Source organism: Pyxidicoccus sp. MSG2, from assembly GCF_026626705.1.
In the GTDB taxonomy this organism is placed as follows: domain Bacteria; phylum Myxococcota; class Myxococcia; order Myxococcales; family Myxococcaceae; genus Myxococcus.
The window spans coordinates 171,473-281,062 of sequence record NZ_JAPNKC010000001.1; the positions used below are offsets into that span (position 1 = coordinate 171,473).

The window sequence follows — 109,590 nt, forward strand, 5'->3', positions numbered from 1 at the left end:
CGGGCGTGCTCTACTTCTGCCTCACGGGCAGCTCGCCGTACGGTGCCAACACCGTGCGCAAGGCGCTCACCGCGTCACTCACGCAGCCGGTGCCCGCCGTGAACAGCAAGCGCCAGGGCGCGCCGGTGCCGGCCGCGCTGGATGCGTTCTTCAAGAAGGCGCTCTCGCCCGAGAAGGAAGACCGCTACCAGAACGCGCAGGAGTTCATCGACGCGATGCAGGACTCCATCGCGGACCTGTCACCCGAGGAGCTGGAGGCGATGCCCAGCGGCGGCGTCAGCTCGGGCGCCCACGAGCGCGGCAGTGGAAGCCGGGCCTCCGCGAGCCGCGCGGGGGGCCGTCCGGGCAGTGGAAGTGGCAGCGGTGTGCGCGCCGCTCGTGCAGCTCCCGCGGCGGGCCGGGGCTCCACGCCGTCGAACGTCGTCGTCGCGCGCAGCCAGGCGGCCGCTCCGGGCAGTGGCTCGTCCCCGAGCCGCGCGCGCCCGGCCGCGCCCGCGCCTCGCGCCGCGCCGGCTCCTCCGCCCCCGCCTCCCGCGCCCGAGGGTATGTCCACCGGCAAGAAGGTGGCGCTGGTGGCGGTCCCGCTGGTGCTGCTCGGCATCGGTGCGGCGGTGGTGCTCGGAACCTCTGGCGGTGGCACACCGCAGACGCCAGTGGCACCCATCGATGCACCGGCCACGAAGCCTGGCCCGGTGGCGGCCGGTAACACGGGCACGGCAGCCACGGCGTCGAAGAACATCATCGTGACGCTCAACTCGACGCCGTCCGGTGCGACCATCTACGAGGGCGAGGAGATGCTGGGCACCACGCCCATCAAGCTCGAGCTGCCCCGCGACAAGGTGTACGCGCTCCGCTTCCGGCTCGACGGCCACAAGGACGTGGAGCGGACGCTCAACTTCAGCCGCATCGCCGGGGACAGCCAGTCCGTCGACGTGACGCTGGAGCCGGTGCGCACCGCCACCCCGTCGCGTCCGGCGAAGCCCGCGAAGCAGGGCGGCGGGCAGGACATCTCCGTCTTCGAGTAGCGCGACGCATCGCAGGAGGACCGACGCGGGCACGGCCGCCGCGTCACGTCCTGACGCAGCCGCGTCCCATGGTGACGCGAGCCCAGGCGGACCCTCGGGGTCGTGCGCACCCGCACGCGCCAGACGGCTCGCGGTCCACCCGGGCGACCTGTCAGGTCCGGCCCTTGCACTCGGAGTCCGGGCTGTCGCCCTGGGCCACACCCCTTCCTCCGAGGTCACCCCGATGAACGTCCTTTCGCCACGAGTGCGCCGCCTGCTGCTGGCCGGTGCGCTGGCCAGCGCCGCCATCCTCGCCTGTACCACCGCCTCGTCCACCGGGCCGAAGCCCACCGGGGAGACCCAGACGGGCTCGCAGGGCCTCCCCAAGGCCTGCAACCCGGACCCGACGTGCCCGGGCTCCACGTGCGCCACGTCCATCACCTCCGCGCTCTCCAGCCCGCCCGTGGACGCGTGCCCGCGGTTCGGTGAGAGCCAGAGTGACGTGGACGTCTACTCGTGGAACACCTTCGTCGCGATGAACTGGCCGGCGGACACGAAGACCTGTCTGCCCAACACGCAGAGCAGCATCCTCGGCGGCCAGGGGCCGGTGGTCTGGGAGACGTACCCCCAGGACACGGACATCTTCGTGGCGCCGGACGCGGGAGCACCTGGCAAGTGGTGCACGTTCAACACGCCGGCCGCCGTCGAGAAGCAGTTGCTGCGGCTCCGGCGCGCGACGCCCGCCGAGCGACTCCAGGTGGCCGCTGGCCACGTGGACAAGGTGCTGGTGGCCGACTCCAAGGCCTCGGAGCTCCTCGCGGAGCGGTTCAGCGGCATCGGCCAGGCCGTCGGTGGCCCGCTCACGGACCAGAACGGCCGCTTCGTCCGCTACGAGAAGCGCCTCAACCTGGATGAGTACAACTACCTCATCGCCAACAACCTCTGGAACGCGGCCGGGCAGGACGACGTGACGGTGAACTTCCCCACCGGCCCGGACCAGAACCCCGGCCCGTGTGACGGTGGGCCCTGCGGCCCCGTGGGCGCGATGGAAATCAAGGCGTCGTGGAAGGTGCTGAGCGCGCAGGAGATCGCCGGCAAGCGCTTCTACATGCGCCAGGCGTGGGTCTTCAACGACGAGGCCGGAGACCCGAGCCCCGGCAAGAATCCCGTCACGGTGGGCCTCGTCGGCCTGCACATCATCCACAAGACGAGCACGCAGACCTCGTGGTTCTGGTCCACCTTCGAGCAGGTGGACAACACCACGTCCTCCTTCTTCAACCCGCACTGCAACAACTGCCAGGACAACACGCAGACGGCGAAGAAGCCGTACACGGAACTGGCGCCGGACGGCGGTCCGCTCAACGCGCCCGTGCAGGTGGTGCGCACCACGCCCATCCAGGCGGAGGGAACCTCTCCCGGACTCAACGCGTACTACCGCGGCCTGCTCAAGGGCTCCGTCTGGGCGAACTACCAGCTCATCAGCACCCAGTGGGCCACGGGCGGCGCGCCGCAGGGCACGCCGACGCCGCTGGCCAACGTGACGATGGAGACCTTCATCCAGCCGAACTCGAGCTGCATCGGCTGTCACAAGAGCGCGACGACGGCGGACGGGGGCGCGTCCGCCGACTTCAGCTTCCTGCTGGGCGAGGCGCAGTAGCCCCGCCCACACCCGCGTCGCCTGCTTCGGGCGCACCTCGCCATGTGTCGGCGCGGTGAGCCCGAAGCCGGACGGGCCCGCGCTCACACCAGCTTCGCCAGCTTCGGGAGCACCTCGCCGCTCTTGCCGGTGACGATGTTGTCGAAGCGGCTGGTGTTCTGCGCCGGGTCCAGGTTGACGAGCCACGTCTCCCCGCCGGCCTCGGCCACGTGGTCCACGATGCCGGCCGCCGGGTAGACGAGGCCGGACGTGCCCGCCGCGAGGAAGACGAACCGCCCGCCCGACGTGGAGCCGCGCAGCGAGAAGTCCTCGATGCGCTGCATGTCCGCCGGGTCCAGGTACTCGCCGAACCAGACGATGTGCGGACGCAGCCTGCCGCCGCACGCGTCGCACGTGGGCACCTTGCCCACCGGGTACACGGTGGTGTCGTCGAACGGCGCGCGCTTGCACATGCTGCATCGCGTCTTGAAGAGGTTGCCGTGCATCTCCACCACGCGGTTGCTGCCCGCCCGGCGGTGCAGCCCGTCCACGTTCTGCGTGGCCAGGAGGAAGCGGTCGCCCAGGTGGCGCTCCCAGGCCACCAGCGCGTCATGGCCGGGGTTGGGGTGCACGGTGGCGGCGCCCGCCCGGCGCTGCGAGTAGAAGCGCCACACCAGCGTCGGGTCCTTCACGAAGCCCCGGGGCGAGGCCACGTCTTCGATGGGATGGTTCTCCCAGAGTCCGTCCATTCCACGGAAGGTCGGGACTCCGCTCTCGGCGGAGACGCCCGCTCCGGTGAGGACGAGCAGCCAGGTCTTCGAATCCAGGATGAGCTGTTCCATGACGCCTCTCGTGCGGAGGGAAATGATTCAGGGTATTGAGGGACGACGACTTCGCCGGGGCCTGACGCTCCGGTGACGTTCCCCTTCCGAGGTCCCCATCATGGCGGAAGTCACCCTGGATCTGCGCGGCGTGCCCAAGGCGGAGGCCTACGCGGAACTGAAGCAACACGTCCTCGCGGTGCTCGAGGGCATTGACGACGACATCACGGGCATGGCGTCCATGAGCTGCCTGCTGCACCACGCCTTCGGGCACCTGTGGACGGGCTTCTACCGGGTGGTGACGCCGGGCAGGCTGCTGCGCGTGGGGCCCTACCAGGGCACGCTCGGGTGCCTGGAAATCCAGTTCGGAAAGGGCGTCTGCGGCACGTCCGCGGCGAAGGCAGAGTCGCTGGTGGTGGCCGACGTGCATGCCTTCCCCGGCCACATCACCTGCGACGGGCGCTCGGCGTCGGAAATCGTCGTCCCGGTGTTCGGCAGGAATCGCGAGCTCATCGCCGTGCTCGACATCGACTCCGAGCACAAGGGCACGTTCGACGACGTGGACCGCCGCGAGCTGGAAGACCTGATGCGCTGGTTCCAGAAGTAACACGGTGACACGAGGGCGGAGCGTGCCGCCCTCGCGTCCCGCTCAGCCCTTGCGGGCGTAGGCCACGGCGAGCTGGCCTGCGAAGCGGGCGTTGTTGATGAGCAGCGCCAGGTTGGCCTTGAGCGTCTTGCCGCCGGTGCGCTTCGCCATCTCCGACAGGAGGAACGGCGTCACGGCCTTGCCGCGCACGCCCTGCCGGTCCGCGTCCGCGAGAGTGGAGGCGATGTGCAGCTCCACCTCGTTGCGGGGCAGCGAGGTCTCCTCGGGCGGGGGCACGGTGTAGAGCACACCGCCCTGCCCCAGCGTCTCGAAGCGGGCGCGGGCGATGCGCGCGGCCGTGTCCACGTCGTCCACGCGGTGCTCCAGCTTCAGGCCGGAGCCACGGCTGTAGAAGGACGGCAGCTCGTCGGTGCCCACGCCGATGACGGGCACACCGGCGGTCTCCAGCAGCTCCATCGTCTTGGGCAGGTCCAGCACGGACTTGGCGCCCGCGCACACCACGGCGACGGGGAAGCGGGCCAGCGCGGCGATGTCCTGGGAGATGTCCCAGTGCTCGGTGGCGCCGCGGTGCACCCCGCCGATGCCTCCAGTGGCGAAGACGTGGATGCCGGCGGCGGCGGCGAGCTCGCAGGTGGCGCTGACGGTGGTGCCACCGGAGGCGCGCGTGGCCACGGCGATGGCCAGGTCGCGAGAGCCCAGCTTGAGCAGACGCTCCTTGCCCTCGGCGAGCCGGCGCATGGCCGTCTCCTCCAGGCCGATGCACACCTCTCCGTCCACCACGGCGATGGCGGCGGGGATGGCGCCGGCGCGGCGGACGGCCTCCTCACAGGCGCGAGCGGCGGCCAGGTTGTCCGGGTACGGCAGCCCCTGGGCCACGACGCTCGTCTCCAGTGCCACCAGGGGTTGGCCGGCGTCGCGAGCGCGCCGCACCTCGTCCGAAAAGCGTAGGTCCATGGGCGCGCGTTTATCCCCCGGCGGGCGTGCGGACAAGCGGTGCCGTGGGGAAACGTCGGCTTGCGCGCGAGAGCGGCTCGCCCTATTCCCTCGGCCGCCGTGTCCACCTCCGCCGCCGCCACCGCGACTCCCGCTCCCGCACGTACCTTCTCCGCGAACGACCTGGCCATCATCGGCGTGGTCATCGTCTGGGGCACCAACTACACGGTGGTGAAGGAGGCGCTGGCCACGATTCCGGCGCTGGCCTTCATGTCGCTGCGCTTCACCATCGCCGCGCTGGCCATGGGCGCGCTGCTGCTGGCGGTGGAGGGCTGGAAGCCGCTGCCCCGGAAGACGTTCCTCAAGCTCACCGCGCTCGGGCTGGTGGGCAACACGGTGTACCAGGTCTGCTTCATCGTCGGGCTGGCGCACACCACTGCGGCGAACAGCGGGATGCTCACGGCGGTGACGCCGGTGCTGGTGGCCGCGCTCGGGACGATGCTGGGGGTGGAGCGGCTCACCCGGCCGCTGGTGACGGGCCTGTCACTCGCGGTGGCGGGCATGCTGCTGGTGGTGAGCGCGCGCGGCCCGGCCCTCGGCGGAGCGACGTGGTTGGGGGATGGGCTCATCCTCGCGGGCTGCCTGTGCTGGGCGGTATACACGGTGGGCATCCGCTCGGTGGGCACGGAGGTGTCCGCGCTGCGCATCACCGCCATCACCATGCTGACCGGTGCGCCCGGCGTGGTGCTCGCCGGCGTGCCGGCGGTGATGGTGCTGGACACCGCGGGCGTCGGCTTCAATGCATGGGCCGGCGTGGTGTACTCGGCGCTGGTGCCACTGGTGCTCTCGTACTTCATCTGGGGCCGCACCGTGCAGCGCGTGGGCAGCAGCCGCGCGGCGCTCTACAACACGGGCATCCCCGTGGTGGCCGCCCTCACCGCCTGGGCCGTGCGGGGCGAGCGCCCCACCCTCCTCCAGGTCTTCGGAGCGGGCCTCATCCTCGCGGGCGTGTTGCTCAGCCGGAGGAAGTCGTAGCCCCCCACGCCCGTGCGGACCGGCGCCCCGGTCCGAGCCTCACCCGCGCCGGCCCCGCTCGACGGAGAGGCCGTACTCTTCAATCTTCTTGTCCAGCGTGGGCCGGCTGATGCCGAGCAGCGCCGCGGCGCGGACCTTCTTCCCGCTCGCTTCTCGCAGGGCCTCGGCGATGGCGTCGCGCTCCAGGCGGGCCACGCGCTCCTGCAACGTCTGGGGCCCGGTGGAGGCACCACCCTCCTGGATTTCCGGTGGCAGGTGGAGCGCGCCCACGCGGCTTCCGGCGTAGAGCAGGCCCAGCCGCTCGCCCACCAGTTCCAGCTCACGCACGTTCTGCGGCCACGCATAGTCCACCAGCAGCCGCCGCGCCTCGGGCCCCAGGGTGGGAGGCTCCTTGCGCGAGCGCCGTGCCGCGCGCGTGGTGAACCCCTCCAGCAGCACGAGCACATCCGCCCTGCGCTCGCGCAGCGGAGGCACCTCCAGCTCGAACCCGAGCAACCCCCGCGCGAGCGACGCCTCCACCTCGCCCCGTGTGGCCAACAGCGGCAGCGGCTCGAGCGCGGTGGCCAGCACCCGCACGTCCACCGGTTCCTCGCCGCCCTGCCGGGCCGGAGCGGACCGGCGGGCCAGCAGCCGCGCCAGCCGCTCCGCCGACGGACGCGGCAGCGCCTCCACGTGCTGCAGGAGCAGCGAGCCCCCATCCGCGCGCAGCAGCGCGGACGTCACCGGCGGCTGCCCCGGAGCGTTGGCACGGCCGAAGAGCGCCTCGTCCACCGCCGGCTGGGGCTGACGGCAGTCCACCATCACCAGCGGCCCCAGCGCCCGCGGGGAGCGCGAGTGGACCATGCGCGCCAGCAGCGTCTTCCCCGTCCCCGGCTCACCATGAATCACCACGGGCGCGGCACTCGCCGCCGCGCGCTTGCCCGCGTCCAGCAGGGCGCGCAGCGGCCGCGAGGAGCCCGCCAGCGCCAGGGCGGGAGCCTCCGCCTCCACTCGCGAGCGCACGGCCGTGTACGCCTCACCGCCCAGCCGCCCCAGCGCGGCGAGCAACTGCCCCTCGCCCTCGGTGAAGGCGGGCTCGGCCCGAGTCACGTACAACACGCCGAAGGGCATGCCGCCCGAGGCCACCAGCGGCGCGCACATCACGTCGTCCGACTGGCTCAACTCCTTGCGCTCCAGGGCCGCCTGGGCCATGGCGCGCGGCACCGTCAGGGCCTCCGCGCCCACCACCGAGGCGGTGAGCAGCCCCCCGCTGCTGCCCAGCAGCGCCGCCGCCCGGTCCGCGTTGAGCGCGTGCGCCGCCTCGTCCGCCAGCCGCCGCAGCACCATGGCCTCGCTGGTGGCACCGAGCAGCGCCGTCCCCGCCGAGTACATCGCCGCCGCCGTGCCCACGTGCGGCAGCACCTCCTCGATGGGCACGTGCCCGTGCGGCGCGGGCCCGCCCTCCACGAGCGTCACCGCCGGAGGCTCGAAGAGGGCCGTCGTCGTCCCCACGCGGACGCGGTCCCCCGGCTGCAGCGCCACCTCGCCGGAGAGGCGCTCTCCGTTGACCAGCGTCCCGTTGCGCGAGCGCAAGTCGCGGATGCGCACCTGCCCCTCATGGAGGGTGAGCAGCGCGTGCTTGCGCGAGACCTGGTCGTCCTCCAGGGGGATTTCACACGACGGGCTGCGGCCGATCGTCGCTTCCGTGAGCACCTCGTAGCGGCGCCCCGCGGATGGACCGGTGAGCAGCAGTAATGCGGGCATGGGGCGCGGAGCGTAGCGTTCCGCCGGAGCCGGGCAAGCGCTCCCTGTGCCCCGCCGCACGGACTACATGGGCCGCTCGGCGTTCAGGAGGGCGCGAATCTCCCGCTCGTCCAGCGTCCGCCCCTCGCGGGTGATGGCCAGCGCGTTCACCTGGGTCTCATCCACCTCCACGTGGGCGCCCTTGCGCCACTCCGTGGTGTGCACCGCGCCATCAATCAGCTTCCCCACCACGCTCCCCTCGTCCCGGGCCATGACCTCCAGCCAGAGGTTCTCCACCACGGTGCCACCATCCGGGTGGGTGTCGAAGGGCGCGCGCACCAGGAAGGTGAGCGGCTCCATCAGCCCCTTGCGCTGGAAGCGCGCCAGGAACGAGGGCAGCAGCGCCTGGGCCTCGCGGCGCATGGCCTGCGTCTGCTCGTCGGGCTCCTTCTCGAAGCGCTCGCGGTACGGCGCCAGCAACTGCGACGTGTTGTGCCGGCCCAGGGGCGACACCACGGAGAGGAACAGCCCCTCGTGGCCCTCGAACGTGTCCAGCGGCACGCCCAGCAGGTTGGTGCGCGCCTCCTCCGAGGGCACGAGCATGAAGGTCTGCCCCTCGCTGGTGCCCACCTGCGAGCGCAGCGCCGGCCCCTGCCCGAAGGCCAGGTCCGTGCACAGCTCGTGGAGGAAGCTCTCCGCCGCCAGCAGGTCGCCCTCCGCGAGGTGGAAGATCTCCAAATCCCGGGCGCCGAACTTCTCCATGCCGTGCGAGTGGACCCACAAGGGCGTGTCGCCCTCGGTGGCCTCCACGGCGTGCAGGTGCACGTGGTCCCGGATGTCGAAGTCCAGCTCGGTGATTTCCACCACGTCGTCGGGCTCGTGGAGCTTGAAGGCGGTGACGTCCACCAGCACGCCCTGCACGTGCTCCAGCAGCGTGCGCACGGCCCACAGCGCCTCGAAGACGGGCAGCGTGGGCTGCGGCCCGCCCGGCTCCACCGACAGCCGGTAGAAGGCCTTGGAGCGCCCCAGCCGCTCGAAGGCCTCCGGGCTGCCGCTGAAGACGCTCTTGTTGAAGCGCGGCAGGTGCTCCGCCCCCACCGTCAGCCGGACCTTCACCTCCGAGCTGTCCGCCTTCAGCGTGAAGCCCTCGCCATCCTCGTCCGGGGTGAACTCCACGTCGTCCGTCGCGAACGACGCACGCAGCGCGTCAAGCGGCGCCGGCCCATCCTGCTCGATGGCGAGGAGGTAGACCTCCATCACAGGTGCTTCTCTATCTGTCGGAAGAGGTCCACGCGGTCCACCAGGTTGGTCAGGTAGTCGAGCTTGTCCGTGGCCAGCACGAGCACGGGCGACAGCCGGTAGTTCTCGAACCACTCCTCGTACAGGGCATTGAGGCGCTGCAGGTAGCGGGTGGGGATGTCCTTCTCCATGGTGCGCCCGCGCAGGCGGATGCGCTCGCGCAGCGTCTGCACGGGGCAGCGCAGGTAGATCATGAGGTCCGGGGGCCTCAGGGACTCGGAAATCGTCTCGTAAAGCTCGCAGTACGTCTTCCAGTCACGCTTGTCGATGAGCCGCTGGCGGTGGAGATTCTTGGCGAATATCTCCGCGTCCTCGTAGAGGGTCCGGTCCTGGAGCACGGTGCCGGGCGTGCGCTCGAGCTCCCGGTGCAGGCGGAACTTGTGCGTGAGGAAGAAGAGCTGCGAGCGGAACGCCCACGTCTTCATGTCCTTGTAGAAGTCGGCCAGATACGGGTTCTGGTCGTTGGGCTCGAAGGACGGAGTGAGGCCGTACTTCCGACAGAGGAATGACGTGAGCTCCGTCTTCCCGGCCCCGATGTTGCCCGCGATGGCGATGAACTTTTTCCTGGCCACGCCACCCTTGCTTGTAACCCCGGCGAGCGGCGCGCACCAGAAACAACGTGTAGGTAGGACGTGGTAGAAGAAGTGCATGCTCCGCCAGCCTCCAGCCCACCGCGTCACCGGTGCCGCCACCCTCCAGGGTGGGCTCGGCCGCCCGGTCGCCGGGCAAGAGGCATGGGTGGAGCGTGTCCGCGGCCCCGGCGACCCGCCGACCCGCCGCATCGGCCCCGCGGAGGGGGGCTGAGGGATGCGCAAGCTCTTCTGCATTTTCGTTGCCGTGGTGTGGTCGGCGGTCTGCTTTACCCTGGCCATCCTGGCCATGGTGTTGACGTTGAATCCCGCCAACTCGGTCTGGGTCGCTCGCGAGCTCTGGTCGCCGGTGCTGCTGTGGGCGGGCGGCGCCAAGCTGGAGGTGCTCGGCCAGGAGAACGTGGACCCGAAGCGCCCCACCATCTACGTGGCGAATCATCAGTCCACCATCGACATCCCCGCGCACTTCATGGCCGTGCCGGTGCCCTTCCGCTACGTGGCCAAGAGCCAGCTCAAGTGGGTGCCGTTCATCGGCTGGTACCTGGCGCTCGCCGGCCACGTCTTCGTGAACCGCTCCAACCGGGCCAAGGCCATCGCCTCGCTGGACTCGGCCGCGGCGAAGATTCGCGGCGGGGTGAGCATCTTCCTCTACCCGGAGGGCACCCGCTCGCCGGACAACCGCATCCTCCCCTTCAAGAAGGGCCCCTTCGCGCTGGCCCTGAAGTCCCGCGTCCCCATCTGCCCCGTCACCATCGAGGGCTCCGGGAAGCTGATGCCCAAGTCCACCTGGAACATCACCCCCGGGCCGGTCCGCGTGAAGATTGGCAAGCCCATCGACACCACCGGCTTCGCGGAGGATGACCGCGAGGGGCTTGCCCGCGCCGTGCGCGAGGTCATCATCGCCGACAGCCTGTCTCTCGGCGGACTGGGCGGTGACGTGGATGACGCCGTCGCCGCCGCGGGCGTCGAGGGCGTCAGCACCGCGCGCCCGCGCGCCACCTCCTCGACCTGAGACGTCCCCACCGTGAAGACGACCCGTCCGTTCCTGTCGCGTCCCTGGCTCCGCGTCGCCGTGCTCGGCCTGGGCCTGGCCACCGGCTGCACGCACACCGCGGCCTCCACCTCTGGCGGCCGTCCCTTGGACTCACGGGCGAGAGCCCGTGCGTACCTGGAGGAGAACCAGCCGGAGAAGGCGCTCGGGCTGCTGCGGGAGCTGCACCTCCAGGCGCCGAACGACCTGGACGTGGCGCGCACCCTCACGGAGGCCCAGGTGAAGGCGGGCCACACGGACGCGTGGATAACCGAGCTCCAGGGGCGCATCGCCGCCAGCGAGAGCGCGGTGGACCAGTACATGCTGGGCCTCGCCCTCTTCTCGCGGGCCCGGGACGCGGGGGCGCCAGCGGTGGCCGCCTTCGAGCGCGCCATCGCCCTGTCCCCGGACACCGCCGAGTACCACTACCGCCTCGGTCTCGCGCGGCTGGAGTCCGAGCAGTACGCCGCCGCGGTGGAGCCCCTGCGCCGGGCCACCACGCTGGCACCGGAGCGTGCCGGGTGGCGCCTGCCCCTGGCCAAGGCGCTGCACCGCACCGGTGACGCCAGCGGCGCCGTGGTGGCCCTGGGCGCCGTGGTGCGCGGGCGGCCCACGCCCGCCGAAGTCACGACGGCGCGGGCGTTGATGGAGCAGATCGCCGACCCCTTCAGCGGCTTCCCCAAGGCGGCCGAGCCGAAGCTGGAGGAGGGCCTGCGCTACCTGAGGGATCTGGACGCGCCCCAGCACTCCATCCTCGCCTTCGAGGAGATTCTGCAGGACTACCCGGACCTGGCGGTGGTGCACGCGCTGCTGGGCCTGGCCTACCAGCGCCTGGACGACGCCGGGCGCGCGGTGGACGAGTTCAAGCAGGCGATTGAACGCGCGCCCCGCGACGGGAAGAACCAGCTCTACCTGGGCGAGCTCTACCTGGCCCGCCAGCGCCCGGACGCGGCACGGGAGGCCTTCGAGAAGGCCGTGGCGCTGCACCCGCTGCTGGACGAGGCCTGGTTCCAGCTGGGCGACCTGCACCTCGAGCGGCGTGACTTGAACGCCGCGCGTGACGCCTTCACCGTGGCCGTGTCACTCCAGCCGGACGCAGTGCCACCACGAGGCAAGCTGGCGCTCGTGTACCAGCTCGAAGGGGACTTCGCCTCCGCCGAGCGGGAGCTGCGGCGCGTGGTCGAAAAAGACCCGGAGAACATGGAGTTCAGCCTGCGGCTGGGGCTGCTCTTCACCGATCAGGCGCTGAAGGCCTCGCGGCCGGAGGCGCGGAAGACGGCGGCCGGAGAGGCCGAGCGCTGGCTGAGCAAGGTGCTGGAGGCGCAGCCGGAGAACGCCGTGGCCTCCAGGGCGCTTCAACAGCTCAAGGCGCAGTAGCCACCAGCGGGCCCGGCCCTCTACACTCGGTGTCCGATGAGCGACGTTCGCAAGCCTTCATCCCCTGGCACGCAGCCACCGCGGACGACGTCAAGTCCCGGCACGCAGCCGCGCACGCCAACGAACCCGGGCATGCGGGTCATGACGGCCCAGCGCGCGGCGCCGCTGCAGAAGGAGAAGGTGGAAGGCCCCTTGGGCAAGCGCCTCGCGGGCGAGGCGTCCAACCACCTCCTCAACGGCCTCTCCATCCTCAAGGAGATGCTGGCCGACTTCCGTCAGCAGGACCGCTTCTTCAAGTACAAGGCCTCCATCATCGTCGGCTGGCTGGTGATGTCGGTGGCCAGCTTCGCCATCGCCTGTCCCGGCAACTCCGTGCAGGCGGGTGACATGGACGCGCGCCTGGTGCTCAGCGACAAGCTGGACCGGCCCTCCATCACCATCTGGAACGAGAGCAAGAAGTCCTGGAAGGACATCGTCGTCACCGTGAACAACCAGTATCAGGCGGCGGTGCCGTCCGTGGCGCCGGGTGAGTTCCTGACGATTACGCCCAAGCAGTTGATGGGCAGCACCGGCTCCGCGCCCGCGGACCTGCGCTTCCAGACGCTGCAGATGCGCAGCCGCGACGACAGCGCCGACCTGACGGAGGACCTCACCAGGGAGTGGGAGCGCCTCACCGCGCCGAAACCCTGAAACACGAAGGGCGCCCTTCCCGGGTGGGAAGAGCGCCCTCGTGTTGCCCCCGGCCCCTCCTCACGGAAGGGCGCGGGAAGCGTCAGCGACTACTCGGCCTTGGAACCCTCGGCGGCCTCGCCACCCTCGGTGTCGACGGGAGCGGCCTGCGTCGCGGGCCGGTCCACCAGCTCCAGCAGGGCCATCTCCGCGGCGTCACCGCGGCGGAAGCCGAGCCGGATGAGGCGGGTGTAGCCACCGGGACGGCTGGCGTACCGGTCCTTGTACTCGCTGAAGACCTTCTGCAGCACGTCGCGGTCCTTCACCGTACGGGCCGCGAGACGCACGTTGGACAGGCCACCCTTCTTGCCCAGGGTGATGATGCGCTCCGCGATCTTCCGGGCTTCCTTCGCCTTGGGGACCGTGGTGCGGATCGCCTGGTGCTCGAGGAGCGAGGTGACCATGTTGTTGAGCATCGCGAGCCGGTGGCTCGTGGTGCGGTGCAGCTTCCTTTGTCCGACCTTGTGACGCATCGTCGTGCTCCAGGCCCTTCAGGGCCCAACCACTCCGGCCGTATCAGGTACCGGGTGGGAAGGGCGGACCCGGCACGGGGCCCGCCACTGCGGTTCGGAGCCGGAACAAAAAGTCCCGGCTCCCCTCCCCCCGCGCCGCTGACTGCCGTGCCCGGCGGCGCGCGAGGAGGTGCTGCGAGAAGACACTACGCCTTCGGCTGCGCGGGCGCCGGCGCCTGCTTCGGCGGCCAGTTCTCCAGCTTCATGCCCAGCGACAGACCCATCTCCGCGAGGATCTCCTTGATCTCCTTCAAGGACTTGCGGCCGAAGTTCTTCGTCTTGAGCATCTCGGCCTCGGTGCGCTGCACCAGGTCGCCAATGGTCTTGATGTTCGCCTGCTGCAGGCAGTTGGCCGAGCGAACCGACAGCTCCAGCTCGTCCACCGAGCGGAAGAGGTTCTCGTTGAGCTTGGCCTCTTCCTTCGGCGCCTCGGCGATGACGGGCTCCTCCGTCTCGTCGAAGTTCACGAAGACGGTGAGCTGCTCCTTCATGATCTTCGCCGCGTACGCCACCGCGTCCTGGGGGGACACGGAGCCGTCGGTCCACACCTCGAGCGACAGCTTGTCGAAGTCGGTGACCTGACCGACGCGCGCGTTGGTGACCTGGTAGTTCACCTTGCGGATGGGCGAGAAGAGCGAGTCGATGGGGATGGTGCCGATGGGCGCCCCCGCCACCTTGTTGACGTTGGCCGGCGTGTAGCCACGGCCGCGGCGGCACGACAGCTCCATGCGCAGCTTGCCACCCTCGGAGATGGTGCAGATGTGGTGGCCCGGGTTGAGGATCTCCGTGTCCGGGTCGGTGATGATGTCACCGGCCTTGACCTCCTTGGGACCCTCCGCCTCGATGCGCAGCGTCTTCGTCTCGTTCGTGTGCATCCGAAGGAGGACTTCCTTCAGGTTCAGCACGACGTCCGTGACGTCCTCGGCCACCTCGGGGATGGTGGTGAACTCGTGGTCCACGCCCTCGATCTTCACCGAGGTGATGGCCGCGCCCTGCAGGGACGACAGGAGCACCCGCCGCAGCGAGTTGCCCAGCGTCGTGCCGAAGCCGCGCTCCAGCGGCTCCGCGACGAACTTCCCGTAGGTGGGCGTCAGGCTGTCCTGGTCCACCTCCATGCGGCGCGGCTTGATGAGGTCACGCCAGTTCTTCGCAACGAACGTATCTGCCATGGTGTACGGCCTCTCATGTCGTGCGCCACCACCGACTTACCCACCGGGCTGGCGGGAGGATGGGCACGCGGGGACTGCGTTGAAGCACCTGCGATAAAGCACGACGCCCCGGCCTCATGTATCGGCCAGGGCGCCCAGACTGCAACGTCCAGCAGCGGCTTACTTCGAGTAGAGCTCGACGATCAGCTGCTCCTGGATGGGCATGGTCAGGTCCTCGCGGTTCGGCGCGGTCGACACGGTGCCCTTGAACGCCTTCTTGTCCAGGGAGATCCACTGCGGAACGCCACGGCGGTCCACCGTCTCCAGCGCCTCGGAGATGCGGAGCACCTTGCGGCTCTTCTCCACCACCTCCACCGCGCTGCCCGGCTTGACCGAGAAGGAGGGGATGTTGACCTTGCGGCCATTCACCTGGAAGTGGCCGTGGCGCACCAGCTGGCGGGCCTCGGCGCGGGTGTCCGCGAAGCCCATGCGGAACACCACGTTGTCCAGGCGGAGCTCCAGCTGCTGCAGGAGATTCTCACCCGTCTTGCCCTTGGCGGCGGACGCGCGGTGGTAGTAGCCGCGGAACTGGTTCTCCAGCAGGCCGTACATGCGCTTGACCTTCTGCTTCTCGCGCAGCTGCACGCCGTAGCCAGAGAACTTCACGCGGCCCTGGCCGTGCTGGCCGGGGGGATAGGGGCGGCGCTCGATGGCGCACTTGTCCGTGTAGCAACGGTCGCCCTTGAGGTACATCTTGAGGTTTTCGCGCCGGCAGATGCGGCAGGCGCTGGCGGTGTAACGAGCCATTGAGAGGTCCTTGAAGGTGTTCTGGAGCCGCCCTCACGCCGCGAGGCGCGAAGGCGGCCCGACGAAGGGTTTAGACGCGGCGACGCTTGGGCTGACGGCACCCGTTGTGCGGGATGGGCGTCACGTCGCGGATGAGGTTGATCTTCAGGCCGGCGGCGGCCAGCGCGCGCAGCGCCGACTCGCGGCCCGCGCCCGGGCCCTTCACGAACACGGACACGTTCTTCAGGCCGTGCTCCATCGCCTTCGCCGCGGCGTCGCCGGCGGCCACCTGGGCGGCGAACGGCGTGGACTTGCGGCTTCCCTTGAAGCCACGCGCCCCGGCCGAGGACCAGGAGATCACGTTCCCGGACACGTCCGTGATCGTGATGATGGTGTTGTTGAACGTGGACTGGATGTGGACCACGCCGTTGAGGATGTTCTTCTTGCCCTTGCGCTTGGCCTTCTTCGCGGCAGGGGCCTCGGCACCCTCGGCGCCCGCGGGCGCCGCAGCCGAAGTATTGGTCTCGTCAGCCATGTGCGTTGCTGCTCCTGAAAGGTGATCGACGTGGGCCCCCTGGAGGGCCCACGCTGAGGGTTAGCGAGCCGGAGCGGCCGGCTTGGCCCGGACGATGCCGCGCTTCGGACCCTTGCGGGTACGCGCGTTGGTGTGGGTGCGCTGGCCGCGAACGGGCAGGCCCTTGCGGTGACGGAGACCCCGGTAGCAGCCCAGGTCCATCAGACGCTTGATGTTCATGGTGACCTCGCGACGCAGGTCACCCTCCACCTTGTAGCTGGCCTCGATGATCTCGCGGATCTTGCGGGCCTGCTCCTCGGTGAGGTCCTTGGTCCGGGTGGTGGGATCGATGCCCGCCGCCTCGATGATGTCTTGCGCGGACTTGTTGCCGATCCCGTAGATGTACTGGAGCGAGATCACTGCACGCTTGTTGGGCGGCAGATCGATGCCGGCGATACGAGCCATCTTCGGTATTCCTTCGTGGGTGGAGTTGGTCTGAAGCCAACGGCCGTCTGGCCGTTAGCCCTGGCGCTGCTTGTGACGGGGGTTCGAAGCGCAGATGACACGCACGATACCCTTGCGACGAACGACCTTGCACTTGTCGCAGATCTTCTTGACGGACGCCCGTACCTTCATGGGAGCGAACTTCCTTCCTCAGCTAAAGAAAAGCCCAGCGGGCCACCCGCCATTCCCGGCGGGCAAGGCCCTTCTACTTCGCCCGGTACGTGATCCGACCGCGCGTCAGGTCGTACGGAGACAGCTCGACCTTCACCTTGTCACCCGGGAGGATGCGGATGAAGTGCATCCTCATCTTGCCCGAAATGTGCGCGAGCACCTTGTGGCCGTTGTCCAGCACCACGCGGAACATCGCGTTCGGGAGGGGCTCCATTACGGTCCCCTCGACTTCGATGGAATCATCCTTCGGCAAGCGGCAGACTCTCTTCCCGGACCACGAACCTCTTGGAAGCGCGGCGGGATAGCACTTTGGTCCGCAAGTGGCAAGCGCCGCGCGCAGCAAAACTCGGATTCCTACCAACCCCCCATAACACCAGGGTATTTCACCCGCAGTCGGAGCGACCTCAAATGCTCCGGGTGAGCACCTCGGGGCCGTGGTCCGTGATGAGGACCGTGTGCTCGAAGTGCGCGGACAGCTTTCCGTCGGCCGTGACGGCCGTCCACTCGTCTTCCAGGATCTCCACCTCGTCGGTGCCCTGGTTGACCATGGGCTCGACCGCCAGGACCATCCCCGCCCGAAGCTTCATGCCCCCACCCGCCTGGCCATGATTCGGAACCTGCGGGTGCTCATGCAGCTTGCGCCCGATTCCGTGCCCCGTGAAGCCCCGCGCCACCGAGTACCCCCGTGCCTCGACATGGCGCTGCACCGCATGCCCGATATCCCCCAGGTGGTTGCCCGGTTTCATCGCCTGGATGGCCTTGTGGAGCGACTCCCGGGTGGTGTCCACCAGGGCCCGGGCCGCCGAGCTCACCTTCCCCACCGGCACCGTCCTCGCCGAGTCCCCGAAGAAGCCCCGGTACACCACCCCGAAGTCGAGCTTCATCAGGTCGCCCTCCGCCAGCTTCCGCGTCCGGCTGGGGATGCCGTGGACCACCTCCTCGTTGATGGAGGCACACAGCACACATGGGAAGCCGAGGTACCCCTTGAACGCCGGCCTGGCCCCCTTCCGGGCCGTGAGCTCCGCGGCCAGGGCGTCCAGCTCCCAGGTGGTGACGCCGGGCGCCACGGCCTTCTCGAGCGCGTCCAGGATTTCGCACACGATGCGCCCCGCCTGGCGCATGAGGGCAATCTCCTCCGGGCTCTTGATGCCGACCTGGCTCATTCACGTGTCCCGGGCCCGGCAGGGCCTCCTGGGAACGGGTGGGCAGCGGAGAGAGGCGCCGCAAGAGCCCCCTCCCCGCCCGCCCGGCCTCCGCTCAGCCCTTGCCCGCGGCGGCCTTGATTTCCTCGTAGATGCCTTCCGGCGAGCCCACGCCGTCCACGCTCTTGAGGACGCCCTTCTTCGCGTAGAAGGCCTTCAGCGGGGCCGTCTCCGCGTCGTACTTCTGCAGGCGCTTCTCAATCACGTCCGGCATGTCGTCGGGGCGCTGGACCAGCCCCGCGTTGCACTTGTCGCAGTAGCCCGCCCGCTTCGGGGGGCTCTGGTAGACGTGGTAGACGCTGCCGTCATTGGGACACACGCGCCGCCCGGAGCCCCGCTCCACCAGCTTGGCGTGCGGCACCTCGAGCGAGATGACCGCGTCGAGCTGCTTGCCCAGGCGCGCCAGCATCCGGTCCAGCGCCTCCGCCTGGCCCGGCGTGCGCGGGAAGCCATCCAGCACGAAGCCGCTGGCCACGTCCGGCTGCTTCAAGCGCTCCTCGACGATGCCGATGACGACATCGTCGGGCACGTACTGCCCCGCGGCCATCAGCGGCCCCGCGACCTTCCCCAGCTCCGTCCCATCCGCCACCGCCTTGCGGAGGATGTCACCGGTGGAGATCTGCGGGATGTGGAAGTCCCCATACAGCTTCTTCGCCTGGGTTCCCTTCCCCGCGTTCGGCGGCCCCAACAGGATCAGGTTCATGTGCTCCTCTCAGCTCCGAAGGAAGGCACGGAAGTCGTCGGCCACAAACCTCCGAGGGCCCCCCGTGTGCACCACCGAATACCCCTGAACGACATTACCCTGGAACGACGAGGCGCCCCTCCCCGCGACGGGAAGAGGCGCCCGGAACTTACGCCCTGAGACTCAGGCCGCCGCGCGCACCCGGCCGCGGATCCGCGGACCGCGGGGGCCCGCGAAGCCCTCGTAGTTGCGGCTGATGAGGTGACCCTCGATCTGCTGCACCGTGTCCAGCGCCACGCCCACGACGATGAGCAGCGCCGTGCCACCGAAGGTGAACTGCACCCCCAGCAGGCCGCTGATGACGGACGGAATCACGCAGATGACGGCCAGGTAGAGCGCGCCACCAAAGGTGAGCCGGTTGAGCACGCGCTCGATGAACTCCGCCGTCTGGCGACCCGGACGGATGCCGGGAATGTAGCCACCCTGCTTCTTGATGTTGTCCGCGACGTCATCCGGCCGGAACGTCAGCGCCGTGTAGAAGTACGCGAAGAAGATGACCAGGAGGACGAACAGCCCGTTGTAGATCCACAGGTTGCCTTCGATGGCGCGCTGGAAGTCCTGGAGGAACGGGAACCAGGTGCCCAGCGTGGCCGGGAAGGACAGCACCGCGCCGGCGAAGATGGGCGGAATCACGCCGGAGGTGTTCACCTTCATGGGGAAGTACGTGGCCTGCCCCGCGAACATCCGCCGTCCCGCCATTCGCTTGGCGTACTGGATGGGAATGCGCCGCATGCCGCGCTCGACGTAGACCACCACCCCGATGATGAGGAGCATGAAGGCCAGCAGCCCCAGCACCTCGGCCACCGCGATGACCTCCTGGCTCGTCAGGTCCAGCAGCGTCTTTCCACCGGGGACCAGGCGGGCCACGATGCCGGCGAAGATGATGAGGGAGATTCCATTGCCGATGCCGCGCTCGGTGATGCGCTCACCCAGCCACATGATGAAGGCCGTGCCCGCCGTCAGGCTGATGACCGTCATGAAGGTGAACCAGGCGCTGTCGTCCGGGACGACGACCTGGTTGAACCCGCTCTGTCCGCCGTCGGAGCGCCCGAGCGACGCCAGCCACCGGGAGATGCCGATGCCCTGGATGACGGACAGGACGATGGTGCCGTAGCGGGTGTACTGGTTGATCTTCTGGCGCCCGCCGGCGCCCTCCTTCTGGAGCCGCTCGAGGCTGGGCACCACCACCGCCAGGAGCTGCATGATGATGGAGGCGCTGACGTACGGCATGATGCCCAGACCGAAGATGGACATCTGCTCCAGCGCGCCGCCGGAGAAGAGGTTGAACAGCGACACGAGGCCACCCGACTGCTTCTGGGCCTCCATGAACGCGTTCATCGCTGCGCGGTCCACGCCCGGCGTGTTGATGAAGATGCCGATGCGATAGACGGCGAGCAGCAAGAGCGTATACGCGAGCCGGCTGCGCAGCTCCGCGATACGGAAGACGTTGGCGAAGGCGTTGAAAGCCACGGGGTAGCCATCCTCTTCGAGAGGGTTCTGCCAGGACGACAAAACGCCCCTGTTCCACGAGCGGGAAAGGGGCGCAGAAGCCTACACAAGCGAAAAGGCGCGCACCACCGACAAGTGATGCGCGCCGGACACGCTCAGGCCTTGGGCTGCCGGGGCGCCTTGACGCCCTTGCCAGAGTGCGCCTTGGCGGCCGCCTCCGGCTTGTGGGCCATCAGCGGCAGCTCCTCGACGGCGCCGCCCGCCTGCTGGACGGCGGACTTCGCCGCCTCGGAGGCCTTGTGGACCCGGACGGTGACCTTCTTGGTCAGCCCGCCCTGGGCCAGCAACTTCACGCCGTGGTAGCGGCCCTTGACCAGGCCCACCTTCTTCAGCGCGGCCTCGTCCACCGTGGCGCCAGCGTCGAAGTGCTGCTCGACGTCCGCCAGGTTCACCACCGCGTACACGGTGCGGTTGGGCGAGTTGAAGCCGAACTTCGGCAGGCGGCGCTGGAGGGGGCTCTGGCCGCCCTCGAAGCCCTCGAACCGCATGTTGCCGGAGCGGGCCTTCTGGCCCTTGCCACCACGGCCGGCCGTCTTGCCCAGACCGCTACCCTGGCCGCGGCCCACGCGCTTCTTGCGGTGCCACGAGCGAGGCGGACGCTTCAGATTGTTCAGAGTGCTCATCGTCTCAATCCTCTCGTGACTCAGGCCTTGCCCTGCTTGGCCTGATACGCGCGGGCGCGCTCCTTCAGAGCGACCTTGCGCGGCTTGCGACGCTTGGGAGCCGGAGCCTCACCGGAGACAGTCTCCAGCGTGACCAGGTGCTTCACCTTGAACACCATGCCGCGAACGGACGGGGTGTCCTTCAGGATGCGCTCCTCGCCGAACTTCTTCAGGCCCAGCCCACGGATGGTCTCCAGCATCTCGCCAGAGGACCCCGAAAAGCTCTTCACCAGCTTGACCTTGAGCGCCATGTTTAGGTCCTCTGCTCGCCGGCGAGCTTCGTCGCCTCGACGTCCTTGCCACGCAGACGGGACACCTGCTCCGCGCTGCGCAGCATCTTCAGGCCGGCCACCGTGGCCTTCAGCACGTTGTGCGGGTTCCGCGAGCCCTGGCTCTTGGTCAGGATGTTGCGGATGCCCGCCGCCTCCAGCACCGCGCGAACCGCGCCGCCGGCGATGACGCCCGTACCCTGGCTGGCCGGCTTCAGGAGCACCCACCCGGCGCCGAAGTGCCCGAGCACCTCGTGCGGGATGGTGTGACCCATCAGCGGAACCCGGAACAGGTTCTTCTTCGCGTTCTCGCCACCCTTGCGGATGGCCTCGGGGACCTCGTTGGCCTTGCCCAGGCCGACGCCCACGTGCCCGGCGCCGTCCCCCACCACCACGAGGGCGGCGAACGAGAAACGACGGCCGCCCTTCACGACCTTGGCCACGCGGTTGATGTTCACCACGCGGTCGGTGAGGTCCAGATCGTTCGGATTGATCGGAGTTGCCACTTGGGGGATTCCTTTCGAATTCTTAGAACTTCAGCCCGGCCTCGCGCGCGGCGTCGGCCACGGCGGCGATGCGCCCGTGATAGGGGAAGCCGTTGCGGTCGAACACCACCGCCTCGACGTTGGCGGCCTTGCACTTCTGCGCAATCAGGGTGCCCACGCGCTTCGCGTCCGCCTTCTTGTCGCCCTCGTCCTGACCCTTCAGGTCCTTGGACAGCGACGAAGCAAACGCGAGGGTGCGGCCCGTGGTGTCGTCCACCACCTGGGCGTAGATGTGCTTGAGGCTCTTGTAGACGGTGAGCCGCGGCCGCTCTGTCGTGCCCGACAGCTTCTTGCGGATGCGGTTCTTCCTCTTGAGGCGCTGTTCGATCTTCGATGCCATGGCTGCTTCCTTTTCCGTCCGGTGGCGATGCGGCCTTCCGCCGCCGGATGATGCCGCCAGGCCCAGCGGGCCCGGCGGGGTTTGGAACACTCAGGACAGACGGGACGACTAGGTCGTTCCGGTCTTGCCCTCCTTACGGCGGATGCGCTCCTCGGAGTACTTGATGCCCTTGCCCTTATAGGGCTCGGGCGGGCGCAGCGAGCGGATGTTCACCGCCGTGGCCCCCAGTACTTCCTTGTCCGCGGAGCGCAGCGTCAGCCCCACGGTGGGGAGGCTGTCCTCGGTACGCGACGCCTTGTCGACCTCGGCCGTCACGCCCTCCGGCAGGTTGAACACCACCGGGTGCGAGTAACCCAGGGCGAAGTGGATGGCCTTGCCCTTCACCTCGGCGCGGAAACCGACGCCGCGGATGTCCAGCTTCTTCTCGAAGCCCGTGGACACGCCCTTGGCGGCGTTCGCGAGGATGGTGCGCGTCAGGCCGTGCAGGCTGCGGGCCTCGCGAGAGTCGTCCTCGCGCTGCACCGTCACCTGGCCGTCCTTGACCTCCACCTTGACCCGGGCGGGCAGCTTCACGGACAGCTTGCCCTTGGGGCCCTCGAAGTTCACCTGCTGGCCGGCGACGGTGGCCTTCGTCTTGTCGCCGAGCTTGATTGCCAGTTTTCCAATCCGACTCATGATTGCCTCGGTCCTGTATGCCCGGGGGGCGCTCCCTCACGGGGCGCCACACCTGGGCTGCTGGCTAGTAGACGGTGCAGAGCAGCTCGCCGCCGACCTTCTGCTTGCGGGCCTCGGTGTCCACCATGATGCCGCGCGAGGTGGAGAGGACGGAGATGCCCAGGCCACCCAGCACCTGCGGAATCTCACGCGAATTCACGTAGCGGCGCAGACCCGGCTTCGACACGCGGCGGATGCCGGTGATGGCGGGCGCACGGTCCGGGCCGTACTTCAGCTGAACGGTGATCTCGTTCTGGGGCTTGAGCTCGTGAACGGTGAACTCACCGATGTAGCCCTCGTCCTTGAGGACCTTGATGATCTCGAGCTTGAGCTTCGAGTGGGGAATGACGACCTTGTCGTGCCGCGCACGCGAGGCGTTGCGCAGGCGGGTCAGCATGTCGCCGACGGGATCATTGACCGGCATGGGATACCTTCCGAGGCAGGGCCCCTTCCCGGGCACCCCGCGTTCGCAACCGCCACGCCTGCCGGGCCCATCCCGGGGGTTCGAGGCGACTGCCACTTCCGTACAGCGGAACTTCCAGGGCGTGCTCCTTCCGGAGCACGTCCAGGGCGCCTATCAAGCCCTCACGAGCCCGCCAGGCGCCCTGCCCTTCCGGCTACCAGGACGACTTGGTGACGCCGGTGATTTCGCCGCGCAGCGCGCGGTTGCGCAGGCAGATACGGCACATCTTGAACTTGCGCAGGAACGCACGGGGCCGACCGCACAGCGGGCAGCGGTTGTACTGGCGCACGGCGAACTTCGGCTTGCGCTTTGCCTGGGCAATCTTGGAGAGCTTGGCCATTGTCTTCGGGTCCTTGGCTCGAGGGCTACTGGCGGAACGGCATGCCGAAGTGACGCATCAGCGCCAGCCCCTGCTCATCGTTCGCGGCCGTGGTGACGAAGCTGATGTTGAGCCCCTTCACCTTCTCGATCTGGTCGTAGTTGATTTCGGGGAAGATGATCTGCTCGCGGATGCCGAGCGTGTAGTTGCCATTCCCGTCGAAAGCCTTGGGGGACACGCCCTTGAAGTCACGCACGCGCGGCAGCGCCACGGTGATGAGGCGGTCCATGAACTCGTACATGCGCTCGCCACGCAGCGTCACGGCGGTGCCGATGGCCTGGCCCTGGCGCAGCTTGAAGTTCGCGATGGACTTGCGGGCGCGCGTGACGATCGGCTTCTGGCCGGTGATCGCCGCGAGCTGATCCACCGCCGACTCCAGGATCTTGTTGTTGGCGAGCGCCTCGCCCAGACCCATGTTGACGACGATCTTCTCAAGGCGGGGAACCTGCATCGGGTTCTTGAGGTTCAGCTCCTTCATCAGGGCGGGCACGCCCTCCTTGAAGAAGCGGACCTTCATGCGGGCCGGCTTGGACTCGAGGCCTTCCTCGATGTTCGCCGCGAAGCCAACCTTCTTGGCCTCTTCCTTCTTGCCCCGCTTCGCCTTCTTTTCCTTCTGCTCGGGCTTCTTCTCGTCAGCCATCGTCCTGTCCTCTGCTTCGGAGCGCCGTCGTGGACCCAGCGCGCCCGATCAGTCCTTCGTATGGAACCTGGAAACACCGCGAGGGCCCCCGATGCTCCACGGGCCCTCCATGCCTGCACGCCCACCTATCCTCCCACCCGGGAGGGCGAAGGGCGCGCATACATGCACCAACGCGGCTACCTAGTCAATCAGGGCGTCGCAGTTCTTGCAGAACCGCTTCTTCTTCCCGTCCTCACCCTCGGTGCGGAAGCCCACTCGCGTCGGCTTGTCGCACTTGGCACACACCACCTGGACATTCGCCAGGGCGATGGTGCCGGGCTTCTCGACGATTCCGCCCTCCGGGCTCTGCGGCGTCTTCTTCATGTGCCGCTTCACCAGGCGCAGCCCTTCGACCGTCACGCGCTCTGCCTCGCGATCGATCTTCAGGATCTTGCCGCGCTTGGTCGCCGGGTTCTTCTCGGAGGCCTCGGCCCCGGCCATGACCTGGACCGTGTCACCCACCTTCAGCTTCTGCATGGCTTCCTCTCTCTGGCTGCTCGCCGTCCGGCCTGCTGTCCTTAGAGGACTTCGGGCGCCAGCGAGATGATCTTCATGAACTTGCGGGCGCGGAGCTCACGGGCCACCGGCCCGAAGATGCGCGTACCAATGGGCTCCATGTCCTTGTTGATGAGGACGGCGGAGTTGCCATCGAACTTGATGTAGCTGCCGTCGGCCCGACCCACCTCGCGCTTGGTGCGGACGATGACGGCCTTGGCCACGTCACCCTTCTTCACCTTCGAGTTGGGCAGCGCCTCGCGGATGGACACGACGATGACATCGCCGATGGACGCGTACTTGCGCTTCGAGCCGCCGAGCACCTTGATGCAAAACACCTTCTTCGCGCCCGAGTTGTCGGCAACGTCGAGCACGCTGGTCATCTGAATCATCTGGAAGTCTCCTTGTCGCCGGGTGCGTGCTAGACGTTCTTGCTCTTCTCCAGCACCTCGACCACGCGCCAGCGCTTGTCCTTCGACGCGGGCTTGGTCTCGGCGATCCGGACCCGATCACCCTCGTTGATGGTGACCTTCTTGGGGTAGTCGTGGTCCTCCACGTGCGCCTTGTACTTCTCGCGCAGGCTCATGATCTTCCCGTACTTCGGGTGGGGAGCCCGACGCTGGACGGTGACGACCACCGTCTTCTGCATCTTGTTGGAGGTGACGATACCCACGCGCGTCTTGGGACGGCCGCGGGTGGAGGTCTCGGGAGCGGGCGTCTCGGTCGCTTCAGCCATCTTCAGTCTCACTGTCTCTCATGCACCCGGGCCTTCAGGGCCCGGATGGCCGCGCGCGCTCCTACCACAGAGCGCGCTTGGAGGTTTGACTTCTCAGCCCTGCTTCGCCGCCTTGACCTTCTGGGTCATGACGGTCAGCACGCGGGCCAGGTCGCGGCGGTGCTGGGTGCGCTCGGACGGGCTGTCCAGCGAGCCCGTACGCCGCTTCAGCTGGTCCTGGAACAGCGTGTCGCGCAACTCGGTCGCGCGCCGCTGCAGGTCCTCCGCGGACAGTTCCTTCAGTTCCTTCGCAGTCGCCATTGCAATCTCCACATGCGAGCGGGAGCCGGCCGCGAGACCGGCACCCGCCGCTGTATGCCTAGAGGCTCAGGTCCGCACGGGTCACGATCTTCGTGAGCACCGGCAGCTTGGCCTGCGCCAGCTTCAGCGCCCCGGTGGCCACCTCGCGCGTCATACCCTCCATCTCGTAGAGGATACGGCCGGGCTTCACCACCGCGACGTAGTACTCCACGCCACCCTTACCGGTACCCATACGGGTCTCGGCGGGCTTCTTGGTGATGGGCTTGTCCGGGAAGATACGGATCCAGATCTTGCCGCCGCGCTTCACGTGGCGGGTCATCGCGATACGGGCCGCCTCGATCTGCCGGGAGGTGATCCACCCCGGCTGGAGGCTCACGAGACCGTACTCACCGTAGGTCATGTCGCTACCACGGTGAGCAGCGCCCGGGGTGCGGCCCTTGTGCATCTTGCGGTATTTGGTACGAGCAGGCTGAAGCATCGTCGCTGTCCTTGGTCGCCCTGCTCCGGACGGCCCTCACGGGCAGTCCGGCGCGGGTGGGCTGATTACCGGTTGGAGGGCATGGGGGCCTGGCCACCCTTGCCGGGGAGGACCTCGCCCTTGCAGACCCAGACCTTGCAGCCGATCTTGCCGTAGGTCGTCTTGGCCTCGGCGAAGCCGTAGTCGATGTCCGCGCGCAGGGTGTGCAGGGGCACGCGACCCTCGCGGTACCACTCGTAGCGCGCCATCTCCGCGCCACCGAGGCGGCCCGAGCAGGCCACGCGAATGCCCTTGGCGCCGAACTTCATCGCCGTCTGCAGGGCCTTCTTCATGGCGCGGCGGAACGCGATGCGGCGCTCGAGCTGCGTGGCAATGTTCTCCGCCACGAGCTGGGCGTCGGTCTCCGCCTTGCGGACCTCGACGATGTTGAGGAAGACCTCGTTCTTCGTGAACTGCTGGAGGTCCTTCTTCACCGTCTCGATGCCCGCGCCGCGCTTGCCGATGACGATACCCGGACGCGCGGTGTGGACGTTGACCTTCACCTTGTTGGCGGCGCGCTCGATCTCCACCTTGGACACGCCCGCGTGGTTCAGCGACTTCTTCACGAACTCGCGGATGCGGATGTCCTCATGGAGCCACTGAGCGTAGTTCTTGTGCTCGAACCACTTGGAGTCCCAGGTCTTGATGACGCCGAGCCGGAACCCGATCGGATGAACTTTCTGTCCCAACGTGAATCTCCTTGAACGTTCCGGGCGGGGCCCGACGGGTCCTACTTCTTCTTCGCCTCGGCCAGCACCACGTGAACGTGGGCCGTCTTCTTCTTGATCGGGGTGGCCCGACCCATGGCGCGCGGCATGAACCGGCGCTGGGTGGGACCCTGGTCCACGGAGATGGTCTTCACGTAGAGCGTGTCCACGTCGACCTGCCCCTTGGACTTGTCCGTCGCGTTGGCCACGGCGCTCTTGATGAGCGTCTCCACCGGCTTGGCCGCGGCGCGCTTGGTGAACTTCAGGATGTTGAGGGCCGCCTCGACAGGCTTGCCCCGGATGAGCGCCGCAACGGTGGAAATCTTGCGGGGGCTCATGCGCAGGAAACGCAGATGTGCAGTCGACTCCATGGTCTTCTCCTCAGGCTCTCAGGCAATGCGCCAGGCTACTTGCCCGGGGCCTTGGCGACCTTCTTCTCCGCCGAGTGACCACCGAACGTACGGGTCGGGGCGAACTCGCCGAGCTTGTGGCCCACCATGTTCTCCGTGACGAACACCGGGATGAACTTCTTCCCGTTGTGCACCGCGAAGGTGTGGCCCACGAACTCCGGAAGAATGGTGGAGCGCCGCGACCACGTCTTTACGACGGTCTTCTTGTTCGTCTTGATCATGTCCTCGATCTTCTTCACGAGGAAATCGTCGACGAACGGACCCTTCTTGATCGAACGAGCCATGACTTGCGATCCTCTTACTGGCTGCGCGCGCCCTGGCGGCGGCCGCTCACGATGAACTTGTCAGTGCGCTTGTTGGTGCGCGTGGTGAGGCCCTTGGTCTTCTTGCCCCACGGAGACACCGGGTGCGGGTTACCCTGACCGGACTTACCCTCACCACCGCCGTGCGGGTGGTCGACGGGGTTCATCGCCAGACCGCGGACGGTGGGACGGATGCCCAGCCAGCGGCTCTTGCCCGCCTTGCCGATGCGGATGATCTCGTGCTCGATGTTGCCCACCTGGCCCACGGTGGCGCGGCACTCGATGAGGACCTTGCGGACGGTGCCGGAAGGCATGCGGACCTGCGCGTAGCGGTCCTCCTTCGCCATCAGCTGGCCGGACGTCCCGGCGGAGCGGATGACCTGGGCGCCACGGCCCGGCTTCAGCTCCACGTTGTGGATGATGGTACCCACCGGGATGTTCTGCAGCGGAAGGCTGTTGCCCGGACGGATGTCCGCCGTATCGCCGGCGAACACCGTGTCACCCACGCTCAGACCCACCGGAGCGAGAATGTAGCGCTTCTCGCCGTCCGCGTAGTGCAGCAGCGCGATGTTGGCGGTGCGGTTCGGGTCGTACTCCACCGCGGCGACCTTGGCCGGCACGCCGTCCTTGTCGCGACGCTTGAAGTCGATGATGCGGTAGCGGCGCTTGTGGCCACCGCCCTGGTGACGACGGGTGATGTGACCGTGGACGTTGCGGCCACCGGAGCGCTTGAGGGGCGCGGTGAGGCTCTTCTCCGGCGAGTCCTTGGTGATGTCCGCGAAGTCGGACACCGTCATCAGACGGCGGGCGGCGCTAGTCGGCTTGTACTTCTTGATGCCCATGGTGTGTTCCTCGCAGGCAGGCTCGACGCCGTAGCGTCAGGCCGCCCCTCCCTCGAAGAGCTCGATCGAGTCGCCCTGCTTCAGGGTGACGACCGCCTTCTTGAAGTTGGGCCGCTTGCCGATGCTCCGGCCCACCCGCTTGACCTTGCCGCGGACGACGTTGGTACGAACGCCCTCGACGGTGACCTTGAAGAGCGTCTCCACCGCGCGGGCCACGTCGTGCTTGGTGGCCTTGCGGTCGACGATGAACGAGTACTGCCGGAACTTCTCGCGGGCCTTGTCCAGCTTCTCGGTGATGAGCGGGCCCTTGATGACGTCGTTCAGATTCATGACAGCGCCCCCTCGAGGGTCTTCGCGGCCGCGGAGGTGAGGACGATGTGCGAGTGCCGCAGGACGGCCTCGAGGTTGAGACCCTCGGGAGGCAGCACGTCGAACTTCGCCAGGTTGCGCACGCTGCGGTGCAGGTTGGTGTTGCCCTTGTCGTCAATCACCAGCGCGTTCTGCAGCTTCAGGCGCTTGGTGAGGACCTCGAAGGCCTGCTTGCTCTTCGGCGCGTCCAGGGAGAAGCCGCTCAGGATGATGAGCGTCTTCTCGCGGGCCCGCAGGGACAGAGCGGACTTCAGGGCACCGCGGCGCACCTTGCGGGGCGGGCGGTAGAAGTAGTCGCGAGCCTTGGGAGCCATCGCCTTGCCGCCGCCCACCCAGTGGGAAGCGCGGATGGAGCCCTGGCGGGCGCGGCCGGTGCCCTTCTGCTTCCAGGGCTTCTTGCCGCCGCCGCTGACCAGCGAGGTGTTCTTCACCCCCACCGTGCCGCGACGCCGGTTGATCTGCTGCATCTTCGCCACCTCGTAAAAGAGGTGGGTGTTCGGCTCGGCGCCAAACACGTCGTCGGAGAGCTCGATCTCCGACACCTTCTTCAAATCCAGGTCGACAACGTCAAACTTCGCCATGGCACTTTCCTCGCGGGGTCGGAGTGAAACCACTCGAACGCCCACCCGCTTCCTAGGACTTGATCTCGACGTCAACGCCGGCCGACAGATCCAGCTTCATGAGCGCATCCAACGTCTGCTGCGTGGGCTCGAGGATGTCGAGCAGGCGCTTGTGAGTGCGGATCTCGAACTGCTCGCGGCTCTTCTTGTCCACGTGCGGAGACCGCAGCACGGTGAACTTGTTGATGCGCGTCGGCAGGGGGATCGGACCGGCTACCTTCGCGCCCGTGCGCTTGGCCGTCTCGACGATCTCCCCAGCACTCTGGTCCAGGAGCTTCGAGTCGTACGCCTTCAACCGGATGCGGATCTTCTGTGTCGCCATTCGCAAGAACCTCTTAGAACGAGCCCTGCCTGTGCCTCGGGCGGCGTTACGACTTACGTCCCCTGGATTTCACAGAGCCGTTTCTTCGGAACGAAGGGGCGCGGTGATTACCATCCCGCGCCGGGGGTATGCAACTGGATTTCCTCCGGCTCCCTGAAAATTCCCACCCATGGGGTCTCAGGGAGCCGGTGGAGGGCTTCTACTCGATGATTTCGGCCACCACGCCGGCGCCCACGGTACGACCGCCCTCACGGACGGCGAACCGGAGCTCCTTCTCCATGGCCACCGGGGTGATGAGCTCCACCTCGATGGCGATGTTGTCGCCCGGCATCACCATTTCCACGTTGTCCGGCAGCTTCACCGTGCCCGTCACGTCCGTGGTGCGGAAGTAGAACTGGGGACGGTAGCCCTTGAAGAACGGGGTGTGACGACCACCCTCCTCCTTCGAGAGGACGTAGATCTGCGCCTTGAACTTGGTGTGCGGGGTGATGCTGCCCGGCTTGGCCAGCACCTGGCCGCGCTCCAGGTCCTCACGCTTCAGGCCGCGCACCAGCGCGCCGATGTTGTCGCCCGCCATGCCCTCATCGAGCAGCTTGCGGAACATCTCCACGCCCGTCACCACCGTCTTCTGCGTGGGGCGCAGGCCGACGACTTCGACTTCCTCGCCGACCTTCACCTTGCCGCGCTCGACGCGGCCGGTGGCCACCGTGCCACGACCGGCGATGGAGAAGACGTCTTCCACCGGCATCAGGAAGGGCTTGTCGGTGGCGCGCTGCGGGGTGGGGATGTAGCTGTCCACCGCCTCCATCAGCTTCAGGATGGCAGGCTCGCCGATGTCGCTGGTGTCACCCTCCAGCGCCTTGAGGGCCGAACCGGGGACGATGGGGATGGTGTCGCCGGGGAACTCGTACTTCTTGAGCAGGTCCCGGACTTCCATCTCCACGAGCTCGCGCAGCTCGGGGTCGTCCAGCATGTCCACCTTGTTCAGGAAGACGACGATGTAGGGCACGCCGACCTGGCGGGCCAGGAGGATGTGCTCACGCGTCTGGGGCATCGGGCCGTCCGCGGCCGAAACCACCAGGATGGCGCCGTCCATCTGCGCCGCGCCGGTAATCATGTTCTTGACGTAGTCGGCGTGGCCCGGACAGTCGACGTGGGCGTAGTGCCGGTTCTTCGTCTGGTACTCCACGTGCGCGGTGGAGATGGTGATACCGCGCTCACGCTCCTCCGGCGCCTTGTCGATCTGGTCGTACGCCATGAACGTGGCGCCGCCCGTCTTCGCCAGCACCTTGGTGATGGCGGCCGTCAGCGACGTCTTGCCGTGGTCCACGTGTCCGATCGTGCCGATGTTCACGTGGGGCTTGTTACGCTCGAACTTCTCCTTGGCCATGACCTCTCCTCGCGGGGCTGCCGGTCAATGGACCCGGCGCGCGTCTCAATCTCGGAATTCAACTGCGAAGGTGCTGCGTCCTGCTCCAATCGTGCCGCAACGTCAACTGAAATCGCCCGGCGAGCACTCCGCCAGGCGTACCGCGGTCACCGGTTGAGCGCCGTCTTCGGCGCGGGCGCGTAGTGACTGAACTGCATGGTGTAGGTCGCCCTTCCCTGGCTGCGGCTGCGCAGGTCGGTCGAGTAGCCAAACATGGCGGCCAGGGGCACCTGCGCCTGGATGGCCTGCACCCGACCGGGCCGGGGCACCATCCCCAGCACCTTTCCGCGGCGGCCGTTCAGGTCGCCGATGACGTCGCCCATGAAGTCCTCGGGCGTGACGATCTCGCAGCTCATGATGGGCTCGAGGAGCACGGGCGTGGCGTTGCGCACGGCATCCCTGAAGGCCAGGGAGCCGGCGATCTTGAAGGCCATCTCGCTGGAGTCCACGTCGTGCATGGAGCCGTCGTAGGCCTCCACCTTGACGTCGACCATGGGGTAGCCCGCCACCGGCCCGTTCTGCATGGACTCGGCGACGCCCTCGCGCACCGCGTCCACGAACTCCTTCGTCACCGCGCCGCCCGTCACCTTGTTCTCGAAGGCGAAGCCCTTGCCGGGCTCGTTGGGCATGACGCGCAGCCAGATGTGGCCGTACTGGCCGCGGCCGCCCGTCTGGCGGATGTACTTCCCCTCCGCCTGCGTCTGGCTGGTGATGGTCTCCCGGTACGCCACCTGCGGCTTGCCGATGTTCGCGTCGACCTTGAACTCGCGCAGGAGCCGGTCGACGATGATTTCCAGGTGCAGCTCGCCCATGCCGGCGATGATGGTCTGCCCCGTCTCCTCGTTCGTCTTCACGCGGAACGACGGGTCCTCCATCGCCAGGCGCTGCAGCGACTGGATGATCTTGTCCTGGTCCGCCGTCGACTTCGGCTCGATCGCGATGTCGATGACCGGCTCGGGGAACTCCATCCGCTCCAGGATGATGGGCTGCTTGTCGTCGCAGAGCGTGTCGCCGGTGCTGGCCAGCTTCAGGCCCACCACCGCGCAGATGTCGCCGGCGAAGCACTCGGTGAGCTCGTCCTTCTTGTCCGCGCGCATCTGCACCAGGCGGCTGACGCGCTCGCGCTTGCCCTTCACCGAGTTCCACACCGCCGTGCCCGCCTCGAGCCGTCCCGAGTAGACACGGAGGAACGTCAGCGTCTGCGACTGGAACGCGGGGTCGTTCATGATCTTGAACGCCAGCGCGCTGAAGGGTGCGTCGTCCTTCGTCTCGCGGATGGCGTCCTCGCCCTTGGGCGTCTTGCCATGCACGGGCGGGATTTCCAGCGGGCTGGGCAGGTAGTCCACCACCGCGTCCAGCAGCGGCTGCACGCCCTTGTGACGGAACGCCGAGCCGCAGAACACGGGGAACAGCTTCAGCCCCACGCAGCCCTTGCGGATGGCGCCGCGAATCTCCTCCTCGGTCAGCTCCTGGCCCTCGAGGAACTTCTCCGTCAGCGCGTCGTCCTGCTCGGCCGCGGCCTCGAGCAGCTCGCCGCGGGCCGCTTCGGCCGCCTCGCGGAACTCCTCGGGGATGTCCACCTCGTCGTAGCGGCTGCCCTGCTCCGAGTCGTGGAACACCAGCGCCTTCATCTTCAGCAGGTCGATGACGCCGCGGAGCTTGTCCTCGGTGCCCAGCGGCAGCTGCATGCGCACCGCGCGCGCGCCGAGCTTGTCCTTGATGGTGCCCACGGACATCTCGAAGTCCGCGCCCACCCGGTCCATCTTGTTGATGAAGCAGATGCGGGGGACCTTGTACTTGTCCGCCTGGCGCCACACCGTCTCGGACTGCGGCTCCACGCCATTCACGCCGTCGAACACGGCGACGGCGCCGTCGAGCACGCGCAGGGAGCGCTCCACCTCGATGGTGAAGTCCACGTGTCCCGGCGTGTCGATGATGTTGACGCGGTAGCGCTGGTCGTTCCGGGTCCAGAAGGCGGTAATCGCGGCGGACGTGATGGTGATGCCGCGTTCGCGCTCCTGCACCATCCAGTCGGTGGTGGTGTTCCCCTCGTGCACCTCGCCCATCCGGTGGATGGCGCCGGTGTAGAAGAGGATCCGCTCGGTGGTCGTCGTCTTGCCGGCATCGATGTGCGCCATGATGCCGATGTTGCGGTAGCGCTCGAGGGGATGCTCACGGGCCATGACTCAATACCTCTCCAAAAAGCGGGACGGGCCTCCACGCCGCGTCACCCACCGACCGGACGATTTCAGAGAACCTGCTGCGCCATCTAACAAAACCGCCCGGATGCAGCATCTGCATCCGGGCGGCAACCGCGAAGCCTCGAGGGCCTACCAGCGGTAGTGAGCGAAGGCCTTGTTGGCCTCGGCCATCTTGTGCGTGTCTTCACGCTTCTTCACCGCGTTGCCGCGGTTGTTGGCGGCGTCCATGATCTCGCCGGCCAGCTTCTCCTGCATGGTCTTCTCGCCACGCGCCTTGGCGTAGCTGATGATCCACCGCATGCCGAGGGCGACGCGGCGATCCTGACGGACCTCGACGGGCACCTGGTAGGTGGCGCCACCGACGCGGCGGCTCTTCACCTCGAGCACCGGCTTGACGTTGTCGAGGGCCTTCTTGAACGTCTTGAGGGGGTCTTCCTTCGCGCGCTCCTCGATGAGGGCAAAGGCGCCGTAGCACACGCCCTCGGCGATGGACTTCTTCCCCTTCCGCATCAGGTCGTTGACGAACTTGGTGACCAGGCGGTCCTGGAACTTCGGATCCGGCAGAATCTTGCGCTTGGCGACTACGCGACGACGAGGCATCTCTACTCTCTTCCCTTACGCCCCACTCCCACTTGGAGAGCAATCAACGGGGCTTCATGAGCTGCTGCGAGGAACTTCCCACGGACGCTCCCCAGGGTGTGGGGCGAGACGTCCGAAAACACTGCGAGACGAAGGTGGTCCGCGTGACGAGCGATCAGCTCGGACGCTTGGCTCCGTACTTGGAGCGGCTCTGCTTGCGACCCGCGACGCCCACGGAGTCCAGCGTTCCACGGATGATGTGGTAGCGGACGCCCGGGAGGTCCTTCACACGGCCACCGCGGATCATGACCACCGAGTGCTCCTGGAGGTTGTGACCCACGCCGGGGATGTAGGACGTGACCTCGATCCCGTTGGTCAGACGAACACGGGCCACCTTGCGGAGGGCCGAGTTCGGCTTCTTCGGGGTCGTGGTGTACACGCGCGTGCAGACGCCACGCTTCTGGGGGGACTCCTTGAGCGCGGGGCTCTTGCCCTTGATGACAAGCTTCTCGCGGCCCTTGCGAACCAGCTGGCTGATGGTCGGCAACTGATACCTCTTCTTCGGGGTTGGCCACCGCCAGACACACCAGGCGGCGCATATCTACCTACAGGACTACGGAAAGGGCCGCGAGTATAGGGAGGGACCCCTCCGTGTCAAGCACGGCCTGGACCCTGCCTATGAACCGGCAGGGCCCCGGAGGTCCATTCCCCGTCGCCCGAAGCGACGAAGCACGGCGGGTATACGGCGGGGCGGTCGTCTACTCCGCGTGCGGCTAGAAGTCGAGGACCATGACGATGGCGTCCTCGCCCTCGTCCACGTAGTAGTTCGGCCGGATGCCCACCGGACGGAAGCCGAGCGACTTGTAGAGCTGGAGCGCGGCCTCGTTGCTGCGGCGCACCTCCAGCGTGGCCAGGGTGCAGCGCCGGCCCTTGCCCCGGGCGAGCACCTCGTCCATGACGGCCCGGGCCACCCCGCGCCGCCGGTGCTCCGGGGCGGTGGCCACGTTGAGCACGTGCACCTCGTCGTGGACGATCCAGAAGATGGCCAGCCCCAGCAGCAGCGGGCCCCCCTCCTTCAGCTCCTCCTCCACGAGGAGGATGGTGGACCACTCGTGCTGCAGCTCGCGCTGGAGCAACTCCGGGGACCAGGGGTTCCGGAAGGCCTGTTTCTCCAGCGCCATCACCGCCGGCATGTCCGCCACCGTCATCTGCCGGATGACGAAGTCGGGCTTCCCGTGCGGCGCGGAGTCTTCGCGCATCCGCCTCATCGCCGCGCCTCCCGCGCGAAGGGGGCCACCCGGCGCACCTGCGCCGAGCCCCGGACCTGGGCCAGCTCCTCCGCCGCCAGCACCCCGTACCGCTCTCGCACCAGCTTCTCCCGGATGGCGGCGCGCACCGCCTCGTAGTCCGAGGGGTACTCGGTTGCGTGCTGCTCGAAGTACCGGCGGACCTCTGTCTCACCCACCTGCGCGCGCAGCCGGATGCGACTGTCCAGGATGCGCTCCGCCCGCAGCCCCCGGGCCAGCACGCCCTCCAGCGCGTTCAGGTCCATGTCGTGCCGCGCGAGGAAGCGGTGCAACGCGGCCTCCCCGCCCACGCGGGCCTGGAACGCGGCCAGCCGCGTCTGGACCTCGGCCGGCTCGGCGGGGAACGCCTGGAGGCGGTCCGCGTTCAGCACCTGGACCCGCTGGTTGATGATGAGCTCCAGGGCGCCTCGGAGCGTGTCCTCGTCGAGCGGGGCCTCCAGGGCCTGCACGCCCCCTCGCTGGACGAGCGCCACCCGGGCCTCGAAGCGCAGCTCGCTCAGGGTGAGCACCTGGCCCTCGATAATGGCCACCACCCGGTCGACGACGCGGGAGTCGGCTTCTGGCGCGGATGCGGTCCGGGCGTCAGGGGCTGGCGGGGGCGCGGCCCGGGCCCCCGTAACGGGCACGAACAGGAGCCAGACCACCAGCCACAGGGTTCCCGCTCCAGCCTGGCGCGGCGCTTCCATGGCCTCCCTCATCTTCCGGCGACTTTATACATCTCCCGCCAACCGGGCACTCCAAGCTGGCGCGCTCCCACCGGCTGGTTACGTTCAATCAGGTACATCACGGCGGGAACAAATGGCGGACGACTATTACCAGATTCTCGGTGTGGACCGCGGGGCTTCGGCGGAGGACGTCAAGAAGGCGTACCGCAAGCTCGCGCGCAAGTACCACCCGGACGTCAATCCCGGGAACAAGGCCGCCGAGGAGAAGTTCAAGCAGGTCAGCTCCGCCTTCGAGGTGCTGTCGGACGCGAAGAAGCGCAAGCTCTACGACGAGTTCGGCCCCGACGCGGAGAAGATCGGCTTCGACGAGAAGAAGGCGGAGGCCTACCGCGCCTACAAGTCCGCGGCCACGAGCGGCGGCGGCGCGGGGGGCATGCCCTTCGGCGCCGAGGGCTTCGACCTGGGCGACCTCTTCAGCGACCTCTTCGGCGGCCGGGGCGGCGCGGGCGCGGGCGCGGGCGGCTTCGACGCGGCCGACATGTTCGGCCGGCGGAGGGCGTCCGGCCCGGAGCGCGGCGAGGACCTGACGGCTCGCGTGCAGCTCACCCTGAACGAGGCCGTCTCCGGCTCCGAGCGGACCCTCTCCATCTCCCGGCCCGGGCGCTGCTCGGCGTGCAGCGGCCGGGGCGACTCGGGGAAGATGGGCACCTGCCCCACCTGCAACGGCACCGGCCGGCCCCGGCGGGCGGGCCTCTTCGGCGGCAGCGGCGTGTGCCCCAACTGCCAGGGTACCGGGCGGGCGATGGAGCCCTGCCCCCAGTGTGGCGGCTCTGGCATCAAGGAGGAGACCACGCGGCTGACGGTGAAGATACCCGCCGGAGTGCAGACGGGCTCCAAGGTGCGGCTGTCCGGCCAGGGCGCCGCCGGCCCCCGGGGCGGCCCTCCGGGCGACCTCTACATCGAGACCGATGTCGCCGAGCACCCGCTGGTGCGCCGCGAGGGCGACGACCTGCACATCGACCTGCCGGTCACGGTGCCGGAGGCCATCCTGGGCGCGGACGTGCGCGTGCCCACCTTCCAGGGGGAGGTGACGGTAAAGGTGCCCGCGGGCTCCCAGTCCGGACGGCGGATGCGCCTGAAGGGGCGCGGGGTGCCCTCTCTCAAGGGCGGGGCGCCCGGCGACCTCTACCTGCACCTCCAGGTGAAGGTGCCCGAGGACGCCAGTGCCGAGGCACGTGCCGCGGCCGAAACACTTTCCCGCGCCTATCGCGACGATGTCCGCCGCGAGCTGACGCTCTGACCCCTTTGTCTCTTGTCCCAGGCGCCGCCTCGGCATAGACGGCACCACCTACTTTCACGCTGTCGCAGGAAACGGAGCACACGCGCACATGGGCCTCTTCGACATCTTCACGGGCGGCTCGGGCCCCGACAAAGCCCTCAAGCTCAAGTCCAAGGTGACCCAGAAGTACGGGGACCCGGCGACACGGCAGAAGGCCATCGAGCAGCTGGGGGAGATGAAGTTCCCCGAGGCCGTCAGCGTGCTGCTCAGCCGCTTCACCATCACCGTGGACCCGCTCACCACGGACGCCGACGAGAAGGAGCGCACGTTCGACCTCGTCAGGAGCTTCGGCAAGGACGCCGTGCCGCCCATCACCGACTTCCTCGGCAAGAACGAGGCGGCCACCTCGTGGGCGCTGCGACTGCTGGGTGAGCTCCTCACGGAGGACGAGGTGCTCGGCGCCTGCGTGGATGCGCTCCGGCACCTGTCCGCGCACTACACGAAGAACCCCGAGAAGAAGGTCGTCCTCCTCCACCACGTCACGGGCAAGGCGGACCCCCGCATTCCGCCGGTCGTCCTCCCCTTCCTCGAGGACATGTCGGACGACGTGAAGATCGCCGCGCTCAAGGCGCTCGGTTCCTTCAAGTACGAGCCGGCTCGCGAGCCCATGCTGAAGCTCCTCACCGCCGACGAGACGGCCCGCCGGGTGCAGACCTCCGCCCTGGCCGCGCTGGCGGAGGGTGGCTTCTCCGTGGACGGCTACCAGACGAAGGTGCAACCGCTCCTCGTGGAGCCGTACGCCCTGGGTCAGGACGGCCGCATCCAGCGCCGGGCCTGAGGTCCGGGCTGTCGGGCAGCCGACACGACCACTGTCCTCCGGAAGGCCCTGCGAGACAGGGCCGTTCCCTCGCGCGCGGAACATGGAGCAGGATCCTCACGTGCGCACGAAGAAGAAGGGGCCGCTGGCCGAAGTCGTACCACTGCGTCCCATTGCGAAGACCGCCAAGAAGCCCGCCCGACGGACGGTGAAGCCTGCCCCTCCGGTGGATGCTGATGTCGCCAACCGTGCCTTGCTGGAGATGGCGCGGCACCTGACGGACAACGCGGGGCCCACCGAGGCCCTGCGCTCCCACCTGCAGACCATCCACGCGCTGCTGAAGCCGAAGGTCTGCTACGTGGCCCGCCACTTCCCCTCTCGCGAGCAGCTCCACGTGGAGCACGTGCGCGGCCGCTACGACGACCGCGTCACCGCCGCCGTCCCGGGCGAGGGCGTCGTGGGACGCGCCTTCGCCACGAAGACGCTCTTGCGCGAGGGCGACACCGTGGCCGTCCCGCTCGAGAGCCCCCAGGGCGTCACCGGCGTGCTGGTGGTGCTCGGGGCCCGGCGCGAGCCCTCGGACACGCTGCTGGAGTCGCTGGCCGCCCAGCTCACCGCCGCCTACGAGGTGGCGCGCCTGCGCGATGACAGCGCCCGCCGCAACAAGGACCTCCAGACGGCCATCGCCGGCCTCAAGAGCCTGGAGCAGAACCGCGAGGAATTGCTCGGCAATGTCTCGCACGACCTGAAGAACCCGCTCACCACCATCAAGTCCTACCTGGCGATGATGGGGCGCGAGAAGCTGGGGCCCCTGACGGACTCCCAGCGCCGCGCGGTGCAGATCTGCGACCGCAACTCGGACCGCATGCTGCGCATGGTGAACGATTTGCTGCTCATGTCCCGGCTCCAGTCCGGGAAGATGCAGCTCAACCAGCGCCCCTTCGGCCTCAAGTCCGTGGCCGAAGAGGTGGTGCGCGCGCTGGGCGCCCTCGCGGAGCACTGCAAGGTGCGCGTCGTGATTCCGCCCTGCCCCGAGGTCTTCGTCCGTGGAGACCGCGAGCGCATCGCCGAGGCCATCCACAACCTCGTCGAGAACGGCATCCACCACAGCGAGGTGGACGACACCGTCGAGGTGCGGGTGTCCGCCGAGGACGGGCTGGCCACGTTCACCGTCAAGGACAGCGGCCCCGGCATGTCCGCCGAGGCGCTGGAGCACGTCTTCGACGCCTTCTACCGCGCGCAGCCGGGCATGCCCCGTCCGCCCGGTGCGGGCCTCGGCCTGCCCCTGGTGGGCAAGATTGTCGCCCTGCACGGCGGGCGAATGGACGCCTCCAGCGTGCTCGGCGAGGGGAGCACCTTCCAGATGGTGCTGCCGATGTTCGCCGGGGCCGTCAGCACGCCGGAACTGAACCAGGCGGCGCCCAAGTCCGGTGGCATCCTCCTCGTCGAGGACGACGCCGACTGCCGCGAGGTCCTCCAACAGGTGCTGGAGCAGGAGGGCTACCGGGTGATGGCCACCTCGGGGGCCTCGGAGGCGCGCTCCATCCTGTCGCACATCCGCCCGGCCATGGTGCTGCTCGACCTGCGGCTGAGCGAGGAGGACGGGCAGTCGGTGCTGCGCTTCATCCGCGGCAACGAGTCGCTGGCCGACATCGTCGTGTACATCATCTCGGGAGCCAGCGAGGTGGCGTCCCTCACCTCGGGCCAGGGGCTGGAGCGCATCGACGGCTTCTTCGAGAAGCCCCTGCAACTGCCCAAGCTGCTGGACACGGTGTCCGCCGTGGTGCGGCCCAGCCGACGGGCACCAGCCGTACCCTGAGTGACGGAATGAGCCTGGGCGCGAACAAGAGGTGGCCGGAAGGCGCCTCGGTTTGTCTAGTATCGCCGCGTTCCCATGAGCTCCTCCGTCTACTCCCGATACCGCGCCGCATTCGCCCAGGGCCTCGCCACGGCCCTGGGTGTGCCGGCGTCCGAGATTGAAGCGCAGATCAAGCCCGCCGAGCCCGCGCACGGTGACTTGAGCTTCGCCACCTTCCCCCTCGCCAAGGCGCAGAAGAAGGCGCCCCCCGCCATCGCCGCCGGGCTCGCCCAGTCGCTCAGCGTGCCGGGGCTCGAAATCAAGGCGGTGGGCCCGTACGTCAACGCCCGCTTCGCCCCCCTCCCCTTCACGGCCGAGGTCATCGACGCGGCGCGCTCGGCGGGGCTGGCCTACGGCGGTGACGCGGACGCGGGACGCGGCAAGACGGTGGCCATCGACTACTCGTCGCCCAACATCGCCAAGCCCATCGGCTTCCACCACATCCGCACCACGTTCCTCGGCCATTGCATCGCCAACATCTACCGGGCGCTGGGCTGGAAGGTGGAGGGCATCAACTACCTGGGCGACTGGGGCAAGCAGTTCGGCCTCGTCGCGGTGGGCTTCCAGGAGTACGGCGACCCGGCGCGCATCGACGACATGGCGCACCTCGTGGAGGTGTACGTCCGGGCCAACAAGCGCGCCGAGGCGGAGCCCGAGTTCGACGAGAAGGCTCGCGAGTTCTTCCGGCGCATGGAGGCGGGCGATGCCGAGGCGCTCAAACTCTGGAATCAGTTCCGAGAGACGAGCATCCGCGGCTTCAAGCAGATCTACGCGCGGATGGGCATCGAGTTCGAGCACATCGAGGGCGAGAGCCGCTACCAGGGAAAGATGGACGCGGTCATCGAGCAGATCGCGAAGAAGCCCGGCGTGAAGGAGTCCCAGGGCGCGCTCATCGTCGATTTGCCCTACGCCGACAACGAGCCGCCCATCCTGCTGAAGAAGAACGACGGCAGCACGCTGTACGCCACGCGCGACCTGGCGGCAGCGGAGGACCGGTACGAGCGCTTCCACTTCGACAAGTCGCTGTACGTCGTGGCGCAGGACCAGGCGCTGCACTTCCGGCAGGTGTTCCGCACGCTCAAGGAGATGGGCCAGCCCTGGGCGGACCGGGTGGTGCATGTGGCCTTCGGCCGCATCCACGGCATGAGCACGCGCAAGGGTCAGGTGGTGCAGCTCAGCGAGGTGCTCGACGAGGCGAAGGAGCGCGCCTCCGCGAAGGTGAAGGAGAACATCGAGGCCGGCCGCATCCACACGGGCGACGCGGACCAGCTCTCCGAGCAGATCGGCCTGGGTGCCATCGCCTTCGGCGACCTCAAGCACAAGCGAGCCAGCGACTACACCTTCGACTGGGACGAGGTGCTCAGCTTCGAGGGCCACACCGGCCCCTATCTCCAGTACGCCCACGCGCGCACCGTCAGCGTGCTGCGCAAGGGCGGTGGCGCGCCCGCGAGCTACGATGCGTCCCTGCTGACGCTGCCCGAGGAGCAGGCGCTGCTGCGCGAAATCATGCGCCTGCCCGAGGTGGTGCGCGACGCGGCCGAGCAGTACGAGCCGAGCCTCGTGGCGCGCCTGCTGCTGGACGTGGCCGCCGCCTTCAGCCGCTACTTCACCGCCGGCAACCAGGACCGCGAGAAGCGCATTCTCGTAGAGGACAATGATGCACTTCGCGCGGCGCGACTGGCGCTGACGGACGCCACCCGGGTTACGCTGGCGGCGGGCCTGACGCTTCTGGGCATTCCGACGCCGGACAACATGTAGCCGGGGGGCTACCGTGGACACCGTGCTGACTCAGACTGGGAATCAGGGTGAGGCCTCGCTGAAGGAAGAGTTCGGCCCCATGGGCCGGGCGCTGGGAGCCCGTTATCTGGACGGGGTCCACTTCTCCGCGGAGACCGAGGACGAGCTGCGCTCCCTCCACGCGAAGGGCTTCGTGGTGCACGTCATGCGCTCCACGGCGTGGGTGAACTTCCTCTACCTGACCTGGGCCATGGTCCGCAGGGCGCTGCCTCCCGTGCGCGCCGTCTGCAACCTGCGGCCGTGGTTCACCCGCCCCTGGCGGCAGACGAAGCACCGCGGCGACTACGCGCAGCGCTTCGAGTACGCACGGCAGAATGGCGGCAGCGGGCTCGTCTTCCTGCGCCGCACGGCGCTGCTGGCCCCCTCCGGGAAGGAGACGCGCGAGGACCCCTTCCCCGCCCTGGTGGCCATGGCGCGCCAGTCTGACCGGCCGATGTACCTGGTGCCGGAATTGTTCATCTGGGAGAAGCGCACCGCGCGCCTCAAGCCCAACTGGGTGGACATCGTGTTCGGGAGCCCGGAGGCACCGGGCTTCCTGCACTCGATGCTCGCGTTCTTCCGCAACTACAAGCGCGCGCAGTTCCGCGTGGGCGAGCCCATCGACCTGCGGCGCTTCGTGGAGGAGAACCCGAAGGACTCGGACGAGGTGCTGGCGCGCAAGGTGCGCAGCACGCTCCACGTCCACCTGGCCCGCGAGACGCGCGCCGTGTTCGGTCCGCCGGTGAAGCCCGCCGCCCGGGTCATCGACGAGACGCTGCGAGACAGGGCCCTGCGCAAGGTGCTGGACGAGCACGCCGCCTCGACGAACCGCAAGCAGGAGAGCGTGCTGCGCGAGGCCCGCCGCAACCTGGAGGCCATCGCCGCGAGGCCCAGCCCCACCACGCTGGCCTTCATCGCGCCCGTGCTGGAGTGGGTGTTCAACCGCATCTACGACGGCATCGAGGTGGACGAGGCGGGCCTGCACCGCGCACTCAAGGCCGCCGGCAAGGCACCGCTCGTCCTGTGCCCCAGCCACAAGAGCCACGTCGACTACTTGGTGATGAGCTGGATTCTGTGGAGCCGCGGCTACACCGTGCCGCTGGTCGCCGCGGGCGCCAACCTCTCCTTCTGGCCGCTGGGCTCCATCTTCCGCCGCTGCGGCGCGTTCTTCCTGCGCCGCTCGTTCAAGGACGACAAGGTCTACTCCGCGGCCTTCAAGGCGTACGTCCGCAAGCTCGTGCATGACGGCACCCACCAGGAGTTCTTCCCCGAGGGCGGGCGCTCGCGAACGGGCAAGCTGCTGACACCCAAGCTGGGCATGTTCACCTGGCAGGTGGAGTCCGTGCTCGAAGGCGCGCGCAACGACCTCATGTTCGTGCCCGTCGCCATCGACTACGAGAAGGTCGTGGAGTCCGGCAGCTACTCGAAGGAGCTGGCCGGAGGGGAGAAGAAGCCGGAGGACCTGAAGGCGCTCCTGAGCACGCCCAAGGTGCTGGCGGCGCGCTACGGACGCATCCATCTGAGCTTCGACGAGCCCATCTCCCTGCAGGAATTCATGCAGGCTCGCGGGCTCAATCCCGAAGAGCCGGTGACGGACGAGCAGAAGAAGAGCCTGGTGCGCGCGCTGGGCAACCGGGTGATGTACGGCATCAGCAAGGTATCCACCGTGACGCCGCACGCGCTGGTGAGCACCGCCCTGCTGGCGCACCGCCGGCGCGGCCTCACGCAGCGCGAACTGGCGGACCGCATCAGCGTCCTGCGCCGCATCGCCCTGGAGGACGGCTCGCCGCTGTCCGTGGAGCTGCGCAACGCCCCGAGCAACCCCGAGACGATGGGGCCCATCCAGGACGCCATGCGCACCTTCATCTCCGACGAGATGGTGCGCACCCAGGAGGCGCGCGGCGAGGTCATCTACCAGGTGGAGGACGCCCGCCGCCCGGAGATGTCCTTCTACAAGAACACGCTGATGAACCTGATGGCCGCGCGCAGCCTCGTGGCCAACGCGTTGCTCGCGGGCGGCTCTCCCGCGCCGTACGACGACGTGAAGGCCCGGGCGCTGTTCCTGTCGCGCCTCTTCAAGGTGGAGTTCATCTACCGGGTGGGCCTCACTTTCGACACCATCTTCGCGGAGACGGTGGAGCGGCTCGTGCGCATGGGCCTGGTGATGCACGAGGGCGACACGCTGACGCTCGCCCCCGAGCCCCACGCTCGCCCGGAGCTGGAGTTCCTGGCGGACCTGCTTCGCGACTACCTGGAGGCGTACCTGCTGGCGGCGATGACGCTGGAGGACGTGGCCACGGGCGTTGCGACGGACCGCAAGGCCTTCATCAAGCTCGCCCTGGAGACGGGCCGCGCGGAGTACCACGCGGGCCGCATCACCGCCGCCGAGTCCCTGGCCAAGGTCACCCTGGAGAACGCGGTGGCCTACCTGCTGGACCAGAAGTACCTCGTCGAGAAGGACAAGAAGCTCGAGGTGGTCACCACCGAGCAGGGCGAACGGAACCGGAAGCAGCTCGCCGACGACATCCGCGAGTACCTCAAGCGGGCATGAGCATGCCGCCGCGGTCCCTCCTTCCCGTGGTGCTCTGCTCCGCGGCCCTGCTCTCGTGCCGGAGCACGCCGCCGACGGCTCCTGCTGCGCGTACGCACGCCTGCGGCACGTCCATCACCGACGTGGCGTGGATGGCGGGCGACTGGCAGGGCCCGTCAGGTCCGGGAACGGTGGATGAGCATTGGACCCAGGCGTCGGGGGACTCCATGCTCGGGATGAGCCGCTTCGTCTCGCAGGGCAGGACGGTGTTCTTCGAGTACCTGCGCATCGAGGCGCGGCCGGACGGGCTCTATTACATCGCCCATCCGAAGGCCCGCCCGGGCGTCGAGTTCAAGCTCGTGCGCTGCTCGGAGCGGGAAGCGCTCTTCGAGAACCCCGAGCATGACCACCCGAAGCGCATCCTCTACCGGCGCGAGTCGGCGGACAGGCTCACCGCACGCGTCGAGGGTGACGAGGGTGGCAAGGCCGTCGCGGAGGACTTCCTCTACACGCGGATGTAGCTCACGGCCCGGCGGTGGTGCGGAAGGCCACGCGCACCTCGCCGGTCAGCGGGTTGCCCTCCAGGTCCGTGAGGCTGTCTCGCAGCACCAGCGTGTAGGCCATGCCCGGCTGGAGCGTGCTGCCCTCCGCCGCCGTGGCCTCCACCGTGTACGGCCGGTCTCCCCGCTCCACATCGGCATCCACGTCGGACACTTCGGGTGCGGCCAGCGTGAGCGCCACCTCGTCCCGGCCCGCGAAGACGGCGATTCCCGGGCGCAGGGTGCGCGGGTCCATCGTCTCGGAGAAGGTGATGCGCAGCGTCCCGCCCGGCGCCACCGTGCCTCCCGCGACGGGCGTCGTGGACAGCACCTCCGGCGGGTCCGTATCGCGGCGGGAGTAGATGGGGTCTCCGGGGTCCAGGCACCCCGTCAATGAGGAGAGAGCAGCGAACACGAGGCCTCGCGGAAACATGAGCCGCCGCATCACCGGCACCCCTTCTCCGCCAGGCTTTCCGGCGTGTGGCACTTGAGGCAGGCCCTGTCGTTGGCCCCCGCCAGCCGCTTGCAGGCCTGCGTGAAGCCCGCCGGGTGCGGGTTTATCTGCCGGCGCGTGGACAGTGACGAGTGACAGCTCGTGCACGACTCCTCGCGGTGGCAGGAGATGCAGCTCCCGATGTCCCTCGACGCGGCGATGCCATGGTGCTGCGGCCCGATGATCTCCACCCACGCCTGGTAGTCCGGATGCACCTTCAGGTTGCGCGGGCGCAGCGAGGCATCCGCGTCCATGCCCACGCCAGTGCGCTCGTGGCACGCCACGCAGAAGGACTGGGCGCGGTGGCAGCTCTCGCAGCGCGGCGTGCCCGCGCGAGCCTGCACCGGGTGCAGCGTGATGTAGTCATTGGGGTGCACGGACAGCGGCTTCTGCATGCCGTCATGGCAGGTCTGGCAGTAGCTCTCGCTGTGGCACTGCTGGCACGTCAGCCGGTCCACCGTCGCGCGGGGGCCGTGGTTGAACTCGTAGCGCGGCCCGTGGTCCAGCCCCAGCGGGTTGCCCTGCATGGGACGCAGCAGCCCCGCGTCGAACGTGAGTCTCAGCCGTCCCGAGGCCTCCGTCGGGTGGCAGCTCTTGCACGTGTTGGACGCCACGTTGCCGTCATGGCACGTGAAGCATGTCGCCATCTTCGGCAGTTGCTGCCTCGTGGCGAGCTGCACGTCCTTCATCTCGCCGTGGCACACCGTGCAGTCCACCTTCTTCTCCACGTGCTGCTGGTGGCTGAAACGCAGGTTGGCGGACGGCACCACCAGCTTCGCGGGCTCCATGCGCACGGTGGGGTCGAAGCCCGGGTGGCACGTCGTGCACGAGGACGGCGGGTCCGTGCGCTTGCCCTTCCTCGCCGCGTCGATGTCGTGGCACGTCTCGCACTCCTCGTGCCCGGGGAGGTTGCGGTCCTTCGGGGACTGGCTGGTGCGCGCGGCGTCGTGGCAGGTGACGCACTCGGCGCCGGCCTCCAGGTGCTGGCCGTGGTCGAAGCGCAGCGGCACATGCTGCGCGGGGTACACGGCCAGGCTGCGCTCACGGCCCGTGGCGGCCCAGGCCACGCCAGCGCCCACCAGCAGCGACAGCGTGGCCAGCCCCAGCAACACGGTGCGGTTCGGACGGTGCGGCATCTACAGGCTCGCCTTCAGGTCGAAGAGCAGGAAGCCCTTCGTGTCCGAGTCGGTGAAGGAATTGACGTTCTGCTCCAGCACCAGCGACAGCCGAGCCGCGCGGCTCAAGGCCCGGCTGGCCCACACCTGCGCGCCGTAGAAGTTGCCGCCCAGCCGCGGGTTGAAGCTATCGAAGATGCGCGCGAAGGACAGCCGCCCGTCCAGCGTGAGGCCGTCGCGGCCGAAGCTGTAGCCGCCCGTCAGGTCCGCCCAGAGCTGGTCCCCGCCGTAGCCCGTGCGGTACGTCACGTCCAGCGCCGAGCGGAAGTCGCCCTTCCGCAGCGCCGCACCGACCGCTCCACCCACGCTGCGCGTCTCCGGAGCGCCCTCCCCGTCCACCTGCGATGCGAGACCCAGCTCCGGGTTGAGGTCGTCGTGGTACAGGCTGCCAATGCCCTGCACGTAGTAGCGCAGCGCGCCCACGGGCAGGAAGTCCACGCGCACCCGCGCCTCGTCCCTCGGGGCCCACGCGAAGTAGTACCAGATGGAGTCCGCGTGCCGTCGAGCTGGTACACCGACGAGCCGAGGACGCTCGCGCCCTTCACCCACAGCCCGCCGATGGCCTCCACGCCCAGGCCCAGCCTGCTCACGTACCGAAGCCGCAGTCCGTCGAACGCGAGGATGTCCGTCACGTCCGCGTAGAGCTGCCGCCCCAGCCGCCCCTCGAAGCCGCCCTTCGCGTAGCGCACGTAGGCGTGGAGCAACTCCGCGTCCTCGGACTTGAGCCCGTCCACCAGCGCCGCTTCGCCGCGCGGCAGGCCGAAGTCCGCCCAGACGCGCAGGTTGGACTCGAAGCCCATGTCCTGACCGGTGACGAGCTCGAAGGCGTTGAGGCCCAGGTACTGGACGATGCGCCGGCGCGGCAGCAGCACCGGGTCCTCCGGCGTGGTGCCACGCCACGCGCGGATCTGGTACGCCTGCGCCTCGGTGCGCGCCTCCACCTGGAACGCCGCCGCGTGCGACGTCACCGCTCCCAGGCCGAGCCACAGGGTGCCCAGGGCCCCCAGGGTCCGCGAGCACCTGCACCACGTCCGCCGCGCTGTTCGAGCCAGGATGAAGGACGTCAACGTGCGGACAGTATAGGAAGCCGCACCGCGGGCAGTTCGGCATTTCGTAACAAGGAGACGAAACGGTGGAAGATTCCGGTCCCAGCGACTCACAGCCGCCGCAGCCGCCCGAGCCTCCCCCGGCTCCGACGAGCCCGCGCACGATGGCGGTGGCGGGCAGCGCGCTCGCGCTGGCGCTCTTCATCACCGTGGGCGGCATCGTGCAGTTCATCAACCCGGCCTTCGGCATCTGGTTCACCGAGCTGTTCGTCTTCCTCGGCCTGGGCTGGGTGATGCTGCGCTTCAACGGCTGGCGGCCGCGTGAGTACACCGGGCTGACGCCTGCACCGCGCGCGGCCACCCTCTTCGGCTTCCTGCTGGGCGTGGCCAACTTCTTCGCGCTGGTGGTGCCCATCCAGTTCGGGGCCCAGAGCCTCGCTCCGGAGTGGCTGACGAAACTGTTCGACGCCTCGCGCCTCTTCGAGGGCCAGTCACCCGTGGAGCTGGCCCTGCTCCTCTCGGGCGTGTCCGTGGCCGCACCGCTGTGCGAGGAGTTCTTCTTCCGCGGCATCCTCCAGCGGGGGCTGACGCCCGCGCCTCCGGCCTCTCCGATGCGCGCGCTGGTGGTGACGGCCGTGGTGTTCAGCGCGTTCCACCTGGACCCGGTGGGCTTCGCCGCACGTGTGGAATTGGGGCTGCTCTTCGGGTGGCTCTACCTGCGCACCGGCTCGCTCTGGCCGAGCATCGCGGCGCACGCGGCCAACAACCTCGTGTCCTCCGTGCTCTTCCTCGCGGCGAAGGCCCTGGGACAGGAATCCACCGACGGGGAGACGGACCCGCGCGCCGTGCTGGCGCTGGCGGGCCTGGGCTTCGTCGGCCTGTCCGCGCTCTTCACCGCCGCGCGCCACTACCCGGGGCTCCTGGGCGGGCAGGCCCGAGCCACCGATGAGGAAGCACGAGCACCCGAGCCGCGCCCCTCACTGGCAGGGCTGCTGCTGCCGTGGGTGATGGCCGCCACGCTGTCGCTGGTCGCGCTGGGTGCGGTGGATGCGCGCGGCATCTCCCTCAACTTCTACGACGCGCAGCACTCGCTGCCCGAGCTCGAGAAGGACTCTCCCCCCGGGCTCCAGGCAGAGCGAAAGGCACTCCAGGTGCTCCGCAACTCGGCGCGCCGTGGCGAGACGTCAATGGAGGCCTACCACGAGGAGCGCGAGCGGCAGGCCCACGCACACCGCCGGGCCCTGGGCCTCCAGAAGGAGCCCTGACCCGGCGGGAGCACGCCTGCCGTCAGACGAAGCGGTACGAGCTGACGTGGAACACGGGGCCCACCATGGCGCTGGTGAGCAGGTCCTTGTCCACGCGGCCCTCGGCTTCGATTCGCTGGCCGTCCTTCTTGATCTTCCGGTCGCCGCCAGCGAGCTGGTACGTGGTGCCGTCGTCGCCCTCGAGCACCCACACGCCGGTTTCGATGTCTCGGAAGACGACGCGGCCGGTGAGCTTCACGGCTCATCCTTCTTGAGCATCGCGCGGGCGATGACGATGCAGAGGACGGTGTTGAAGCCCAGCCACGGCTTGGCCAGGAAGGTGAAGGGCATCCACGCCAGCGCCGGAGCCCCCGCCCACGCGGAGTACGCGAGGAAGCCCGCGAAGCCGAGCGCCAGGCCGCCCACCGCCGCGCGCAGACCGCGCCACTTGATGGAAGGCAGCGAGAGCAGCAGCGGGATGAGCGCGCTGTAGAACAGCGGGTTCACCGTCTTGCCACGGCCGAAGATGATGCGCTCCCAGTCGGGGATGGGCAGCGAGGCCACGTTCACCACGTCACCCGCGGCGCCCTCCGCGCCACCGAACCAGTTCTTCAGGAAGAAGGCGCCCACCGTGGACAGCAGCAGCGGGAGCAGGAACGCGGGCTTGAAGAGCACGTTGAGGTAGCCGGGACGGGCGCCCCCACGCAGCGTCAGCAGCACGAAGGCCAGCAGCGCGAGCGCCCAGTACAGCGGCGGCCACTGGGACAGCCCGCCGCTCAGCGACGCCAGCGAGGCCTCCGCGTTGAGCAGGCCGTGGCCGTACTGCTCGCTCCACGCCTGGTCCGCGACCTTCTTCGCACCGGCGTACAGCGCCTTCTCCACCTCGTCCGGACCCTTGGCGCCGGCCGCGTACAGCATGGCGGCCACCGCGGCCACGTGCGGGGTGGCCATGCTGGTGCCCTGGTACGAGGCATAGACGGACTGCGCCGGATTGCGCGGGTCGATGGTGTTCTGGAGGATGCCGCCCTGGTCGCCACGGCGCTTGTCACCACCCGGCGCGGCGATGTCCAGCTCCTTGCCATAGGACGAGTACGGCGCGAGCACACCATCCGGCCCCACCGCCGACACCGCCACCGCGCCCGGGTAGGCCGCGGGGAACTCGACGCGAGCGCGCCCGCCGTTGCCGGCCGCCGCGACCACGGTGACGCCCTTCTTGCGCGCGTACTCCACCGCGCTCGCCATCACCTGCGAGTAGCCGCCGCCGCCCAGGGACATGTTGATGACGTTGGCGCCCTTGTCCGCCGCGAAGCGGATGGCGTCCGCGATGTCCGCCGTGGTGCCGCCACCGAAGTGGTTGAGCACCTTCACCGGCATCAGGGTCGCCTCGAAGGCCACGCCCGCCACGCCCTCCTTGTTGTTGGTGGCCTGGGCAATCGTGCCCGCCACGTGCGTGCCGTGACCGTGGTCGTCATTGGCGTGCTCGTCGTCGTTCACGAAGTCGTAGCCCTTCACGAACTTCACGCCCTTGAGGTCCGGTACCTGCTTGAACTCGTCGTAGTCCTCGTAGGCGATGCCAGTGTCGAGCACCGCCACCACCACGCCCTTGCCGTGGTTGCGATCCCACGCCTTGGGCATGTCGATCATCCGGAGGTTCCACTGCTCCGAGTACTTGGGGTCGTTCGGCGTGAAGCTCGCCCGGACCTCCATCAGCGGCTCGGCGGCCTCCACGTTGGGGTTCTGCCGGATGCGCGCCAGCGTGCCCTCGACGTCATCCACGCCCACCGCCAGGGTGAGGGCCTCGTCGGCGCTCTCCACGGAGTTGAGCTCCAGGTCCACGCCCCAGTCGGCCTCCCAGGCGTCGAACTCGGCCTTGGTGGTGCCATCCTTGAAGTCCACGACGATGGCGCCATCCACCACGTCCATGGGCTCGAGTGCTTCGGCCGCGACAGCCTCTGCTTCCGTCGGCGGCGGCGCCTGCTCATCGGAGCGAGATGCGCACGCGGTCGCCAGCGTCACGGCCAGCACCGCGCCACCCAGGGTCCATCGCACCATCCGCATCGGGCTACTCCTTGAGGAACGAGGCTCTTCCAGAAGACCCCTACGAACGAACGACGAAACGATTGGGTCTGCACTCACAGTCTGTACGCCCCCTCTCCCGGCGTGCAAGGGCCCGGAGGTAAAGAAACGTGAAGAAGTCCACGGGGTTGCACGGGCATCGGTCATCCCCCGGAGAGCCGGCGCAGCCAGGCGGCCACGGCCCGTCCGACCTGGGGGAGGTTGCGCTGGAAGGTCGCCCCGGCATCGTCGATGACCTCTAAATCGCCCCCCGCCTGGGCGACAGCGGCGGACACCCTGGCCCGGGGCAGTCGGGCGTCCTGCTCCCCCTGGATGACCAGGAGCGGACACGCCACCCGACCCAGGACGTCCGGGGCCACGTCCGCGGGCGCCACCAGGCACAGCCCCCCCACGGAGGGGTGCTTCGCCTGGAGCGCCAGGGCCACCTGCGCCCCGCCATGGAGCGAGGCCACCGCCAGCGCCGACGTGCCCGCGTTCTCCATCAGCATCCGCATGGCCGCCTCGGCGTCCTCCAGGAGCGCCAGGTCCTTGCCCCGCGTGCCCTGGCTGGCGCCCACACCCCGGTGGTTGAAGCGCAGCGTGGGGAAGCCCGCGTTGGCCGCCGCCCAGACCAGTTCCGACGCGATGACGTGGTCCATGCCGCCGCCCTCGTCCGGACGGGGTGGAATCACCAGCAGCGGCGGGGCCTTGGTGCCACGGTGGGCCGTGCCCTCCATCACCTCGCGGCCCACCGGAACCAGCGTGGCACGCTCCAGGAACTGACCTTTCTGGACCATGCTCCCACCTTAACCTTCCAGGTGCGCGGCGGCCCGGCCCGGGTGTGTGGGCACATCTCCCCACACTCGAATCATCCAGCCCCACGCAACTTCCCGGGTCCCCGAGTGACAATGGAGAACACCGACGTCCACGTCCTCTCCCCTGAGCACCCCGTAGGAGCCCCCAGCATGAGCCTCATCGAGCGCGGCCGGAACCTCATCACCAAGATTGGCACCGGCACCCAGAAGGCCGTCGAGACCGCCCAGACGGCGGCGAACACGGTGAAGACGACCGCGCAGACCGTGGGCCAGAAGGCCGCCACCGTGGTGGACGGCTTCGAGAGCAAGGCCGCCCAGGCGGCCCACACCGTCGCGGGCGTGTTCACCGCTCCGGCGGGCGCGAAGGACAAGGCGTACGACGGCAAGCTGGTGGGCGCGGGGGGCCAGACGTTCGAGCCCGGCACACCGCTGAGCCAGATTCCCGCCGTCACGCCGCGCAACAACCCGAACGCGACGTCCACCGTCATCTACGTCAACGGCATCTCCACGGACAAGAACGGCCAGTCCGCGGAGCTGCAGGCCATCGCGGACAAGTCGGGCATGCGCGCCATCGGCATCCACAACGCCACCGAGGGCATGGTCTCCGACCTCCTCCAGTGCGTGAAGGACAAGCTGGACAAGGGCAAGAACCCCGCCGTGGACACGCTCGCCGACACCATCTACTCCGAGCTGAAGGCGGGCCGCTCGGTGAACCTGATGGGCTACAGCCACGGTGGGCTCATCACCTCGCGGGCGCTCAACGACGTGGCGCGCCGGCTGCGCATCGAAGATGGGATGTCCAAGACGCAGGTGGAGCAGACGATGAGCCGCCTCAACGTGGAGACGTTCGGCGCCGCCGCCTGCACGTACCCGGACGGCCCCAACTACGTGCACTACGTCAACGACAAGGACCTCGTCCCCACCCTCTTCGGCCTCGGCGGGAGCGGCAAGAGCCCGGCGGACCTGCTGCGCGACGCGGGCAAGGGCGCCAAGGTGCACTACTTCTCCGAGAAGGGTGCGTTCAGCGGCGCGCACGCGCTGGCGGACACGTACCTGAAGCACCGCGTGCCCTTCGAGGAGGGCCGGGCCGGCCGCTTCTAGCGCGAGTCGTGCTATGTAGGCGCTCATGAACATCGAAGAGGCGCAGCGACTGGTACAGGCCTTCATGCGGACCCAGGGCGAGCAGAACAGCCCGGGTCTCAACCCGCAGGGGTTCGGTGGTCTCGCCAAGGGCGAGGCGCAGCTGTACTTCGAGTTCGTCCCCACGTCGGGCGAGCTCAAGTGCAGCGCGCTCATCTACCGCTTCCGCGACGCCCCCCGGCCCGGAGTCCTCGACGGCTTCCTCGCCGAGGAGAAGGCCGGCACCGACACCGGCGGCGGCAAGGTGGACTTCGAGAAGGAGAGCAAGAGCCTCTTTCTCAGCCGCACGTACCCCATGGCGCCTCCGGACCAGTCGTTCGAGCTCGGCATGAACAAGCTGATGGCCGCGAGCCTCGTCTGGGGCGGCGAGGTCTTCGAGCGCGTCGCCGCGAAGGTGATTCCCGCGAAGAAGTAGACGGGGTGCTCGGGACCCGAGGGCGACGAGGTGCTGGACCTCGTCGCCACCCGTGTCTCGCTACACCGACTGCAGCACGTAGAACTTGAGGTACTTCCCCTCGGGGAACTGCAGGCGCACGGGGTGGTCCGGCGGCTGGTAGCGCTCCTCCACGAGCGCCAGGTCCACGCCGGCCTTGAAGCCCGCCTCGCGCACCGCGCCCATGAAGTCATCCGGCGTCACGCGCGCCGAGCACGACGCCGTGGCCAGCAGCCCACCCGGCCGGAGGATGCCCAGCGCCTGCCGGTTGAGGGACGCGTAGCCGTCGATGGCCGCCTGCACCGCGCGCTGGCTCTTCGCGAAGGCCGGCGGGTCCAGGATGATGAGGTCGAACGTGCGGCCCTCTTCCTTGAACGACTGGATGATCTTGAAGACATCCGCCGCCAGGAAGTCGTGCTTCTCCGCGGGCAGCCCGTTGCGCGTGAAGTTCTCACGGGCGAGCGCAATCGCGTCCGGGTCCAGGTCCACGGAGAAGACGCTGTTGGCCCCGCCCAGCGCCGCGTTGACGGAGAACCCGCCGCTGAAGCTGAAGCAGTTGAGCACGTCGCGGCCCTTCGCCAGCCGCCGGATGAGGTAGCGGTTCTCCCGCTGGTCCAGGAAGAAGCCCGTCTTCTGTCCGCGCCACGCATCCACCATGAACGTCGCGCCGCGCTCGCGGATGGGGATGAGCTCCGGGGCCTCGTGGCCGTAGAGCATCTTCCCGGAGCCGCGGCCCTCGTCCTCGTCCACGTCGTCGCGCCCCACCTCGTCGCGGCCGAGCACGCCCTTGAGTCCGGGCACGCCCGCCTTCAGTGCCTCCAGGATGAGCGGCCGGTAGGGCGTGAGGCCCGCCGAGTACAGCTTCATCACCGCCCAGCCCGCATAGAGGTCCACCACCACGCCCGGCAGCCCGTCGCCCTCGCCGTGAATCAGGCGGTAGCTGTCCGTGTCGGTCAGGTCGATGAGGGACGTGCGCTCGTTCAGCGACTGCCGCACCCTCCGGGTGATGAAGGCCGCGTCCACCGCCTCGCGCGGATCTCGCGTCAGCACGCGCACGGCGATGGCGGAGTGCGGGTCGTAGTACCCGCGCGCCACGAACTTCCCATTCTCCGTCAGGTCCACCACGCAGCCGGCCGGAATCTTCGGCACGTGCTCCAGCGCCTTGCGGAACACCCACGGGTGCCCCGCGCGCAGGTGGCGCCCCAGTCCTCGCGCCAGCTCCAGCTTCACGACATTCACGGTGTCACTCCTCAAAGGGCCGCGCGGGCCCGGCGGGCGAGGATGGCTCTTGCCAGCTCCTCGAAGCCCCGCCCTTCGGCCGCCCGGGTGATGAAGGCCGGCGGCGCGTCAATCCGGTCCAGGACGGAGCGAACATTGGCCACGCCCACGCCCAGTGCAAATGCTGCGAACATCGGGGCGTCGTTGAAAGAATCCCCCGCGTACACGTAGCGCCCGTCCGCCGGCTCCAGTCGCTCGCCCCACGCCACCTTCGCGAAGCGCCGCGTCGCGCTCAGCTTGTCGAAGCGGCCCAGCCAGCAGTTGACGTGCACCGACGAGCGCACCGCCGTCACCCCTCGCGCCGTCAGGAGGGACTCGATGCGAGCCGCGCCGTCATCCCCCAGCCGCGCCTCCTCGTTGTAGTCCACGGCGAGGTCCACCTCGGTGTACGCGCTGTCCAGCGACAGCCGGGCACCGGGGACCTGTTTCAGGACCCGCGCCACCTCCGCCTGGAGCCGCTTCCGGTTGGCCACTCGCTGGGCGGGGGCCTCCGCGTACACCTTCCGCATGCGCCCGTGCTTCCCCTTCAGGAAGAACAGGCCACCGTTCTCCACGATGACGCCGTCCACGGGGAGCTGCCGCGCCCACGCCTCACCCCACCCCGCCGGCCGACCGCTCACCAGCACCACGTGCAGCCCGGCGGCGGACAGGCGCTCGAGCGCCCGCACCGTGTCCGAGCGCAGCTTGTGCCCCGTGGTGAGCGTGCCGTCCACGTCCGTGAAGACGCCCTTCACGCGGGACAGGTCCGCCTCGCGCAGCGGGCGCGGAGGGGCCACCTTGCTGGACGCCGCCATCACATCACGTCCAGCTGGGCCAACAGCCCCTGGAAGGACTCGATGGTGGAGCGCAGGTCCGCCGGGGAGAGCTGGCCAATCTGGAGCTTGCGCGCCTTGCGCAGGAAGGCGTCCAGCTCGGAGTCCCTGCCATAGAGGGACTGGGCGCTGCCGGCCGCCTCCGCCAGGGCACGCGCGGCGCCGGCCGGGTCCGAGCCCACCAGCGACAGGGCCCGCTCCAGCCGCACGCCGCAAGAGGCCCACACCTCGCGGTCGTGGATGATGAGCACCTGCCGCTGATTCACGGCGGACAGGCCGCGCACGAACTCGTCGAGCTGCTCCACCACCACGACCAGCTCCGGCCGGGCGGGGTTGGGGAGGATGGACAGGCGGCCCACCTCGGCGCGCATCTCCACGATGTGGCGCTTGTCCTGCGCGCGGAGGTTCCGGTACGCGGCGGTGCGGCCGAAGGCGTCCAGCTCCGTCTGGAGCTGCTGCGCGTTCCACTGCACGTCCTCGGGCTCGGCCTCGCGGACCTTCTTGAGGCGCGAGGAGATGATGCGGGCCAGGTCGGAGGTAATCGCGCGCACCGTCACCGCGGCCTTCACCTCGGCCTCGTACCCGGGCACCACCTGCGCCCGCGTCACCTCTCCGAAGGTGCCCACCGACTCGAAGACGAGGTTGCTCATCTGCTCGCGGAAGCGGGCCCGGAAGCGCTGGATTTCCGACAACAGCGTCCACCGGTCGCTCACCACGGACGGGTTGCGCATCGCCTCGCCGAGCTGGGTGACGCCCTGCGCAATCTGGCTCATCGCCTCCCGGAGCAGGCCGGAGGGGTCGTCCGCGCCATCCGGCCGCTTGCCGACCTCGTCCGCCGCGCGGCTCACGGTGTCGGCGATGCCGCCCAGCGGCTGCACGGGGAACTGCTCGCGGATGACGTTGAGCAGCGCGTTGACGTCCATCACCGTGTCGCGGATGACGGGCGCCATCTCCTCCCACAGTGACAGGTCCGGGGACGAGTCCACGACGGGCGTCTCGTACTTCACCAGGTCCATGTCGCTCAGCCGGGCGATGGCCTGGGCCGCGGCGGCGTACACCTTGCGCAGGCGGCCGGCGAACGCACGGTCGGGGATGGACTTGAGGATTTCTTCGAGCCTCGGAGACAGGGAGGCCGGGGGATTTTCAGCGGCTTCGGACACGGGACGCACACTCTACTAGCGCTCGACTTCGGCGCGAGGGAGTTCTAGCACTCGCGTTCAGGCACGGCCGCCGATTCGGGAGCGCTACGGGATGATTCAGGTCTGTCTGTTGAAGGACGGTCAGCTTGTCACCGGCGGGGAGGAGCTCCTCGCGCACGACGGCCGGAAGTGGGTCGACGTGCAGAAGCCAACCGAGGAAATCATGGCCCGGCTGGCGGAGCGGTTCGGCCTGCACAAGCTGGCCGTGGAGGACTGCCTCCACCTGGACCAGCGACCCAAGCTGGAGGAATACCCCAACCACCAGTTCATCGTCCTGCAGGGCTTCTCCGTGGCCAGCAAGGACGTGTGTGACCTGACGCTGCACGAGCACCACTTCTTCCTGTCTCACGACTGGCTCATCAGCGTCCACGAGTTCCCCTTCGCCGGGCTGGAGGCGGTGAGGAAGCGCGTGCAGGACGACCCGAAGGCGACGCTGGAGCGGGGCACGGACTTCGTCCTCTACATGCTGGCGGATGGGCTGGTGGACGCGCAGTTCCCCATCCTGGACGCGTTCAGTGACGAGCTGGAGGACCTGGAGGTCGCCATCTTCGAGAACGTGGAGAAGGGGCACCTGCAGCGCATCTTCGAGATGAAGCGGATGCTGGTGACGGTGCGCCGGGTGCTGTCGCCCCAGCGGGACGTGGTGGGGCTCCTGTCGCGGCGGGGCCTGCCCAACATCCATGACCGGACGACGCTCTACTTCCGCGACGTGTACGACCACCTGGTCCGGCTGTACGAGCAGATCGACGCGGGCCGGGACATCGTGGGCAACGTGATGGACGGCTACCTCTCCATGGTGGCCAACAAGACGAACGACATCACCAAGCAGCTCACCATCTTCTCCACCCTCTTCCTGCCCCTGTCCTTCATCGTCGGGTTCTTCGGGCAGAACTTCGAGGTGCTCTCAGCGAAGGGCTACTACTACGCGATGTGGGTGACGATCATCGGGTTCCCGGTGGCACTCATCCTGTGGTTCAGGCACAAGCAGTGGCTCTGACGTCTCCGACGTTGCACGGAGGAAGCGCATGCTGACGGTGACCGTCGACGGAATCCCCCTGCACTACCGCGACGTGGGCCAGGGGCCACCCGTCCTGCTGCTGCACGCGTTTCCGCTCAGCGGTGATGCCTTCGACAAGCAGGTGAAGGCCCTGTCGGGGCGCTACCGCTTCATCATCCCGGACCACCGGGGCTTCGGGCAGAGCAAGCCGGGCGAGGGGCCCACGGAGATGTCGCGCATCGCCCGGGACGCGCTGTCGCTGCTGGACTCGCTGAAGCTCGACGCCGTGGTGGTGGGCGGCGTGTCCATGGGCGGCTACGCGGCCATGGCGCTCTTGCGCGAGGACGCGGGCCGGGTGCGTGGGCTGGTGCTGGTGGACACGCAGGCCACGCCGGATGACGAGGCAGGCAAGGCGCGGCGCGAGGCCTCCGCGCAGGAGGTGCTGGCGAAGGGCGTGGACCCGCTCATCCAATCGCTGCTGCCGAAACTGGTCGCCGCGGGGCCGAACTCGCCGGTGGGGCACGAGGTGGCGGCGCTGATGCGCACGGCGTCTCGCGAGGGGCTCGCCGCCGCACAACGAGGGATGGCGCTACGGCCTGACAGCAAGGACATGCTGGCGCGCTACGCGGGCCCGGCGCTGGTGGTGGTGGGCGAGCACGACGCCATCACCCCGCCCGAGAAGGCGAAGGCCATGGCGGACCTCATCTCCGGCGCGAAGCTGGAAGTCATCCCCGGCGCCGCGCACCTGCCCAACCAGGAGCAGCCGGAGCGCTTCAACGCGGTGCTGGACGCGTTCCTGTCCTCCATCCACGGGGGTGTGCCAGAATAGGCGCATGTTCCTGAAGGACGTCGAGACGCATGAGTCGGACGGCCACTACGGCCAGCTCATCCGGAAGATGCGCGAGGCGGGCTCGCCCATGCCTCAAATCTGGCACCTGTTCGCCTTCAAGCCGCGGATGACGGAGGCCCTTTCCGTCTTCACCCAGGAGGTGATGCGCGGCCCCTCTCCCCTGTCGCCCGGCCTTCGAGAGCTCATTGCCGCGTACACCTCGCGCGGCAACGAATGTTTGTTTTGAACGGGCTCTCACGCCGCGGTCGCGGCGGAACTGCTGGGCAGCACGGATGTGGTGAAGGCGGTGCTGGAGGACGTGGGCTCGGCGCCCATCTCCGACGCCGAGAAGGCGCTGTTTGCCTTCGTGGACAAGCTCAATCTCCAATCGGCGCAGGTGCGCCAGGAGGACATCGACGGCTTGAAGGCGGTGGGCTGGACGGACGAGGCCGTCTACGACGCCATCTCGGTGTGCGCGTTGTTCAACTTCTACAACCGCTGGATTGACGGCACCGGCGTCCAGGCGATGCCCGCGGAGATGTATCACCGCAACGCGCAGCGACTGTCGCAGGGCGGGTACGTCGACTCGCCACTCACCCCGCCGAAGAAGTAGCGCGCGGGGACTTCAGCGCCCGCGCCGCGTGCGGCGGGTGGCCTCCTCGAGGACGTGCTCCTTGAGGAGGTAGCCGAAGCCCGCGTTGCGCAGGCGCAGGACGAGGTCGTCCCGGGTGGTGTTGAAGCGCTCCGCGGCGCCCTCCAGCTTCCAGCCGGACAGGGCCAGTTGCTGGAGCAGGTACGCCCGCCGCGTCTGGGCCGCGGAGAGACGGTACGTCTTGAGGTACTCCAGCGTGCCGTCCTCGCGGACGATGGCCTCGCCCAGGTGGTTCTCCTCCGAGGGCACGAGGCTCGTGTGGAAGCGCTGCAGGAGGAATGGCCCGGCCTCGTAGATGCGCTCGGACGTCACCGGGGCTCCGAAGAGTCCGCCCGCCATGAAGGCGTGGAAGTCCGCCCAGTCGGCGCGCATGCGCGCCACCGCCGCGCGCAAGTCCTCCAGGCTGGCGATGCGCGCGTCGTCCAGGGACAGCCCGAGCTCGGGCGCCGCGCCGAGGAAGCCGTACTGGAGGAGCAGCTCGCCGTAGAAGTCCTCCAGCAGCGTGCGGTGCAGCACGCGGTAGTCGTCCGGGTGCGAGACGACGAAGGCGGACAGGAGCACGTCCGCGTTGAAGAGCAGCAGGCCCACCTGTCGCTCGTGGACCTCGAAGGTGCGCAGCGCGCCGTCCAGCGCGGAGCTGGCCCAGCCGGGCACCGCGCTCTCGATGCGCGGGCTCAGTCCGTGGGACAGCGCCTCGCGGGAGTACTCCGTCCACGCCACGTCCGGCCCGCCGAAGTGCAGGGCCAGGAAGCCCTCCATGGCCAGGTGCAGCGGCAGCATGCGGAGCTGGTTGCGGTCCTCGCGGTGCACCATGCGGTGCAGGAGCCGGACGGAGAAGGGCCCCACCTTCACGCGCTTCCCGTCGGGCGCCTGGAGCTGCGTGCCCTGGACGGCGTCCGCCTGCCGCTGGCCCCACGTCACCACGAGCCCGTGCGGGACGTACGTGCAGTACTTGAGGCCCGGGGCCTTCAGCTCGCCCTCCAGCGAGACGACGGTGAGGTGGTCGTCGTAGGTGCGGCGGTTGAAGCGGAGGTCGTCCCTCACGGAGTCGCGCAGCACGGGCACCAGCCGGATGCCACCCCATACCTGGGAGGGCGCCAGCCGCAGCCCGGCGGGCTCCAGCTTCTCGAGCAGTCGCGCGTCCGTCATCCCTCGCCCTCCTCGGACACCACCAGCGCCACCGGGGCCGCGACGGCGGCGTCTCGCTGACGCCTGCGGACGTCGCGCTCCCGCAGCCCCCGTACGCGCGCGGACAGGTAGTCCTCCAGCTCCGCCAGCGGGGCGGCGCCCTCGGCGAAGCGCGCGAAGCCGAGCACGGTGGGCAGGTCCTCCGCGTCGCGCACGCCCACGGTGGGAACAGCGGTTCCAAAGGAGCGCGGCGCGTACTCCTCCGCGTCGAACACCGGGTTGACGTGGACCAGCGCCGTGCGGCGCGCCGGGTCCAGCTTCGCGCGGTAGACGCGCGTCAGCTCGGCCACGGCCTTCGGCGGGTCGTTGTCGTAGCCGTCGGAGACGATGACCACCAGCTCCGCGCCCCACGCCAGCGCCTCCAACAGTGGCGTGGCGATGTCCGTCTGGCCTCGCGCGCCAATCCGCACCGCGTCCTCCACGGGGCACGTCCAGAAGGCGCGGTAGTCGCGCGACGCGGCGGACAGCAGGTAGTGCGCGGCCAGCGCCACGCCCAGCGGCCGGCGGCGCTTCTCCAGCGAGCCGGAGGAGGAGTAGCTGCTGTCCAGCACCGCGGCCACCCGGCCCAGGGATACGGGCGCCCGGCCCAGCACGCGCGCCGAGGCCCGCTCCAGCGCCGTGTGGAGCTCGTCGCGCCGCGTCCGCCGCTCCTCCTGCTTCAGCGACAGGATGTAGAGGGCCAGCTTCGTCAGCGGCGCCCGCTCCAGGTCCACCGGGGGAGCCTTGCCTCCATCACGCGCCGCGGACTCCTGGAGGCGCAGGCGCTCCGCCGGGGTGAGGCGCGGCTCGATTCGCTGGAGGAACACGTCCCGGGGGATGCCGTGCTTCGCGGCCAGCCCTTCCGCCACCGTGTACGGCAGCGCATAGACGGCCTCCTGCGTGTAGTGGGCCTGGCGGAACGCCTCCAGCAGCGGCTGGGTATACGTGCGCTTCTTCCAGCCGTGGATGAGGAAGGGGCCCAGCTCGCCGGGGAGCTTCACGTGTCCGTGCACCACCGCCGCGCGCAGCTTGGAGCGGTACTTCACCGCGTCGAAGGCCAGGTCCGCGCGGCCCTCCAGGTACTCACGGACGACGGCGCGGGCCCGGCGGTTGTTGATGCGCCGCGCGCGCAGGGACTCCAGCACGCGGAAGGCGCGCGGCGGAGGCAGCGCGCGGAGCGTGGCGGCGATGAGGGCCCCCTCCTCCTCGCGGTCCTCCGGTGCCGGGGGACTGCCGCTGGCCAGCAGGTTGAGGACGATCTGCGCCTGGTTGAAGTGGTTGATGCCGGCCGCGAGCGTGCGCGCGTAGAGGCGGCGGTAGTTGCCCAGGATGTACTGGTGCAGGAACTCGATGGAGACGGACTGGCCACGCGCGTCGCCGTAGAACTCCCGCTGTCCGGTGCAGGAGAAACACGCGTTGACGAACATCACCAGGTCCTCGCGGGCGACCTGTTCGCTGCGGACTTCCATCACCGCGGCCATCGTTCGCACTTCCTCCCCGGGCTCCGGGGCTGGGATGGAAGCGCCGCTCGGGGAAGAGGGATACGACCAGCGTGTCAGGCTCCAAAGGCTTGAATCGGAAGTCGCATCGGAGTCCCGCGAGCGGCACTCCCACGCTACCACACGCCACGGCTGGAGAATCCTGACGGCCCGGACCCGCCCGGGCTGGAGGCTCAGGGCTGGCAGGTGACCTCGTCACCCTCCACCGAGCAGTCGGAGCAGGTGGCTGTCTCCTCCAGCACGCCCTGGCGGCACTCGAGGACGGCCAGGCCGTCCGAGCGGCACACGCCCTTGCCCTCGGCGCTGGAGGCGCAGGCGTCGCCGGCCCGGTTGTTGGACGTGTCGCAGCGGACGGCGTCATCCGTCTCGCGGCAGCCCAGCGGGCCGCGGCAGGGCACCTCGCGCCACGTGCCGCTGCGGCACTCCAGCGCGAGGACGTCTTCCTGACAGATGAAACCACTCCCTTCACAACTGTCTCCCGCACCCTGGCTGCAGCCGGCGAAGAGGAGGGAGCCAACGACGGACACGGCAACAAGGAGGGAGCGGTTCATGAGCGTGCGGCCAATATTTCGAGCGTCCCGCTCCCGGTCAACCTCCCAGTGTCTCCTGGAAGAAACGGCGGAAGTTTCCACCGGCGACACGTTCCACCCAGGACTCTGGATGGCGTTGCAGTAGCGCCTCGGTGAGCAGACGCAGGTCCGTGACGTCCTTCATGCCCCGGGGGAGCGCCACCATGCCGTCGTAGTCGGAGCCCAGGCCCACGCCCTCCACGCCCATGACGTCCACCGCGTGCTCGATGTGGCGGACCACGTCCGCCACCGAGTCCCCGCCCAGGTACACGGGTGCGAAGATGATGCCCACCACCCCACCCCGGTCGGAGATGCGCCGCAGGGCCGCGTCGGAGAGGTTGCGCCAGCCGCCCCCCGCTGCCCGCACGCCCGTGTGTGAACAGAAGTACCGCACCGTGGGGTGTGCGAAGAGGTCCTCGAGCGTGCTCTCCGAGGCATGTGCCACGTCCACGCTCAGCCCCAGCCGCGCCATCTCCTCCATCACCTCACGGCCCAGCGGCGTCAGCCCGCGGTTGCCCATCATCGGAAACGAGGAACCGCCCAAATCGTTGTTGGACAGGTGGGTGAGCCCCATGAAGCGCACCCCGCGCCGGTGCAGCTCCGCCAGTCGCTCCACCTTCCCTTCAATGGCATGTCCCCCCTCCACCCCCAGCACCGCGGACAGCCGCCCGTGCGCGAGGTTGTCCTCCAGCGCGGCCCCGGTGGTGGTGATGCGCGCCGCGTCTCCGGAGCGACGGCAGAACTCCTCCATGCGCTCAATCTGCCAGAGCGCCCGCGTCCACTCGCTCGCGCGCGCCTCGCGCGGCCACCCCCGCCACGCGGCGAACACCGGGAAGCCCCCGATGAAGGGGAAGCCCCGGGTGACGATGGTGAAGCACTGCAGCTTCACCCCCGCCTCCCGCAGGCGGGGGAAGTCCACGTGCCCTTCCTCGGAGCGGGCCGTCAAATCCCGGTTCCACATCAGGGAATCCGCATGCCCGTCCGCGATGCACCAGCGCTGGTGGAGCTCAGTCACGTCACCCATGCGCGGCAGTCTGCCCGGCCGGGCGCGCGAGACAAGCACCACCCGCGTCCGGGCGCCGATGCCCGACAGGCCCGAGGGCCCCGGGCCTGCCCACCGCCCGCTCACGCGTCGCGCGGGGAGTCCGCCCGCCGGCTGGATTCCGACCGCGCCGGGTCCTCCCACCGCAGCACGTCCGCGGACCTGCGCCGGGAGCGGGCGTCACGGCGCACCTGGGCCCCCTCGCGCTCCGCCTCCCGGGGGCCGTAGCTGTAGCCCAACCCGCCCAGCACGCCGCGCAGCGCGTCCCGCAGCTCCAGTCCGGACTGGAAGCGCTCCGCCGGCTCACGCCGCAGGAGCCGCGTGAGGATGGCGCGCATGGGGCCGGACAGTCCCCGCGTGGCGCGCTCCACGTGCTCCGGGGCGAGGCACGCCATGCGCGCGGCCATCATGGGCGCCGGCAGCCAGCTGGGCACCTCCGCGAGCAGCGCCTCCGCCTCCGGGACGGGCCCCGCCGCCAGCGCCGCGCGCTCCACGTCCTCCAAATCCAACAGGTGCAGCCCGGTGAGCAGCTCCAGCAGCACCACGCCCAGGGAGAACAGGTCCGAGCGCCCATCCAGCGGCTGGCGCGCGAGCACCTCCGGGGAGGCATACGCCAGGTCCCCCCGGACGACGTGACCCTCCGTGCCCACGCGCCCCGGCAGCTTCGCCCACGCCATGGCGAAGTCCGCCAGCTTCACCCGGCCGTGCACGTCCAGCCGCAGCGTGCGCGGAGACACGTCCCGGTGGACGATGCCCAGCGGCAGGCCCCGCGCGTCCTCCAGGGAGTGGGCGTGGTGCAGCGCGTCCGCGACCTCCGCGCCCACGTAGGCGCCGAAGGCCTCCGAGAAGGGCCGCCGCCGCAGCGCCGCGAAGCTGGTGAGCGTCTCCAGGCTGTGGCCCTCCACGTACTCCATGACGAGGTGGGGCGAGCCCTCGTGGACGCGCACCAGGAACACCTGGGCGATGGCGGGGTGGCTGAGCTGCATGAGCAGCTTCACCTCTTCCCTCAGGCGCGCGCGCCCGTGGGTGTCCCCCGCGTCCTGCAGCCGCTTGATGACCACGAGGTCACCGGGCGTGTCCGCGTAGTGCCGGCGCGCGAGCAGCATCTCCCCCGGGCCCCGGGGGCAGAGGAAGCGGACCAGCTCATACGAGGTGGCCCCGGCGGTGAAGAGGATGAAGGGCTTGGAAGACGGGTGCTCGGGGTGATGGGTGGCCATAGGCTCCTGGGCAGGAAGTCCTCCCCTGGGTTGGGAAGGCGTGAGAAAACCTCACGGGTCCCTCCTACCACCCACGTCCGACACACCCTCCCGACCTGCCAGCACGGATTCACGAATAAAAGGGAACGGCCCCCGCCGAAGCGGGAGCCGTCCGAGCCGGCCCGCGAGGAAACGGGCCGGCCACTGCGCCGTGCGTGGGACTACGGCTTCTTCTGCACCGGCTTCGTGACGGTCAGCTCACGGGCCACCATGTCCTTGCCGTCCATGACGTAGGAGGCGCGGACCTGGGTCCCCTCGGTGATGTCTCCCAGCTTCACCGGCGCGTTGTTCTGCAGGATGCGCGTCTGGTCGTTCGTCTTCAGCTTGAGCTGCTTGTTGTTGGTGGTGTCGACCAGGGTGAGCGAGTCATGCCCGGTGGAGAGGACGCGGCCCTGGACGCTGGCCGCCGCCGCGGCGGACGTACCGGCCACGCCGGAGCCGCCCTGCGCCAGGTCGTCCTGACGCTCACGCGCGTCCTCGTTCAGGTCCTCCTGACGGTTCGCCTGGGCCTCGGCGAGGTCCTGCTGCTCCTCGCGGACGTCCTCCTGCGCGCTGGCGACTTCCTCGTTCGCGTCCTGCCGCGCGCCAGCGATGTCCCGCGACTCCTCCTGGCGGGCCTCGGCCGTCTCCTTCGCGGCCTCCTGCTGGGCCTCGGCAACGTCGCGACGCTCGGACTCGACGTTGTCACGCTTGCAACCCGAAACCATCGCCAGACCCGCCACCGCGGTGACCGCCATCATGAGCTTGCGCATATATCGTTCCCTTTCCCTTGGAGTTCCCTTGGAGCCGGGGACCCTGTCCTCCGGCGTTGGGCAGAAAGTGAGCGTCGTTCCCCTCCTTGCACAGGGCTTGCCGATGGCGATTCACAGACACAGGGGAAGCCTCCGGGCCACTCGCCGCCCGGCCGCCCGGCCGCTTCCCCAGGAACAATGTCGACAGTCACACGACGGGTGGGAACGGGATTTCCCACCGCGCGTCAGGAGCCGCCGTCGGTGCCGCCGTCCGGGATGCCCGCGTCAACGCCGCCGTCGAAACACAGCGGAGCCCCACCCGCCGCCCAGCGGGCGATGAGCGTGCGCTGCTCCGCCGTGGGAAGGGCCACGGTGCTGGGAGATGGCGGCATGTCCTGGTTCACCGAAGCCCGCTGCCGGATGCGCTCCGCCTTCGCCTGCGCGCCCGGGAGCCCGCCCGCGTCCGGCGCGTAGTAGTCCAGGCGGAACGAGGTCTCGTTGCTGTCGCGCGTGTCCACGCCGTGGCACGAGCTGACGCAGCTGGCGGCCATGATGGGCTGGATGTCCGCGCACCAGGTGGGCACCGGCCCCGCGTCCTCCCCGCCCCCGTCGGAAATCCCCGGCAGTCCCAGCACCTCGCACGTGCGTCCCTCGCCCGGTCGCGCGGCGACGCAGACGTGCGTGTCCGGGCAGTCCCCGACGACGTCGCACTTCTTGCCGGTGAAGTCCGCCACGTCGATGGTGCAGGCCAGCGCCGCGCAGAGGGAGAGCGACACGCTCGCGAGAAGTCTCTTCATGGCGTGGCTCCGGCGTCCGCGCCGGCATCCGCCGTGGAGGGCGGCGGGTAGATGACCTCGCAGCGCCCCTTCCCTTCCGCCCCGTCCACGCACCGGTAGCGCGCGGGACAGCCGGTGTCGTCCGAGCATTGCCAGTCGGCGACTTCGTCCACGTCGATGGAGCAGGCGGCGACCAGCGTGGTGGCGAGGACGAGCAGTCGGGGAGGAAGGCGGGCAGCCAAGGAGGGCTCGGTCAGAAGTGGTAGGTGAGGCTCGCCGCGTCGGCGGCCGGCTGGGGGAGCAGCTCCAGCACCAGCCCGTACAGGACGGCGGCGCCCGCGGTGGCGTAGAGGAGGTTGGCGGAGGCCGCGGCGGTGCGCGCCCTGTCGAGGGTGACGCGCGCGTCGTGGGCGGACTCCAGGCTCTGGGCCCGCCGGGCCTCTCCCTGCGCGAAGAAGCCCAGCCCCAGCCCGCCCAGCGCCAGCACGCCCCCCGCGACGAAGGCATACCGGTGGCCATGGAGGACGGGCGTGGGCGCGCGCACCGGAGCGTCCACCGCGGACGGCTCGGCGGCTCGGGCACCGGCGGGCATGGCGAACGTCAACAGCAGCACGGTGGCGACGAGCCTGCTGGAAGCCATGAGCATGACCGCGAGTATAGGCGTGACGCGGGCGGACACGTCCATGAGAGAGCGCGTTGACAGCGTGGAGGCCCCCCTGTAGTCCGTGCCCAGGTCCCCGTCGCAAGGAGCCGTGACGCCGTGCAGGTCTGGGTCAACGGAGAGACACGCGAGGTGCCGGAGGGAACCACCCTTTCGGCGCTGCTGGAGTCGCTCCAGGTGGGCGGTCCCGGTGTGGCCGTGGAAGTGAACGCGGAGGTGGTGCGCCGCGCCCGCCACCCCGAGCACCACCTCCAGGCGGGAGACCGTGTCGAAATCGTCGCCTTCGTCGGCGGCGGCTAGGAGACTTCCATGAGCATCCAGGACAAGCCCTTCACCCTCGCGGGTGTCACCTTCGGCTCGCGCCTCATCCTCGGCACGGGGAAATACCCGAGCCACGACATCATGAAGCAGTGCCACGAACAGTCCGGCACGGAGATGGTGACGGTGGCCGTGCGCCGGCTGGATTTGAAGGCCACCGGCGAGGCGTCGCTGATGAGCTGGATTGACCGCAACCGCCTGCGCCTGCTTCCCAACACCGCGCTCTGCTACACGGCGGACGACGCGGTGCGCACCTGCCGGCTCGCCGAGGAGCTGGGCATGAGCAAGTGGGTGAAGCTCGAGGTGCTCGGCGACGAGAAGACGCTCTACCCGGACGTCGAGGAGACGGTGAAGGCGGCGCGCATCCTGGTGAAGGAGGGCTTCACCGTGCTGCCGTACACCAGCGATGACCCCATCACCGCGCGCAAGCTGGAGGACGCGGGCTGCGCGGCGGTGATGCCGCTGGCCGCCCCCATCGGCAGCGGCCTGGGCATCCGCAACCCGCACAACATCCGCCTCATCATGGAGACGGTGAAGGTCCCCGTCATCGTGGACGCGGGCGTGGGCACGGCGTCGGACGCGGCCATCGCCATGGAACTGGGCGTGGACGCCATCCTGATGAACACGGCCATCGCCGGGGCGAAGGACCCGGTGCGCATGGCGGTGGCCATGAAGAAGGCCGTGGAGGCGGGCCGCGACGCGTACCTCGCCGGCCGCATCCCCCGGAAGGCCTACGGCTCCGCGTCCAGTCCCCTCGACGGCATCCACCACCAGTAGGCCCGTGGCGGTCCCCCGGCTCATCGTCATCACCGACTGGCGCCTGCCTGGCGAGCGGCTCTCGAGCGCGCTCGCCCGTGCGCTGGAGGCGGGCCCGGAGGTGGCCGTGCAGCACCGCCACCCCGAGGCCACCGGGCGCCAGTTCCTCGAAGAGGCCCGCCTGCTCGCCGGGCTATGCGCGGCGCGGGGCAACCCGCTGTTCATCAACGGCCGGCTGGATGTCGCGCTCCTCGTGGGCGCGCACCTGCACCTGCCCGCCCACGGGCCCACGCCCGAGGACGTGCGTCCCCACCTTCCCACCGGGCGGCTCGTCAGCGTGGCCGTCCATGACGAAGCGGAGGCCCGGGCGGCACGCGGCGCGGACCTGGCGCTGGTGAGCCCGGTGTTCTCTCCCGGCTCCAAGCCCGGAGACACCCGGGCGACGCTGGGCCCCGAGGGCTTCGCGGCCCTGGCCGCCGTGCTTCCCTGCCCGGCGCTCGCGCTCGGCGGCATCACCCCCGAGCGGGCGCGTGCCGTGCGGGGCGCCGCGGGCTTCGCCGTCATCTCCTCGGTGCTGGAGGCGGAGGACCCGGCGGCCGCGGCCCGGACCCTGCTGGCCGCATGCCCGGCGCAGGCTATGCTGCGCCTTCCGTGAGCCCCACACCCGTCCCCGAGCTGCGCCCCCTCGCCATGGGGGAGATGATCGACCGTGCCGCCACCTTCTGGCGTGCCCACCTCAAGCCGCTCTTCGTGATGAGCTTCGGCTTCTCGCTGGTGAACTACATCGCGATGAAGGCCACCGTCCTCTCGGGCCAGCGACTGACGCCGATGCTCTACTCGAGCGACGCGCAGGCCCAGGCCCAGAAGGACCCCATGGGACTCATGGGCGAGGCGGGCCTCTCCATGGGGCTGTGGATGGTCCTCCTGGCGTTCCTCTTCTGGAGCTACTGGATGGCCACCCTGGCGGCGTCCCGGTACGTGGTGTCGGCGCAGCTCGGCGAGCCCGTGAGCCCGACGGACGGCCTGCGCCGCGCTTTCTCCCGCGTGGGCTCGGTCACACGTGCCTATCTCCTGTCCATCGCGTGGGCCGGGCTGATGACGGTGCTGCTGCTGGCCCCGGGAGCCATCGTCGGCGGCATGGCCGCCGCGGCGGCGGTCATGGGCTCCAACACGCTGGCCATCGTGCTCGCGGTGGTGGGCGCCCTGCTCGCCGGCCTCGGGCTCATCGCCGCGATGCTCTGGTACTTCCTGCGCTTCCTGCTGCTGCCGCCGGTCATGGCCATGGAAGACCTGGGAGCGTGGGACTCCTTCAAGCGCTCCGGGGAGCTGCTGTCCGGCCGCATCGAGCCGGGCTTCCTCGGCCGGGTGGTGGTGCGAGCCATGGTTCTCTACACGGTGATGAGCCTCATCCTCATCTCGGTGCAGCTCGTCTCCAGCATCCCCTCGTGGCTGGTGATGGCACCGTATGGCAACCCCTTCGAGGCGGGGACCATGGCGCGCACGCCCCAGTTCGTGCTGGTGCCCGCGGAGCTGGTGCAGGTGGTGGCGCAGTCGTGCTTCACGCCCATCTACTTCGTCTTCTGCTCGCTGTTCTATCTGGACATGCGCGTGCGCCGGGAAGCGCTGGACCTGGAGCGGCGCATGGACTCGCCGCCGGCCGCACCGACGCTGGCCGTCTGACACGCCTTCGCCTCGCGAGCTCAACGTGACGAGCCTGTCCCTGCTGATGCTGCTGGCCACCCTGCCCTGCGCGGAGCGTGAGCGCACCGCGCGGCTGCTGGAGGAGACGGCGGCCACGCGCCCCTCCGAGCTGCCCGCGGTGGTGGACGGGCTGTCCACGAGCATGGGCGGAATGCCGCTGCCCTCGCCGGAGCAGGACGCGCCCGCGACCGAGCGTGCGAAGCAGCTCACGGGCTTCCTGGAGCGGGCGTGCGCGCTGCAGGAGGCGGAGCGTGGAGCACCGGCCGCGCTGCCGCCGGGTGAGCCGGAGCGACTCAAGGCCATCCTCGACCGACCGGAGTTCTCCCGGGCCCGCCAGCGTCACGGGGACCTGGTGAAGCGGCTGTTGCGCGAGCTGGAGGCCTGGATGGAAGGCCTCTTCGAGTCCAACGAGGCGCAGAGCTTCGCGGTCGCCACGCGCGCGGTGATGTTGGGACTGGCACTCTCGCTGGTGCTGTGGGGCGCGCTGCGCCTGGCCGCGCGCCGGGGACGGAAGGCCGCCGCGCCCCTCGCCTCGACGCTGGCCGAGGTGCCGCTGGTGCTGGACTCGCCGGGAGAGCACCTGCGGCGGGCCCGGGCGGCGCTGGGCGAGGATGCGCGCGAGGCGATTCGCGAGGGACTGCTGGGCCTGCTGTCCGCGCTGGAGCAGCGGCGGCTGGCACGACCGGACCGGGTGAAGACCAATCGCGAGCTGGCGGCGGAGCTGCCCGCGCGCGGCGCGCCCGCGACGGTGGTGAGCGAGGTGGAGCGGCTGGTGGGTTGGTACGACCGGGCCTTCTATTCGCTCGCGCCGGTGCCGCCGGATGAAGCGGCGAGCTTCGTCGCCGCGGTGGAGCATCTCAACGGCTCGCTGCCGGCGGCGGGGGCACGATGAAGAACCTCCGCATCGCATCCATCTTCGGCGTGCTCATCGCCCTGGCGCTGGCGGTGGGCCTGTCCACTCGCGCGGACTCGCCGGAGTCCGTGGTGCCCACGGTGGAGAACACCGGCGCCCAGGGTGCCCGGGCGCTCTACCTCTACCTGCGCGAGGGCGGCCGGCCCGTGGACGCGCACACGGCCTCGCTGGAGTCGCTCCCCTCCGGCACGCGCACGCTGGTGCTGTCGTCGCCCCAGGGCCGCCCGGTGTCGAAGGAAGAGGTCTCCGCGCTGGAGCAGTTCGTCCGGGCCGGAGGCACGCTCGTCTACCTGTCCCCACGCGAGCTGGGCAAACACCAGGCCGCACTGGAGGAATGGCTCCGCTTGGATTCGGGCCCGCTGATGCCCGCGAGCAGTCGCGGTCTCGACTCCACGCTGGCGGACGCGGGCGGCACCACCGTGGATATCTGGCTGGCCGCTGGCCCCCTGCGCGGACTCTCCGGCCTGCGCGTGTCCCAGGACCGGGGCCTGCGTCTGCACCACGACGACGCCCTGCCCCTCGCGGGCCTGGGCGGTGCGGTGGCCGTGTGGCGCTGGCCGCTCGGCGCCGGCGAGGTGTACGTGCTCGCGGGCGCAGACCTTGTGGAGAACCGGCGACTGGAGCTGCTGGACAACCTGCGCTTCTGGGATGCGCTCGCGGCACGCGGCCCACTGCTGTTCGACGAGTACCACCACCAGCTCGCGCCACCGCCGCCGCTGTCACGCGGCATCTGGGTGTTCGTCGGGCAGGTGCTGCTGGTGGGTCTGCTCTACGCCGTGTCCCGGGGCACGCGCTTCGGCGCGGCCCGGCCCCTGCGCCAGGAGCGACACCGCTCGGCGCTGGAGTACGTGCGCAGCATGGGCTGGCTGATGCGCCGCGCGAAGGTGGAGCGCGAGCTGCTTCCCGAGCTGGACCGCACCCTGCGGCAGCTCATGCAGGAGCGGCTGGGAATCCCCCTCGCGCTGTCCGACGCGGACGCGGCCCGCCTCATGGAGCGAGGAGGGAAGGACTACCTCGAAGCGAAGGCGGACCTCACGCGGACGCTCGCGCAGGCGGACATCCGTGCGTCCGACTACACGCGCGTGGCCCGCCACTACGCGCACCTGGAGCGCGTGGTGACGGGCCGTGAGTCAGAGGCTCGCAAGGACGCGGCCTAGAGGTCCTTCCCGTCGGCCACGAGGGCGGCGCCCACGTGGTGGCGGATCTCCTCGACGCGGGCGTCCCAGCTCTCGTTGAATATCTTGTCCGCGCGCTCACGGTTCGGGCCGGGGCCTTCCGAAAGGCACTCGTCGACCTTGGCCACGAAGTCCTCGGTGTTCGAGGCAATCTTGCACAGGCCCACCTTGCGGACCTCGGGCAGGTCCGTGGACACCACCGGCAGGCCCGAGGCCAGGTACTCGCGCACCTTCAGCGGATTGGCATTCAGCGTCAGCTCGCTGACCTTGAAGGGCATCAGCGCCACGTCGAAGGCCTTGCTGTAGCCCGGCAGGTCCGCGTACGGCTTGCGGCCCAGCATGTGGATGTTGGGCTCGGCGCGCAGCTTCGAGTCATCGCAGTCCGGCGTCGTCTTGCCGATGATGACCACCGAGCCCTCCGGATGGGCGCGGGCGGTGGCGATGATGGCTTCCTGGTCCACCCAGTCCGCCACCAGGCCGAAGAAGCCGATGACGGGCTTGGGCAGGCTGGCGATGTCCGCCGGAATCTGCGTGGCGGGGTCACACGCCTTCACGAAGTGCGTGAAGTCCGTGCCGTGCCGCACCAGCACCGTGCGCGGGTTGATCTTCGACTTGTTCTCCCGCAGCCGCTCCGCGGAGGTGATGCAGATGTCGGCGCGGCGCAGCAGGCGATCTTCCAGCTCCGCGATGTGCTTGCCGTTGGTGTCCGCGAAGGCGGCGAACTCGTCCACGCAGTGGTAGACGACGAACTCCTCCCCCAGCGTGCCGGACACCGGCGCGGACGCCGGCAGGAAGCTCCAGGAGATGGGCTTCTTGAAGTTCAGCTGCTTCATCGCCCGCAGCACCTGGAGCCGCAAGAGGTGCCGGTTGGCATTGCGCACCAGCTCCGAGCCGTAGAAGGGAATCGCCAGCGGCGACAGCACGAAGAGGTTGGGCTGCACCTCCTTGATGCCCTGGGTGAACTTCTCCAGCTTGCCGAGGATGCGCTTCGCATCGTGCGCGTTGGCGCGCGGCGCGCGGTTGCCGATGCTGTTCACCCAGAGGATGCGGTTCTCCCGGGAGAGAATCTTCATGATGTGGACCTTGGACAGCGGGTCCCCATCCCAGTCATTGGAGAACACCACCAGGTCGCGCCCGCGCAGCGCCCGCCGCGACAGGTCCATGTCATCACTGCGCCGCATGTCTCGTCTCTCCTGTATCGAAGGCTTCGTCGTCTGACTTCTTGAAAGGAATTGTCCCGGTGTAGAGCGCGAGCAACTCGGGCCCCACGTCCATCGTCGGCTGTATCGCCGGCCCCGCCGTCACGGCCTCGCGCACCGCGCGGGCCAGGTCCTGCGCATCCTCCGTGGCGAACACCCGGGTCCCCTCGGGACGGACGCACACGTCGCTGGCCACGCAGGGCACGCCCAGGGCCAGCGCCTCACGCACGGAGATGGAGTCCCCGTCGTGCGTGGTGGGCCGGAGGAAGGCATCACTGCGGGCCATCAGTCCGAGCGCCGCCGAGTGCTCCAGTTCCCCCAGCACCTCGAGGTTTCCCGCCACGCCCGATTCACGCGCGTCGCGGATGAACTCCTCCGAATCCGTCCCCGGCCCGAAGAGGGCCAGACCCACGTCCGGGCGCTCCTTCGCGAGGAGCTTCAGCGCGCGGAACGCCAGTTTCCGCCCGTACACGGGCGAAGGGTGGTGCGCCATGGCCAGCAGCGGCTTGCGCCGGGCCCGCGCCGCCTCCACCACCGCGGGCACAGTGCCCGGCCTCACCTGCGAGGACAGGAAGGCCGGATGGACGACGACCTTCTCCTCCGGCACGCCGCACGCGACGATGGCGTCCTTCACCGCGTTGGACACCGCCACCACGCGCGCGTAGCCGGCCAGCGCCACGCGAGCGAAGTTGCGCCGGGCCCCGGACGCCGCCAGGTAGTCCGGCAGCAGCCCCGAGTGGAGGGTGATGATACGGGCCGACCGGAACCCGGGCAGCCCGCCTACCATACCCGCCAGAACCCAGGACTTCGGGTTGTTGCCGCTGGTGTGGACGTGCACCGTCCACCCCGAGGAGATGAACCCCGCCAGCCGCAGAGCGAAAGAAGCAGGACTGCGCGTCGGGATGACGTCCGGAGCCGGCCGGCCGCCCTTCCCGATGTCCAGCACCTTCGCTTCGACCCCGCAGCCGCGCAGGTAACCGTGTAGCTGTTGTACGTGGATGGCTACACCGCCGTACGGAGGCGGGTAGTCGCCGACCAGGAGCACCTTCATGCGAGTCCTCTCCTACTGCCGCATGGAGGCGGGTGGCGGCACCGCGGACAGCGGCGTGCGCTGGGGCAGGAGCCCCATTTCCCGCTGGTACGTGGTGAGTGGGTCCGGGTCCTGGCGAATCACCTTCGCCGGAACACCCGCCACCACCGTGCCCGAGGCCACGTCCTTCAGCACCACCGCGTTGGCGCCAATCACCGCGAAGTCGCCAATGCGGATGTTGCCGAGAATCTTCGCCCCGGCGCCGATGCGCACGTAGTCACCGATGACCGGCGCACCCTCGAGGCCCGAGCGCCCGCCGATGGTCACCTGCTGCGAGATGAGGCAGTTCTTCCCCACCTTCGCCGCCTTGTGGATGACCACGCCGATACCGCCGTAGCCGAGCTGCGTCCCTTCCCCGATCTCCGCATCCTCGGGGATGTACGAGCTGTGCAAATAGTAGATGGCCTTGCGAAGCACGGCCGGAAGCAGGGGCACGCCCCGCCTCTTCAGTCCGCGCGCGAGCCGGTACAACGTCATCGCGTCGACACCCATCACGCCTCCCTGACCCCGATTGCCCGACGGCGAGGAAACTAGGTACCCAACCGTGGGGAGGGAAGTGCTCCCCACGCGTCTATTTCCCGACGCTCAGTCCCGCCCGGCGCGGCCGAAGCCCCGCCAGCAGGCTCAAGGGCCGCACGCCCGCCGCGTACAGCACGCCCAGGTAGCCCATGACGAAGAGCACCCCGGCCGACGCCAGCGGCAGCACGCGCCACACGAAGCCCTCCGGCAGGTGGCTGAAGGCCCCTTCCGCCGCGGCCCTGAGGACGAAGACACCCAGCGCCGCGGCCGCCGCGGACAGCGCGGCCTTGCCCAGCTCCCGCCAGGGGATGACGTCCACCACCCGCAGCTTGAGTTGCGGTGTCGACAGTGCGGCCGGCACCCGCGCCAGCAGCATCGCCTTGCCCACCACCTCCGCCACGGCCCACGAGCCGATGCCACCCATGAGGCCCAGGTGCTTCACGCCCAGCCACACCATGGGCACCGTCACCGCCGCCTTCACCGCGTACGAGGCAAAGATTGCGCGCGTCTGACCCCGGGCGCGCAGCGTGCCATCCATGGGCAGAATCGACAGCACCACGCCCAGCACGCTCACCCGGAACACGGGCACCGCGGGCAGGAACTCTCGCCGAACATCGCCCCGACGAACTCGGGCGCCGCCGCGAAGAGGAACGCGGCGAAGGGCAGGAAGACATAGGCCAGCTTCCCCGCCGCCTCGCGGAACGCATTCACGCCCTCTTCCAGGCGCCCTTCCCGCTCCAGCTCGCCCAGTCGCACCATCAGCACCTCGCTGGTGGGCGTGTAGAGCAGGTCCACCACGGGCAACTGGAAGCAGCCCACCCGGTAGAGCGCGTACATCGCCGGCGCCACCGCGCCCGCCACCATGTACAGGTGCGCGTTCTGCTGGGGAATCGCCAGCAGCATCGCCGCGCCGAAGGGTGCCGCGTACGCGAGCTGCTCGCGGAACAACGTCCGGTCCACCAGCGGCCCGGTGACACCGCGCAGCGACACCATCCACGTCGCCACGTAGCGCAGGCCCGCGAAGGCGGCGACGACGACCATCATCCAATAGAGGGACGCACCCAATAGCGGCGGCACCACCATGACGGCCGCGCGCACCGCGTCGGACACCAGGTAGACGCCCGCGGACGCCTTGGTGCGCCCCTGCGCGGTGAGGGACACCTCCAGCGGGAAGCTGCCCAGCAGGAAGGCGGTATACGCGGCCAGCGGCAGCCGGTACTGCGCCAGCGCCGGGTTGGAGAACCAGCCCGCCACGTACCCCAGGCTCGCGTACACGCCCAGCGCGCCCACCAGGCCCGCCGCGGACATGAACAGCAGCGTCTGCCCCAGGTAGGGCCGCTTCGCCTCCGCGCGCGGCAGGAAGTAGTACAGGCTCTGCACCACGCCGAACGGCAGCACGTAGTAGAGCGTCGTGGCGATGAGGAACAGCTGGTAGTACGTGCCGTACTCGTCCAGGTGCAGCACCCGGGCGAGCACGAGCGGAATGGACAGCGTCAGCCCGGCGGTGAACAGCCGGGCCAACACGAGGGGGCCGGCGCGGCCGAGGAACGAGCCCCCGGACGCCGCCGGCTTGGGACTGCCGCTCACGGAGCCTCCTTCACCGGCGACGTCGCCGCCTCCGGGATGATGATGTTGGCCGCAACCGCCGGGCTCACCCCGGACAACGAGTTGCCGAGGTGGTGCGGACGCTTGCCCGGCACCGGGTGGCTCATGCCGAGCACCCCGAAGCAGTCGTCGAACTGGCACGCGGTGAGCGACGGCGAGTAGTCCCCCGTCATGCCCAGGCTGAAGTTCTCCCAGAGCACCTTGCGCTTGAGGGTGAACGGGTCCCCACCGATGCGGTTGGGGAAGTCCTCCGTCGTCACGCCCGAGCGGAAGCCGTTGGACGACAGCACGCGGATGACCTCGTCCGAGTACCAGCCGTTGCAGTACGCGAAGTCGCGCACGGTGATGCCCACCTCGCGCTCAATCGTGCGCTTGGACTCCAGAATCTCGCGCTCCACCACCGCCTGCGGCTCCAGCGTGAGCACGGTGTGGCCGAGCGTGTGCGCGCCGAACTCGAAGCCGTCGCGCGCCATGCGGCGCACCTCGTCCCAGCCCATGACGTCGCCCTGCTCCGGCACCAGGTCCTTGCCGCCGCCGAGCTGCTGCTCCAGCGCGTCGATGATGTCCGTGAGCACGCGCGTGGGGTACTCGCCGATGAAGTCGTCCAGCGCCGCGGACACCGTCTTCTGCCCGGAGAGGATGGGCCCGAGCAGCTCCAGCGACGGCCCGGGCAGCGCGTCGTACAGCGGCCGGAAGCGGCGCTGCTGGACGCGGTGGAGCAGGTGGAAGAGCCGGTCGTGGTTGAAGCGCTTGTCCGTGCCGATGAACGCCGTCGGAAGGTAGGTGATGGCCGGCACGCCCATCTGCTTCAGGACGGGGTACGCGTACCGGTACACGTCGCGGTAGCCGTCATCGAAGGTGACGACGCACAGGTCCTTCCTCGCGGTGCGCCGTCCGGCCATGACGTCCACCGCGTCACCGATGGAGGTCAGCTCGTAGCCCGCCGCGTTCGCCTCCTCCAGGTGCTTGCGGAACGTCTCCTGGGAGATGAGGAGCCCGGGGATGGAGCGCTGCAATTCCCCCGTGAAGTCGCTCACCACGCGGTGGTAGCTGACGATGAGGATGCGCCGCCCGCCGGACTGGACGCGGCGGTATGCCGCCATCGCCTTGCGCAATCCGCTGTAGTGCATCACTCCCGCCGCCGCCGCCTTGACTGCCCTGCGTACCACCTTGCCCGTCGCCATCACGCCCTCCGCGCGGAGATGAAACCGCCCGCCCACCCGCCTCCTCCCTCACCCGGGAAGAGAACCCGGGGCCGCGCCAGTGCAGGGGGAGTGCCATGCGAAACTAGGCACCCGTTCGGCCCCCGCAGAGGGGAAGCCCGGAAGCGCAGGGGAGCTGCCGGGCGGTGGACACGCCCTCCGGTGGAAACCGGACGGAGCGCACGGGCACCTCAGACCACATGCAGGGGAAAAGCTTTCCTGATCGGGTGGCCCGCTCCTCCACTGACCGGCCGTCCCTCCGGGTTTCACTGGAGGACATTTCCATTTCCGGATACGAACGGCGACGCCGATGCCTTCCCCTTCCGCCCCCGCGCTCGCGCTGCACGACGTCAGCAAGCGCTATGGGCGCCGCTGGGCCCTGGCGCGTCTCACCTACGCGCTCCCCGCCGGCCGCTCTCTGTTGCTCACCGGACACAACGGCTCCGGGAAGACCACCCTGCTGCGCCTCCTGGCCACCGCGCTCAGCCCCACCGCGGGCCGCGTGGAAGTCCTGGGCCGCGACGCGGTGGTGGACCGGGAGGCCGTGCGCCGCGACGTGGCGCTCCTGTCCCACGCCAGCTTCCTCTACGAGGACCTCACCGCGCTGCAGAACCTCACCTTCCTCGCGCGGCTGCTCGGCATCCCCTCTCCGGAGGACGCCGCCAGCGCGCTGCTCACCCGCGTGGGCCTCACCCGCCGCTCGGACAGCCCGGTGCGCGGCTTCAGCGCCGGCATGCGCAAGCGGCTCGCCATTGCCCGGCTGCTCCTGAAGACCCCCTCCATCGCCCTGCTGGACGAGCCCTTCGGTGAGCTGGACCCGCAGGGCATCCGCGACATGGAGGGCATCATCGCGGAGCTGAAGGCCGGGGGCGTCACCGTCATCCTCGCCACCCACCTGGTCGAGCAGGGCATGTCCCTGTGCGAGGAGCGCCTCCACCTGCAGGACGGGCGGGCGGTGGCCGCATGAGCACCCCGCCCCGCCCGCGCCCCGTCGGCCTCATCCCCGCCACCCTGGCGCTCTTGCGCAAGGACCTGCTCATCGAGTGGCGCACCCGCGCGCGCCTCAACGCCATCATCTTCTTCGCGCTGGCCACGCTGCTGATGTTCTCCTTCGCGCTCGGGCCGGACACGAAGCTGCTGGAGAAGAACGCGGGCGGCTACTACTGGCTGGCCATCCTCTTCGCCAGCGTGCTGTCCCTGGGCGAGTCCTTCCGCGTGGAGTCGGAGAACGCATGCCTGGATGGCGTGAGGCTCGCTCCCGCCGACGCGCGCGCCATCTTCCTCTCCAAGGCCCTGGGCAACACGCTGCTGCTCACGGCCCTGGGCGCCCTCATCTTCCCCGTCATGGTGGCCCTGTACGGCGTCGGCGTCGCCACCAGCGTGGCGGACCTGGGCCTCATCCTGCTGCTCGGCTGTCTGGCCCTCAGCGCGCCGGGCACTGTCTACGCGGCGATTTCCAGCAACGCCCGTGCACGGGACGTGTTGCTGCCTCTGCTATTGTTCCCGCTCGTCATTCCGGCCCTCCTCTCCGCAGCCAAGGCGACGACCCTCGTCCTGCAGGGTGACCCCATGAATCAGCTAGGCTCATGGCTGGGGCTTTTGAGTGGATTCAATCTGATTTACTGGGGCGTAGGCTTCCTGCTGTTCCCGCGGATCATCGAGGACTGAGCGATGAACAAGTTCGTCAAGTGGGGCCTGCCGGTGCTGGCCCTGGGCCTGCTGGGTGCGGGCTGGTGGCTGGGGCTGGCCTGGGCGCCTCCGGACCGGGAGATGGGCGACGTCCAGCGCATCATGTACGTCCACGTGCCGCTCCAGTGGATGGCCATGCTGACCATGTTCATCAACTTCGTGGCGGCGGTGTCGTACCTGCTCAAGAGCAAGGCGAGCTGGGCGCTGGACTCCACGGCGGAGGCGGCGGCGGAGATTGGCGTGCTGCTGGGCACCGCGGGGATGATTACCGGCGCCATCTGGGGCCGGCCCACGTGGGGGGTGTACTGGTCCTGGGACCCGCGCCTCACGTCCGAAGCCATCATGCTGGTGACGTACGCGGGCTACCTCGTGCTGCGGCGCTTCGTGGAGGACCCGGACAAGCGCGCCACGTGGAGCGCGGTGGTGGCCATCATCGGCGCCATCAACCTGCCCATCGTCTGGTTCTCCGTGCGCTGGTGGCGCAGCCTGCACCAGGTGCAGTCCAGCCCGAAGACGGTGGACCCGCAGATGGTGCTGCCCCTGCGCGTGTCGGCCTTCGGCATGCTGGCACTCACCCTCTTCTTCCTGGTGGTGCGCTACCGGCAGGCCATGGCCGAGCGCCGGGCCGAGGTGGCCCTCCCCGAGGCGCTGCCCGGCGACCTGTCCTCGCCGGTGGCCCACAACCCCTCGAAGGTGGCCTGAACATGATGACGCTCTCTTCGCTGATGGTCCTGGCCCAGGTGGCCCCGGGACAGGTGGGCAGCGGCCGCATCCAGGGTGGGTGGGGCTATGTCTGGGCCTGCTACGGAATTACGCTGGCCCTGCTGGCCCTCTACGCTGTGTCGCTCTGGGTTCGCCGGCCCGGGGCTTCGCCCGACGCCAAGGAGTAAGCCCATGTCGCCCGTCGCCCGAAACCGACTCATCGCCCTGGGGGCCCTGCTCGTGGCAGGCGCCGGCCTCGCCTTCGTCGCCTTTGGCGATATCGGCAACAACCTCGTCTATTACTGGAGCCCCTCGGAGATGCTGTCCCAGGGGGACCGCGCCTACACCGCCACCATCCGCCTGGGCGGCGTGGTGCAGCCGGGCAGCATCCAGTGGAACGCGGAGCACACCACGCTCCACTTCCGCGTGGCGGACGGCCCCAAGGAGGGCGCGGCCAGCGTGCTGGTGCGCTCCACCGAGACGCCCCCGCAGATGTTCCGCGACAAGATTGGCGTCGTGGTGGAGGGCACCTACGACAAGTCCGGCGTCTTCAGCTCCAACCGGCTGATGGTGAACCACTCCAACGAGTACCGCGCCCCGAAAGAGGGCGAGGACCCGAACAAGTGGCGTGAGACGCTCTCCGACGCCACCACGGCCAGCACGGGGGCGAAGTGAACGGGACCCTTGGAAACGGCCTGGTGCTCGCGGGGCTCGCCTTCGCGGCCTTCGGCGCCATCGTCGGTCTGGCCAGCGGGCTGCGCCGCAGCGAGGCGGGCTTCCCGTGGGTGATGCGCGCGGTGTGGGGCTTCGCCGCCTGCATGGTGGGCGCGAACCTGACCATGGTGCACGCGCTGGTCACCAACGACTTCAGCGTGAAGTACGTGACGCAGGTGGGCAGCCTCGACACGCCGCTGCTCTACAAGGTGGTGTCGCTGTGGAGCGCCCTGGAGGGGTCCATCCTCTTCTGGGGCCTCATCATGGGCAGCTACATCGCCGCCTTCGCCTTCATCCACCGGCGCGAGCACGCGCGGTACATGCAACTGGCGCTGGGCACCATGCTGGCGGTGGGCGTCTTCTTCGCCTTCCTCATCGCCGGCCCGGCCAACCCGTGGGGCGCCGTCTTCCCGGTGCCCGCGGACGGCCCCGGCCCCAACCCGCTGCTGCAGAACCACATCCTCATGGTCATCCACCCGCCCATGCTCTACATGGGCTACGTGGGCATGACGGTGCCCTTCGGCGTCGCGGTGGCGGGCCTCTTGCGCGGCGAGATTGGCGAGGCGTGGATGGCGCCCCTGCGTCGCTGGACGCTGGTGGCGTGGGTCTTCCTCTCCGTCGGCATCATCCTCGGCGCCTGGTGGGCGTATGCCGTCCTCGGCTGGGGCGGCTACTGGGCGTGGGACCCGGTGGAGAACGCGTCCTTCCTGCCGTGGCTGACGGCGACGGCGTTCATGCACTCCACCATGGTGCAGGAGCGCAAGCGGATGCTGAAGCTGTGGACGCTCAGCCTCGCGCTCGCGTCCTTCGTGCTCACGATTCTGGGCACGTTCATGACCCGCTCGGGCATCTTCAACTCGGTGCACTCCTTCACCCAGTCGGACATCGGGCCCACCTTCCTGGTGTTCCTCGGCATCCTGCTGGTGGTGTGCATCGGCCTCCTGGCGTCGCGCGGCCACCTGCTGGTTCCGGAGGGGCGGCTGAGCTCCGCCATGTCCCGCGAGACGAGCATCCTGGTGAACAACCTGGTGTTCGTGGCGATTACCTTCACGGTGCTCCTGGGCACGCTGTACCCGCTGGTGTCGGAAGCGGTGCGCGGCATCCGCGTCTCCGTGGGTGAGCCCTACTTCAACAAGATGGCGGTGCCGGGCGGCATCGCGGTGCTCTTCCTGATGGGCGTGGGCCCGGTGCTTCCGTGGGGCACGCCGGACAAGGCCACGCTGCGCCGGCAGTTCATCATCCCCGCGGTGGTGGGCCTGCTGGTGACGGCGGCCTGCTACGCCTCGGGGCTGCGCGGCACCTACCCGCTCCTGACCTTCGGCCTGGCGGGCTTCGTCACCGTGGTCACCCTGCGCGAACTGGTGGCGCCGGTGCGCGTGCGCATGTCCGAGCGCAAGGAAGGCTTCGTCACCGCGCTGATGACGAGCGCCACCAAGGCGCAGCGCCGCTTCGGCGGCTACGTGGTGCACCTGGGCATCGTCCTCATCATCGTCGCCGTGGCCGCGTCGTCCGCGTACGTGAAGCACACGTCCGGCACGGTGCGGAAGGGCGAGAGCCTGGAGCTGGACGGCTACCAGATGAAGTACCAGGGGCTGGTCAGCGGCGAGGAGCCGCACCGCACCTACGTGGCGGCGCGCCTGGAGGTGACGGCGCCCAACGGCACCTGGTCCGAGCAGCGCCCGCGCCTCAACTACTACGAGCGGAGCACGGACCCCATCGGCACCCCGGCGGTGCGCGAGACGGCGGCCGAGGACCTCTACATCTCCATGATGGCCTTCTCCGAGCAGGCCGGCACGGCGAGCTTCAACGTCTGGGTCTTCCCGCTGGTGGGGTGGATCTGGTGGAGCATCCCCCTGCTGGTGCTGGGCACGCTCATCTCCATCTGGCCGCGCCGCAAGGCGGCGGTGGCGATGGCGACCGCTTCGGACGTGGGCGCGGCGCCTCCGCTGGCCGGGGGTGACGCGGAACGGGGGGCGGCTTAAATGGGACGCTGGCGCTACACCCTGGGCTTCGCCGTGCTGTGCGCGGGCCTGCTGGCCGTGCTCTACAAGGGCTTCGGTAGAGATCCTCACGAGGTGCCCTTCATGCTGAAGGGCAAGCCCGCCCCGGGCTTCTCGCTGCGCGCGCTGGACAGCGGCGAGCGGGTGAGCCTGTCGGACCTGAAGGGTCGCCCGGTGGTCATCAACTTCTGGGCGTCCTGGTGCGGGCCGTGCCAGATGGAGCACCCGGTGCTGGAGTGGGGCGCGCGCGAGTTCGGCTCGCAGGCGGTGTTCCTGGGCGTCGTCTTCGAGGACACCGAGGACAACGCGCGCCAGTTCCTCACGCGGCACGGGGCCAGCTTCCCGCAGCTCACGGACCCGCGCTCGCGCATGGCGGTGGACTACGGCGTGGCGGGCGTGCCGGAGACGTACTTCATCGACCCGAGCGGCGTCATCCGGGGCAAGCACGTGGGCCCCATCGACCCGCAGACGCTGGCCCTGCGCATCCGGGAGCTGACGGGGAAGGTCCCCGAGGCTCCCGCCGAGGCCGCGCGCTAGCAACCCGAGTCAACGAGGTGGGACGCATGCGGTGCCCGGAGTGCGGCGAAGCCTCGGATGCGCGGCTGAAGTACTGCGAGAACTGCGGCGCGAAGATGCCGGAGCGGCCCCAGGCCACCGGCGCGCGTCCGGCCGTGCGCCCCTCGCGCCCCAGCCGCAAGACGGAGGAGCCGGCGTACGCGGCGGAAATCCTCGAGGAGGTGGAGGAGCGCTCGCAGGCGTACGCCGTCGGTGCCGCGCCCACGCTGGACCCGGAGGAGAAGACGGACCCCGGACAGGCCCGCGCGCCGTACGAGGGCCCGAAGTGGCTGGAGTATGTGCCGGCGCACTCGCCCACCGTGGCGGGCGTGGGGGTGCTGGCGGTGGCGCTGGTGCTGTCCATCCTCCCCTTCTTCTCCGGGCCGGGCGTGCCCGGCTCGCTGCTGGCGCTGGTGGCCGGCGCGCTGCTGGTGGCGCGCGAGCTGCGCGCGGCCGGCCAGGCGCCGGCCTTCACCGAGCGGGTGCCGGAGGTGCTGCTGCGCCCCGAGGCCATGGCGATCTCCACGGTGGTGCTGGCGGCCGTCGCCGTGCGGATGCTGGGCTTCGGGCTCACGCCACTGCTGTGGGTGGCGGGCGTGGGGCTCCTCGGCTACGACCAGTGGAAGCAGGGCCTCTTCAGCGAGGACGTCGTGGGCCGGTACTTCGAGCCGCGCCGGCTGCTGGTGATGCCCCGGCTGGCGGCGCTGGTGGGCGTGTCGGTGTGCCTGCTGTCGCTGTTCGCCTCGTGGGCGACGGTGCGCTCGGAGCTGGGGGCGCTGCCGGAGAATGCGCCGGTGCCCCAGGGCCCTCCGGAGCTGCGGGTCGCCCGCGTGATTCGCCCCACGGATGACGTGCTCTATTCGCGGGGCGGTGACGTCACGCTGCTCTCCGGCTGGGACTTGCCGGCCTCGGTGGTGCCGGCGCTGGCGCTGCTCGTCGTGCTCGCGATGCTGGCGCTGCGCCCGGAGGTGGAACGTCCGTCCTGGGCGCGCTTCGTGCCCGCGGGCGCGGTGGGCCTGAGCCTCGTCTGGGTGGCCTTGAATATCCGCCTCGTGCCCGGCCCCTTCGGCTTCCTCGTGGGCCTGGGCGCGGTGGGCATGCTCGCCGCCCGCGAGTGGATGGGCCCGGAAGCGGACGCGGAGCCACCCACCTCCGACTACGACGAGTCGGAGGTGTCGCCCTTCGCCGACGACGAATCGGAGGTGTCGCCCTTCGCCGACGATGAGTCGGCGTTGTCGCCCATCGCCGACGACGACGAGTCGGAGCGGGGGTAGCCCCGCGCCTGCCTCACGCTTCGGCTACGGCGTGGTGAACTGGGTCAGCCAGTTCAGGTTGGTGCTCAGCGACCACGGGGCGGTGCCACTGCGCCACGTGTTGTCCAGCGTCAGGCCCACGCAACTGCCGGTGCGCATGTAGCAGTGGTCGGCCTGGAGGTCGGCCACCTGCGAGTCCTTGATGATGTACCAGCCGCTGCCGTTGCTCCGGAAGCACGAGGTCGCCAGGGGGCAGGACAGGCCCGTCGTCTGCGTGTTCTGGGCGCGCACCGCGGACTCGGTGGGGCCGACGAACACGTCCTGCTCGCCGTTGATGATGCGGAGGCGGTCGCTTGGCAGCGCGCGGTTGCCATCCGCGACGCAGGAGCTGAGGTTGTAGATGGAGTACTGGACGCCGCAGCCCAGGCCGTAGGCGGCGCGAACGCGGGCGTCATGGTTCTTGGCCAGGACGGCCATGACGGAACCCTGGCTGAAGCCCGCCACCACGATGCCCTTGGAGCAGTCCGCCTTGGCCCGCGCGCAGAGCCGGCCGACGGCGCTGGTGGACCGGCTCGCGTCGTAGGTGCACTTCGCGCGGCTATCAATCGTGGAGCAGGAGCCGAAGGTGGCGTTGTCATATTCGACGGTGGCCGCGACGTAGCCCCGGGCCGCCATCTCCGACACGGCGGCCAGCGCCGACGAATGGTCATACTGCTCCGTGGTGCCCACCGTGTAGATGAACACGGGGTACTTCCCCGTCGCCGCGGGCTCTTGACCGCGGATGTTGTACGTCGTTCCACAGACCAGCCCGCTGCCGCCCGAGTACGTCGCCGTGAAGCTGCTCAGCGACTGCGCTCCAGCCACGGGGGCCCATGCCAGGGCCAGGAATGCGCCAAGAAGGAAGCTCGCGCCTACGTTCTTCATGACTTCACCTCGTTGATTGGGGACTCACTGCACAGCCGGGTGCCACCAGCGCCGCGAACGCGGCGCCGTCAGCACTCAGGTTCTTCGTGGGATGACGACGGATGCATCAACAGACATCCAGCGGAGGCCTGTTGATACATTCTTAGACCCCAATCCAGAAAGTTTGTCCATACCACTTATTGCTGGATGGCTGCTTTTTCTGGATTTGTTCCGCAATGCGAAACATTGCCACCGGGAGTTCCGCGAGGCGAAACATCGAGACATGACAGTGATTGAGGACCGGGGTCGCGGGGTGGGTCCGCCGATACACTGAGGGCCGTCGGTCGTTCACCTGCTACGAAGGGTGTCGCGGACTGATCATCCTGGGGGGCCTGCCCCAGGGCCTCCGCCCACTGGCCGCCATGGACTCGGCGGCGGCCTGCGACTGAACGCTCGCCGGGGCTGCTGCGCGTCCGGCAGCGATCAATCCCGTTGGACGGCTGGCCGGAGCAGCGTCGCCTCTGCGACCCGGGAGGTTGAGTTTCGTCAACCCAACCAACACTCCGCGAAATTTCACGTGCTTTCCACGCTCGGGGTTCCACGACCCTGGCGTACCTTGGCCGCGCCAACAACACGGTACAGGCACCATCGCGAGTCCAGGCACGGGGGAGCGCGGCATGGTTGGCCCGAGGACGGCACCCATTCGGACGGGAAGCACGAGCACCTTCACGCTGAAGCAGAAGCGCCTGCACATCATCTTGCTGGACCCAAGAGAAGCGCCCTACGCCGGGCTGGAATACGTGCTCACGGTGGGCAGGACGGAGCACCACGGCAGGACCGCCGCGGACGGCTCGCTCTCCCATGAGGTGCCGGGCCTGCCCGGTGGTGAGCTGGTGCTGAAGCTCCCCGCGCCCGACGCGGCCTCCGCGCCCGAGCCAGCCTCCGTCGCGCCACCCGGAGCACCACCCCCCTACCCGCCCCCCGTCCTCGACGCCGACTTCCCGGACACCCCCGCCGCCTCCACGCCCGAGTCGGTGACGCTGCGTTGGACGCTCCAGCTCCAGTCATTGGTGAGCTTCGACGCGGACGCGGTGCGTGCCGCGCAGGAGCGGCTGCACAACCTGGGCTTTCCCGCTGACGGTGAGCGAGGCAGCCCGGGCCCCCGCACCCGCGCTGCCGTGCGCGCCTTCCAGCGCACGCACGGCCTGCCCGAGACGGGGCAGCTCGCGGACGTGCAGCAAGAGCTCATCCGGCAACACGACGCCTGACGCACGCCCATGCCCCGCTTCGTGCTCACGGCCTGTGTCGCCCTCACTTCCTCGGGAGGGCGCAACCGGAACCGGCTGCGGCCCGCCAGCTTCGGCGTGGCGGACTTCCGGCTCTCCACCCCCGGTGGGACATCGTCCCGCTGCCACCTGCCCTCTCCCTTCCGCGCCCCCGGCGGCGGAGAGGACGGCTTCCACTTCGCACCCGAGGTCGAGCCCGTGGAGCTCGCCTACCGGTTGAGCAACACCGGTGGCCTGGCCCGCACCGGGAAGCTGGAGCTCTTCACGCGCCACCAGAAGGCATCCCTGTGGTCTCGCGAGCTGTCGGCCGAGGAGGTCACCGCGGGTGACCACCGGCTGCGCTGGGACGGGCGCGTGACGGAGTGCGACGCCTTCCCCGACGGCGTCGTCACCGTGGAGCACTCGCCCTACAAGCTGAAGCTCACGCTGCAAGGGGGCGGTTGGGCGGAGTGCCCGGTGGCCTGGACGTACTTCCACGTGCTGGTGGATGGAATGGACCTGGAGCTGGGGGACTCGCGCGTGCTGTCATGGCAGAGAGACCGCGAGGTGGCCGCGGCGCTGGGGAAGCTGCCCGCGCCCGGGGAGAAGGCCGAAGTGCGGCTCGTCAGCAACCTCTTCAAGACGGACTCGGTCGAGATGGAGAAGGACATCGACTTCCGTCAGTACCGGGCCACCTGGGGCAATGGACCGGACATCCCCATCTTCGCGCGCGTGTGGCTGAAGGACTCGGCGGGCCGGCGCGTCGAGGCGCCGAAGGCGTTGGGGCGGGTGCGCTTCCTCTGGGACTGGGAGGACATGGCCGAGGACCTCACGCCTCACACGCCTCACGCGCGCAGCTTCCTGGCGCAGGCACTCAATCGCGAGTGCTCGGCCTCACGGCCCATGGGGGACAACGCGCATCGGGACGTGGGTGGCAAGAGGGGCCAGCCCTCGTCCGCCGTGTTCCCGAAACAGGAGGGCTACGCGCCTCGGGACACTCCGCGCAACGGCGTATTTCCCTTTCGAGTCGTGCCCTGCGGCCGTCGCAAGTGGGCGGCCTTCACCGAGGCGTGGACGTCCGGTGCCTATGCGGGGCGGACAGGCGTGCTGTTCCAGCCCTCGCGCATCGCGGGGGACGCGTGGCGCGTGACGGTGCAGCTCGCCTACGAGCGGCGCAAGGACGGGGCCGTGGCGCTGGACATCGAGGACGCCGCGCCCCTGCCCGCCGCGGTGCGCGTCACCACCGGTATTTTCGAGACCTGGCGCGAGGTCCACATCTCGCGCGTGGTCCGAAAGCACGCGGGCATCGCGGGCTTCTCACTGGCGGCAGTGCAGGCGCAGTTCGAGCGCGCATTCCTGAGGCTGGTGGACAAGAGCGGCGGTGCCACGGAGCTTCCGTCGGCGGAGTACAACGCGCGCATCGCGGCGGCGGTGAAGGCCCACCGCGCGTGGGAGCTTCGCGCGGCCATCGACCCCGCGGTGGACCAGCACGCCTCGGGAGACCACGCGCTCGCCTTCCGCACGTACGTGGAGTTCCTGCAGGAGGTGAAGCGTCAGAAGCGCTGTGACGACGCCGCGCTTTCCACGGTGCTCGGCGCCTCGACCCTCCGGTCCTCCCTGCTCAAGGAGATGGACTACAACCTCCAGTGCAAGGACTGGGCGAAGGAAATCATTGTCACGGCTTTCGATACGCTTCCGGATGTGCAGCCGGGGCTCCTGCTCCTCCAGTTCTCCGGCCTCTACAACCTGGAGCGGCAGCCGGGTGGCCTCTCGGTCAACGGGTTCTCCAAGGAGTTGCCTTCACGCGACCGGAACCGCTGCGCCATCGTCCAGTGCGGCTCGGCGAACAACTATGCCGGCAACGCCAACTCCCTGGAGCAGACCATTGCCCACGAACTGGGCCACCAGCTCTTCCTTCCTCACGCCCCCTTCCCAGTGCATCGGGTTCCCTCCAGTGCGCGTGCGGCCCTGCATGACCAGAACGGAAGTGACTGCCTGATGGGCTACGACTACTCCGCGGAGCGGCGGCTGTGCGGCCTCTGCCTCCTGCGGCTCCGGGGCTGGAACGCGATGAAGTTGAACAGTGACGGGAGCCGGAACGCACACCCATGAGCGCGCTCGTCCTGTCGTGTCCGGCGTTGCTGCTGGTCCTCTCTCTTGCGGGCGGCGCGGGCCCTCCTCCCAGCCCGTCGGTGCCCCGCCCTTCGTCCCCTACCGGAGGTCCTTCCTTGAGCATCCAGTTCCGGCTCCCCAAGGAGCGCTTCACCGCGGCGGAAGAACGCACGGCGCGCATCATCCTCCGCAACGAGGGCCATGAGCCCCTGGAGCTGAGGGACCCATACCGGAACGCCGACCAATCACTGACCTACACGTTGACCGGGCCGGAGTACCCCGACGGACGGAGCGTCACCTATCGCTCGTATGTCCTGCGAAATCCGGCCTTCATCCTCGCGGAGGATGTGGCTCCGCGAGTGCGGCTGGGCTCCGGACAGGCCATTGAGTTCGTCGTGCAACTCGATGCGCTCTTTCCCACCACGCGACCCGGGCGCTACCGCCTGAGTGCCCGGTTGAATCAGGAGAACGTCACCGCGACGGCCACTCCAGTCGAGTTCGAACTCGTGTCCTCCTCCGCCAGCCCCGCATCCCTGGGCTTCACCGTGAACGCGCCCTTTGGCACCGGCACCATGGCGCTGTGGCTCCAGGAGGCCGACGGACAGTCGCTGCTGCTGGGCAGCTACTACGACGACAACAATGCGGAAGACCTCAATGCTGGCATCACCATGCGGCCGGCGACGGTCCTGGGGCCTGTCGAGCCCGGCACCACGGAGGTGCTGAAACCCTGGTCCAATGACATACAAGGCGGCGGGTCCGTGAACTGGGCCCTGTGGCGCCGGGGCACCTCGCTGCTGGCGCTCGCGGGTCCGGCGACCACGCACAAGCCGTTCCGCTTCGACCTGGGTGAAGCCCCCGAACGCATCGTCCGCCCGCCACTGGATACCGCCAATGGAGAGCTCTTCGTCCCCGTGCTGGGCGCCGGCGGGAAGACCCTGCGGCTCATCCGCTTCCAGACCTCCTTTGACGCCACGGAAGTCACCCCGGGACGCGAGGTGGGCCGCGTCATCCTGCCCGGAGCTCCCATCGCCACGCGCGCCACGCTCCAGCCCGCATCGGTCGGCAATGGCATCAGCGTGTTCCTGGTCGAGGAGTCCCAAGGAGGGGTGGACCTGCACCACGTTCGCACCACCAGCACCGGGCGTTTGACTCGCGTGGCCAGCACCCTGGTCCGCGGCGTTCGCGCCATGCCGCAGTCCGGGCCCGGGCTGTGGATAGACCCGGCGGGACGGCTCCATGCCGCGCTGGTGGCAGCTTCGCCGAAGAACCCCTTGCGGGCCCTGCTCGTGGAGGCGCGCTACCGCGCGGATGGGCGGCTGGAGGCGTCCCCCAGGGTGACGCCACTCGAACCGCTGCCCTCGCCACCGGTCGCCGCGGTCGCCCGCTACCGAATCGACGCCCATCGCGGTGGGGAGCTGTCGTGGGCCATCCTCCTGGAGGACGGTCGCGTCCTACACAGGCAATCCGACACGTACGGCGGTCTCTTGAAGCCCCGGAGCCCGGTCGCCGTACCGCTGGAGCTGTTCCAGAGCCGGGCCGTATACCTGCTCTGCGTCGACCCCGTCCTGGGCCCCACCTTCGAGGAGCTGCGCTGAAGAAGCGGGAGGCCGGGCTCCGCCGGACAGTCTGACTGGCGGACCCGTGGGCCCCCGGGAAGCGACCGGAGGGACGGGCGCCCGGCGCGCAGGTTTCGCTGTCCAAGATGGGCCCGGTAGCGCTACGTAGGGACGGTTCCTGGGAGTCCGATGACCGCTGCCCTCCTGTCGCTGACCCTCGCCTTCAGCCTCCTCACCGGCCAGTACGCGCCCCAGCAGGGCGGAAGCCAACCTCTCGAACCGAAACTGGAGGCTCGCGTCCAGCAGCTCGGGAAGCAGCTGCGCTGCGCCGTGTGCCAGGGCGTGTCCATCGCGGACAGCCCGGCCTCCATGGCGCGAGCCCAGCTCGACACCGTGCGTTCGCTCGTGGCCGAGGGAAAGAGTGACGAGGAGGTCGTGGACTACTTCGTCGCCCGCTACGGCGAGTGGGTGCTGCTGGAGCCCACGGCCCAGGGCTTCAACTGGCTCGTGTGGTTGGGCCCGGTGGCGCTCCTCGCGGTGGGCGGCTTCGTCATCTGGAGACAGCTCCAGCGTGGCCCTCCCGAAACGCAGCCCGCGAAGCAGACCGCCACCCCGGCGACACCGGCGGGAACCGCGCCGGCGGAAGAAGAAGACCCGTACCTCCAGGCCGTGCGCCGGGAAATGGAGCGCTGAGCCATGCAGCAGACGACCAACTGGTTGCCCGGAATCATCGTGTTGGCGGTCGCCTTCGTGGCCGCCGCCGCCTGGCTCATCTTCCAGCGCAGCCGCGGCGCGCTCACCACGAACGAGCCGCGCGACGGAGCGCTGGACGACCTGTCGCAGCGGGCGCAGTCGCTCATCGACCAGCTCCGCTCACTGGAGGCCGACAAGCACAACCTGGGCGCCGAGCAGTACGCGACGGAGAAGTCCCGCCTGGAGCGCGAGGCCGCCGGTGCGCTGCGCGCGAAGGACGAGCACCTCAAGCGCAAGGCGTCGGGTGAAGGCGCCAAGGCGCGGGCACCGGCCCCGGTGGGCACGGGCTGGGCGGCGCGCAATCCGCAGCTCGCGGGCGCGCTGTGGGGCGCGGGCATCGTGCTGTTCTTCGGCGGGCTGGGCTACCTGCTCGTCTCCGAGCAGCAGCCGCGCGAGGACGGCCGTGAGGCCACGGGCCGGATGCCGGGTGGCCAGCAGGCACAGCAACAGCAGCAGCAGGGCAACGGCATGGGCGCGCAGGAGGAAGGCCCGGACATGCAGGAGGCCCGGGCGCGGCTCCAGTCCAACGCGGGAGATGTCGAGTCCGCGGCGCTGCTGAGCCACGAGCTGATCCGTCGGCAGGAGTTCGAGGAGGCCTTGAAGGTGACGGCGAAGGGCCTGGCCGCGGACCCGTTCAACGTCGAGCTGCGCGTGCACCGCGGCGTGCTGCGTGCGACGCAGGGAGATCTGTCGGGTGCGGAGGCGGAGCTGACGGAGCTGGTGGACACGTGGCCGGACGCGCAGGAGGCGCTCATCTTCCTGGGCAGCCTCGCGCTGCGGCGCGGCGACAAGGCGAGGGCGCTGGAGCACTTCGAGCGCTTCTCCGTCGAGGTGCCTCGCAACATGCAGCCTCCGCAGCTCGGGCCCGCGATTGCGCAGTTGCGCTCCGAAGTCACGGGTGGCGGCACGCCGTGAGGTGACGCGGAGGGCTCGGTCATGGGGAAGCGGATGAAGCGCGACGAGCCACTTCCCGCGTACTGAGGCGTGAGCCGTCAGCGGACTCGCCACCTGCCGACAAGTCCTGAGGTCCGGCGCTTCAGGCCGATTCGTGGGCTCGCGCCAGGCCCCGCGCCCGGACGAGCTGCATGCAGGAGATGACGGCCGCGATGAGCATGGCGCCGCCATCCAGGATGCCTCCCAGGAACAAGAAGACGCCGCCGAGCAGGACATCGAGCGCGAAGACGCCCCAGCCTACAGCGGTGCTCCGGGTGAGTGTCAGCAGTCCCGCGAAGCCGAGGAACACTGCTGCGAAGCATGCGCCGCCCGCGAGGAAATAGAGCTCCCTGTCGGAGGGAGCACTCATTGCGCCCAGCACGCCAACGACGACCAGCATCACCGCGACGCCACACTGGACGAGCGCCATGTCGCGCATCAGCGCGCGGCGCAAGCGCACCGGGTCCGTCACCTTGTCGCGCTCCAGACAGTCAGGGCAGTGCGTCCGCTCGGATTCGAGGGCTTCCGGCAGGCACCCGTCACAGTAGAAGCCGCCGCACCGGGGACAGGTGCGCGTCTCCTCCACCTGGGGATGGCGGGGACAGCGCGGGCCCGTGTCGGCGGACGGTGCCGCAACCACACGTCCTGCTTCCGGTCCGCCCGCCGCGCCTCCGTCGGGCGACAGCGAAGCGACAGCTTCCACGGCCACGGTGGCTCCCGCGAGTGATGCGAGGCAGCTCGGACAGAACTCCGTCCCCCGAGGTGACGCCGTGCCGCAAGCACACCGCACCCGGCGGGAGTCTCCCTCACGGAGCGATGAAGAGCCCTCACGCCAGGGTGCCGCATCGAACGGCTGGCCAGGCTCCCAGACGGTGATGGAAGCCGGCCCTTCAGCCGAGACTTCCGACGCCGGGCCCGCTGTGACCTCTGCCACGAAGCCATCGGGCATGGCCCGGGCCGCGTGCTGCTTCGTGCGAATCTCCTCCTGGACCGACGCACTGGACGCCCGCAGCAGGGCGCCTACCGGCAATCGCCCCATGGAGAGGGAGACCGCCGTGCCCGCGACCAGCAGGTCCGTATTCCCCACGGGGCGCGCTTCCTTCACCAGTTCCAGCGTGTCGAAGAGGCGCCACGGCGGACGGACGCGCACGGCGCCCTCGGGGACGGGGGCCACCGGCTGGAAGAGCAATTCGCGCACTTCGCCGTCGAGGCTCAGTGGCAGCGTCCAACGCAGGACCTGCCCGCGCTCCAGCGAGGGCAACGGTGCACGCAGCAGCTCCCGACGCGTCTCCGCATCGAGCACGCGCAGGCCCGCATCCGGAGCCATGGGAGTGAAGGCCCCCTGCAGCCAGATGCTCGCGGTCGCCCGGGTGCCCTCGGGCGAGCGGACCACCGGGTCCACGTGGAGCTGCACCGTGCCGAACTCGCGCGGCTGGCGGCCCACCTGGTCGAGGATGTCCGGGAGGAGGCTTTCGTCCATGCGGCGCAAGGAACCTCAAATGCGCCAATGAGCGCAACCGGGTCACCCCCGACAACGGCGTGCTTGTGCTGCCTCTGATTTGTCGGGAAATTCTGTATTTCCTACTTCAGAGAAAGAGGCCCCATGAAACCACTCCGGATGGTCGTGCTCCTGTCCACTCTCTGTGCGGCCCTCGCCGGCTGCGGAGATGGACAAGCTCCGGGTCCGCAAGCCGCTCCCGATGAGGTCTCGACTCCGCAGGCGCTCGCCGGGGTGTGCGACGGCGTCACGTGCAGTGGCCACGGCGTCTGCAAGGACAACGCGGGGAGCGCGGTCTGCGTTTGTGACGAGGGCTTCACGGGAGGCGCCTGCGCTACGCGGGGCGCGGACTACGGCGCGCGCACGCTGCTCATGCCGTACCTGGCCGACCCGGACGTCTACAAGGAGAACGACGACCTGTTCTTCCTCACCGGCACTGGCAACGGCGTGCTGCTGCCCCTCTACGAGTCGAACGACCTGCGAACCTTCACCTTCAAGAAGGACTACAACCCGTCGGCGGCGGACCCCGTCTACGACTACTGCTTCCTCTGGGCGCCGGACCTCGGCAAGTACAGCGGGGCCTACCAGCTCTACTTCTCGGCGCACCGTGTGCCCAACGGCGCGGCGTGCCCGCCGGCCGGCCAGGAGGTGACGACCTTCGTCGCCACGGCCCCGGATTTGAACTTCAACTTCAGCGCGCCCCAGCCCATCAACGCCAACACCACGTACCCGCGCACCTCCACGGGCACGGCGTGCCTGCCGCAGGGCTGCAACCGGAACATCCGCATCGACTCGGCCACGTTCAACGACACGTCCGGCCGCTGGTTCTTCTACGTGTGGTTCGACCGGGGCAACAACATCTCCTCGTACAACACGGCCGCGCCCGGCACCGTCTACAACCACGCGGGCCCGGCAGTGTTCGCGACACCCGCCTACGAGGAGGGCATCAACGAAGCCCCCGAGCTCTTCAAGCGCAATGGCCAGTACTACCTGCTCTTCAGCGGCGGTTGGTACAACAGCCAGTACACCATGTACTACGTGATGGGGGACTCCATCCCCCAGCTCACGCGGGCACGGGCCGTGCGACGCCTCTCCCAGCCGCTGCGCAACTCCGCGGGCAGGCTGGTGCAGAGCCACGGCCACAACGTCCTCGTCGAGCGCCGGGGTGAGGTCTTCAACGTCTTCCACGTCGGTGCCTTCGACGCCGCGGGCAACCTCACCTCACGCAGCACGTACAAGCAGCGCGTGGCCTTCAAGCCGGACGGCTCGATGCACTCGCTCAACCAGGTGAACGTGCGGTGGAACAAGCTGACGGGCTACAGCTACTCGCTCGACGTCGTGCTGCGCGACGGCACGGTGGTTGGCCCGTGCCTCGCCGTGGGCGTCCTCGGGCAGGCCAACAAGACTGTCTTTGACGGCGTGTGCCGCAGCGCGGGCGACCGCGTGGTGACGAAGGGCGACATTGCCGCCTTCCGCATCTTCTACTCGAACAACGGCGTCTGGGGACCCTTCGTCGAGACGGCCTATGACGGCATCTCCGACGACGTGGCCCTGGACCTGCCCGGTGGATTCACGCCCTTCGTGGACCTGAGCTGGAGCGAGGAGGAGACCACCGCCCAATACTCCATCGACGTGCAGCGGCGGGACACCGGGGCGTGGATTGGCCCGTGCATCGGCGTCACGGCGGTGAACAAGAGCCTGTCGTGGACGTACCAGGGGCGCTGCGACACGCCGGGCATCAACGTGCCGTACTCCAACATCCAGGCATTCCGCGTCTGCTCCGCCGTGAATGGGGACTGGGCCCACGCGCGCTGCGGTGCCACGGCCTATGACGGCCGCAGCATGCACTCGCAAGTCGTCATTCCCTGAGCTGGAAAGGCAGAGGGGCGGCGCGGCGGGGCCGCCCCTCGGGCTCACTCCACCGCGGCCTGACGCCGACGGAAGCGGCGCACCTTCTCCACCAGCGTGTTCGGCATCATCGCCTTGGCGCCGTTGCGCACGTTGCGCGCCAGCTCCTCGGACTGGGTGAACCAGCGCCCGGTCCACGTGCCGGCATGCACGCGCACGGACACGGTGTTCCGCTGCTTCGCCACCCAGTCGGACTTGTACGTCTCCGTGCCGCGCAGGAAGTCATACTCCGTGCAGCCCGACGCAATCGCGTCCCGGAACGTCTCGCCCACCAGCACCAGGCCCACGCTGCGGTTGCGCCACTCCGGGTCATACCCGGACTGGAAGTACACGAAGCTGTTCCGGTGGAGGATGCCGTACACCGAGGCCACCGCCCGGCCCCCCACCTTCATCGTGTACATGCGCAGCCGGCCCCGCTCGGCCAGCAACTGCGTGGCATCCCGGTGGAACGACTCCACGCCGCTGCCCTTGATGCCCTGCGAGCCCCCGTCCGACGCCCACCGCGCCGAGTGCAGCCGGAAGAAGTCCGTCAGCGGCGCGGCCAGCTCGCCCGGCGCCTCCGTGCGCTCAATCCGGTAGCCCTCCTGCTTCTCCAGCCACTTGCGCCGGCGCAGGAAGTTGTCGCGCCGGCCCGTGCGCTTGAGGAACGCGTCGAACGGCTCCTTCGGGTCCAACGTGTCGTACGGGCACACGTACCGCTCCGCCACGCGGACGTCACCGCCGGGGAACGCCTCGCGCAGCACGTCCACCGTGGGCGAGCCCTCGCGCAAATCCGTGAGGTCCAGCACGTCCCACTCGTCGCGCAGCGCGTACAACATCCGCGCGAAGGTCCGCGCCACTTCCTGCTCGTGGCCGCGCTTCGCCACCACGTCCAGGTAGTCGCTGCCCACGTGCGTCTCGCCCAGGAAGCTCAGGCGCCGCACCGGCACGCCCGCCACGCTCCGGTACTCCACGGAGAGAGGCAGCAGCCCCACCAGCGCACCCGTGCGGTCCCTGGCCGTGAGCACCAGCGGACGCCGATTCGTCGCGATGCGCCGGCACCAGGGATAGAGCCACTCCCAGGCGTTGAAGGGGCCCGCGTCGCTCGCGTCGAGCAGCGCGTCCCACTCCTTCCGCATGCCCGCCAGCGCGGAGGTGCTGCCCACGGCACCCACCTCCAGCCACTGCGCGACCTGCGGCCCCTGCGTCAGCTCTTCCTCGCGAATCACCGCCCCGCCCTCCCGGAGGGACGGACGTCCCTCCCCTGTTCCCTGTGTCCTGCTCAGCCCGCGCGCTTCTTCGTCCGACGCTCCGACTTCAGCGCCTCGCGCACCGCCGCCGCCACGTCCGCCATCACCTCCGGCGACAAGTCCTGGTGGCACGGAATCTCCACAATCGACCGCCGCAACTGCGCCACCTCGGGGAATGCCGACGCGTCACACGCCGGGTGGAAGCGCTTCCAGAAGTCGATGGCGTCGATGCCCTGTGCCCGCAGCCGCGCCAGCACCTCCGCCTTGTCCTGCACCACCATCGGGTAGAACAACGGGCTCGCCCCCGGCGGCAGCTGGTTGAACAGCGGCGGAGACACGTCCCGCAGCCGCCCCAGCAGGAAGAAGTAGTTGCGCCGGCGCTGCTCGACGATGGACTCCAGATCCTGCGCCTGGGCAATCCGCTTCGTCAGCGGGCTCATGCCCAGGTCCACGTGCTTGCGGTCGAAGTGCTGTGTGCCCGTGGCGACGCGCTCGATGCTGGCCGCCTTCACCGTGCCGTGGCCCAGCGTGCGCACCATGCTGCGCAGCGAGCGCCCGAAGGCACCACCCCGCAGCTCCAGGTTCTGCAGGAGCGCGGACACCGTGTGGCTGAAGGTGGACGCGGACGGCGGCGCCGGAGGCTCCGGCAGGCTGTACTGGCGCGGACCGTTGACGACCAGCGCCCCACCATTGGGAACCGGCAGCGTCTTGTAGAGGCAGAAGATGCCCACGTCGCCCGTGGTGCCCAGCGGCACCGCGCCGTCCGACGACAGGAGCGACAGCGCGCAGTCCTCGATGAGGATGAGGCCGTGCTCGTCCGCCAGCTTGCGCATCTCCTGCACCGGGCCGGGGAAGCCGGCGTAGTGCGTGAGGTACAGGGCCTTCGTCTTCGGGCCGATGCGGCGGGCCACGTCCTCCAGGTCCACGTCCCAGCGGCTGCCCACGCGGTAGAAGCGCGGCGTGGCGCCCGCGTCCACCAGCGCCTCCACCTCCACGCCGTGGTGGTAGGCGGGCATCAGGACTTCACCCGCGTCCAGGCCCAGCATCTTCACCATGAGCCAGATGGCGTTGCGGGCGAAGTAGAAGTAGCGGACGTTGGGCGAGGAGAACGGGGGCAGCGCCCCCGGCTTCGGCCGCGACATCAACATGTGCGGCCAGAGCGTCGGCAGGGACGGAACGAACAGCTTCCCCGTGGGCTTCATCGCTTCCATCTCGCCACCACCTCTTTCATCGCGGGTCCCCACCGGAACTTGGCCGCGCACAGCGCCCGGCCGAAGGCGGAGTCATTGAACACGTAGAGCCAGGTGTGCCTGCGCGTCTTGTCCGTCCAGTCGCGCTTCCACACCATGTCCGGCCCCAGGAAGTCGAACTCGCCCAGGCCCCGGTCGATGCAGTCCCCCACCACCTCTTCCATGAGGAGCTGTCCCGGGCTGCACTCGCGCAGGCTTTCGTCGTAGCCGGGCTTCAGGAGGAAGTAGCGCCCGCCGTATTCCAGCCCGTAGTGGAAGGCCACCGGCTTGCCGTCCACGCGCAGGAAGTACAGCGCCAGGCGCTTGCGGTACGCCGCGTCCCGCGCCAGCTCCGTGTAGAAGCCGCGCGTGCGTGCGTCCTGCGCCATGGCCGTGCCGCGCTCGCCCTTCCAGCCGCTCTGCTCGAGGAGGAAGCCCTCCTCCAGCGTGCCCTCCAGGCCCAGGCCGCCGTCCACCCGCTCGAAGGTGACGCGGCCCCGCTCCTCCAGCTTGCGGCGCCGCCGCCGGCAGTTGGCCTTGAACTTGGACTGGAGCTTGCCCAGGTACGCGTCCCGGCTCGACGGCAGGGGAATGTAGGGCGACTGGAGCGACTCCCACTCCCCCACCGGCATTCCCGCCTCGCGCGCCCGCGCATGCAGCCGCCAGGCCGCGCCGCCGTCCGGCACGTCCGTCAACCGCAGCACATCCCACCCGCCCACCTCACGCAGGTGCGCGAGGAAGGCCTGCGCGGCGACGTCCGGCTCTTTGGCCAGCAGGTCGAAGCGACAGGAGTGGACATTCGCCATCGCGGAGAGCTGCCGCGCCGGCACCCCGTACAGGGTGGTGCGCTCCTCCCACAGGGGCAGCGCCGCCGTCAGCCGGCCGTCACCGTCGCGCAACGTGAGGACGCGCGGGCGCGCACCGGGCGCGAAGTTGTCCAGCCAGATGCGCAGGAACTCGTGCCGGTAGAACAGCTCGTTGGAGGTGGCCTCCACGAGCGCGTTCCACTCGGCTTCCAGGGTCATGAAGGCCGCCCGGTCGTTGACTTCCACGACGGACGGCCGGGCGTTGAGTTGTCTAGCTTCCATTATCGGGCGCCAAAGGTGGTGACGACGCCGCGCGGCTACAAGCCGCTGCGGGCCATCTTCAGGAGGCAGGAGGCAACCTTGCGGCTGTCGTGTCGGATCCTGGACCCCTCCTTGAGGAGGTCGGCCTGGACCGGCACCACGCCGGCGGCAATCAAGTCGCGGCGGTCCACCGGGACGACAAAGGAGCCACGCCGCGCATAACGCTTCATGGACTCGTCCGAGGGCGAGGTGCCATTCACCAGCACCGCGTCCAGCACCGGGCCCACGTGGTCGATGACGGCCTGCACGTGGTCCAGGCACGTCATGCCATCCGTCTCCCCCGGCTGTGTCATGAGGTTGGACACCATGACCTTCAGCGCGCGCGTCTCCTTCAGCGCCTGGGACACGCCGTCCACCAGGAGGTTGGGCAGCACGCTCGAGTAGAGCGAGCCCGGGCCAATGGCGACGAGGTCCGCGGTGTAGATGGCCTCCAGCAGCCCCTCCACCGGCGGAGGCGAGCGCGGGCTGAGCGACACCCGACGCACGCGGCCGTGGGCTCGGCAGATGTTGCGCTCGCCCACCACCTCCGTGTCGTCATGCATCTGCGCCACCAGCTGCACCGAGGACAGCGTGGAGGGCAGCACCTGCCCCCGCGAGCCCAGCAGCTCGCCGGACATGCGCACCGCCTCCAGGAAGTCCCCCTTCAGCTCCGCCAGCGCGGCGATGAGCAGGTTGCCCACCGCGTGCCCGGCCAGGCCGCGCGCCCCGCCGAAGCGGAACTGGAAGACGTCCTTCAGCGCATTCTTCCCACCCGCGAGCGCCACCAGGCAGTTGCGGATGTCGCCCGGAGGCAGCGCCCCGTGCAGGCGGCGAAGCCGGCCCGAGCTGCCCCCGTCGTCGCTCATGGCCACCACCGCGGTGATGTCCACGCCCGGGTCTCCGGGCCTGGGCAGCGCGCGCCGGGCCAGGCCGCGGAGCACCATGGGCAGCCCCGTCCCGCCGCCAATGGCGACGATGCGCGTGGGCCGCTCCACCTGGGGCTGCAAAAGCTCGTTGCGCTCGCGCTCCTGCTCCAGCCGGCGACGCGTGTCCTCCCAGCCATCCGGGAGCGACGAATCCAAGTCCATCCCCATCATTGCCCGACCCCCATCCACGACGCCCAAGACCCGCCACCCAACACCCGGCGGGCCCGCCGCGCTGGCCTCCTCATCCAAGAACGAGGCCAACGCAGCGGTACTGCCAGCAACGCTCTACCGAGCCCCACGACCGAGAAGCACATGCCTCACGGTGTGGAAGATGATTCCCACATCCAGGAACAGCGAACCGTTCTTCACGTAGTACAGGTCGAACTCGAGCTTGTTGCGCGCGTCCTCCACCGAGGCGCCATAGGGGTAGCGAATCTGCGCCCACCCCGTCAGGCCCGGCTTCACCGCCTCGCGCAGCCCGTAGAACGGAATCTCCTGCTTCAGTTGCTCCACGAACACCGGCCGCTCCGGCCGGGGCCCCACGAAGCTCATCTCCCCCATCAACACGTTGAAGACCTGGGGAATCTCGTCGATGCGCGTGCGGCGGATGAAGCGCCCCACCCGCGTGACGCGGTCGTCGTTGGCCCGGGCCCACACCGCGCCGTCCTTCTCCGCGTCGGTGCGCATGCTGCGGAACTTCCAGAGGTGGAAGGTGCTGCCCGCCAGGCCCGTGCGCTCCTGCTGGTAGAAGATGGGTCCCTTCGAGTCCAGCTTGATGGCCACCGCGACAATCAGCAGGAAGGGCGAGGCGGCCAGCAGCAGCAGCGAGGCCACCAGGATGTCGAAGCCGCGCTTGAGCGAGCGGCGCAGCGGAGACACCGTCAATTCGTCCGCGAAGGCGAAGTCGCTCGCCCGGAGGAACTGCACCGGAATGCGGCGCAGCACCCGCTCGCAGAACCCGGCCGCCTCGTACACCCGGCGGCCCTGCAGCCGGCAGCTCAGCAGGGACTCCACCCAGTTGGCCCCGCGCATGTCGTCCGCCGCCTGCACGACGTAGGACGCGTTGAGCCGCGACGCCATCTGCTCCAGCGGCTCGGCCGTGCCGCGCGGGTCCACCAGGCCCACCACGCGGTAGCTGCCCTCGCCGCCCGCTTCGATGGCGCTCGCCACCGCGCGGGCCTTGAGGCCGTCTCCCACGAGGAGGACGGTGTCCGGTGCGCCCACCAGCGCGCGGATGGACACCCGCACCATCAGGGTGCCGGCCAGGGCACCCATCGCCCCGCCCAACAACGTGCCGGGAGGCAGCATCACCGGCAGCACCAGCGGCACCACCAGCATCACCACCCCCGCCACCATGGCGGTGACACCCGCGGCCTTCAGGAACCGGTAGCCCCGCACCCGGTCCTCGGCCGCTACGCGCAAGTCATACAGGTCCAACAGGTACAGCGTGAACTGGAAGGTGACGACGAACGAGGCGCCCAGTCCCAGCAACGTGGGCCACATCTCGGAAAGTGGGGGACGAGTCCCCGCGGGTGCGAAGAGTGCCGCGCAGGCTGCCGCGCCCATGACACAGGCCAACGCGATCGCCGAGCTCTCGGCGAGGAAGAAAGTCAGTTTCTTTGCAGAGAAATAGTGGTGAAAAACGCGGAGCACGTGCCCCTCCAACCAACCCGCCCGACCACAACCTCGCATCCGCCTCCAGCCTCCCGCCCCCCGTTGCCAGGGGGCGAGAAGCGAAGGCCGCCCGGTGCTACTTCTTCTCGTAGTTTTTCAGGTACGGAGTCGCCTGCGTCTCCGCGCCGTTCAGCACGCACCCGAGGATGGGCGCGCCGCCCAGGCTCTCCACCGCCTGGTGCACCGACTTGCCCGGCGTGACGTTGGCGCGGATGACCATCAGCACCCCGTCCACCTGGTGACCCAGGATTGCCGCGTCGGCGAAGGGCAGCGTCGGCGGCAGGTCCACGTACACCTCGTCGAAGCCCTCGCGCACGGCCTTGAGGAACTGCTTCATCCTTGCGCTGGCCAGCACCTGCGTGGGCTCCTCCGGCGTGGCGCCGGCGGGGATGATGGCCAGGCGCGTGGAGTTGAAGCGCCGCACCACGTCCCGCACTTCACAGTCCCCCGCCAGCAGCTCGGCGAGGCCCGTCTTGTTGCGCATGCCCAGCATGGCCGCCACGCCGCCCCGGCGCAGGTCCGAATCCACCAGCAGGATGCGGCGCTCCGGGTTCGCCCGGGCCGCGGCGAGCGCCAGATTCACGCTCGTCACCGTCTTGCCCTCGCCGGGCATGGCCGAGGTGAGCGCCACCACCTTCATCGGCCGCAAATCCCGCATCCGCTCCAGTCTGTAATAAAGACTGCGGTACTGCTCCGCGGCCGCCGAAGCCGGTGCCGTCAGCGTTACCACGCGACGGTCCACCACATTCCCACCCGTCGCGTTGTCATCCACTCGGGGGAGGAAGTTGCCCGCCCGCTCCATCGTCTGATCCATCTCTCGGTCCTCCGTCCTTTCTTCGGCGACTCAGTTCAACGACGTGGGGGAAGACACGCTGTTTCGAGCCCCCGAAGCCGGCATCAGAATCCGCCGCTCCGTCTTGCCTTGCATATCCGGGACCACCGCCAGCACCGGCAGGGTGAGGCGCTCACGCACCTCGCTGCCATCGCGCAGGCTGTCGTCGCGCATCTCGAGCACCGCGCCGGTGAGGACACCCAGGCCGAGGGCGACCAGCAGCGCGACGAGCATGCCCGTCATGCGGTCCGGCCGGGCCGGAACCCCCGGCACGCCGGCCGGGGAGATGACGTTGAAGAGGCTCTTGGCGCTCTTGGCCTCCAGCTCCTGCGCCAGCTCGGCCTCCACCTTGCGGCTCACCACGCTCTGGTACTTGGTGCGGGTGATTTCGTAGTCGCGGTTCATCACCGCCAGCTCGTGCGCCCAGCGCGGGGTGTTGGTGAGCCGCGACTGGTAGACCTCGGCCTGCTTCTGCAGGTCGACGATGTCCTTCTGGACGGACTCGATGAGCTGGGCCACCCGGGTGCGCTCGGCGCGCTCGGCCCACAGCCGGCCTTCCGCGTCCTTGCGCTTGTTCGTCATGGTGTCGAGCTCCGAGGACAGCCGCTTGATTTCAGGGTGGTCATCCGTCCACTGGGTGCGGGCGTTGACCAGGGCGCGGGTGAGGCCGTTCTCCGCGGCCTCGAGCCGGCCGGCCTCGCTGTCCACCGCGTTGCGGGCGCGGGCCAGGTCGGAGCGGCGGGCCTCGGCGGCGCGCAGCTCCTCGGACTTGGTCTGCATGAGCTGGGACACGCGCTCCAGGCCGCGCATGTTCATCTCCATCTGCTCGGGCAGCTCGCCCAGGTGGTCCACCTTGAACTGGGAGATCTTGCGCTCCCAGGACGAGACGGCGCCGCCCAGGTTGACCATCTCATCGTTGAACAGCTCCGTGGCACGCGCGGCCTGCGTCTGGCGGATCTTCAGCGTCTCCGCGGAGAAGATGTCCGGCAGCCGGTTGGCCACCTGCGCGGCCACCTGCGGGTCGCGGTTGGAGTAGGTGAGCTCGAAGGCCGTGTCACCCTCCACGCGCACCGTGAGGTCCTTGCGCATCTGGGCGACCGCGGACTCCATGCCCTTCTCGGACACGATGTCCGGGTAGAGGTTCATCTCCTCGATGGCCTTCTGCAGCACGGGGCGGGCGAGCAGCTCCTGCCGCACCGTGAGCAGCCGCTGTTCGATGAGCTCGCTCACCGTGCGCTGCACCATCTCCTCGCCCGGCCGCTGCGGCTCCACGCGGACCACCACCGACGCGTCGTACATGCTCGGCCGCGTCATCACGATGGCCGCGCCCACCGCGAAAACGGCCGCTGCGATGGCTCCCACCAAGGCCTTGCGGCGCCACAGGGCAGCCAGCAGCTGGTCCGCCGTCATCCCTCGCTCCATGTTCCGCTCCTCCTCCATCCCTCTCGCTGTAGCTACCAAGGCGTCACCACCAGTCGGACGGCGAAGACATTGCGCGTCAGGTCCGCCGCGCCCGCCGTTTCCGCCACACCCACCTGAGCAATCCTGTCCACCGCCCCCTGCGCGGAAACGCGCCGGTTGATGCGGTACTCCACCCCACCACTCAAGGCATACCCCTGCGACACCAGCGGCGAACCGCTGAAGACGCCCCACTCCTGGTCCGGCGCACGGCCGTTACGGAAGAAGCTGGCCGCGCCGAAGGCGTTGAACCGCTGCGTGAAACGTCGCGCCAGAATCAGCGACGCGTAGTCCGCCCACACCGCGTTGGCGAAGCCGCTCGCGCCCACCAGGTCGTGACCCACCGCCACGCCCACGTCGAGCAGCTCGCCTTCCCGCTGCAACTCCAGAGTCACGCGCGGCACCCAGCCGCGCTCGATGCCATTCGCTCCCACGTAGTGCACCGGGCCCGCTCGGACGAGCAGCGTCGTGGGTCGCGTCAGCCGGTAGCGCAGGCCCGCCGCCACCCCGTGCGCCTGGGCCAGTTCCCCCTGGTAGAGGAAGCCCTGGTACCGGTACTCCAGGCCCAGGCTCAGCCGCCGCGTGGAGCGGTACCAGGCCTCCAGTGACGGGGTGTGGGCGTAGCCCGCCTGCTGCCCCGACTCGAGGATGCGCACCGCCTCGAACTTGTAGCCGGCGCGCACGTCCAGCCGCTCCGTGGCGCGCGCCGTGGCGCTCAGGTTCGCCTGGGCGAAGAACGTGGGCGACGTCGAGCGCGCCAGGCCGTCACGCGGCAGGGAGGACGGGTCCGTCACGCGGAACACCCGGACGGCCGAGTCCACCTTCAGCCGGCGCGTCAGCACGTGGTGGGCCTCGAGCCCCGCGCGGTGGTCCAGCGTCACCTTGCCGGAGCCGTGCCGCATGAGGAGGTCCGCCGCGTAGAAGCCGTCCAGCTTCAGCCGCCCGTCTCCCCCTTCCACACCCAGCCGCGGGGTCAGCTTCGTCATCAGCTGGCCGCCGGCCGCGCCATCCCCCAGCCGCAAGTCGTCGTCGTAGCGCTCCTCGGCGGTCAGCCGCACCTTCGGCTCCCACACCGCCGCGCCCCGTGCGGCTGGCGCGACGAGCATCAGGCCCGTGAGCAGCCACTTCTTCCAGTTGCCCTTCACCGTCGCCCTCCGTCCCACACGCCACCCACCGTCCCGAACCACGACGCCCAGACCTCTGTCACCCTTCACGGCACGACGATGGTGTCACCCGGCCGCAGGAACAGCTCCTGGCCACCGTCGGGCGAAATCAGGTCGCTGTAGCGCACCGGAATCTGGCCGCCGTTGGAGTCGGTGCGGATGACGACGATGCCGTCCGAGTTGGCGAAGTCCGTGAAGCCGCCCGCGAGCGCAATGGCTTGCAGGAGGGACACGCGACCCCGGAGCGGATAGGCGCCGGGGTTGTGGACCTCACCGGTGACGAACACCCGGCTGCTGTTCACCTCGCGGACAATCACCGTCACGCGGGGCTCCTGCACGTACGGCTGCAGGCTGTGCTTCAGGGCCTCGGCCAGCTCCGTGGGCGTCTTGCCCGCGGCCTGGAGCTCGCCCACCATCGGCATGGAGATGAAGCCGTCGGGACGGACCGGCAGCGTCCGCGACAGCTCCGGATCCCGCCACACGGCGATGTCCAGCACGTCCTCACGACCAATCCGGTAGGGCTGCTCCGAGTTGTCCACCTTCACATTCGGCTGGTGGGCACAGCCCGCCAGGAGCATCACGCCCAACACCGTCCAGAACCCCGCGCTCGTCTTGCCCATCGTCTGCTCTCCCTCGCTGCGGATGTCTCGCACGTGGCCTCGAAGTCTCGTGCGCCACGCTTCCGGCGGCAGTCCCATAGCAGCGGGTGTGCCACGCGACGTGGGAAGGGAAAGTCCATGGATCGTCGTGGGTTACGAAGTGCCCCACCTGGAGAGGTCCCCCGCTCCAGGAAATTTTTCCGGCATCGTACCGGCGTCCCATCCAGTGATTTCTGCAGGGAGGGGTCAGATCAGAGAAGAGGTTTACCCACCCCGGGCCACACGCCTTCCCATTCCACACGTGCCGTGCGTGGCACGCGGCTTGATAGGGAAGACGGGCGAGGCAACACGGTACACACAACAGGGGCCGGGGGGCCCGGGAGACAGGCAGATGAGGAAGGCGGCGGGGGCGGTGGCGGCGGCGTTCGCGATGGGCACTGGGGCCATGACGTTGATGGGAGTGTCGTTCGCGTCTCATATGGAAGCAGCGGTGTTGGGAGTGGTGGGACTGGCCCTCTACGCGAGCAGCTCGCTGCTCAACGGCAAGGCGACGGCAGCGGCGCCGACCGGTGGCGTGGCGAAGCAGGCGTAGATTTTCCAGGAGTCGGGGCCCGGTCTCTGTAGAAGAGACCGGGCCCCTTTTCGTTTGTGGCGCTGAGCGGCTACGTGGGCGGACTGCCTCTGGCTCGGCTGCCCTCCGAACGGAGAGCCGTCTTCACCTGCGCCGCTTCCATTCCGGCTCGCAGACAGAGGATTGCCCCGCCCAGGGCCGCGCGCAGTAGAAGCCCGTGGCGCAGGAGTCGGACACCTCGCGGTCGCAGCTGGGGGAGCACCGGCCGATATGGCAGGCACTTCCCTCAGGACATGGCGGGAGATCCTGTTCGCCACAAGGATGGACGCACTCCATCCACACCTCGCCCGGATGCTGCGGGAAGGCAGCCACGACACACTCGGCGCAAGAAGCATCATCCTGGCAGGAAGGCCCGTAGACCCGCGCACAGGACGAGGCTCCGTCTTTGTACCGCACGCACTGCTGGCCCTCCGGGCAGGGCCGCCCCAGACATGTGGGCAGGCAGACCGGCTCCGGCGCTACGTCCGCGCAGAAGAAGCCCATCGGGCAGCCGGCGGCGTCTTGCATCTGGCAGGGCCGCGCGCACCAGCCTTCACCACCGCATAGCAGCCCCGCGCCGCACGCGGACTCCTTGTCGGGCGGAACCTGCCAGCAGCGCTGCCCTTCCTGGCGTACGCCCACCTGAATGCAGAGGCGCACCAGGGGACCGCTGCTCCGGGTGGGCACGCCGCGGCACACCTGCCCGTCCGGGCACTGCGAGTCCGCGGTGCATTGGCTGTCCGTGCAGTACGTGGTCCTGGAACGGATGTCTTCCAGACACCCCAGTGGCACCTCGCACTCCGAGCTGTTCCGGCAGTCACGCCGGTACGAGTCGAGCCGAATCTTCTCCTCGGAGCCCAGGACGGGGCTGATGCGCGTATCCCGCGTGCGGGGCTCCCAAAGCTCCGGAAACCTGAGGCTGAGCACCAGCAGCACCAGAGGCAGCGGCAACAGAAAAGCCGCGATGACGCCTGCGAGTGCACGCGCTCTCATTCATCCTCTTCTTCTTGAGCGCTGATGGCCGCGGCACATTGCTCGATACATCCCCGGGTCGTGTGGCGGTCATTCGTACAGTAGAGATTGAAGATCTGGTCGGGGCATTCTTGAACGACCCGGTCACGGATGTCCGCGCGCATCGCGCGATTGGTGAAGCCCTCCTTTGAAACGGAGTGCGGGCAACCTGTCGCCATGCACAGCGACAGCAGAAGCCCTCCAGCAATCCGCCAGTGCATCGCCGGCCTCCGCAAAGTTCAGCGCCAGTATGCAGGCGGACGCTAACAGCGACGTGAGCGTTTGAGGGTATCCGCGCGCTTGAGGCTTCTTCTCCAGCAGTCGCCCCACCGTCTCGCGCGACGCGGGGGCGGCTTGAAACACGGCGACCCTACAATGCGCTCCATCAGACAGATGGACGCCCACCTCCCTGCTCGACTTCCAGGCGCCGCTGGCATGCACAGCCTGGGAAACAGCCGATTCTATTCGCGCTTCCCCTGCCTGCCCGCACGCGGGAGCCCGGCGGGCCACGACTCCCGGTCCTTTCCTTGCGGTCAACGCATGCACAACGTCGCCTCGGCGCGTGTAAGCGCGGAGGACGACGGTTGCGGGACACTGCCATCCAGCTCAGCCTCGGCGCGCAACCTCCCGGCGATGGACATCTCCACCCGTGCCCGGAGTCGCTGGTGACGCCCCCGGCGGGAAAGAACTGGCGCCATCTGCTGTCCAGTGAGCATGCCCGCCAAGGCGACACAGGCACTCCACCCATTCCCGGGAAGGGAAGGGTACACCTCCCCGGGCAGACTGCGTGGGTGCTGACGAGCACCGAGGAGAAGACAGCGTGACTCCGGACCACCTCTCCCCTGCCCTCCCCCGCCTCGGCTTCGAGTGGCCCGAAGGCCCGGACTTCATCGAGGAGTTGCACAACGAGTGGCTCATCACCAACGGCCGCGGCGGCTACGCGTCCGGCACGCTGGTGGGCTGCAACACGCGCCGCTACCACGGCCTGTTCATCCCCACCCTGGAGAAGCGCGGCCGCACGGTGCTGCTGGCCCGGCTGGTGGAGCACGCGGACGTGGGCGGGAAGACGTACCGGCTCGACTCCGAGGAGCGCGCGGACGGCACCACGCACGAGGACGGGGCGCTGCACCTGCGAAGCTTCCACCTCGACGGCCTGGTTCCCGTCTGGGAGTACCAGCTCGGCCCGGCGCGCCTGCGGCGCAAGCTGTTGATGACGCACGGCGAGAACACCGTCTTCATCGCCTGGGAGCACGTTTCCGGGCCGGAAGTCTCCCTGCGGCTGCGCCCCTTCCCCGTGGACCGTCCGCACGACAGGCCCATTCCCTCCCGCCACCTCGAGGCCACCGTCGTCCTCAGGGGCTCGCAGGTGGAGCTGCGGATTGCGAACGACGTGCCGCCCGTGCGCCTTCGAATGTACGGCAGCCACGCCTCGCCCTTCGTGGGCCTGGAGCAGACGTCCGCCGTGCAGCTGTACCGCGTGGAGAAGGCACGGGGGTATGAGCACACGGAGGTGCAGCACTCCCCGGGCTACTTCGATTGCAGGGTGGCGCCGGGCGAGACGCTCGCGCTGGGCATCACCACGGACGCCGTGAGCTGCCTGGAGCGCGACCCGACCGAGGTCTTCGCGCTGGAGCTGGAGCGTGAGCGACGGCTCATCGCTCGCGCACCACCCGCCGCACGGACCGGAGTGCCCGCGCGGCTGGTGCTGGCAGCAGACCCGTTCATCATCGCCCCGATGCGCTCCGCGGACGACGCGTGGGCGCGCTCCATGGGCCAGGACGCGCGCAGCGTCATCGCCGGCTACCACTGGTTCACCGACTGGGGCCGGGACACGATGATTTCGCTCGACGGCCTGACGCTGTGCACGGGCCGCTTCCACGAGGCGGCCGCCATCCTCCGCACCTTCCAGCACTACGTGCGCGACGGCCTCATCCCCAACTACTTCCCCGACGGCGAGAGCGAGGGCGTCTACCACACGGCCGATGCGACGCTGTGGTTCTTCCACGCGGTGGACCGGTACCTGGCGTCCACGAAGGACGAGGTGCTGCTGCGCGACATCTTCCCCACGCTGCGCTCCATCATCGAGCACCACCAGCAGGGCACGCGCTTCAACATCGGCGTGGACCCGGCGGACGGGCTGCTCCGGCAGGGCGCGGACGGCTACCAGCTCACGTGGATGGACGCGAAGGTGGATGGCTGGGTGGTGACGCCACGGCGGGGCAAGGCGGTGGAGATCAACGCCCTGTGGTTCAACGCCCTGCGGCTGATGGCCACCTGGGCGGAGCGGCTGGGACACGACGCGCGGCCCTACCTCGCGGCGGCGGAGAAGGCCCACGGCAGCTTCAACCGCCGCTTCTGGAACGAGAAGCTCCAGTGTCTCTTCGACGTGGTGGACGGCGAGCATGCGAAGGAGGACACGGCCATCCGCCCCAACCAGGTGTTCGCCATCTCCCTGACGCACCCGGTGCTGCACCGCGAGCGATGGGAACCCGTGCTGGAGGTGGTGCGGCGCGACCTGGTGACGCCGGTGGGCCTGCGCAGCCTGGCGCCGGGGCATCCGGACTACAAGGAGAACTACGACGGTGATCTACGCGCGCGGGACGCGGCGTACCACCAGGGCACAGTGTGGGGCTGGCTCATCGGCCACTACGTGGACGCGACGTTGAAGGTGAACCCGGACGTCCAGGCGGCGCGCGCGCTACTTCGAGGCCTGGAGGAGCACCTGCTGCACACAGGCATCGGGCAGATCAGCGAAATCTTCGACGCCACCGCGCCCTTCCGGCCGCGCGGCTGCATCGCCCAGGCGTGGAGCGTGGCCGAGGCGCTGCGCGTGTTCACGAAGACGCATGTGACGTGAGCGGCGGGCCGCGCCTCACCGCGTGGGCCGCCTCTACGTCGTCACGGCGCAAGTCCGGGCGGCGCGGATTCGGGCGCCGGCACCTCGGCCTCGCGCCGGGCTCGGCGCCGGGGAAGGAAGGGAATCCACTGCCCCCGGCGCGCCGCGTAGACCAGGAGCAGCACGCCCGCGGTGGTGCACAGCAAC

The 109,590-nt window shown here is 69.3% G+C and carries 119 protein-coding genes and 1 pseudogene (2 of these 120 only partly in view); 42 read left to right on the forward strand and 78 right to left on the reverse strand.

All coding sequences use genetic code 11. The features are described 5' to 3' along the window. Positions 1–1,025 carry the 3' portion of a serine/threonine-protein kinase gene (locus OV427_RS00650; protein WP_267854184.1) on the forward strand. 679 nt of this gene lie to the left of the window's left edge, so only the last 1,025 of its 1,704 coding nucleotides appear in the window; its start codon lies off the left edge, out of view; it ends in the stop codon at positions 1,023–1,025. 223 nt (positions 1,026–1,248) lie between these two features. Next, positions 1,249–2,661 carry a hypothetical protein gene (locus OV427_RS00655; RefSeq protein WP_267854185.1) on the forward strand — a complete coding sequence of 471 codons (1,413 nt, stop codon included), beginning with the start codon at positions 1,249–1,251 and terminating at the stop codon, positions 2,659–2,661. Positions 2,662–2,744: 83 nt separating this feature from the next. On the opposite strand, the gene OV427_RS00660 is transcribed toward OV427_RS00655, so the two are convergent. Beyond that, entirely contained in the window at positions 2,745–3,482 is a 738-nt protein-coding gene (locus OV427_RS00660) for an SIR2 family NAD-dependent protein deacylase (protein ID WP_267854186.1), read from the reverse strand. Positions 3,483–3,582: 100 nt separating this feature from the next. Here OV427_RS00660 and OV427_RS00665 point away from each other — a divergent pair, with 100 nt between their 5' ends. Beyond that, positions 3,583–4,068, forward strand: coding sequence for a GAF domain-containing protein (locus OV427_RS00665; protein WP_267854187.1), 486 nt, complete (start codon positions 3,583–3,585; stop codon positions 4,066–4,068). Between the two features lie 42 nt (positions 4,069–4,110). Here OV427_RS00665 and OV427_RS00670 read toward each other — a convergent pair whose 3' ends face one another. Continuing rightward, on the reverse strand, positions 4,111–5,022 hold the full coding sequence (locus tag OV427_RS00670) for a pseudouridine-5'-phosphate glycosidase (RefSeq protein ID WP_267854188.1): 912 nt from the start codon (positions 5,020–5,022) through the stop codon (positions 4,111–4,113). Positions 5,023–5,190: 168 nt separating this feature from the next. On the opposite strand from OV427_RS00670, the gene OV427_RS00675 reads away from it, so the two are divergent. Next, positions 5,191–6,036 (forward strand): DMT family transporter, encoded by an 846-nt coding sequence (locus OV427_RS00675; RefSeq protein WP_420718342.1) that lies wholly within the window; start codon positions 5,191–5,193, stop codon positions 6,034–6,036. A gap of 39 nt (positions 6,037–6,075) precedes the next feature. Here the strand turns inward: OV427_RS00675 and OV427_RS00680 are convergent, their stop codons facing one another. The 3 genes from OV427_RS00680 to OV427_RS00690 form a co-directional block, all read right to left on the reverse strand. Then, positions 6,076–7,779, reverse strand: coding sequence for an FHA domain-containing protein (locus OV427_RS00680; protein WP_267854189.1), 1,704 nt, complete (start codon positions 7,777–7,779; stop codon positions 6,076–6,078). Between the two features lie 63 nt (positions 7,780–7,842). Further along, complete coding sequence (locus OV427_RS00685; protein WP_420718238.1) at positions 7,843–9,015, reverse strand: DUF2314 domain-containing protein; 1,173 nt, start codon at positions 9,013–9,015, stop codon at positions 7,843–7,845. Further along, positions 9,015–9,629, reverse strand: coding sequence for a deoxynucleoside kinase (locus OV427_RS00690; protein ID WP_267854191.1), 615 nt, complete (start codon positions 9,627–9,629; stop codon positions 9,015–9,017). The genes OV427_RS00685 and OV427_RS00690 overlap by 1 nt, the downstream gene beginning before the upstream one ends. Positions 9,630–9,864: 235 nt before the next feature. Between OV427_RS00690 and OV427_RS00695 the strand changes: the two genes are divergently transcribed. The 3 genes from OV427_RS00695 to OV427_RS00705 all read left to right on the forward strand — a co-directional run bounded on the left by OV427_RS00695 (position 9,865) and on the right by OV427_RS00705 (position 12,744). Further along, on the forward strand, positions 9,865–10,659 hold the full coding sequence (locus OV427_RS00695) for a lysophospholipid acyltransferase family protein (RefSeq protein ID WP_267854192.1): 795 nt from the start codon (positions 9,865–9,867) through the stop codon (positions 10,657–10,659). A gap of 12 nt (positions 10,660–10,671) precedes the next feature. Further along, positions 10,672–12,054 (forward strand): tetratricopeptide repeat protein, encoded by a 1,383-nt coding sequence (locus tag OV427_RS00700; protein ID WP_267854193.1) that lies wholly within the window; start codon positions 10,672–10,674, stop codon positions 12,052–12,054. Between the two features lie 132 nt (positions 12,055–12,186). After that, a complete protein-coding gene (locus OV427_RS00705; protein WP_267854194.1) occupies positions 12,187–12,744 on the forward strand; it encodes a hypothetical protein in 558 nt (185 codons plus the stop codon). Positions 12,745–12,833: 89 nt separating this feature from the next. Here OV427_RS00705 and rplQ read toward each other — a convergent pair whose 3' ends face one another. From rplQ to OV427_RS00885, 36 genes are all read right to left on the reverse strand, one after another. Beyond that, positions 12,834–13,256: a 50S ribosomal protein L17 gene (gene rplQ, locus OV427_RS00710; protein ID WP_267854195.1), complete on the reverse strand. Its 423-nt coding sequence runs from the start codon at positions 13,254–13,256 to the stop codon at positions 12,834–12,836. 185 nt (positions 13,257–13,441) lie between these two features. Next, complete coding sequence (locus OV427_RS00715) at positions 13,442–14,464, reverse strand: DNA-directed RNA polymerase subunit alpha (protein WP_163989286.1); 1,023 nt, start codon at positions 14,462–14,464, stop codon at positions 13,442–13,444. Between the two features lie 159 nt (positions 14,465–14,623). Beyond that, positions 14,624–15,250: a 30S ribosomal protein S4 gene (rpsD, locus tag OV427_RS00720; protein WP_163989288.1), complete on the reverse strand. Its 627-nt coding sequence runs from the start codon at positions 15,248–15,250 to the stop codon at positions 14,624–14,626. Positions 15,251–15,320: 70 nt separating this feature from the next. After that, a complete protein-coding gene (gene rpsK, locus OV427_RS00725) occupies positions 15,321–15,764 on the reverse strand; it encodes a 30S ribosomal protein S11 (RefSeq protein WP_267854196.1) in 444 nt (147 codons plus the stop codon). A 60-nt stretch (positions 15,765–15,824) separates the two neighbouring features. Next, complete coding sequence (gene rpsM, locus OV427_RS00730) at positions 15,825–16,208, reverse strand: 30S ribosomal protein S13 (RefSeq protein ID WP_163989292.1); 384 nt, start codon at positions 16,206–16,208, stop codon at positions 15,825–15,827. A gap of 54 nt (positions 16,209–16,262) precedes the next feature. Next, entirely contained in the window at positions 16,263–16,379 is a 117-nt protein-coding gene (gene rpmJ, locus OV427_RS00735; protein WP_002633586.1) for a 50S ribosomal protein L36, read from the reverse strand. 73 nt (positions 16,380–16,452) lie between these two features. After that, entirely contained in the window at positions 16,453–16,671 is a 219-nt protein-coding gene (gene infA, locus OV427_RS00740; protein WP_002614803.1) for a translation initiation factor IF-1, read from the reverse strand. Positions 16,672–16,822: 151 nt separating this feature from the next. Beyond that, the gene (gene map / locus OV427_RS00745) at positions 16,823–17,581 is read right to left on the reverse strand and encodes a type I methionyl aminopeptidase (protein ID WP_267854197.1); all 759 of its coding nucleotides are present in this window, start codon (positions 17,579–17,581) and stop codon (positions 16,823–16,825) included. Positions 17,582–17,675: 94 nt separating this feature from the next. After that, on the reverse strand, positions 17,676–18,323 hold the full coding sequence (locus OV427_RS00750; RefSeq protein WP_267854198.1) for an adenylate kinase: 648 nt from the start codon (positions 18,321–18,323) through the stop codon (positions 17,676–17,678). A 162-nt stretch (positions 18,324–18,485) separates the two neighbouring features. Further along, positions 18,486–19,832 (reverse strand): preprotein translocase subunit SecY, encoded by a 1,347-nt coding sequence (secY, locus tag OV427_RS00755; RefSeq protein ID WP_267854199.1) that lies wholly within the window; start codon positions 19,830–19,832, stop codon positions 18,486–18,488. Between the two features lie 134 nt (positions 19,833–19,966). Next, a complete protein-coding gene (rplO, locus tag OV427_RS00760) occupies positions 19,967–20,494 on the reverse strand; it encodes a 50S ribosomal protein L15 (protein WP_267854200.1) in 528 nt (175 codons plus the stop codon). Positions 20,495–20,514: 20 nt separating this feature from the next. Continuing rightward, complete coding sequence (gene rpmD, locus OV427_RS00765) at positions 20,515–20,784, reverse strand: 50S ribosomal protein L30 (RefSeq protein ID WP_163989302.1); 270 nt, start codon at positions 20,782–20,784, stop codon at positions 20,515–20,517. A 2-nt stretch (positions 20,785–20,786) separates the two neighbouring features. Then, complete coding sequence (gene rpsE / locus OV427_RS00770) at positions 20,787–21,308, reverse strand: 30S ribosomal protein S5 (RefSeq protein ID WP_163989304.1); 522 nt, start codon at positions 21,306–21,308, stop codon at positions 20,787–20,789. Between the two features lie 22 nt (positions 21,309–21,330). Next, entirely contained in the window at positions 21,331–21,687 is a 357-nt protein-coding gene (rplR, locus tag OV427_RS00775; protein WP_267854201.1) for a 50S ribosomal protein L18, read from the reverse strand. Between the two features lie 108 nt (positions 21,688–21,795). Next, entirely contained in the window at positions 21,796–22,362 is a 567-nt protein-coding gene (gene rplF, locus OV427_RS00780) for a 50S ribosomal protein L6 (protein WP_267854202.1), read from the reverse strand. A gap of 64 nt (positions 22,363–22,426) precedes the next feature. After that, entirely contained in the window at positions 22,427–22,825 is a 399-nt protein-coding gene (gene rpsH / locus OV427_RS00785; RefSeq protein ID WP_163989310.1) for a 30S ribosomal protein S8, read from the reverse strand. A 193-nt stretch (positions 22,826–23,018) separates the two neighbouring features. Then, positions 23,019–23,204, reverse strand: a complete 186-nt coding sequence (locus OV427_RS00790; protein WP_015350175.1) for a type Z 30S ribosomal protein S14 — start codon at positions 23,202–23,204, stop codon at positions 23,019–23,021. 25 nt (positions 23,205–23,229) lie between these two features. Then, positions 23,230–23,760 (reverse strand): 50S ribosomal protein L5, encoded by a 531-nt coding sequence (rplE, locus tag OV427_RS00795; RefSeq protein ID WP_267863336.1) that lies wholly within the window; start codon positions 23,758–23,760, stop codon positions 23,230–23,232. A 303-nt stretch (positions 23,761–24,063) separates the two neighbouring features. Continuing rightward, a complete protein-coding gene (gene rplX, locus OV427_RS00800; RefSeq protein WP_163989314.1) occupies positions 24,064–24,399 on the reverse strand; it encodes a 50S ribosomal protein L24 in 336 nt (111 codons plus the stop codon). 41 nt (positions 24,400–24,440) lie between these two features. Next, the gene (gene rplN / locus OV427_RS00805; RefSeq protein WP_120210006.1) at positions 24,441–24,809 is read right to left on the reverse strand and encodes a 50S ribosomal protein L14; all 369 of its coding nucleotides are present in this window, start codon (positions 24,807–24,809) and stop codon (positions 24,441–24,443) included. A 29-nt stretch (positions 24,810–24,838) separates the two neighbouring features. After that, the gene (gene rpsQ / locus OV427_RS00810) at positions 24,839–25,153 is read right to left on the reverse strand and encodes a 30S ribosomal protein S17 (RefSeq protein ID WP_267854203.1); all 315 of its coding nucleotides are present in this window, start codon (positions 25,151–25,153) and stop codon (positions 24,839–24,841) included. A 93-nt stretch (positions 25,154–25,246) separates the two neighbouring features. After that, positions 25,247–25,465 carry a 50S ribosomal protein L29 gene (gene rpmC, locus OV427_RS00815; RefSeq protein WP_267854204.1) on the reverse strand — a complete coding sequence of 73 codons (219 nt, stop codon included), beginning with the start codon at positions 25,463–25,465 and terminating at the stop codon, positions 25,247–25,249. Between the two features lie 46 nt (positions 25,466–25,511). Beyond that, positions 25,512–25,931: a 50S ribosomal protein L16 gene (rplP, locus tag OV427_RS00820; protein ID WP_163989320.1), complete on the reverse strand. Its 420-nt coding sequence runs from the start codon at positions 25,929–25,931 to the stop codon at positions 25,512–25,514. Positions 25,932–25,996: 65 nt separating this feature from the next. After that, positions 25,997–26,659, reverse strand: a complete 663-nt coding sequence (rpsC, locus tag OV427_RS00825; protein WP_002633602.1) for a 30S ribosomal protein S3 — start codon at positions 26,657–26,659, stop codon at positions 25,997–25,999. A 41-nt stretch (positions 26,660–26,700) separates the two neighbouring features. After that, complete coding sequence (rplV, locus tag OV427_RS00830; protein ID WP_163989322.1) at positions 26,701–27,048, reverse strand: 50S ribosomal protein L22; 348 nt, start codon at positions 27,046–27,048, stop codon at positions 26,701–26,703. A 35-nt stretch (positions 27,049–27,083) separates the two neighbouring features. Then, complete coding sequence (gene rpsS, locus OV427_RS00835) at positions 27,084–27,371, reverse strand: 30S ribosomal protein S19 (RefSeq protein ID WP_046714300.1); 288 nt, start codon at positions 27,369–27,371, stop codon at positions 27,084–27,086. A 14-nt stretch (positions 27,372–27,385) separates the two neighbouring features. Then, positions 27,386–28,231 (reverse strand): 50S ribosomal protein L2, encoded by an 846-nt coding sequence (rplB, locus tag OV427_RS00840; RefSeq protein WP_267854205.1) that lies wholly within the window; start codon positions 28,229–28,231, stop codon positions 27,386–27,388. Positions 28,232–28,267: 36 nt separating this feature from the next. Beyond that, positions 28,268–28,561 carry a 50S ribosomal protein L23 gene (locus OV427_RS00845; protein WP_267854206.1) on the reverse strand — a complete coding sequence of 98 codons (294 nt, stop codon included), beginning with the start codon at positions 28,559–28,561 and terminating at the stop codon, positions 28,268–28,270. Further along, entirely contained in the window at positions 28,558–29,181 is a 624-nt protein-coding gene (gene rplD / locus OV427_RS00850; RefSeq protein ID WP_163989328.1) for a 50S ribosomal protein L4, read from the reverse strand. Before rplD ends, OV427_RS00845 begins: the two co-directional genes overlap by 4 nt. Before the next feature lie 52 nt (positions 29,182–29,233). Continuing rightward, positions 29,234–29,542 (reverse strand): 30S ribosomal protein S10, encoded by a 309-nt coding sequence (gene rpsJ, locus OV427_RS00855; protein WP_002633608.1) that lies wholly within the window; start codon positions 29,540–29,542, stop codon positions 29,234–29,236. Positions 29,543–29,741: 199 nt separating this feature from the next. Further along, a complete protein-coding gene (tuf, locus tag OV427_RS00860; RefSeq protein ID WP_267854207.1) occupies positions 29,742–30,932 on the reverse strand; it encodes an elongation factor Tu in 1,191 nt (396 codons plus the stop codon). A 146-nt stretch (positions 30,933–31,078) separates the two neighbouring features. Continuing rightward, on the reverse strand, positions 31,079–33,154 hold the full coding sequence (gene fusA / locus OV427_RS00865; protein WP_267854208.1) for an elongation factor G: 2,076 nt from the start codon (positions 33,152–33,154) through the stop codon (positions 31,079–31,081). Positions 33,155–33,301: 147 nt separating this feature from the next. Then, positions 33,302–33,772: a 30S ribosomal protein S7 gene (gene rpsG, locus OV427_RS00870; RefSeq protein WP_044191600.1), complete on the reverse strand. Its 471-nt coding sequence runs from the start codon at positions 33,770–33,772 to the stop codon at positions 33,302–33,304. A gap of 154 nt (positions 33,773–33,926) precedes the next feature. Beyond that, on the reverse strand, positions 33,927–34,298 hold the full coding sequence (rpsL, locus tag OV427_RS00875; protein ID WP_164016133.1) for a 30S ribosomal protein S12: 372 nt from the start codon (positions 34,296–34,298) through the stop codon (positions 33,927–33,929). 226 nt (positions 34,299–34,524) lie between these two features. Beyond that, positions 34,525–35,019, reverse strand: a complete 495-nt coding sequence (rimI, locus tag OV427_RS00880; RefSeq protein WP_267854209.1) for a ribosomal protein S18-alanine N-acetyltransferase — start codon at positions 35,017–35,019, stop codon at positions 34,525–34,527. Next, entirely contained in the window at positions 35,016–35,744 is a 729-nt protein-coding gene (locus tag OV427_RS00885) for a hypothetical protein (RefSeq protein WP_267854210.1), read from the reverse strand. The genes rimI and OV427_RS00885 overlap by 4 nt, the downstream gene beginning before the upstream one ends. Before the next feature lie 112 nt (positions 35,745–35,856). On the opposite strand from OV427_RS00885, the gene OV427_RS00890 reads away from it, so the two are divergent. From OV427_RS00890 to OV427_RS00915, 6 genes are all read left to right on the forward strand, one after another. Then, positions 35,857–37,023, forward strand: a complete 1,167-nt coding sequence (locus tag OV427_RS00890) for a J domain-containing protein (protein WP_267854211.1) — start codon at positions 35,857–35,859, stop codon at positions 37,021–37,023. 88 nt (positions 37,024–37,111) lie between these two features. After that, entirely contained in the window at positions 37,112–37,840 is a 729-nt protein-coding gene (locus tag OV427_RS00895; protein WP_267854212.1) for a HEAT repeat domain-containing protein, read from the forward strand. Between the two features lie 100 nt (positions 37,841–37,940). Further along, positions 37,941–39,638 (forward strand): hybrid sensor histidine kinase/response regulator, encoded by a 1,698-nt coding sequence (locus OV427_RS00900; RefSeq protein WP_267854213.1) that lies wholly within the window; start codon positions 37,941–37,943, stop codon positions 39,636–39,638. Between the two features lie 75 nt (positions 39,639–39,713). Beyond that, positions 39,714–41,435, forward strand: a complete 1,722-nt coding sequence (argS, locus tag OV427_RS00905; RefSeq protein ID WP_267854214.1) for an arginine--tRNA ligase — start codon at positions 39,714–39,716, stop codon at positions 41,433–41,435. 79 nt (positions 41,436–41,514) lie between these two features. Continuing rightward, a complete protein-coding gene (locus OV427_RS00910; RefSeq protein WP_420718344.1) occupies positions 41,515–44,004 on the forward strand; it encodes a 1-acyl-sn-glycerol-3-phosphate acyltransferase in 2,490 nt (829 codons plus the stop codon). Positions 44,005–44,006: 2 nt separating this feature from the next. After that, positions 44,007–44,504: a DUF6265 family protein gene (locus OV427_RS00915; RefSeq protein WP_267854216.1), complete on the forward strand. Its 498-nt coding sequence runs from the start codon at positions 44,007–44,009 to the stop codon at positions 44,502–44,504. 1 nt (position 44,505) lies between these two features. Here OV427_RS00915 and OV427_RS00920 read toward each other — a convergent pair whose 3' ends face one another. Genes OV427_RS00920 through OV427_RS00935 form a run of 4 tightly spaced genes read right to left on the reverse strand, consistent with a single transcriptional unit; the run spans position 44,506 to position 47,257 of the window. Further along, a complete protein-coding gene (locus OV427_RS00920; RefSeq protein WP_267854217.1) occupies positions 44,506–44,937 on the reverse strand; it encodes an Ig-like domain-containing protein in 432 nt (143 codons plus the stop codon). A 29-nt stretch (positions 44,938–44,966) separates the two neighbouring features. Further along, entirely contained in the window at positions 44,967–46,151 is a 1,185-nt protein-coding gene (locus OV427_RS00925) for a cytochrome c3 family protein (RefSeq protein ID WP_267854218.1), read from the reverse strand. After that, positions 46,152–46,496, reverse strand: a complete 345-nt coding sequence (locus OV427_RS00930; protein ID WP_267854219.1) for a hypothetical protein — start codon at positions 46,494–46,496, stop codon at positions 46,152–46,154. Beyond that, positions 46,436–47,257 (reverse strand): hypothetical protein, encoded by an 822-nt coding sequence (locus OV427_RS00935; RefSeq protein WP_267854220.1) that lies wholly within the window; start codon positions 47,255–47,257, stop codon positions 46,436–46,438. The genes OV427_RS00930 and OV427_RS00935 overlap by 61 nt, the downstream gene beginning before the upstream one ends. A 65-nt stretch (positions 47,258–47,322) precedes the next feature. On the opposite strand from OV427_RS00935, the gene OV427_RS00940 reads away from it, so the two are divergent. After that, on the forward strand, positions 47,323–48,501 hold the full coding sequence (locus OV427_RS00940) for a type II CAAX endopeptidase family protein (protein WP_267854221.1): 1,179 nt from the start codon (positions 47,323–47,325) through the stop codon (positions 48,499–48,501). Between the two features lie 22 nt (positions 48,502–48,523). Here the strand turns inward: OV427_RS00940 and OV427_RS00945 are convergent, their stop codons facing one another. The 3 genes from OV427_RS00945 to OV427_RS00955 form a co-directional block, all read right to left on the reverse strand. Continuing rightward, positions 48,524–48,739, reverse strand: coding sequence for a DUF5818 domain-containing protein (locus OV427_RS00945; RefSeq protein WP_163999391.1), 216 nt, complete (start codon positions 48,737–48,739; stop codon positions 48,524–48,526). Further along, entirely contained in the window at positions 48,736–50,538 is a 1,803-nt protein-coding gene (locus OV427_RS00950; RefSeq protein WP_267854222.1) for a S8 family serine peptidase, read from the reverse strand. Before OV427_RS00950 ends, OV427_RS00945 begins: the two co-directional genes overlap by 4 nt. 161 nt (positions 50,539–50,699) lie before the next feature. After that, positions 50,700–51,332 carry an alpha/beta hydrolase gene (locus OV427_RS00955; RefSeq protein WP_267854223.1) on the reverse strand — a complete coding sequence of 211 codons (633 nt, stop codon included), beginning with the start codon at positions 51,330–51,332 and terminating at the stop codon, positions 50,700–50,702. A 168-nt stretch (positions 51,333–51,500) separates the two neighbouring features. Between OV427_RS00955 and OV427_RS00960 the strand changes: the two genes are divergently transcribed. Together OV427_RS00960 and OV427_RS00965 are read left to right on the forward strand one after the other, a co-directional pair. Beyond that, positions 51,501–52,451: a hypothetical protein gene (locus tag OV427_RS00960; RefSeq protein ID WP_267854224.1), complete on the forward strand. Its 951-nt coding sequence runs from the start codon at positions 51,501–51,503 to the stop codon at positions 52,449–52,451. Positions 52,452–52,476: 25 nt separating this feature from the next. Further along, positions 52,477–52,905, forward strand: a complete 429-nt coding sequence (locus OV427_RS00965; protein ID WP_267854225.1) for a hypothetical protein — start codon at positions 52,477–52,479, stop codon at positions 52,903–52,905. A 60-nt stretch (positions 52,906–52,965) separates the two neighbouring features. Here the strand turns inward: OV427_RS00965 and OV427_RS00970 are convergent, their stop codons facing one another. Genes OV427_RS00970 through OV427_RS00980 form a run of 3 tightly spaced genes read right to left on the reverse strand, consistent with a single transcriptional unit; the run spans position 52,966 to position 56,182 of the window. Continuing rightward, on the reverse strand, positions 52,966–54,162 hold the full coding sequence (locus OV427_RS00970; RefSeq protein WP_267854226.1) for a class I SAM-dependent rRNA methyltransferase: 1,197 nt from the start codon (positions 54,160–54,162) through the stop codon (positions 52,966–52,968). A gap of 11 nt (positions 54,163–54,173) precedes the next feature. After that, positions 54,174–54,995, reverse strand: coding sequence for an HAD-IIB family hydrolase (locus tag OV427_RS00975; RefSeq protein WP_267854227.1), 822 nt, complete (start codon positions 54,993–54,995; stop codon positions 54,174–54,176). After that, complete coding sequence (locus OV427_RS00980) at positions 54,995–56,182, reverse strand: hypothetical protein (RefSeq protein ID WP_267854228.1); 1,188 nt, start codon at positions 56,180–56,182, stop codon at positions 54,995–54,997. Before OV427_RS00980 ends, OV427_RS00975 begins: the two co-directional genes overlap by 1 nt. Positions 56,183–56,264: 82 nt before the next feature. Here OV427_RS00980 and corA point away from each other — a divergent pair, with 82 nt between their 5' ends. From corA to OV427_RS01000, 4 genes are read left to right on the forward strand one after another with little or no spacing between them, the layout of a single operon-like run. Beyond that, positions 56,265–57,209: a magnesium/cobalt transporter CorA gene (gene corA, locus OV427_RS00985; RefSeq protein WP_267854229.1), complete on the forward strand. Its 945-nt coding sequence runs from the start codon at positions 56,265–56,267 to the stop codon at positions 57,207–57,209. A 28-nt stretch (positions 57,210–57,237) separates the two neighbouring features. Next, complete coding sequence (locus OV427_RS00990) at positions 57,238–58,038, forward strand: alpha/beta fold hydrolase (protein WP_267854230.1); 801 nt, start codon at positions 57,238–57,240, stop codon at positions 58,036–58,038. 4 nt (positions 58,039–58,042) lie between these two features. Next, positions 58,043–58,285 carry a peroxidase gene (locus tag OV427_RS00995; protein WP_267854231.1) on the forward strand — a complete coding sequence of 81 codons (243 nt, stop codon included), beginning with the start codon at positions 58,043–58,045 and terminating at the stop codon, positions 58,283–58,285. Positions 58,286–58,336: 51 nt separating this feature from the next. Next, entirely contained in the window at positions 58,337–58,651 is a 315-nt protein-coding gene (locus tag OV427_RS01000; protein ID WP_267854232.1) for a carboxymuconolactone decarboxylase family protein, read from the forward strand. 12 nt (positions 58,652–58,663) lie between these two features. Here OV427_RS01000 and OV427_RS01005 read toward each other — a convergent pair whose 3' ends face one another. From OV427_RS01005 to OV427_RS01045, 9 genes are all read right to left on the reverse strand, one after another. Then, positions 58,664–59,839: an ARPP-2 domain-containing protein gene (locus OV427_RS01005; RefSeq protein WP_267854233.1), complete on the reverse strand. Its 1,176-nt coding sequence runs from the start codon at positions 59,837–59,839 to the stop codon at positions 58,664–58,666. Then, positions 59,836–61,338, reverse strand: coding sequence for a hypothetical protein (locus OV427_RS01010; protein ID WP_267854234.1), 1,503 nt, complete (start codon positions 61,336–61,338; stop codon positions 59,836–59,838). The genes OV427_RS01005 and OV427_RS01010 overlap by 4 nt, the downstream gene beginning before the upstream one ends. A gap of 191 nt (positions 61,339–61,529) precedes the next feature. Next, positions 61,530–61,907 carry a hypothetical protein gene (locus OV427_RS01015; RefSeq protein ID WP_267854235.1) on the reverse strand — a complete coding sequence of 126 codons (378 nt, stop codon included), beginning with the start codon at positions 61,905–61,907 and terminating at the stop codon, positions 61,530–61,532. Between the two features lie 37 nt (positions 61,908–61,944). Further along, positions 61,945–62,949: a dipeptidase gene (locus tag OV427_RS01020; protein WP_267854236.1), complete on the reverse strand. Its 1,005-nt coding sequence runs from the start codon at positions 62,947–62,949 to the stop codon at positions 61,945–61,947. A gap of 101 nt (positions 62,950–63,050) precedes the next feature. Next, entirely contained in the window at positions 63,051–64,184 is a 1,134-nt protein-coding gene (locus OV427_RS01025; protein ID WP_267854237.1) for a serine/threonine-protein kinase, read from the reverse strand. A gap of 200 nt (positions 64,185–64,384) precedes the next feature. Next, on the reverse strand, positions 64,385–64,975 hold the full coding sequence (locus tag OV427_RS01030) for a hypothetical protein (RefSeq protein WP_267854238.1): 591 nt from the start codon (positions 64,973–64,975) through the stop codon (positions 64,385–64,387). A gap of 224 nt (positions 64,976–65,199) precedes the next feature. Beyond that, complete coding sequence (locus OV427_RS01035; protein ID WP_267854239.1) at positions 65,200–65,751, reverse strand: hypothetical protein; 552 nt, start codon at positions 65,749–65,751, stop codon at positions 65,200–65,202. Then, positions 65,748–65,972 carry a hypothetical protein gene (locus OV427_RS01040; RefSeq protein WP_267854240.1) on the reverse strand — a complete coding sequence of 75 codons (225 nt, stop codon included), beginning with the start codon at positions 65,970–65,972 and terminating at the stop codon, positions 65,748–65,750. The genes OV427_RS01035 and OV427_RS01040 overlap by 4 nt, the downstream gene beginning before the upstream one ends. An 11-nt stretch (positions 65,973–65,983) precedes the next feature. After that, positions 65,984–66,370, reverse strand: coding sequence for a hypothetical protein (locus OV427_RS01045; protein ID WP_267854241.1), 387 nt, complete (start codon positions 66,368–66,370; stop codon positions 65,984–65,986). Between the two features lie 120 nt (positions 66,371–66,490). Between OV427_RS01045 and thiS the strand changes: the two genes are divergently transcribed. Genes thiS through OV427_RS01075 form a run of 6 tightly spaced genes read left to right on the forward strand, consistent with a single transcriptional unit; the run spans position 66,491 to position 71,236 of the window. Next, positions 66,491–66,691, forward strand: coding sequence for a sulfur carrier protein ThiS (thiS, locus tag OV427_RS01050; protein WP_267854242.1), 201 nt, complete (start codon positions 66,491–66,493; stop codon positions 66,689–66,691). A gap of 9 nt (positions 66,692–66,700) precedes the next feature. Beyond that, a complete protein-coding gene (locus OV427_RS01055; protein ID WP_267854243.1) occupies positions 66,701–67,486 on the forward strand; it encodes a thiazole synthase in 786 nt (261 codons plus the stop codon). 4 nt (positions 67,487–67,490) lie between these two features. After that, positions 67,491–68,120 (forward strand): thiamine phosphate synthase, encoded by a 630-nt coding sequence (locus OV427_RS01060; RefSeq protein ID WP_267854244.1) that lies wholly within the window; start codon positions 67,491–67,493, stop codon positions 68,118–68,120. Next, complete coding sequence (locus OV427_RS01065) at positions 68,117–69,145, forward strand: hypothetical protein (RefSeq protein WP_267854245.1); 1,029 nt, start codon at positions 68,117–68,119, stop codon at positions 69,143–69,145. The genes OV427_RS01060 and OV427_RS01065 overlap by 4 nt, the downstream gene beginning before the upstream one ends. 25 nt (positions 69,146–69,170) lie before the next feature. Further along, entirely contained in the window at positions 69,171–70,058 is an 888-nt protein-coding gene (locus OV427_RS01070) for a DUF4129 domain-containing protein (RefSeq protein ID WP_267854246.1), read from the forward strand. Continuing rightward, positions 70,055–71,236 (forward strand): DUF4350 domain-containing protein, encoded by a 1,182-nt coding sequence (locus OV427_RS01075; protein ID WP_267854247.1) that lies wholly within the window; start codon positions 70,055–70,057, stop codon positions 71,234–71,236. Before OV427_RS01070 ends, OV427_RS01075 begins: the two co-directional genes overlap by 4 nt. On the opposite strand, the gene exoP is transcribed toward OV427_RS01075, so the two are convergent. From exoP to exoL, 5 genes and pseudogenes are all read right to left on the reverse strand, one after another. Beyond that, on the reverse strand, positions 71,233–72,435 hold the full coding sequence (gene exoP / locus OV427_RS01080; RefSeq protein ID WP_267854248.1) for a spore coat polysaccharide biosynthesis glycosyltransferase ExoP: 1,203 nt from the start codon (positions 72,433–72,435) through the stop codon (positions 71,233–71,235). The genes OV427_RS01075 and exoP overlap by 4 nt on opposite strands. Further along, on the reverse strand, positions 72,422–73,504 hold the full coding sequence (locus OV427_RS01085; protein ID WP_267854249.1) for a glycosyltransferase family 4 protein: 1,083 nt from the start codon (positions 73,502–73,504) through the stop codon (positions 72,422–72,424). The genes exoP and OV427_RS01085 overlap by 14 nt, the downstream gene beginning before the upstream one ends. A 12-nt stretch (positions 73,505–73,516) precedes the next feature. Continuing rightward, positions 73,517–74,035, reverse strand: a complete 519-nt coding sequence (locus tag OV427_RS01090) for a serine O-acetyltransferase (protein WP_267854250.1) — start codon at positions 74,033–74,035, stop codon at positions 73,517–73,519. A gap of 79 nt (positions 74,036–74,114) precedes the next feature. Further along, positions 74,115–75,649: pseudogene (gene exoM / locus OV427_RS01095) on the reverse strand (spore coat polysaccharide flippase ExoM). Then, positions 75,646–76,770, reverse strand: a complete 1,125-nt coding sequence (gene exoL / locus OV427_RS01100) for a spore coat polysaccharide deacetylase ExoL (protein ID WP_267863337.1) — start codon at positions 76,768–76,770, stop codon at positions 75,646–75,648. The pseudogene exoM and the gene exoL overlap by 4 nt, the downstream one beginning before the upstream one ends. A gap of 409 nt (positions 76,771–77,179) precedes the next feature. Between exoL and ccmA the strand changes: the two genes are divergently transcribed. From ccmA to OV427_RS01140, 8 genes are read left to right on the forward strand one after another with little or no spacing between them, the layout of a single operon-like run. Next, positions 77,180–77,836 carry a heme ABC exporter ATP-binding protein CcmA gene (gene ccmA / locus OV427_RS01105; protein WP_267854251.1) on the forward strand — a complete coding sequence of 219 codons (657 nt, stop codon included), beginning with the start codon at positions 77,180–77,182 and terminating at the stop codon, positions 77,834–77,836. Then, positions 77,833–78,537 (forward strand): heme exporter protein CcmB, encoded by a 705-nt coding sequence (locus tag OV427_RS01110; RefSeq protein ID WP_267854252.1) that lies wholly within the window; start codon positions 77,833–77,835, stop codon positions 78,535–78,537. Before ccmA ends, OV427_RS01110 begins: the two co-directional genes overlap by 4 nt. Before the next feature lie 3 nt (positions 78,538–78,540). Further along, positions 78,541–79,260 (forward strand): cytochrome c biogenesis protein CcsA, encoded by a 720-nt coding sequence (ccsA, locus tag OV427_RS01115; protein ID WP_267854253.1) that lies wholly within the window; start codon positions 78,541–78,543, stop codon positions 79,258–79,260. 2 nt (positions 79,261–79,262) lie between these two features. Continuing rightward, on the forward strand, positions 79,263–79,448 hold the full coding sequence (locus OV427_RS01120) for a hypothetical protein (RefSeq protein WP_267854254.1): 186 nt from the start codon (positions 79,263–79,265) through the stop codon (positions 79,446–79,448). A 4-nt stretch (positions 79,449–79,452) separates the two neighbouring features. Next, positions 79,453–79,935, forward strand: coding sequence for a cytochrome c maturation protein CcmE (locus OV427_RS01125; protein ID WP_267854255.1), 483 nt, complete (start codon positions 79,453–79,455; stop codon positions 79,933–79,935). Continuing rightward, positions 79,932–81,956, forward strand: a complete 2,025-nt coding sequence (locus OV427_RS01130; RefSeq protein ID WP_267854256.1) for a heme lyase CcmF/NrfE family subunit — start codon at positions 79,932–79,934, stop codon at positions 81,954–81,956. The genes OV427_RS01125 and OV427_RS01130 overlap by 4 nt, the downstream gene beginning before the upstream one ends. Further along, a complete protein-coding gene (locus OV427_RS01135) occupies positions 81,957–82,511 on the forward strand; it encodes a TlpA family protein disulfide reductase (RefSeq protein ID WP_267854257.1) in 555 nt (184 codons plus the stop codon). A 26-nt stretch (positions 82,512–82,537) separates the two neighbouring features. After that, positions 82,538–83,803, forward strand: a complete 1,266-nt coding sequence (locus tag OV427_RS01140; protein ID WP_267854258.1) for a zinc ribbon domain-containing protein — start codon at positions 82,538–82,540, stop codon at positions 83,801–83,803. Between the two features lie 24 nt (positions 83,804–83,827). Here OV427_RS01140 and OV427_RS01145 read toward each other — a convergent pair whose 3' ends face one another. Next, on the reverse strand, positions 83,828–84,706 hold the full coding sequence (locus tag OV427_RS01145) for an alpha/beta hydrolase family protein (RefSeq protein ID WP_267854259.1): 879 nt from the start codon (positions 84,704–84,706) through the stop codon (positions 83,828–83,830). A gap of 656 nt (positions 84,707–85,362) precedes the next feature. On the opposite strand from OV427_RS01145, the gene OV427_RS01150 reads away from it, so the two are divergent. The 5 genes from OV427_RS01150 to OV427_RS01170 all read left to right on the forward strand — a co-directional run bounded on the left by OV427_RS01150 (position 85,363) and on the right by OV427_RS01170 (position 91,286). Then, a complete protein-coding gene (locus OV427_RS01150; RefSeq protein WP_267854260.1) occupies positions 85,363–85,953 on the forward strand; it encodes a peptidoglycan-binding domain-containing protein in 591 nt (196 codons plus the stop codon). Positions 85,954–85,962: 9 nt separating this feature from the next. Further along, positions 85,963–88,062, forward strand: a complete 2,100-nt coding sequence (locus OV427_RS01155; RefSeq protein ID WP_267854261.1) for a hypothetical protein — start codon at positions 85,963–85,965, stop codon at positions 88,060–88,062. A gap of 116 nt (positions 88,063–88,178) precedes the next feature. Continuing rightward, positions 88,179–89,657: a hypothetical protein gene (locus OV427_RS01160; RefSeq protein WP_267854262.1), complete on the forward strand. Its 1,479-nt coding sequence runs from the start codon at positions 88,179–88,181 to the stop codon at positions 89,655–89,657. Between the two features lie 150 nt (positions 89,658–89,807). Next, positions 89,808–90,311, forward strand: coding sequence for a cytochrome c-type biogenesis protein (locus OV427_RS01165; protein WP_267854263.1), 504 nt, complete (start codon positions 89,808–89,810; stop codon positions 90,309–90,311). A 3-nt stretch (positions 90,312–90,314) separates the two neighbouring features. Then, positions 90,315–91,286 (forward strand): tetratricopeptide repeat protein, encoded by a 972-nt coding sequence (locus OV427_RS01170; protein WP_267854264.1) that lies wholly within the window; start codon positions 90,315–90,317, stop codon positions 91,284–91,286. A gap of 121 nt (positions 91,287–91,407) precedes the next feature. Here OV427_RS01170 and OV427_RS01175 read toward each other — a convergent pair whose 3' ends face one another. Further along, a complete protein-coding gene (locus OV427_RS01175; RefSeq protein WP_267854265.1) occupies positions 91,408–92,784 on the reverse strand; it encodes a hypothetical protein in 1,377 nt (458 codons plus the stop codon). A 123-nt stretch (positions 92,785–92,907) separates the two neighbouring features. Between OV427_RS01175 and OV427_RS01180 the strand changes: the two genes are divergently transcribed. After that, the gene (locus OV427_RS01180) at positions 92,908–94,671 is read left to right on the forward strand and encodes a family 43 glycosylhydrolase (RefSeq protein WP_267854266.1); all 1,764 of its coding nucleotides are present in this window, start codon (positions 92,908–92,910) and stop codon (positions 94,669–94,671) included. Between the two features lie 44 nt (positions 94,672–94,715). Here the strand turns inward: OV427_RS01180 and OV427_RS01185 are convergent, their stop codons facing one another. From OV427_RS01185 to OV427_RS01225, 9 genes are all read right to left on the reverse strand, one after another. Further along, entirely contained in the window at positions 94,716–95,918 is a 1,203-nt protein-coding gene (locus tag OV427_RS01185) for a GNAT family N-acetyltransferase (RefSeq protein ID WP_267854267.1), read from the reverse strand. A gap of 53 nt (positions 95,919–95,971) precedes the next feature. Next, entirely contained in the window at positions 95,972–97,141 is a 1,170-nt protein-coding gene (locus OV427_RS01190) for a DegT/DnrJ/EryC1/StrS family aminotransferase (protein WP_267863338.1), read from the reverse strand. After that, on the reverse strand, positions 97,138–98,256 hold the full coding sequence (locus OV427_RS01195; protein WP_267854268.1) for a GNAT family N-acetyltransferase: 1,119 nt from the start codon (positions 98,254–98,256) through the stop codon (positions 97,138–97,140). Before OV427_RS01195 ends, OV427_RS01190 begins: the two co-directional genes overlap by 4 nt. 35 nt (positions 98,257–98,291) lie before the next feature. After that, positions 98,292–99,371: a gluconeogenesis factor YvcK family protein gene (locus OV427_RS01200; protein ID WP_267854269.1), complete on the reverse strand. Its 1,080-nt coding sequence runs from the start codon at positions 99,369–99,371 to the stop codon at positions 98,292–98,294. Positions 99,372–99,485: 114 nt separating this feature from the next. Continuing rightward, on the reverse strand, positions 99,486–100,853 hold the full coding sequence (gene exoE, locus OV427_RS01205; protein ID WP_267854270.1) for a polyisoprenyl-phosphate hexose-1-phosphate transferase ExoE: 1,368 nt from the start codon (positions 100,851–100,853) through the stop codon (positions 99,486–99,488). Positions 100,854–100,950: 97 nt separating this feature from the next. Then, positions 100,951–101,688 carry a CpsD/CapB family tyrosine-protein kinase gene (locus OV427_RS01210; RefSeq protein ID WP_267854271.1) on the reverse strand — a complete coding sequence of 246 codons (738 nt, stop codon included), beginning with the start codon at positions 101,686–101,688 and terminating at the stop codon, positions 100,951–100,953. A gap of 30 nt (positions 101,689–101,718) precedes the next feature. Further along, on the reverse strand, positions 101,719–103,146 hold the full coding sequence (locus tag OV427_RS01215) for a GumC family protein (RefSeq protein ID WP_267854272.1): 1,428 nt from the start codon (positions 103,144–103,146) through the stop codon (positions 101,719–101,721). 14 nt (positions 103,147–103,160) lie between these two features. Then, complete coding sequence (locus tag OV427_RS01220; protein ID WP_267854273.1) at positions 103,161–104,309, reverse strand: hypothetical protein; 1,149 nt, start codon at positions 104,307–104,309, stop codon at positions 103,161–103,163. A gap of 65 nt (positions 104,310–104,374) precedes the next feature. Next, the gene (locus OV427_RS01225) at positions 104,375–104,947 is read right to left on the reverse strand and encodes a polysaccharide biosynthesis/export family protein (RefSeq protein WP_324290048.1); all 573 of its coding nucleotides are present in this window, start codon (positions 104,945–104,947) and stop codon (positions 104,375–104,377) included. A 370-nt stretch (positions 104,948–105,317) separates the two neighbouring features. On the opposite strand from OV427_RS01225, the gene OV427_RS01230 reads away from it, so the two are divergent. Further along, a complete protein-coding gene (locus tag OV427_RS01230; protein WP_267854275.1) occupies positions 105,318–105,518 on the forward strand; it encodes a hypothetical protein in 201 nt (66 codons plus the stop codon). 1,007 nt (positions 105,519–106,525) lie between these two features. On the opposite strand, the gene OV427_RS01235 is transcribed toward OV427_RS01230, so the two are convergent. After that, a complete protein-coding gene (locus tag OV427_RS01235) occupies positions 106,526–106,768 on the reverse strand; it encodes a hypothetical protein (RefSeq protein WP_267854276.1) in 243 nt (80 codons plus the stop codon). 599 nt (positions 106,769–107,367) lie between these two features. Between OV427_RS01235 and OV427_RS01240 the strand changes: the two genes are divergently transcribed. Next, entirely contained in the window at positions 107,368–109,404 is a 2,037-nt protein-coding gene (locus tag OV427_RS01240; RefSeq protein ID WP_267854277.1) for an amylo-alpha-1,6-glucosidase, read from the forward strand. Between the two features lie 41 nt (positions 109,405–109,445). Here the strand turns inward: OV427_RS01240 and OV427_RS01245 are convergent, their stop codons facing one another. Then, a protein-coding gene (locus OV427_RS01245) for a CPBP family intramembrane glutamic endopeptidase (RefSeq protein WP_267854278.1) crosses the window boundary here: on the reverse strand, positions 109,446–109,590 show its end. The gene runs 800 nt beyond the window's last position; the window shows 145 of its 945 coding nt (coding positions 801–945); the start codon falls outside the window, past its right edge; it ends in the stop codon at positions 109,446–109,448.

What these genes read in the sequence shown, in the direction of transcription:
- OV427_RS00655 (WP_267854185.1), top strand. Translation starts at nt 1,249, where the DNA reads ATGAACGTCCTTTCGCCACGAGTGCGCCGCCTGCTGCTGGCCGGTGCG.
- OV427_RS00660 (WP_267854186.1), bottom strand. Translation starts at nt 3,482, where the DNA reads ATGGAACAGCTCATCCTGGATTCGAAGACCTGGCTGCTCGTCCTCACC.
- OV427_RS00665 (WP_267854187.1), top strand. Translation starts at nt 3,583, where the DNA reads ATGGCGGAAGTCACCCTGGATCTGCGCGGCGTGCCCAAGGCGGAGGCC.
- OV427_RS00670 (WP_267854188.1), bottom strand. Translation starts at nt 5,022, where the DNA reads ATGGACCTACGCTTTTCGGACGAGGTGCGGCGCGCTCGCGACGCCGGC.
- OV427_RS00680 (WP_267854189.1), bottom strand. Translation starts at nt 7,779, where the DNA reads ATGCCCGCATTACTGCTGCTCACCGGTCCATCCGCGGGGCGCCGCTAC.
- OV427_RS00685 (WP_420718238.1), bottom strand. Translation starts at nt 9,015, where the DNA reads ATGGAGGTCTACCTCCTCGCCATCGAGCAGGATGGGCCGGCGCCGCTT.
- OV427_RS00695 (WP_267854192.1), top strand. Translation starts at nt 9,865, where the DNA reads ATGCGCAAGCTCTTCTGCATTTTCGTTGCCGTGGTGTGGTCGGCGGTC.
- OV427_RS00705 (WP_267854194.1), top strand. Translation starts at nt 12,187, where the DNA reads ATGCGGGTCATGACGGCCCAGCGCGCGGCGCCGCTGCAGAAGGAGAAG.
- rplQ (WP_267854195.1), bottom strand. Translation starts at nt 13,256, where the DNA reads ATGCGTCACAAGGTCGGACAAAGGAAGCTGCACCGCACCACGAGCCAC.
- OV427_RS00715 (WP_163989286.1), bottom strand. Translation starts at nt 14,464, where the DNA reads ATGGCAGATACGTTCGTTGCGAAGAACTGGCGTGACCTCATCAAGCCG.
- rpsD (WP_163989288.1), bottom strand. Translation starts at nt 15,250, where the DNA reads ATGGCTCGTTACACCGCCAGCGCCTGCCGCATCTGCCGGCGCGAAAAC.
- rpsK (WP_267854196.1), bottom strand. Translation starts at nt 15,764, where the DNA reads ATGGCTGACGAGACCAATACTTCGGCTGCGGCGCCCGCGGGCGCCGAG.
- rpsM (WP_163989292.1), bottom strand. Translation starts at nt 16,208, where the DNA reads ATGGCTCGTATCGCCGGCATCGATCTGCCGCCCAACAAGCGTGCAGTG.
- rpmJ (WP_002633586.1), bottom strand. Translation starts at nt 16,379, where the DNA reads ATGAAGGTACGGGCGTCCGTCAAGAAGATCTGCGACAAGTGCAAGGTC.
- map (WP_267854197.1), bottom strand. Translation starts at nt 17,581, where the DNA reads ATGAGCCAGGTCGGCATCAAGAGCCCGGAGGAGATTGCCCTCATGCGC.
- OV427_RS00750 (WP_267854198.1), bottom strand. Translation starts at nt 18,323, where the DNA reads ATGAACCTGATCCTGTTGGGGCCGCCGAACGCGGGGAAGGGAACCCAG.
- rplO (WP_267854200.1), bottom strand. Translation starts at nt 20,494, where the DNA reads ATGAGCACTCTGAACAATCTGAAGCGTCCGCCTCGCTCGTGGCACCGC.
- rpmD (WP_163989302.1), bottom strand. Translation starts at nt 20,784, where the DNA reads ATGGCGCTCAAGGTCAAGCTGGTGAAGAGCTTTTCGGGGTCCTCTGGC.
- rplR (WP_267854201.1), bottom strand. Translation starts at nt 21,687, where the DNA reads ATGGCATCGAAGATCGAACAGCGCCTCAAGAGGAAGAACCGCATCCGC.
- rplF (WP_267854202.1), bottom strand. Translation starts at nt 22,362, where the DNA reads ATGAGTCGGATTGGAAAACTGGCAATCAAGCTCGGCGACAAGACGAAG.
- rpsH (WP_163989310.1), bottom strand. Translation starts at nt 22,825, where the DNA reads ATGCCGGTCAATGATCCCGTCGGCGACATGCTGACCCGCCTGCGCAAC.
- OV427_RS00790 (WP_015350175.1), bottom strand. Translation starts at nt 23,204, where the DNA reads ATGGCCAAGCTCTCCAAGATTGCCCAGGCAAAGCGCAAGCCGAAGTTC.
- rplE (WP_267863336.1), bottom strand. Translation starts at nt 23,760, where the DNA reads ATGAAGGTCCGCTTCTTCAAGGAGGGCGTGCCCGCCCTGATGAAGGAG.
- rplX (WP_163989314.1), bottom strand. Translation starts at nt 24,399, where the DNA reads ATGCAGAAGCTGAAGGTGGGTGACACGGTCCAGGTCATGGCCGGGGCC.
- rplN (WP_120210006.1), bottom strand. Translation starts at nt 24,809, where the DNA reads ATGATTCAGATGACCAGCGTGCTCGACGTTGCCGACAACTCGGGCGCG.
- rpsQ (WP_267854203.1), bottom strand. Translation starts at nt 25,153, where the DNA reads ATGGCTGAAGCGACCGAGACGCCCGCTCCCGAGACCTCCACCCGCGGC.
- rplP (WP_163989320.1), bottom strand. Translation starts at nt 25,931, where the DNA reads ATGCTTCAGCCTGCTCGTACCAAATACCGCAAGATGCACAAGGGCCGC.
- rplV (WP_163989322.1), bottom strand. Translation starts at nt 27,048, where the DNA reads ATGGAGTCGACTGCACATCTGCGTTTCCTGCGCATGAGCCCCCGCAAG.
- rpsS (WP_046714300.1), bottom strand. Translation starts at nt 27,371, where the DNA reads ATGGCTCGTTCGATCAAGAAGGGTCCGTTCGTCGACGATTTCCTCGTG.
- rplB (WP_267854205.1), bottom strand. Translation starts at nt 28,231, where the DNA reads ATGGGCATCAAGAAGTACAAGCCGACTAGCGCCGCCCGCCGTCTGATG.
- OV427_RS00845 (WP_267854206.1), bottom strand. Translation starts at nt 28,561, where the DNA reads ATGAATCTGAACGACGTCATCAAGGGCCCGCTCATCACCGAGAAGCTG.
- rplD (WP_163989328.1), bottom strand. Translation starts at nt 29,181, where the DNA reads ATGGCGAAGTTTGACGTTGTCGACCTGGATTTGAAGAAGGTGTCGGAG.
- rpsJ (WP_002633608.1), bottom strand. Translation starts at nt 29,542, where the DNA reads ATGGCGACACAGAAGATCCGCATCCGGTTGAAGGCGTACGACTCGAAG.
- tuf (WP_267854207.1), bottom strand. Translation starts at nt 30,932, where the DNA reads ATGGCCAAGGAGAAGTTCGAGCGTAACAAGCCCCACGTGAACATCGGC.
- fusA (WP_267854208.1), bottom strand. Translation starts at nt 33,154, where the DNA reads ATGGCCCGTGAGCATCCCCTCGAGCGCTACCGCAACATCGGCATCATG.
- rpsG (WP_044191600.1), bottom strand. Translation starts at nt 33,772, where the DNA reads ATGCCTCGTCGTCGCGTAGTCGCCAAGCGCAAGATTCTGCCGGATCCG.
- rimI (WP_267854209.1), bottom strand. Translation starts at nt 35,019, where the DNA reads ATGAGGCGGATGCGCGAAGACTCCGCGCCGCACGGGAAGCCCGACTTC.
- OV427_RS00885 (WP_267854210.1), bottom strand. Translation starts at nt 35,744, where the DNA reads ATGGAAGCGCCGCGCCAGGCTGGAGCGGGAACCCTGTGGCTGGTGGTC.
- OV427_RS00890 (WP_267854211.1), top strand. Translation starts at nt 35,857, where the DNA reads ATGGCGGACGACTATTACCAGATTCTCGGTGTGGACCGCGGGGCTTCG.
- OV427_RS00895 (WP_267854212.1), top strand. Translation starts at nt 37,112, where the DNA reads ATGGGCCTCTTCGACATCTTCACGGGCGGCTCGGGCCCCGACAAAGCC.
- argS (WP_267854214.1), top strand. Translation starts at nt 39,714, where the DNA reads ATGAGCTCCTCCGTCTACTCCCGATACCGCGCCGCATTCGCCCAGGGC.
- OV427_RS00910 (WP_420718344.1), top strand. Translation starts at nt 41,515, where the DNA reads ATGGGCCGGGCGCTGGGAGCCCGTTATCTGGACGGGGTCCACTTCTCC.
- OV427_RS00915 (WP_267854216.1), top strand. Translation starts at nt 44,007, where the DNA reads ATGCCGCCGCGGTCCCTCCTTCCCGTGGTGCTCTGCTCCGCGGCCCTG.
- OV427_RS00925 (WP_267854218.1), bottom strand. Translation starts at nt 46,151, where the DNA reads ATGCCGCACCGTCCGAACCGCACCGTGTTGCTGGGGCTGGCCACGCTG.
- OV427_RS00950 (WP_267854222.1), bottom strand. Translation starts at nt 50,538, where the DNA reads ATGCGGATGGTGCGATGGACCCTGGGTGGCGCGGTGCTGGCCGTGACG.
- OV427_RS00955 (WP_267854223.1), bottom strand. Translation starts at nt 51,332, where the DNA reads ATGGTCCAGAAAGGTCAGTTCCTGGAGCGTGCCACGCTGGTTCCGGTG.
- OV427_RS00960 (WP_267854224.1), top strand. Translation starts at nt 51,501, where the DNA reads ATGAGCCTCATCGAGCGCGGCCGGAACCTCATCACCAAGATTGGCACC.
- OV427_RS00965 (WP_267854225.1), top strand. Translation starts at nt 52,477, where the DNA reads ATGAACATCGAAGAGGCGCAGCGACTGGTACAGGCCTTCATGCGGACC.
- OV427_RS00975 (WP_267854227.1), bottom strand. Translation starts at nt 54,995, where the DNA reads ATGGCGGCGTCCAGCAAGGTGGCCCCTCCGCGCCCGCTGCGCGAGGCG.
- corA (WP_267854229.1), top strand. Translation starts at nt 56,265, where the DNA reads ATGATTCAGGTCTGTCTGTTGAAGGACGGTCAGCTTGTCACCGGCGGG.
- OV427_RS00990 (WP_267854230.1), top strand. Translation starts at nt 57,238, where the DNA reads ATGCTGACGGTGACCGTCGACGGAATCCCCCTGCACTACCGCGACGTG.
- OV427_RS00995 (WP_267854231.1), top strand. Translation starts at nt 58,043, where the DNA reads ATGTTCCTGAAGGACGTCGAGACGCATGAGTCGGACGGCCACTACGGC.
- OV427_RS01005 (WP_267854233.1), bottom strand. Translation starts at nt 59,839, where the DNA reads ATGACGGACGCGCGACTGCTCGAGAAGCTGGAGCCCGCCGGGCTGCGG.
- OV427_RS01010 (WP_267854234.1), bottom strand. Translation starts at nt 61,338, where the DNA reads ATGGCCGCGGTGATGGAAGTCCGCAGCGAACAGGTCGCCCGCGAGGAC.
- OV427_RS01015 (WP_267854235.1), bottom strand. Translation starts at nt 61,907, where the DNA reads ATGAACCGCTCCCTCCTTGTTGCCGTGTCCGTCGTTGGCTCCCTCCTC.
- OV427_RS01020 (WP_267854236.1), bottom strand. Translation starts at nt 62,949, where the DNA reads ATGGGTGACGTGACTGAGCTCCACCAGCGCTGGTGCATCGCGGACGGG.
- OV427_RS01025 (WP_267854237.1), bottom strand. Translation starts at nt 64,184, where the DNA reads ATGGCCACCCATCACCCCGAGCACCCGTCTTCCAAGCCCTTCATCCTC.
- OV427_RS01030 (WP_267854238.1), bottom strand. Translation starts at nt 64,975, where the DNA reads ATGCGCAAGCTCATGATGGCGGTCACCGCGGTGGCGGGTCTGGCGATG.
- OV427_RS01035 (WP_267854239.1), bottom strand. Translation starts at nt 65,751, where the DNA reads ATGAAGAGACTTCTCGCGAGCGTGTCGCTCTCCCTCTGCGCGGCGCTG.
- OV427_RS01045 (WP_267854241.1), bottom strand. Translation starts at nt 66,370, where the DNA reads ATGGCTTCCAGCAGGCTCGTCGCCACCGTGCTGCTGTTGACGTTCGCC.
- OV427_RS01055 (WP_267854243.1), top strand. Translation starts at nt 66,701, where the DNA reads ATGAGCATCCAGGACAAGCCCTTCACCCTCGCGGGTGTCACCTTCGGC.
- OV427_RS01075 (WP_267854247.1), top strand. Translation starts at nt 70,055, where the DNA reads ATGAAGAACCTCCGCATCGCATCCATCTTCGGCGTGCTCATCGCCCTG.
- exoP (WP_267854248.1), bottom strand. Translation starts at nt 72,435, where the DNA reads ATGCGGCGCAGTGATGACATGGACCTGTCGCGGCGGGCGCTGCGCGGG.
- OV427_RS01085 (WP_267854249.1), bottom strand. Translation starts at nt 73,504, where the DNA reads ATGAAGGTGCTCCTGGTCGGCGACTACCCGCCTCCGTACGGCGGTGTA.
- OV427_RS01090 (WP_267854250.1), bottom strand. Translation starts at nt 74,035, where the DNA reads ATGGGTGTCGACGCGATGACGTTGTACCGGCTCGCGCGCGGACTGAAG.
- exoL (WP_267863337.1), bottom strand. Translation starts at nt 76,770, where the DNA reads ATGGCGGCATACCGCCGCGTCCAGTCCGGCGGGCGGCGCATCCTCATC.
- ccmA (WP_267854251.1), top strand. Translation starts at nt 77,180, where the DNA reads ATGCCTTCCCCTTCCGCCCCCGCGCTCGCGCTGCACGACGTCAGCAAG.
- OV427_RS01110 (WP_267854252.1), top strand. Translation starts at nt 77,833, where the DNA reads ATGAGCACCCCGCCCCGCCCGCGCCCCGTCGGCCTCATCCCCGCCACC.
- ccsA (WP_267854253.1), top strand. Translation starts at nt 78,541, where the DNA reads ATGAACAAGTTCGTCAAGTGGGGCCTGCCGGTGCTGGCCCTGGGCCTG.
- OV427_RS01120 (WP_267854254.1), top strand. Translation starts at nt 79,263, where the DNA reads ATGATGACGCTCTCTTCGCTGATGGTCCTGGCCCAGGTGGCCCCGGGA.
- OV427_RS01125 (WP_267854255.1), top strand. Translation starts at nt 79,453, where the DNA reads ATGTCGCCCGTCGCCCGAAACCGACTCATCGCCCTGGGGGCCCTGCTC.
- OV427_RS01135 (WP_267854257.1), top strand. Translation starts at nt 81,957, where the DNA reads ATGGGACGCTGGCGCTACACCCTGGGCTTCGCCGTGCTGTGCGCGGGC.
- OV427_RS01140 (WP_267854258.1), top strand. Translation starts at nt 82,538, where the DNA reads ATGCGGTGCCCGGAGTGCGGCGAAGCCTCGGATGCGCGGCTGAAGTAC.
- OV427_RS01145 (WP_267854259.1), bottom strand. Translation starts at nt 84,706, where the DNA reads ATGAAGAACGTAGGCGCGAGCTTCCTTCTTGGCGCATTCCTGGCCCTG.
- OV427_RS01150 (WP_267854260.1), top strand. Translation starts at nt 85,363, where the DNA reads ATGGTTGGCCCGAGGACGGCACCCATTCGGACGGGAAGCACGAGCACC.
- OV427_RS01155 (WP_267854261.1), top strand. Translation starts at nt 85,963, where the DNA reads ATGCCCCGCTTCGTGCTCACGGCCTGTGTCGCCCTCACTTCCTCGGGA.
- OV427_RS01165 (WP_267854263.1), top strand. Translation starts at nt 89,808, where the DNA reads ATGACCGCTGCCCTCCTGTCGCTGACCCTCGCCTTCAGCCTCCTCACC.
- OV427_RS01170 (WP_267854264.1), top strand. Translation starts at nt 90,315, where the DNA reads ATGCAGCAGACGACCAACTGGTTGCCCGGAATCATCGTGTTGGCGGTC.
- OV427_RS01175 (WP_267854265.1), bottom strand. Translation starts at nt 92,784, where the DNA reads ATGGACGAAAGCCTCCTCCCGGACATCCTCGACCAGGTGGGCCGCCAG.
- OV427_RS01180 (WP_267854266.1), top strand. Translation starts at nt 92,908, where the DNA reads ATGAAACCACTCCGGATGGTCGTGCTCCTGTCCACTCTCTGTGCGGCC.
- OV427_RS01190 (WP_267863338.1), bottom strand. Translation starts at nt 97,141, where the DNA reads ATGAAGCCCACGGGGAAGCTGTTCGTTCCGTCCCTGCCGACGCTCTGG.
- OV427_RS01195 (WP_267854268.1), bottom strand. Translation starts at nt 98,256, where the DNA reads ATGGAAGCTAGACAACTCAACGCCCGGCCGTCCGTCGTGGAAGTCAAC.
- OV427_RS01200 (WP_267854269.1), bottom strand. Translation starts at nt 99,371, where the DNA reads ATGATGGGGATGGACTTGGATTCGTCGCTCCCGGATGGCTGGGAGGAC.
- OV427_RS01210 (WP_267854271.1), bottom strand. Translation starts at nt 101,688, where the DNA reads ATGGATCAGACGATGGAGCGGGCGGGCAACTTCCTCCCCCGAGTGGAT.
- OV427_RS01215 (WP_267854272.1), bottom strand. Translation starts at nt 103,146, where the DNA reads ATGGAGGAGGAGCGGAACATGGAGCGAGGGATGACGGCGGACCAGCTG.
- OV427_RS01225 (WP_324290048.1), bottom strand. Translation starts at nt 104,947, where the DNA reads ATGGGCAAGACGAGCGCGGGGTTCTGGACGGTGTTGGGCGTGATGCTC.
- OV427_RS01230 (WP_267854275.1), top strand. Translation starts at nt 105,318, where the DNA reads ATGAGGAAGGCGGCGGGGGCGGTGGCGGCGGCGTTCGCGATGGGCACT.
- OV427_RS01235 (WP_267854276.1), bottom strand. Translation starts at nt 106,768, where the DNA reads ATGCACTGGCGGATTGCTGGAGGGCTTCTGCTGTCGCTGTGCATGGCG.